The sequence below is a fragment of the Pseudomonas sp. 43mfcvi1.1 genome (assembly GCF_900115935.1).
In the GTDB taxonomy this organism is placed as follows: Bacteria; Pseudomonadota; Gammaproteobacteria; order Pseudomonadales; family Pseudomonadaceae; genus Aquipseudomonas; species Aquipseudomonas bijieensis.
The window spans coordinates 1-113,678 of record NZ_UETT01000006.1; the positions used below are offsets into that span (position 1 = coordinate 1).

Consider the following 113,678-nt stretch of genomic DNA (forward strand, 5'->3'; position numbering starts at 1 on the left):
GTCTTCGCGGTAAACGACGATTTCGGCCTTCGCTACATCGATACCAATAACCGTTGGTGAGTTAAGGATTGTCATGACGAATCCTCGGAGCTAGGGTTTAGGTGCTTGTCGGGGTCTACCTTTGCGCTGGCTTGCCTCTATCGTCGGTTTTACCGATGAATTCCTTATCGGCGCTTTAGGTAGAAAGGGCGGAACGAGAAGTCTCCCACGGTCCGTACTGGCTAGAGTCGGAATCGAGCTTTTAGTCCCGCCCACCCCTTCAAGTCTAAACATACAAGCGAGCCTGCTCGCGATAAATCGAAAGACGAATACAAAAAAACCGGCAGAGCACTGAAACTGTGGCGAGGGAGACATACAAGCCCCAAGTGACAGCATCAGCTACCCTGCACGGCAGATGGCATGGGCTTGAAAACTATTGATGGCGGTTCTCGAGGCGGCAAACCTCTTTTTCTATGCCGATGCACTCAACCGGTTCGCCCACGCCTTTCTCGAAACGACGGGCGTTCATCAGCAGGCCTCCTTTGATGCCACCGATGAACGCGAAGGCGCCTTCACGTCCGCCTGTGTTACGTCCGGACAAATCCACGGCCACGCTGTTGGGCCTGACTTCATATACCCAGCCGCCGTTTTGCGCTTGGGCGATGGCCCAGATCTTGGCATCGGTATAGTCGCGAAACGCCACAACAACCGAGTTGGTAAAAACGGACGACTCTGGATCACTCGCCAATCTCAAGTTCGGTACTTGCGAATTCCAGGCCCGTAATCCTTGGGCAAGTGCATCCGCCCCTTGTACGGAGTTGATTATTGAAGAGCCGACTGCCCAGAGGGATTGCTTACTCGTTACCCAGGCCAGACCCTCTGGGGGCGTGATCCGGCTCCAATCGATGCTCACCGCCGCGACCTCCAATGGGCTTTCATGGCCCGTCGGTTCGCGGTAGTTCGGGTTCGGCTCACAGTTGGCAAGGTTGTCTTTCTTGCATGCTTGCTTGATGAACTGGCGCTTGACGCCTCCCGGAAAGCTGATTTCCTGCTCACTGACAGGTCCTCCCGACACATCCTGATCGATACCATGGGGAGCTTTGATCTCGTACACCCATTCCTTGGCGAACCGTTGGGCGAGCGCCTGGTCGCGGGTTGTACTGCTGTAGACCGATTTACCTGCGCCAGCCCCGTGGCTCCACCAGTCATACATCCACTCGATGACGGGGGAGCCTACGGCTTTGGGTAAAATCCCGTCCTGGAAGGCCCCGAGTCCCTGATCCGTCGTGTCCCCTCGATAGAGCGTGTTCATGTCGGTACGCCAATGCAACGATGGCTTGGTATCGCGGATCGGCACACTCGAATCCGCCGTAACCTGAAGCCACGCGGTATACCACGGCTCCTCTTTTCCATCGGCTCCCCACGCGTCTGCGCCCGGTTGCCACACACCTGCCAACGCCACCACTGCGACGGCTGTCGCCTGTATGAAATTGTTATGAGTTGTCATGATTTGATGCCTTATCTGGAACGGTGAAGCCCTGTCGAATCACATACGTCATGACTGCCTATGCTTCGACGTGACACATCTCACTTTGGATTCTGCGGGGGGCTGCTGGGCAGAGCCTCGACCTACCGCATCAGTTCTGAGAGTAGATCAAGGCTGGGGGAGGGATTGCGTTGCGGTGCCTGGACTTGTAACAAAAGGCTGATAGCCACCGACTTTTGTGGCGAGGGGATTTATCCCCGTTGGGCTGCGAAGCAGCCCTCAAGCCAGGCAGTTCGGTGTGTCAGGTAGATTGAGTTGTTGGCTTAGGGGACTGCTGCGCAGTCCAGCGGGGATAAATCCCCTCGCCACAGGGAACTCATGTGTGGTCGAGTTCTACGGCCGGATCTCGATCATCGTCCCATCCGGCACCAGGTTCCAGACTTCGCGCATGTCCACGTTGCGCATGGCGATGCAGCCGTCGGTCCAGTCCAGCGTATGGAACAACTGTTCAGGGTTCTCTTCCGAATCCGGCGTGCCGTGGATCATGATCATGCCCCCCGGCTCCACGCCTTCGCGTCGGGCGCGGGCGGCGTCGCTGATGTTGGGGTAGGAAATGTGCATCGACAGGTAGAAACGGTCGCTGGTCTTGCGCCAGTCGATCCAGTAGAAACCCTCGGGGGTGCGCTTGTCGCCTTCGATCAGTTTGGGGCCTTTCTTGGCGCCCTTGCCCAGGGAAATGCGATAGGTCTTGAGCGGCTTGCCGTCGTTGATCAATTGCAATTGATGGGCGGACTTGAGCACCAGCACTTTTTCGATGACTTTGCCGTTGTAGGTTCCCACGGCGGCGGCCTGGGACACAGCGGTGAACGACAAGCAGAACAGGACAAGCAACCAGCGCATTGAAACGATATCCCTAGAGGTGTCGCGGCTATATTGATTGGTATTTTCAGGTGTTGGCGGGCTGGGCCAGCGGTGGGATCGATTCGGATCGCACCGGGTAATCCTCGGCCCGGCGGTCAGCGTAGAAATATTCCAGGGTACGGCCCACCGTGCGGAAAGCCAGCTCGTCCCAGGGAATATCCGCTTCTTCGAACAATTTCACTTCCAGGCTCTCGGGCCCGGCGGCGAAATCCTCATCCACCAGTTCGGCGCGGAAGAATACATGTACCTGGCTGATATGCGGTACGTCAATCAGCGTATAGATGCTCAAGTTTCGCACCCGGGCGCAGGCCTCTTCGGCGGTTTCGCGCACGGCGGCCTGTTCGATGGTTTCTCCGTTTTCCATGAAGCCTGCCGGTAGCGTCCAATAACCGCGCCGCGGCTCGATGGCGCGCCGGCACAACAGGACTTTACTGCCCCAGGTCGGTACGCAGCCGGCCACTATGTTGGGGTTCTGGTAATGGATGGTATGGCAGGTGTCGCAAACGAAGCGCAGGCGCGAGTCGCCTTCGGGTATGCGCTGGGTCACCGGGTTACCGCACTGGCTGCAGAATTTCATGCTTGGGTTCCTGAATGCTGCGCCTATCTTGGCGTGCGTGGGCCGGTGCGGCAAGTTGTCGTTTCGCGACACGACGCGGTGCGGGGCTTGGGCCGCTTGAATGATTGGTGCATGATGCAAGGTAGCGAATAAATCGAGAAGTCTCATGCTGGACGAGCTACTGCATCGAGTAAGCAACCATACCCCGCAAGACCTGCAGGCCGACCGACGTTTCCCTGAAGCCGCGGTGCTGGTGCCGATCACCCGCAGCGATGAACCGGAGTTGGTCCTGACCCTGCGCGCCAGCGGGCTCTCGACCCATGGCGGCGAGGTGGCCTTTCCTGGCGGGCGCCGCGACCCGGAAGACCCCGACCTGATCTTCACCGCCCTGCGCGAGGCCGAGGAAGAAATCGGCCTGCCTCCCGGCCTGGTGGAAGTGATCGGCCCCCTCAGCCCGTTGATTTCGCTGCATGGCATCAAGGTCACGCCCTATGTCGGGGTGATTCCGGACTACGTCGAATACCAGGCCAACGATGCCGAGATCGCCGCGGTGTTCAGCGTGCCACTGGAGTTTTTTCGCAAGGACCCGCGCGAACACACGCATCGTATCGATTACCAGGGCCGCAGTTGGTACGTACCCAGCTATCGTTTTGGCGAATACAAGATATGGGGCCTGACAGCGATCATGATCGTCGAACTGGTCAACCTGCTGTACGACGCCGATATCGACCTGCACACGCCACCCAAAAGCTACATCAATACCTGATGACCCGAGGATCCTCATGAAATACCGCCTGGGCGATGCCCGTGTCGAAACCCACCCACAGAGCTGGGTCGCGCCCAACGCCACGCTGGTGGGCAAGGTCCGCCTCGAAGAGGGCGCCAATGTCTGGTTCAACGCCGTCCTGCGCGGCGACAACGAACTGATCCTGATCGGCAAGCACAGCAACGTGCAGGACGGCACGGTGATGCACACCGACATGGGCTACCCGCTGACCATCGGCACCGGCGTGACCATCGGTCACAACGCCATGCTCCATGGCTGTACGGTGGGCGACTACAGCCTCATCGGCATCAACGCGGTGATCCTCAACGGCGCGAAGATCGGCAAGAACTGCATCATTGGCGCCAACTCGCTGATTGGTGAGGGCAAGGAGATCCCCGACGGCTCGCTGGTGATGGGCTCGCCTGGCAAGGTCGTGCGGGAATTGACCGAGGCCCAGAAGAAAATGCTCGAAGCCAGCGCGGCTCACTATGTCCACAACGCGCAGCGCTACGCCCGCGACCTCGCCGAGCAAGAACAATGACCCCGTCCGAACGCCCGGTTCGCTCGCCCTGTGTGAACGTCTGCGCGCTGGACGATGACGACGTCTGCACCGGTTGCCAGCGCACCGTGGCGGAAATCACCCGATGGAGCCGGATGGATAACGAGGAACGGCGCAGTGTCTTGGCGTTGTGTCATGAGCGGGCCAAGAGCAGTGGGCTGGTGTGGATGTTGCCGGCCAGGCGCTGATGCCGGATATGGAACATAACCCCCTTGTGGCAGAGGATTTATCTGTGGCGAGGGGATTTATCCCCGCTGGGCTGCGTAGCAGCCCCCAAATCCGGCGCCTCGGTGTGTCAGGCAGAGTAAGTTGACAGCTTTGGGGCTGCTGCGCAGCCCAGCGGGGATAAATCCCCTCGCCACAAGAGCATATTCACCAGGCTTCAATGTGTTCGCCCCAACCACCGATCCACCCCCACCACCGCCAACGCAATCCCGACAAACCCCGCCAAGATCCCCCCGGCATTGATGAACACCTGTGGATAACCCAGGTTCGCCACATCAATGAAAGGGTAGGGGTAGGCCGCCAACAGATCCCCGCGCAGCAGGACATAGGCGAAATACACCAAGGGATAGATCATCCACAGCCCGATGTGGCCCAGGCGCAAGGTGCCTTTGGGCACATACAGCCACCAATAGACGATGTACAGCAGCGGCATCACGTCGTGCAGCAACTCGTCGGCCACGAACTGCCACCCTTCGGGCTGCCATAGATGCCGCAACAGCAGGTTATAGGCCAGGCTGACCAGGGCGATGCTCACGGCGATACCACTGCGCACGCTGGGCCACAGGAACCAGCGACGGGCTGGGGATTGGCGCGGGTTCAGTTCCCAGGTCAATACCACTGCCACCAAGGTGTTGGTCAGCACCGTGAAAAAACTGAAGAAGTTCACCAACCCGCCCAGCAGGCTCGCGTCCAGCTCCCATCGGCCGAGCAGGATCAGGTACAACTGGATGCTCAAACCCGTCCAGCCGAGCACTGCCGCCACCGCCACGAGCCGCGCGGGACGACGCAGATCGATATCCACGGTTCAGACCGGCCGCTTGGTACGCATCAACTTGATGTACAGGCGCTCGACCTTCTCCCGCGCCCACGGCGTCTTGCGCAGGAAGGTCAGGCTCGACTTGATGCTCGGGTCGCTCTTGAAACAGCGGATGTCGATGCGTTCAGCCAGGCCCGACCATTCGTAATGCTGCACGAGGGCGTTGAGGATCTGCTCCAGCGTCACGCCGTGCAGCGGGTTGTTGTTGGGTTCGGTCATGGAAGGCCTTCGCATGCAAAAGATGTAAAGCCGCGCACCTTAGCCGAGGTGCCCTTGTGGTGGAAGCATAGCCTTCAACATGGCCGCCAGAGCCCGGCGCGCACTGTTACCGAATCCGAGATGATTCATGTCAACAAAAGCCCTTTCTCTATTGATAACAGGACATTATCCTTGCGCCGCCTGCTGAAACGCTTCTGCGCTGTTGGGTGAAGCCTCTGCGTCCGGCTCATTCTTGCTGGAAGATCAAAGAATTCTTTTTATGCCTAATATCCAGGTCCTGAAAGACAGCGCTGTCTTTGCTGGCAAACCTGTGGGAGCGAGCCTGCTCGCGATTGCGACCTGGCAGTCGACATCGCGGCTGGATGTGCAAACGCAATCGCGAGCAGGCTTGCTCCCACTGAGGAATCGCACAAACCGAATACCTTTTTCAACTGAACCAAGCCCGTATCAGATCGTCATCTACAGTGACTACTTGCGCGGGACTCCTTAAAACGTCACGGAGAATCACACTATGAGCACTGAGGGTGCTTTGAGTCGAAGCCGTCTGCTACCGAGCCTGCTCGGCATTCTGCTTCTATTGATGGGCCTGGCCCTGTTGGCCGGGGGAGTCAAGCTGAGCACGCTTGGCGGCTCGTGGTATTACCTGCTGGCCGGTATCGGCCTGGCTCTGACCGGCGTATTGCTGATCATGGCCCGTCGCGCGGCCCTGGGCCTGTACGCGCTGGTATTGTTTGCCAGCACCGTGTGGGCGTTGTGGGAAGTGGGCCTGGATTGGTGGCAACTGGTGCCGCGCCTGGCGCTGTTGTTCGCCCTGGGCATCGTCATGTTGCTGCCATGGTTCCGTCGCCCGCTGTTGAGCGCCGATGCCCCGGCCACGGGAACCCGCGCATTGGGCGCCGCCGTGGTCATCGCCGGTATCGCCGCACTGGCCAGCCAGTTCACCAACCCGGGCGAGATCAAGGGCCAACTGGACCGCGACAGCGTGCCGGGCATGACCAACACCGCCCCGGCCATGCCCGATGGCGACTGGAACTCCTACGGCCGTAGCGCCCATGGCGACCGTTATTCGCCGCTGGCGCAGATCACCCCCGAGAACGTCAGCAAACTGGTGCCGGCCTGGACCTATCGCACCGGCGACCTGCCGGGGCCGAACGACCCGGGCGAGACCACCGCGGAAAACACCCCGCTGAAGGTCAACGGCATGCTCTACGTGTGCACGCCCCACAGCCAGGTGATTGCCCTGGAGCCGGAAACCGGCAAGGAAATCTGGCGTTTCGATCCGAAGCTTTCCACCCAAAAAGCGGAAAACTTCAAGGGCTGGGCCCATATGACCTGCCGTGGCGTGACCTATCACGATGACGCGGTGTACGCCTCGGCCGAACAGAGCCCCACCGGCACCGCCAGCACCACGCCGGCCAGCACCTCGTGCCCGCGGCGGATCTTCCTGCCGACCGCCGACACCCGCCTGATCGCCCTGAACGCCGACACCGGCAAGATGTGCGAAGACTTCGGCGACAAAGGCCAGGTCGACCTGACCGCCAACATCGGCGGCTTCACGGCCGGCGGTTACTACTCCACCTCGCCACCGGCGGTGACCCAGAACCTGGTAGTGATCGGTGGTCACGTCACCGATAACGTCTCCACCGACGAGCCAAGCGGTGTGATCCGCGCCTACGACGTCCACACCGGCAAGCTGGTGTGGAACTGGGACAGCGGCAACCCGGACGACACCACGCCGATTGCCGAGGGCAAGACCTACACCCGCAACTCGCCGAACATGTGGTCCATGTTCAGCGTCGATGAAAAACTCGGCATGCTCTACCTGCCGATGGGCAACCAGACCCCCGACCAGTTCGGTGGTAACCGCACGCCGGAATCGGAAAAATATTCCGCCGGCCTGACCGCCCTGGACATCGCCACCGGCAAGGTTCGCTGGTACTTCCAGTTCACCCACCACGACCTGTGGGACATGGACGTCGGCGGTCAACCGACCCTGATGGACATGAAGACCGCCGACGGCGTGAAACCGGCTGTGTTGGCTTCCACCAAGCAAGGCAGCCTCTACGTGCTCGACCGCAGCAACGGCCAGCCGATCATCCCGATCAAGGAAATCCCGGTGCCGCAAGGCGCGGTGGAAGGCGACCACACTTCGCCGACCCAACCGATGTCCGACCTGAACTTCGTGCCGCCGGTCCTCAAGGAGCGGGACATGTGGGGCGTGACCCCGTTCGACCAGATGCTGTGCCGGATCGACTTCAAGTCGCTGCGCTATGACGGCATGTTCACCCCACCGTCGCTGCAAGGCTCGATCGTCTACCCGGGCAACTTCGGCGTGTTCGACTGGGGCGGCATTTCGGTTGACCCAGTGCGGCAGATCGCCTTCGTCAACCCGAGCTACATGGCGTTCAAGTCGAAACTGGTACCGGCGGCCGAAGTGGCTGGCGGCCCGGGTCGCAAGAGCGAAACCGAAGGCGTGCAGCCGAACAAGGGCGCACCGTATGGCGTGATCCTCGAAGCGCTGCTGTCGCCCATGGGCCTGCCTTGCCAGGCACCGGCCTGGGGTTATGTCGCGGCAGTGGACCTGACCAACAACAAGACCCTGTGGAAGCACAAGAACGGCACCGTGCGTGACAGCTCGCCGGTGCCGATCCCGCTGAGCATGGGTGTACCGAGCCTGGGCGGCACCTTCACCACGGCCAGTGGCCTGGCGTTCCTCAGCGGCACCCTCGACCAGTACCTGCGTGCCTATGACGTGAAAAATGGCAAGCAACTGTGGGAAGGGCGCCTGCCCGCCGGCGCCCAGACCACGCCGATGACCTATACCGGCAAGGACGGCAAGCAGTACGTGCTGGTCGTCGCGGGTGGTCATGGTTCCCTGGGGACCAAGCAGGGTGACTATGTGATCGCGTACAAGCTGCCGGATTAAGCCAAACCGGCGCTCATGAAAAAGGCGACACCCTTGCGGGTGTCGCCTTTTTCTTTAGCCCGATGTCACCCCAAGTTAACTGTGGGAGCAAAGCTTGCTCGCGATGCTGGCGCCCTGGTCTTCAGGTGGACCGCGTTATCGTTTATCGCGGGCAAGCCTTGCTCCCACAGATCACCATGAGGCAAACGATACTGCTTACAACTCGATCTTCACCGCCTGGGAAGCCCGGGTCGCCTTGGCGCGGGCGGCTTCGATGGATTCGTCGCGGGCCAGGGCTACGCCCAGGCGGCGCTGGCCGTTGACTTCCGGTTTGCCGAACAGGCGCAGGGCAGTGTCCGGTTCGCTCAGGGCGGCGCCGAGGTTGGCGAAAGCGGTCTGGGTCGACTGGCCTTCCACCAGGATCACCGCCGATGCCGACGGGCCGAACTGGCGGATCAGCGGAATCGGCAGGCCGAGAATGGCCCGGGCGTGCAGGGCGAACTGCGACAGGTCCTGGGAAATCAGCGTCACCAGGCCGGTGTCGTGGGGGCGCGGCGAGACTTCGCTGAACCACACCTGGTCACCCTTGATGAACAGCTCGACGCCAAACAGACCGCGACCACCCAGGGCCTCGGTCACTGCCTTGGCCACGCGCTCGGATTCGGCCAGGGCCACCGGGCTCATGGCCTGGGGTTGCCAGGATTCCTGATAGTCGCCCTTTTCCTGACGGTGGCCGACCGGTGCGCAGAAGGTGGTGCCGCCGACGTGGCGCACGGTGAGCAAGGTGATTTCATAATCGAAATCGATGAAACCTTCGATGATCACCCGACCCTTGCCGGCACGGCCGCCTTCCTGGGCGTAGTCCCAGGCTTTCTGCACGTCATCGGCACTGCGCAGCAGGCTCTGGCCCTTGCCCGAGGAACTCATCACTGGCTTGACCACGCAGGGGAAACTCAGGGTTTCCACGGCCTTGCGGTAGTCTTCCACGGTGTCGGCGAAGAAGTATGGCGAGGTCGGCAGGCCCAACTCTTCGGCGGCCAGGCGCCGGATGCCTTCGCGGTTCATGGTCAGTTGCGCGGCGCGGGCGGTAGGGATCACGGTGAAGCCTTCGGCTTCCAGTTCCACCAGGGTGGCGGTGGCGATGGCTTCGATTTCCGGCACGATGAAATGCGGCTTCTCGGCCTCGATGACCGCGCGCAGGGCAGCGCCGTCGAGCATGTTGATCACATGGCTGCGGTGGGCCACTTGCATGGCCGGCGCGTTGGCGTAGCGATCCACGGCAATCACCTCGACGCCCAGGCGCTGCAGTTCGATTACCACTTCCTTGCCCAGCTCACCGCTGCCACACAACAAAACGCGGGTCGCGGTGGGCGACAATGGGGTTCCGATACGGGTCATCTGAAGGTCCTCAAACAGGAGCGGATCATCGCGGGTTGCGCGCCGGGCGAGCTTCCCATGGGAGAAAGCGCGGCATTTTACATGAACCGCGGGGTTTGGCTTCAGCCGGCGACGGTTTGCTTGCGTAAACGCCAGGCCATGATCAACCAGACGACCGTGACTCCGGCGAATTTCGAGGCCAGGGCGGTGATCACCACGGGCGGTGTCAGGGCGTCGATCAGGCCGAAGAAGATAAAGGTGTCCAGGGGAATGCTCAGGGCCGAACTGATCCACAGTCGATCATGCAGCGGACGCTTGGTAATGGTGAACACCAGCCAGTCGATGCACTCGGACACCGCAAACGCGGTGGCGCTGGCCAGGGCGATGGTCGGGTCCGAGGTGACATAGGACAACCCCAGCGCCACCAGCATCGCCACGATGGCGCCATGGCCGAAACGGGTCTGCACCATGTCCCGCAGGATAAACACCAGCCCGCCCCAGGCCGACCAGATGATGTCCAGGTGCGGTGCGGCAGAGAACGCGAAGTTGATCAGCACGACGCTGGCGATGTAGGCGATCAGGAAAAGCATGGGGCGGGTACCTGGTGATGACGGATAAGGTATTAAAGGACAGCGATACTCCCTGTGGTGAGGGGATGTATCTGTGGCGAGGGGATTTATCCCCGCTGGGCTGCGCAGCAGCCCCCAGAACAGTCACCCCAATCTTTCTGATCCACCGAGTTGCCTGGTTTTAGGACTGCTGCGCAGCCCAGCGGGGATAAATCCCCTCGCCACAGGAGGTTGACGGTGTCAGTGGATGAAGGGTACTTCAGCCATAAGCCATCCCTCAATCCTCCTCACTGCCCTCCAGCTTCCAATACCCCACCGCTTTCACAAAGTCCTGGTCCAAGCCTTTCTCCTCCAACAACACCTTGCGAATCTGCCGCGATACCTTGCTCTCGGTCGCGACCCAGGCGTACAGCTTGCCACTGGGCATTTCCAATTGCTGCACGGTGGTCAACAGGCTGTCCCGGCGACCTTCGCGCAGTACCCAGATCACATGCACTTGCGCCGGGCTCTGGAGGATCTGCTGTTCGGCGCCGTTTTCCACTTCCACGACTACCAGCGCGCGCCGGTTGGGCGCCAGGCCTTCGAGGCGGCGGGCGATGGCGGGCAGGGCGGTTTCGTCGCCGATCAGCAGATAGCTGTCGAAGATGTCCGGCACGATCATCGAGCCCCGTGGCCCGCCGATATTGAGGTATTGCCCGGGCGCCGCCTGGGCCGCCCAGGTCGCGGCAGGGCCGTCGCCGTGGAGCACGAAATCGATGTCCAGCTCCAGGGTGTCCAGGTCGTAGCGGCGCGGGGTGTAGTCGCGCATCTCGGGCATCGGGCCCTGGGCTTTACCTGCGCCGGGGTTGAAGTTTTCCAGGGCGGCGTGTTCCTCGGCGTTCTGCGGGAACATCAACTTCACGTGATCGTCCGTGCCCAGGCTGACAAAATCGGCCAGTTCCGGCCCGCCGACGGTGATGCGGCGCATGCGTGGGGTCAGGTCCTGTACCCGCAACACTTGCAAGCGACGGCGTTTGATCTCGTGGGTGACGCGGTGAATGGTGTTTGGATCGACTTCGGTCATTGGCTTGACTCCGAGACAGGTGGACGGCCGGGGCCGTCGGCGATGGCTTTGGCGGTGGCGTCGAGCAGATCGCGCACCCGCTGGATTTCTTCCGGGCTCCAGTGGCCATGGTGCTTTTGCAGCGCATGGCGCAGGTTATACACCGCTTCATGGATTTCCGGGGGACGATTGTGGCCGCGCAATGTGCGCTTGCTGATTTCAATGCGTGTACGCACCTCATCCAGCGTTTCGGCCTGGTCCTCAAGGGATAGACGTCCGGCATCGGTCACGCTGTAGCACTTTTTTCCGTCTTCGAGGCCGCAACTGATCATTGCGTTCATTTCCAGGAAGGTGAGGGTCGGATAGATCACCCCGGGGCTGGGGCTGTAGGCGCCGTCGAACATGTTCTCGATCCGGCGGATCAGGTCATAGCCGTGGCACGGCTGTTCGGCAATCAGCGCCAGCAGCAACACCTTCAAATCACCGGGGGCGAAGACCCGGGGGGCCCGGCTGCCACGCGAGCCTGTAGGGCGTCGTTCGAAACCGTCATATTCACGTTTGGAGGAAGAGTCGGAATGAGAATAAAGGGCGTTCATATGCTGTCTCCGTTCTGCATATAGATAGCACTCAGATATATCTTGAATAAAAGATATATCTTTTGACTTGATGGTTTTTTGCAAACTAAGATATATCTTTATTTCGCGGCGGGTTATTTGGGTTCAGGGAAAGACCTTACATGAATACTCAATGTATGCGAGGTGCGGTTGCATACATTTGTAATGATTAAAAGGGTGTCAGCTTAAAATGTGGGCTGTTTCTGACAGCTGAACTTAAGTTTTATCGATATCGGGGTATTTTTCGCTCTTCTGCGTGCTGGATTTACTACAAGCCTATAGGAAATTGCCTGCTTTTTTTTAGTTAAAGAGCGCCGATCATGCTCGGCGTTGGAGGGACAGGCCAAGTTGCTGTTGGTCTGCAATTTCAATCATTTCTCTTTATTGCTAAGAACAGGTGTTAACAACATGCTCAAACAACTTGTATCCGTTACTGCTCTGGCCGTCGCTGCCGTGAGTTCTTCGCTGGCCTTCGCTGCCGACGACGCACGCTCGTCCATCCACATCACTGCGAACATCCCGACCAAGCAGTTCCATGTGCAGCCGCGCAACCCGGACTTCGGTAAAGATGAAGTCATGAGCTACAACACGGTCAGCGGCACCTTGACTTCGTTGCGCCAGACCTATGATGTGAAAAACACCGAAGGTTCGGTCAACGCCTACATCGAAGGCGGCCCGGCGGCGCTGTACAACGGCAGCAACTCCATCGCCCTGACCACCGCCTTCAACGGTGTCACCCTGACCGCCACGCCTCAGGAAGTGGTGGACGATGCCACCTCCACCCCGGGCACCCAGGCTGACATGACCATCGTCGCGGCCAAGCCTCTGGATACCCAGAACGGCCTGTACACCGCCGACATGACCGTCATCTTCGACGCCGTGCCTCGCCCGTAAGGCCATTCGCTGCCCGGTGAGTTTCACCTCACCCTCACGGGCATGCCGCGGGCCGACCCGTTCTCCCCCAACGGGTCGGCCCGCACCTGAACACCCTGATAGCTCGCTGATTAGAGAGTCCGTTGATGTTTCCGATAACACCCATCGCGGGTGCGCTCGCGCTGTTGTTGTGCGCGAACGCATTGGCCGCCCCGGCTGCCCCCGGTACCACTCCCAGAAGCCTGTTGTCCCAGGCCAAGGGCCTGCCGGCGGAGTTTGAAGCGCACTTCTTCGATGTCCCCCTTGCGGTTCGTGTTGAACTCAACCAACAGTACCTGGGTGAAGCCATGGTGGTCTTGACCCGCGATGATCGTATTACCCTGCTGGAGTTTACCGACACGCAAGACAGTTCGATAAAGGCCATTGACCGGGAGCAATGGGAGCAACGACTCAAGCAAGGCCAAGCGCTGGGCGCTTGTGAAACCAATTGCACCGCGGGGCTGCTCGCCGTGCATTACAGTCTCGAGAACTCCTTGGTGTCGATCCTCACTAAAGACGTCGAGCGCACCACCGAAACCAAGCGCTATCACGATCAACCGGAAGGCGGCAGCCTCGGCCTGATCTTCAATAACCAACTCAATCTAAACGGTGGCCAGGAGCAGGATACCGGCGGGCGCTATGGCCTCAACGCCAGTTCCAGCCTGGGCAACTGGAGCCAGTCGCTGGACCTCCAGCTTTCGCGCCTTGGCGGGCCGGATGACAAGCTCTACCACGCCGTCCATGAGCTCTATACCCAGCGCGAATTGGAAGGCCATTTCTTTCGCCTGGGCTATTTCACGCCCAGTTCCGATGGTTTGAATCGTCAGATCCGTTCGTTCGGCGCCAACCCGGACACCGCCCTTGGGGTGATGTTTGGCAGCTCCGACAGCCTGGCGATCGACAATCCCAAACCCAGCGTATACCCCATTTATGTCACCGCAAGCCGTCAAGCTTCGGTGGAGATTTATCGCAACGGCCTGTTGATCAACACACAGGCGGTCAGCGCCGGTTTGCAGAGCCTGGACACCCGACCCCTGCCCGGCGGTATCTATGAGGTGGAAGTGCGGCTGATCGAGGACGGGCAAACCACCGCCACCAGCCAGGAACTGGTCTACAAACCGAACAATTGGAGCAGCACCGAGGACCGCTGGCGCTACAACCTGTTCGCCGGTCGCGAAACCCGCCTGTGGAGCAACTGGGAAGACCTGCCCTCGGGTTTCAACACCGCGGGGCTCGGCGTCAACTACCTGCTACACCCACGGGTGATCCTCGGTGCCTCCACGCGCCAAGTGCAGGACAAGCTGCAAGTCGGCACCTCGATCGACTGGACGCTCGCCAGCAGCACCAGCCTGTACGCCAACGTCTACCAGACCCAGCAGTACGGCACCGGCATGGACCTGCAAGGCCTGTACAGCTATGGCCATGGCAGCATCGTCGCCAGCCACAACCGCAGCTGGCTCGACACCCGCAATACCTACGAGACCTTGCCGGACGGCACCCGTGTCCGTCAGCGCAACGTGTTCGTCGGCCATACCAGCAACTCGTCGCTGTCGGTCAACCATCGCTTGAGCAACACGACTTCCGTCAACGCACGCCTGGCCTATAGCGAAGGCAATGTCCAAGGCACGGGCCTGGACCTTGGCTTGACCCAACGCGGCAAGCTACGTGGCAGCGATGCCAACTGGCGGCTGTCGGTGTTCGACCGCCCCGGTACTTCGAGCACCAACGACCGGCGCAATCGCGGCGTGGACCTGAGCCTCAACGTGGCTTTGGGCGGGCCGGGCGAATACTGGTCGGGCACCATCGGCACCCGGACATCCCGGGAGGGCACGCGGGACAACAATGGGTCGCTGACCTATCGCCGCGACCTGGAGGATCACGTGTTGCAAAGCGTCTCCGCCACGGCGCTGGCCGATACCTACGGCGTAGGCCTGTCGGGCATCGCCAGCTTCATGACCGAGTCGATGTATGGCGACGGCTTCGTCCAGCGCTCGTCCTATAACGACAACCTCACCGGCGGCCTGAACCTGAGCAGCACCGTGGCCGTGGGCGGCCAGAAAGCGGCTTTCACCGGCCTGCCCCATGGGCGCGGCGCGGGCATGATCGTCGACGTGGACACCGACCTGGACGATATTGTTTTGCGCGCCGACGACCTGACCGGCGGCAGCACCACCTTGCACCCGGGCCGCAACTTCGTGCCCATCACCGCCTACAGGAACAGCCTGGTGACCTTCGACTTCGAGGGCGTGCATCCACCGGCGGCGAACATCGAGCCTTCGCGCACCCGTTATCACCTGAACAAGGGCGGGGTGGACTACCGCAAGATCAGCGTGATGAAAACCGTGACCGTGCTCGGGCGCTTGCTGGACGAGCAGGGGCAACCGCTCAAAGGCCACCACGTGATCAACCACGCCAGCCGCGGTATTAGCGAAGTGGACGGGTTCTTTTCCATGGAGATGAACGCCGCCTCCCCGACCCTGGAAGTGCGTTACGGCAACGAGTTGTTCTGTCGGTTCCGCCTCGATCCGGACAACGCCAGCGTCGAGGGCGATGTGCTGATGATCGGTGACTTGCGCTGCACGCCGGACACCCTGGCCGATACCACGGGGACCGAGTCTGACAAGGCGAAACAGCGTTCGTGAAGCCCCTTACTGGCTAATGCCGTTTTATCCAAGAAATACGATGACCCTGTGGCGAGGGAGCTTGCTCCCGCTGGACGCGCCAGCGTCCCCCTACGGTGTGATGGCTGAGATACAGGGGGCTGCTTCGCACCCCAGCGGGAGCAAGCTCCCTCGCCACGGGTGTTCCGACGTTCTTAAGGCAGCGTTACACCCTTATTTGCAGTGATTTGTCTTGATGTATGAGGTTGTATCAATGAAACCCTTTTCGGTTGCAGTACGCAGCGTGGTCTCGGTGTTGCTGTTTGCGTGCGTGCCTGTGGCCAATGCCGTGAGCCAGGATATCACCGCTGTATTCAGGCCCGACCCTTCAAAACCCAACGAGAATACATTTACCAACACCACTCCAGTGAGTGGTTACTGCTCGACGCATCCAACGCACTGCGGGACGATGTTCAGCATTCGGTTGCCTTTATCCTTCAATTCAACCAGTCCTATCCAGGCCTATCATGAAAACCCTCGGCACGGTGCGATGTTTAAATTGCCCGCCGATTGGCGAACGGTATGGGTCACCCATGCCAGTACGGGCGAGACGGAAAGCGTTGAAATTCGTTGGTCCGGTATCGGCTCGCAATATCGACTCTCTGACAGTGCTGTCAATCTGGTCGGCGGGGGGATGAGCGACGTAGTGGCTCATTCATTGTTATGGCGCACTAGCTGGTCTTTTGCCCCTCAGCCCTGCAGAAGCACGGGTTATGGGGATCTCACGGCCAGCACATATAATTTTTTTTGGAGAACTCCGGAAGAAAGTTCGTGCGCCAAGATGGCCTATTATCTTGTTCCTGGGATGAGTTATTCCTATCTGGATTTTGGCTACGAGCTGCGCACACCCAATCCCTTAAAAATGTCGTCTGGACGATACACGGGGTCGTTAACGTATAGCGTCGGACCGGGGCAGGACATTGATATGGGCGATGTCATGCTTCCCAACGATTCGGCCCTGACCCTCGACTTCGAGCTCACTGTCGAACACACCCTCAAAGTCGAAGTCCCCCCCGGCGGCAACCGCGTTGAACTCGTCCCCCAGGAAGGCTGGCAATCCTGGCTCAACAGCGGTCGCAAACCCACGCGACTGTTGCGCGACCAACGTTTCCATATCTCCGCTTCTTCGCGTTTCAAGATGGCCCTCGAATGCGAGCGCATCAGCGGCAATACCTGTGCGATCGCCGAAGCCGACACCGGCCATGCCGTGCCCGTGGACGTCAGCGTGACCCTGCCCGATGGCTTGACGGACGGCGCCGGTCAGCCGGTCAACCGCCGCCGGTTGCTGCGCGATGGCAGTGGCACCGAGCTGTTCCAGCCGGGTTTATACGTCGATCGACGTTTGGGAATGCTGCATTTCGAGGTGGCCCAGAGCGGTGTCGAGCAGATGCTGGACAGCGGCGCCAAGGCCTATACCGGCAACATCACGGTGATCTGGGATTCACAAGTTTAAAGGCGTGGCTTGGCCCGTTCGAGCCGACTTGAGGGTGGGATAAAAATGAAGCAGTTACCAGTGGCAGTGCAAGGTATGGTTTCAGTGATGTTGTGGACATGTGCGTCGACGGCCAGTGCCGTGAGCATGGATGTGACCGCAATCTTCAGGCCGGATCCCTCGAAGCCTAATGAAAATACCTTTACCAACACCACGCCGGTCTCGGGGTATTGCGCCTATTATCCGGCGGTCTGCGACAGGGAAAAAATGTTCAGCATCCAGCTGCCCATTAACTTCGCATCGACCGGTCCCATTCAAGCCAATCATGGAGACTCTCGGCAAGGGGCGATGTTCCATGTGCCTGCCACTTGGCGTCTGGCGCAGGTGACCCACAGCGGTACGGGCGAGACTGAAATCGTTCAAGTACGCATATCCGGTATCGGTTCGTACTACCAACTGCCCGTCAGCGCAATTGAATTGGTCGGTGGCGGTGTGGATTTCAGGGCGGCCCATGCGAAGTTGTGGGGTGGTTCTCCCTGGCTGTATGCCCCCTCGCCCTGCCAATCCAGCGGGTACAGCACCTTGAATGACCGCGTCTACTTCTTCTTCTGGAAGACGCCGACCGAAGGTGTGTGTGCCAAACGGGCCAGTTACCTGATCCCCAGCATGTCTTACCACGGACTGGACTTTGCCTACGAACTGCGCACACCCAACCCATTGAGGATGTCGTCCGGCCAATACACGGGTTCACTGAGCTACGGCGTCGGGGCAGGGCAGGACTTTGACACGGGCGACCTCATGCTCCCGAACGATTCGGTGATCACCCTCAATCTCAAGCTGACGGTCGAACATACCCTCAAGGTCGAAGTGCCCCCGGGCGGCAACCGTGTGGAACTGGTGCCCCCGGAGGGCTGGCAAGCCTGGCTGAACAGCGGGCGCAAGCCGACGCGGCTGTTTCGCGACCAGCGCTTCCATATATCGGCCTCTTCGCGTTTCAAGATGGGTCTTGAGTGCCAGCACATCAGTGGCAACACCTGCGCGATCAGCGAAACCGGTACAGGCCACGCCGTGCCGGTGGACGTCAGCGTGACCCTGCCCGAGGGGTTGGCGGACGCCGGCGGGCAGCCAGTCAACCGCCGCCGACTGCTGCGCGATGGCAGTGGCACCGAGCTGTTCCAGCCGGGTTTTTATGTCGATCGCAGGCCCGGGACACTGCACTTCGAGGTGGCCCAGGGCAGTGTCGAGCAGATGCTGGACACGGGCGCCAAGGCCTATAGCGGCAATGTCACGGTGATTTGGGATTCGGAAGTTTAGAAAGGCTGGCTCGGCCTGTTCCGAGCCGATTTGATGGTGAGAAATAGATGAAACATTTATCCATGACAGTGCGCGGAGTGGTTTGCGCGTTGTTGTTTACATGCACACCTGCGGCCAATGCGTTGAGCCGGGACATCAGTGCGATATTCAGGCCTGACGCTTCGAAACCGCAGGAGAATACCTTTCTCAATACCACTCCAGTGAGTGGTTACTGTGAAAATCATTCGGCGGAGTGCCGAACGGCAAAGATGTTCAGCATCCGGTTGCCCATTATCTCCAACGCCATCAGCCCCATCCAGGCCAATCATGGAGACACTCGGCAAGGTGCGATGTTTAAAGTGCCTGCCAACTGGCGCACGGCTCAGATCACCCATACAGGCACGGGCGAAACCGAAGTGGTCGAAGTGCGTTTTTCTGGTATCGGTTCGAGATATCGAATTCCCGCCGGCGTCGTCAATGTGGTAGGTGGCGGTGTGAGTCCGCTCACCGCTCACCAGAGATTATGGCGTGGTTCTTCCTGGGTATATGCCGCCGCGCCCTGTCAATACAGTGGTATGGGTTTTTACACCTCTACCGATTACGAGTTTTTCTGGAAGACTCCGACACAAGGGGTATGCGCCAAACCAGCCCTTTATCTGATTCCCGCCATGAGCTACACCCACTTGGACTTCGCCTACGAACTGCGCACCCCCAACCCGTTGAAGATGTCCTCCGGCCAATACACGGGGACGCTGACTTATACCGTTGGTCCTGGGCAGGACCTCGACCTGGGTGACGTCATGATCCCCAACGACTCGGCGATCACCCTCAATTTTAAACTCGACGTCGAACACACCCTCAAGGTCGAAGTTCCCCCCGGCGGTAACCGCGTCGAACTGGTGCCCCAGGAAGGTTGGCAAGCCTGGCTGAACAGCGGGCGTAAACCGGCGCGGCTGTTCCGCGACCAGCGCTTCCATATCTCCGCTTCTTCGCGTTTCAAGATGGCCCTCGAGTGCGAGCGCATCAGCGGCAATACCTGTGCGATCGCCGAAGCCGGCACCGGCCATGCCGTCCCGGTGGACGTCAGCGTGACCCTGCCCGATGGCTTGACGGATGCCGGCGGGCAGCCGGTCAACCGCCGCCGATTGCTGCGTGATGGCAGTGGCACCGAGCTGTTCCAGCCGGGTTTGTACGTCGACCGCCGGCTCGGGATGCTGCATTTCGAGGTGGCCCAAAGCAGTGTCGAGCAGATGCTGGACAGTGGCGCCAAAGCCTATACCGGCAACGTCACGGTGATCTGGGATTCGGAAGTCTGAGTGGCCGACTGGCCGGCAAAATTCAATGAGTTGTGTTTACTGCATGAGGTTGGAACAGCGATGAAACATCTATTGGCATGGGTTGGGATCTATCTGTTTTGCGGCGTGGCCCAGGCTGGGCCGCAGATTGGCGTGGGGGTGGTGTACGACTACCTGGACGGCGACAAAACGACTTACATGAAACGGGTGTTCAACGGCGGGACGTCCACGGCGTTCGTCAAGGTCAACATCCTGGAAATCATCTACAACGAGGACGGTACCTATCAGGAAGTGCCCCTGAAAAACCAGGACAGTGCCCAAGCCAAAGATGGCCTGATGGCCAGCCCGGCGCGGCTGATCGTGCCGGCCAACGGTGTGCAGGGAACACGGTTGGTGTTCATGGGCAACCGCGACAAGGAACGTTACTTCCGCGTGCGTTTCGTGCCGGTGGTGCCGGAAGCCGAAGACGAGTTCGCCATCAGCGCCGAAGAACGCGAGGAATATAAAAAGGAACGCGTGGAGGCGGGGGTCAAGGTCTTGGCCGGCTACGGCACGGTGTTTTTCGTGCGGCCCAAGGACACCCGTTACGAGACCGTGATCGATAACAGCGCCAGCCGTTACCACTTGCGCAATAACGGCAACACGGTGTTGGTGATCGATGAGTTCAAGGACTGTGTGGCGCAGAAAGAGAACGACTGCAAGCCAACCACCAAGCATCACGTCAAGAGCGGCCAGAGCTTTTCGTTCGACAAGGAAGCGGGGCGTGAATACCGCTTCACACTGGTCGAAGGCAGCAAGACAAAAAACGTCGAGATCAAAGGTTGATGGCCGCCGTCGCCGAACCGTCGTCGCCAGAGGTAATCAGAATGTTCAAGACCCTATTGTTCAAGGCGTTGTTGTTCAAGGCATTGTTGTTCAAGTCGGTGTTACGCCCCTTCGCATTGAGCGCATTGATATTGCCAGGGGCTGCGGCCTGGGGCGCGGTGGAGCGGGAAACGTTCGAACTCTACGTGACCATCCCGACAGTCGACTTCTATGTGTTGCCGCTGGACCCGCAACTGGTCCAGCGCGAACAACGCTTGCCCTTCAGCACCATCACCACCGACCTCAGCCCCTTGCGGGCGACCTACGAGGTGAAGAACAGCAACGGCTCCATCGGCGCGCGCCTGGGGGAAGAGGCGTACTTGTCCAATGGGCGTGATCGCATTGACTTGCGAGTGACATTCAACAACGTCGAACTGACCCTGAATTCGGCCCAAGTGGTCTCGGCCACCGAGGCCCGGCCCGGGCGCCAGGTGCCGCTGGTCATCGCCGCCATCAAGCCCGATGACGACTACAAGCCAGGCGACTACTACGGCACGGTGCACATGGTGTTCGACGCCACCGCGCCGTAGGGCTGTCGATGCAAGAGCGTGGAGTGGTGAGGCTCAGGGAGTCGAGCATTTGCACCAAACCCCGTGGCGAGGACGCTTGAGCAAGCGCCCTCGCCAGGGGTTTTACTTACTATAAAAAAAGGAGCTACACATGTTGAAAAAAATGGTTTTTGTTACTGCTCTGGGTGCTGCCCTGAGCCCTGCGCCAGGTTTTGCGGCCGATGATGCTCGCTCCTCGATTCACATCACCGCCAACATTCCGAACAAGCAGTTTCATGTGCAGCCACGGGATCCGGAGTTCGGCAAGGACGAGGTCATGCATTACAACCCGGTGACCAGAAAATTGTCCCCGGTGCGCCAGATCTTCGATGTGAAGAACACCGAGGGTTCGGTCCATGCCTACGTTGAGGGGAATTCCTGGCTGGACAATGGCTCGAATCAGATTGTCATTGCGGTCATGTTCAACAATGTTCCCCTGTTCACTGGCATACCGCAGGAAGTGGTGGACGACGCCACGTCCACGCCAGGTACACAGGCCGAGATGCACATCTTCGCGCCGTTCCCGATTAATTCCAGCCAGTCAGGTCTTTACACCGGGCTTATCACCGTGATTTTCGACGCGGTCCCTCGGGTTAGCCTGTAACTCACCGCGCCACGGGGAGTCTGTACTTCGTTTATTAATCAGAAGAAGAGCAAGTATGTTTAAAAAAATAGTATCCGTAACGGCCCTGGTTATTGCAGCCCTGAGCCCTTCATTAGTGTTGGCGGCTGATGATGCTCGCGCAGCCATCCATATCACCGCGAACATTCCGAACAAGCAGTTTCATGTGCAGCCACGGGATCCGGAGTTCGGTAAGGACGAATACATGTATTACAACCCCCTGACCTACAAGTTCACCTCTTTGCGTCACACCTTTGACGTGAAGAACACCGAGGGTTCGGTCCACGCCTACATCGAGGGTGGCGCGAGCACCGGGGCCGTCCATTTGAGCAATGGTATAGATATTGTGAGCCTGAGGGTTTTGTTCAACGATGTACCTCTGGACAACCTACCTCAGGAAGTCGTGGACGATGCCACGTCCACGCCCGGTACCCAGGCGGACATGCGTGTCGTTGTTGCGAACTCGCCTACTCGTCCACTCTCACCTGGCATGTATAACGCAGACTTCACCGTGATTTTCGACGCGGTCCCTCGGGTCAGCCTGTAACTCACCGCGCCACATCGATAAGGCTGCGAGTGCTCTGTGGCGAGAGAGTGCTCTGTAGGAGCTGCCGGAGGCTGCGATCTTTTGATCTTGATTTTTCGCTTGTGACTCAACTGTCTGGGACAAGATCGCAGCCTCGTTACACTCGTCAGCTCCTACATCCACATGTGTCGTAACTTACTGGCTTGCCACCAACGGCTTGCACTGGGTCTGGCTGCCCGGTTGCAAGTACGGCGAGAGAAACGGCGCCATGCCCTTGAGCACCTGCACGGGCAAAGCCGAGGTGAACTTGAAGTTCTGCGCCGAAGCCCCCGGGACGAAGGCGGTGAGGGTGCCGAAGTGGCTGTCGCCGATATAGAACACGAAGGTGGCGGTGCGGTTGATCGATTTGGAGCTGATCACCCGTCCACCGGAACCGACGGCTTCGATACGGTTGTCGCCGGTGCCGGTCTTGCCGCCCATGGCCAGCGGCGTACCGTCGGCCAGTTTGAAACTGCCGGCCACGCGTTTCGCGGTGCCGGCGTCCACCACCTGGGACAGCGCACCGCGCAGGGCCTGGGCCACTTCCACCGGCATCACGCGCTTGCCGTTGTCCGGGTCGTTGACCAACCGCGTTTCGTAGGGCGTATTGACGGCAAAGTCCAGGCTGTCGATGCGCAGCGCCGGCTGCCGGATGCCGTCGTTGAGGATGGTGCCCACCAGTTCCGCCAGGGCAGCGGGGCGGTCGCCGGAGCTGCCGATGGCAGTGGCCAGCGACGGCACCAGATGGTCGAACGGATAGCCGACTTGTTGCCAGCGCTGGTGGATATCCAGGAACGCTTCGATCTCCAGCATGGTGCGGATGCGACTGTCCCGGGCGCTCTTGTGCCGGCTTTTGAACAGCCAGCTGTAGACCTCCTGACGCTCGAACTCACTGGCCTTGACGATCTGGCTGAACTTGGCGTCGGGGTTGTTCAGCAGGTAGCCCATCAACCACAGGTCCAGCGGGTGGACCTTGGCGATGAAACCCTGGTCCGGCAGGTCATAGGCGCCGGGGCCGTAGCTCTGGTAGAGCCGCTCCAGGCGTTCGTCGGTGAGTTTTTCGGCGCTCTTGGCCGACTTCAAGTGCGCGCGCACGAAGCGGTTGAAGCTCTCCTGGCTGTCGTTGGGAAAGAAATAGCGGTGCACGGCGGCCAGGCGGATCGCCGTAGGACGCATGCCGTCGAGGAAGGTTTCCAGGCGCTGGCCGGTGTCCTTTTTCTGGTACTTCTTCCAGAACCTGAGCAGGAACGAAGTGCCTTCGCGGTCGGCGAACTGGGCCAGGTATTCCTGGCGGCGCGGGTCCTTGTCGTCCTTGAGCAGCTCGGAGCTGTTATTGGGGCCGGCATAGGTGGCGTAGCGCACCAGGTCGCGCATCAGGCGGATGAAGGGCAGGTTGATCGATTCGCGCAAGGAGTCACGCAGCGTGGGCATGCGACCGTCGTCTTCCTTGCGGAAGTTGTGGAAGGTATGCAGCCCGCCGCCAGTGAAGAACGCCTCGCCAGGGCTGGCGGAATACGTGCGATCCAGCGCCGCCTCGAGCATTTTCGGCAGGCTGCGGTCGCTGTTCTGGACCAGGTAGTCGACGGCCCAGCGGGAAAGGCGGTCCTGTTCGGCGATCTCGGTTTTCTTCAACGCCGCCGGGGTCTGCTGGGCATAACGTTCGTGCAGTTCGGCGATGATTTGCAGGTAGGTGGTGAGCACCCGCAGCTTGGCGGTGGAACCCAGCTCCAGTTTGCTGCCTTCGTTGATGTCGAAGGGCTGGTCGGTGCTGTCGGTCTGCACCCGCACGCGCGAGCCATCGGGGGTCAGTTCCAGCAGGGTGAAGCTGTAGCGCACCTGGGTGGTGCTGGTGGGAGTCAGCAGGCGTTCGCCCATCAGGCCGATCTCGGTCGCGAAGGCCGGGTCGGCCAAGCGCTTGAGGTACTCGGTGGCCTGGGCCTGCAAGTCGCTTTGCAAGGTGCTGGTGGCCGAGAGGTCCAGACGATCAAGGTCGTACAGCGGGCGATTGAGCAGCGTGGCGAGGCGACTGCGGGCGGCGCTGATACCCTTGTTGGTTTCGTTGGGCTGGACCGTCGGGTCCTGGACCCAGTCGCGATAACTGACCTTGCTCGCCAGGGCTGCCTCGGACAGCGCCGCATCGATCACGCCGTTCTGCGCCAGTAGCCGGATGTGGCTGTCGGTCAGGCGCGCCAGTTCATCGTGGCCCTTGGACAGGTAATGGGACGGGCGGCGCTGGGCGATCATCAACGACAGCATTTCCCGCAGGGCCAGGCCTTTTTCCGCCAGGCTCTTGGGGTCGTTGGCGGTACTGAACAGGCGTTCATTGGCCCGCTTGAAATCGGTGCCGTACCAGACTCGCAAGCCTTCCGCCATGCCATGGACTTCACCGTGCCCCGGCACGGCGGAGAGCGGCACGCTGTTGAGGTAGTCGCGGATGATCCGTTGCCGCGCCTCGAGGGTTTGCGGGCCGGCCTGGTAGGCCCGCACACTGGCGGAAATCATCTGGCGGATTTTCTCCCCGCCCGACACCGTGAGGCCCTCGGGAGAGTGACGGTATTTTTCCAGCTGTGTCGCCAGCGTGCTGCCGCCGGCGGACTGCCCCGGCAGGCTCAACAGCTTGGCGACTTGCGACCAGGCCGCCATGGCGAAACGTGGCCAGTCCACTGCCGGGTTTGCCAGCGGTTGCTTGGGGTCGAGCAGAAAGCGGTTCTCGATAAACAACAGGCTCTGCACCACCACGGGCGGGATCGCCTCGAAGTTCGCATACAGTTGCTGCGGGTACTTGAACTGATAGACCGGTGCGGCGCGGCAATCGGTGATGGTCAGCCCGGCCTGGATCTTTTCCGCATAGGGCACGAACAGGCCTTTTTCGACGTAGCCCATCAGCGCCGGCGAAAACCGCGCCTGGGCCTGGATCACGTAGTCGCGCTTGAGCAAGCGCGGCAGGAATTCCCCCAGCGCGCTGTAGCCCAGGCGTCGGTCGAACGGGCCCGCGCCAGGGTAGACGATGGCATCGCTGGGCCCTGGCTGCACCGCATAGTTCAGGGACGCGGCGTACTTGCTGAGCTCCCGGGCCTGAAACCGCGACGTGCGCATCTCCTTGGCCACCGCCAGGCCGACCACCACCACGATAATCAGCAACAACAACCAGAATGCCCGCCAGCCATGCCGTGCGCGGCGTTTTTTTTGAGGTAAAGGCGCTTCTTCCATACGTTCAGTCGGGACCATAGGTTCATTCGAATCGGTTTGCCACAAAGCGCCCATAGTCGACTGATCCATTCACGCAGATTGATCGGACTTGCTTGAAGCTTAGACGGTGGTTGGCGTGGGGGGAGGGGAAATTGTTGGCCCTGGTCTGTCATGACCAGTGGCATTTCTTTGTGGCGAGGGGATTTATCCCCGCTGGGCTGCGAGGCAGCCCCAATGCAGACAATTCAATTTGTTCAGACATACCGGATTTCATCTGGGGGGACTGCTTCGCAGTCCAGCGGGGGTAAATCCCCTCGCCACAGATAAATCCCTCTCATCATAGGGATTACGCAAGTCTCGGAAATTTCGCTCGACCTTTGCAGCGTCGACAAACCAGCGGCATGGCTAGGCTGCATTCAAACCCCTTCAAAGGAAGCAAGGAATGCATCCACACCCCAATTCCCATCGCTTGCGTCGAGGTCGTTATTCCGAGCCAGGACGAGCTTATCTGGTGACTGCTGTTGTTCATCAACGACGTCCTGTTTTTGCCAACTGGAAGGTTGGAAGACTATTGGTTGCAGAATTCAAACGTGCCCATGATTCGGGTCTGGTGAGCTCTTTAGCCTGGGTGGTGATGCCGGATCATTTCCATTGGTTGCTGCAAATCCACGAGGGCCATCTGAGTCGTGTCATCGGCGCTACCAAAGCTCGCTGTACCCATAGCGTCAATAGCATGATCGGAGCCACTGGTCCGCTTTGGCAAAGTGGCTTTCATGACCGCGCGATTCGTGACAATGAAGAGCTGCGCCCCAGCGCCGACTACATCATCGCCAATCCGATTCGGGCTGGGCTGGTGGAATGTATCGGGGATTACCCGCTCTGGGATACCGCATGGCTGTGAAGCCCTCATGCTCCCTGTTTGGACAGGAAAATATGGTTTTCCTGTGGAGAGGGAATTTATCTGTTGTGGTGGGATTTACCAGTTGTGATGGAACTCATCTGTGGCGAGGGGATTTATCCCCGCTGGGCTGCGCAGCGGCCCCTAAAAGGCCCCTCGGTGTATCAGGCAGACTGAGTTGCCTGTATTGGGGCTGCTGCGCAGCCCAGCGGGGATAAATCCCCTCGCCACAGATTAATCTCCGCATCACAAGGAGAACTGTCTGAAAACCTTGCACCAGAGCCATCTGCCTGTACCCAGGCAAGACGTTGCACCATCGTTGTGCAATACTCGGCGCCGTTTTCTGAATGACCTCTATTCCAGACAAGGCCTCTGCAAAACCGGATTCCAACTTAGGCTTATCCCTGGATTTACCAGGTTTTACAGTGAAACTCTCTATCCCTGGCTTTTTATACTGCATGGCCCGCTGATCCTGAGGGTGTTGTTCCACAGGACGGTCTGCCCACAAGACAGACCCGGTTTCGGCAAGGTTGCAGGCTTATCGGCCTGTGGCCTTGGATACTCGGTGGCTAATCCAATAACAAGACGAGGTTATCCCTATGCCTGTCGGCAATCATCTGCCCCATGGCGAGACCGCCCAGGGCGGTCCGCTCAAACGTGAACTCGGTGAGCGGCATATCCGCCTGATGGCGCTTGGCGCCTGCATCGGTGTCGGGCTGTTCCTCGGCTCGGCCAAGGCCATCGAAATGGCCGGTCCGGCGATCATGCTGTCCTACATCATTGGTGGCCTGGCGATCCTGGTGATCATGCGCGCCCTCGGTGAGATGGCCGTGCATAACCCGGTGGCCGGATCGTTCAGCCGCTATGCCCAGGACTATCTTGGTCCGTTGGCGGGCTTTCTCACCGGTTGGAACTACTGGTTCCTCTGGCTGGTGACCTGCGTGGCGGAGATCACCGCCGTGGCGGTGTACATGGGCATCTGGTTTCCCGATGTGCCCCGCTGGATCTGGGCCCTGGCTGCGCTGGTCAGCATGGGTTCGATCAACCTGATCGCGGTCAAGGCCTTCGGTGAATTCGAGTTCTGGTTCGCCCTGATCAAGATCGTGACGATTATCGCGATGGTCATCGGCGGCGTCGGCATCATCGCCTTCGGGTTCGGCAATGACGGCGTGGCCCTGGGCATTTCCAACCTCTGGACCCACGGCGGCTTCATGCCCAATGGCGTGCAGGGCGTGTTGATGTCCCTGCAAATGGTGATGTTCGCCTACCTGGGCGTGGAGATGATCGGCCTGACCGCCGGTGAAGCGAAGGACCCGCAGAAAACCATCCCCAACGCCATCGGCTCGGTGTTCTGGCGGATCCTGCTGTTCTACGTCGGGGCGTTGTTCGTGATCCTGTCGATCTACCCATGGAACGAGATCGGCACCCAGGGCAGCCCGTTCGTGATGACCTTCGAGCGCCTGGGTATCAAGACCGCCGCCGGGATCATCAACTTCGTGGTGATCACCGCCGCGCTGTCCTCCTGCAACGGTGGGATCTTCAGCACCGGGCGGATGCTCTACAGCCTGGCGCAGAACGGCCAGGCCCCGGCCGGTTTCGCCAAGACTTCGGCCAACGGCGTGCCGCGCCGCGCGCTGCTGCTGTCCATCGCCGCGCTGCTGCTGGGCGTGCTGCTCAATTATCTGGTACCGGAAAAAGTCTTCGTCTGGGTCACCTCCATCGCCACCTTCGGCGCGATCTGGACCTGGGTGATGATCCTGCTGGCCCAGCTCAAATTCCGCAAAGGCTTGAGCGCTTCAGAGCGTGCGGCCCTGAAATACCGCATGTGGCTGTACCCGGTCAGCTCGTACCTGGCGCTGGCGTTCCTGGTTCTGGTGGTGGGTCTGATGGCGTACTTCCCCGACACCCGCGTGGCGCTCTATGTCGGCCCGGCGTTCCTGGTGCTGCTGACGGCGCTGTTCTATACCTTCAAGTTGCAACCGACGGGTGATGTGCAGGGTTCGGTGCGTTCAGCTTCGTAAGTGGACGGCGATGTATAGCAAAGCCCCGGTCTGATGATCGGGGCTTTCTCATTGGGACCTTCGAAACCTCCTCAATCTTTCATGAGCGTTTGTGCCTGCGGCGCAGTCAAACGGGGATAAATTCCCTCGCCACGCGTTATGGAGCCACCGGTACCTGTTAGTACCTACAGTAGACCTTGTGCTGGCGCAGAACATAGATTGAACGGCACCAGGCAACGGCCGGTTGGATCGGGAGCGCCCGTGAAAACGTTATGGAACGGTTTTCTCAACAACTCATTGATTCGGCTGGACCGCTCAGCGTTGGCGACCGTGACCATCCTTGCGTTCGTCGTGCGATTTCACGGAATCACGCTGCCCGCTATCTGGTATGACGAGGCTTTCAGCGTACTGCTTGCCCGGCATGAGCCTTGGCAGATCTGGTCGCTTACGGCCCGAGACGTTCACCCACCTCTTTATTACCTCGTGCTGCACTACTGGATTGCTTGGTTCGGTGATGGAGCTTTGGCCGTCAGGTCGCTGAGTGTGATCGCGGATGTGGGTACGGTCTTGCTTGGCATAAAGTTGATGAGCCTGGTTGCTACGCGAAGGGCGACCTGGGTGGCTGCGTTGCTATTGGCGTTGCTGCCCATCTCGATTCGATACAGCCAGGAAGCTCGGATGTATACCTTGCTCGGATTCTGGTTGATGGGAGCAACCGTTGCATTGGTTTGTTGGGTGAAAGAACCAGGGAAAAAGCGTTTCCCGGTTACCTATGTATTGCTGATGACCGCCGCTTTCTATACCCACTACTTTGCCGCGCTGTGTGTGCTAGTGCATTGGTTTTATTGGTGGTGGGGGCGACCGGGGAAATATCAAACAGTGCTACCCGTGCGGTCCTGGATGTTGGTCAATGGTGTGATTGCGCTGTTGTTTGTGCCTTGGTTGCCGCATTTTATCGACCAGCTATCCGCCAGCTATATGCTCAATTGGATACCGCCTGTCACAGCGCAGGCAGTGCTGAGTCTCGTTTGGCAGTTCATTTTGATGAACGGGTGGCAGACGCAATCATTGCTTGTGTGTGCACTACCTTTGATAGGAGTTGCCGCAAGTGCGGCAATGCTGGTTTGGAAAGACAATACCCCGCTTCGTTTCAGCGGATTACTGATTGGCTATTTTTTTATACCGACTGTCGTCCTTGTGTTGGTGGCATTAGCTATCCCGATGTTTGTCCCTCGCTATCTGGTTTTCGCGGCGGTTGGGGTGCCTTTCGTCGTCGCTGTAGCGCTGGATAGGTTGGCGCGACGAGCTGATGTTCTGGTTTTGACCGGAATGATTGTGCTGGCAGCGGAAGTACTGGGTCTGCAATCGGTATATCGACAAGATGATGGCTTGAATGGTACCGATTTGCGAAGGGATTTCAGGCTCGATGTGCTGGCTGCTGAACTCCAGGAAGTCGTTCGACCAGGCGATGAAATCGTGCTTGAGTCTTTAATCTGGTATTTGCCATTCAGTTATTACAATCAAACAGGTATACGACCAAAGTTTTACGTTCGCCTGCTCCCAAGCGTCGTTTTGGAGGTCGTTGAGCGTGGCGGCTATGCCCTGATTTCTGAAGGCCCCAATTGGATCTATTTCAGCAACTTCCAGCTACTTAAGTGTCATGGGCACAAGCGCTGGTGGGTAGTGGCGCAATCTTTATCTGACATCAAACCGCTGTTGGAGAAGGATTGGGATCAATCCCTCTCCCTTGTGAATAGGCAGATGATTGCTTCTCTATTTATTCTCAAAGCAACACCTGCCTCAACCGAGGCAGGCAATCAAGCCACTATTACGCAGCCACCACCTCCTGCGGCTCAAAACTGTCCGCCCGCGCCATCTGCCACATCCGCGAATAAAACGCCCCATTGACCTCACCCGTCAGCAATTCCCCCGGCTTCAGAAACACATGCAACTGAGAAAACAACTTCACCTCGGTGGCCGACATCCGCCGCACCAGATGCTTGGGCTGCAATTGCGACGGATGTTCGAGCCCGGCGGCGGCGAGCATTTCGGCCAGGGCCTTGAGGGTGTTGCGGTGGAAGTTGTAGACCCGCTGGGCCTTGTCCGGGACGACCAGGGCGCGTTGGCGCAGGGTGTCCTGGGTGGCGACGCCGGTGGGGCATTTGTTGGTGTGGCAGCTTTGGGACTGGATGCAGCCGATGGCAAACATGAAGCCGCGCGCGGCGTTGGCCCAGTCGGCGCCGATGGCCAGGACGCTGGCGATGTCGAAGGCGCTGACGATCTTGCCGCTGGCGCCGAGCTTGATCTTGTCCCGCAGGTTCAGGCCCACCAGGGTGTTGTGTACGAACAGCAGGCCTTCGCGCAGCGGCACGCCGATGTGGTCGGTGAACTCCACCGGCGCTGCGCCCGTGCCGCCTTCCTTGCCGTCGACCACGATGAAGTCTGGCAGGATCCCGGTTTCCAGCATGGCCTTGGCGATGCCCATGAACTCCCACGGGTGACCCAGGCAGAACTTGAAGCCCACCGGTTTGCCGCCGGACAGCTCACGCAGTTGCTGGACGAACTGCATCAGTTCGATCGGCGTGGAAAACGCGCTATGGCGAGACGGTGAAACACAATCCTCGCCCATGAGGATGCCACGGGTCTCGGCGATTTCCCGGGTGACCTTGTGCTTGGGCAGGATGCCGCCGTGGCCGGGTTTGGCGCCCTGGCTCATCTTGATTTCGATCATCCGCACCTGCGGGTTCTGCGCCTGGGCGGCGAAGCGCTCCGGGTCGAAGCGCCCGTCGCTGGTGCGGCAGCCGAAGTAGCCGCTGCCCAGCTCCCAGGTCAGGTCGCCGCCGTGTTCACGGTGGTAGGGGCTGATGCTGCCTTCACCGGTGTCGTGGGCGAAGTTGCCCAGCTTGGCGCCCTGGTTCAGTGCCCGGATCGCGTTGGCGCTCAGGGAGCCGAAGCTCATGGCCGAGATGTTGAACACCGACGCCGAGTACGGCTGGGTGCACTGCGGGCCGCCGACTGTCACGCGAAAACCGCTGGGGTCGCTCAACGGGGCCGGGCGCATGGAATGGCCGATGAATTCGAAGCCGGTCTGGTAGACGTCGATCAAGGTGCCGAACGGTTTGTCGGCGCTTTCGTTCTTGGCCCGGGAATACACCAGTGAACGCTGGGCCCGGGAGAAGGGCAGGGCGTCGCTGTCGGATTCGAGCAGGTATTGGCGGATCTCCGGGCGGATGCCTTCCACCAGGTAACGGATATTGCCCAGGATCGGATAGTTGCGCCGCACGGCGTGACGGCTTTGCAACAGGTCGAACAACCCCAGCAGGCTCAACAGCCCGGTCACCAGCGTGATCGGCCAGAGCCAGTCGTGTTGCAGGAACGGCAGGCTGGCGAGGGTGAAGATGACACAGCCAGCAAAGAAGGCGTAACGACTCAGCAGAGACAGGCTCATACGGTTTCCTTGGGGGTGAGCGATGGGCGAGGCGGTGGAGGCATTCTGCGCTGACAGCGAAACGGCGGGCAACCCTATGGCGAGGGGATTGTCATGGGAGCAAGGCTGTGGGAGCAAAGCTTGCTCGCGATACAGGCGCCTCGGTTTCTGAAGTACCGAGTCGTCCCCATCGCGGGCAAGCCTTGCTCCCACAGCTTCTACAGTGTTCTCACCCCAGGTGTGGCTCAGCTCGCCTGCTTCATCTGCCGCACCGGCAATTCCACGCGGAAGGTGGTGCCGACGCCGACTTCACTGCGTACCGTGATCTCGCCGTTGTGTTTTTTCACGATGCCGTAGGACAACGACAGCCCCAGCCCTGTGCCCTGGCCGATGGGTTTGGTGGTGAAGAACGGGTCGAAGATTTTCTGCAAGGTTTCGGGGGGGATGCCCGAGCCATTGTCGGAGACTTCGATCCACACGGTTTCATCGGCGACGCCGTTGCGCAGGGTGATGGTGCCGCGTTCGGGGCCGATGGCCTGGGCGGCGTTGACGATCAGGTTCATGATCACCTGGTTGATCTGCGAGGGTAGGCATTCCACTTCCGGCAGCGGCGTGTACTCCTTGACCACGTCGGCCTTGTACTTGATTTCATTGGCGACGATGTTCAGCGTCGAATCCATGCCCTGCTGTAAATTGGCCATCTGCCATTCCTGGCTGGAATCGACGCGGGAGAAGTCCTTCAGGTCCTTGACGATCTGCCCGACGCGGCCGATGCCATCCTTGGATTCCTTGATCAGCAAGGGAATGTCCTCGACCAGGAAATCCAGCTCCACCTGTTCGCGCAGCTTTCTCAAGTTCACCACCAGTTCCGGCGAGGCGATGGCTTCCTCGGCACTGCCGTAGGCGCTGAGCATTTCCTGGAGTTTGCCGAAGTAGCCGTCCAAGGCCCCCAGGTTGGAAGAAATGAAGCCGATCGGGTTGTTGATTTCGTGGGCCACCCCGGCTGCCAACTGACCCAGCGAGGCAAGTTTTTCCGACTGCACCAGTTGGGTTTCCAGCATCTTGCGTTCGTCGATTTCCATTTGCAGCAGCTCGCTGGCCTGTTTGAACGCCAGGGTCCGTTGTTCCACCAGGTCTTCGAGCTTGTTCATTTTCAATTGGGCGCGAGAGGTCATTTCCCATTTGGTGGTCAGGGTATTGGCCATCTGCTGGACTTCGATGTTATCGAAGGGTTTTTTCAGGATCAGCAACCGGTCGTGGCCGTTGAGACGGTCGAGCAGTTCATCCCAGGAATAATCCGAATACGCCGTGCAGACCACCACCTGCAACTGCGGGTCGCGCTTCCAGAGTTCTTCGATGGTCTTGGCGCCATCCCAGCCTTCGGGCATACGCATGTCGACAAACGCCAGGGCATAAGGGCGCTCTTTCGCTGCCGCCTCCAGCAATTTGTTCAGGCCTTCCTGCCCGCCATAGGCCGAGTCGAGTTCGAACACGGTGGCGGCAGGTTTCGGTGCTTCGCCGAACAATGCGCTTTCCATGTCAAGCAAGTCGGCGTTGCTGTCATCCTCCGGGGTGAGGATCTTGCGGAAATCTTCATGAATGGCGGGTGTATCGTCGATCAGCAGGATGCGGCGGTTACTCAGGCTGTTCATGGCTCACCTTCTGCGAGTTTCAGGGGCACCTGGAGTTGGAACGTTGCTCCCTTTCCAGGCCCCTCACTGTGGGCGGTGAGGTGGCCGTTCATTTCAATGGCCGCCAGTGCGCAGCTGTGCAGGCCAAAACCGTGGCCTTCCTTACGCGTGGTAAAACCGTGGGCGAAGATGCGCGTCATGTTTTCCTCCGGGATACCTTCGCCTTCGTCCTTGACGCTGATTTGCAAGGTCTCGCCATCGATGACGGCGGCCTTCAGGGTCATGTTCCGCGCATGATTGGAAACCCCAGCCATGGCGTATTTGGCATTACTGATCAGGTTGATCAGGATCAACAGCAAGCGGTGTTTGTCGCCCATGATCCGCGGCACCTCGCCGTATTCCTTGATCACCGTAACATGGTGGCGGGTCAGGGCGCCCGAGTTCATGCGCAAGGCATCTTCGAGCAGTTCACTGACCACCAAGGGTTCCAGCAGGCTGTTGGCCCCGGCATAGGATTGCTGGGTGGAGACGATGTCCTTGATGTGGTCCACGCTCTTGCTCAACTGGGCCAGTTCGTCGGTCAGGCCCTGCTGCTCGAGGGCGATAGCCTCGACCAGTTGGTTGAGGTAGCCGGGCAGCAACTTGCCTTTCTCGTCTTGGGTGAGGAAGTGGCCGAGGTCATCGGCGTGTTCGTTGATCAGTTGCATCGCCTTGCCCAGCCCCAAGGCCTTGCTGCTGCGCAGTTTGCGGCTGACCAGGTCGGCGGAGATGTTCACGCTGTTGAGGACGTTGCCGACGTTGTGCAGCACGTTGGTGGCGATTTCCGCCATGCCGGCCTGGCGGGCGGTGTCCATCAATTCGCTCTGGGTGTCCTTGAGCTGGCGGGTGCGTTCTTCGACCCGTTGTTCCAGCTCATCGTTGGCGGTTTGCAGGGCATTGTTGACCCTTTTGATCTCGGCGAAGCTGCGTACCAGGCGGATCGCCAGCCAGATCAGTATCAATACCAGGACTGTGGCGAACACCAGCAGGTAGACGTGGTTACGCTCGTACTTGGCCGCGGCTTTGCTCTGGTCCTTCTCCAGCAGGTCGGTAATGGTGTCCAGGCGATTGGCCAAGGGGACCGCTTCGATGCCCTGCAACAACTCATTGACCCGTGGTTGTTCGCGCAGGATCAGCGCGATGTGCCTGCTCAGGATGTCAACGGGGCCTTGCAGCCCCTGCGGCATGCGTTCCTTGTTGACGTCCAGCCTGTTCAGGCCCAGCAGCACCTCGGCAGCCACCTCCGGGGTGCTGAGCTGGGCGAATTCCATGCTGCTGAGCAACAGGTCGTAGGTGTCGATGGCGACGCTTTGCAGCTGCAGCCGCTCGGTGTCGTTCAGCCGGGCGAATTGCGCCTGGATGTCGTCCTCTGCCGTGGGCAGGAAGGCCATGGAGTTGCGCAGCACCGCGTTGTGGGATTTGAACTGCTCCACCAGTCGGGTTTTTTCCTTGACCGCCTTGAGGTACTCGTCACGTTGGGCTTCCCATAGGGACGACTTGTGGCGCCCGGGCTCCGATTCGATGGCGTCGAGACGATGCCACAGGCGTGTCATTTCATGCAGGGGCGAAACCAGGGGGTCGTAGTTGTGGGTCAGGGCGATCCGCGACTTGAGCACCTCGTTGTCCCAGATGGCGTCTTGCTGCTTGAGCTGGCGGATCAGGTCCCGGGACTCAATGTACGAGGCGGCCTGCTGGGCTCCTGAATTGATGTACATGAACAGCAGGACTGAAGCCAGCAACAGGCCGATGAACGCAAGACCGAGGCGACGGAGAGTTGTCATAGAGGCTTGCCCCCCGATTCACCGGTCAGCGTCTTGAGAAACTCGACGATCAGGGTCGTATCGTTCTTGAGCGGCTCACGCCCCAGTTGGTACTTGAACATCACCTCCACCGCATGTTCCAGGGTCGGCGCCGACGCATCGTGGAAATACGGCGCGGTGACGGCCACGTTGCGCAGGCTGGGCACCTTGAAAACCTGGCGGTCCGCTTCATCGCCAGTGATGTTGAAGCGTCCTTCGTCGGCTCGGGTGGGGTTGCCCCGGTCCTTGATGTAGTCGCCCATGACCCCGAACTTCTGGAACATGTTGCCGCCGATGTTCACGCCTTGATGGCAAGCGATACAGCCGTACTCCTTGAAACGCTGGTAACCGAACTTCTCCCGGGGCGTGAGGATGTCGGTATTGCCCAGCAGGTATTGGTCGAAGCGCGAATTGGGCGTCTGCAAGGTGCGCTCGTAATCCGCCAGCGCGCCTTGGATATTGGGTTTGGTCACGCCGTCGGGGTAAGCGTCCTTGAAGTCCTTGGCATAGCCTGGGTCATCGGCGATGCGCTTGACGACGGATTCCCAGGTACTGCCCATTTCCACCGGGCTGGTCACGACCGCATGGACCTGTTCTTCCAAGGTGTCGACGCGGCCATCCCAGAACTGGTGGAAGTTCAGGCCGGCATTGAACACGGTGGGCGTATTGACTTCCACGGGCTTGCCGTCGAAGCCCAGGGAAAACGGTTTGTCGTCGGCGCCACCCTTGTCCAGGCGATGGCAACTGGCGCAGGACAGGGTGTTGTTCACCGACAGCCGTGGGTCGTTGAACAGCCGCAGCCCCAACTGGACGCGCTTGGGGTCCAGGGTCGGAATCGGGGGCAGGGGCTTGAGGGGTTCGTCCAGTGGTTCGGCGTGAGCGGTCACGCTTGATCCCACGAGCAGGCCGAGAGCCAGAATCAGTCCATGTGACGCCATGGGGATGCTTTCCTTGAAACTTTGGTTGATGACACTCAGGTGTTCACGAAAACGGGTTCTGGCGTTTTTCCCACTCGATCATCCAGTCGGCGAAGGCCTGCGGTTCCACGGCCTTGCTGAAGTAATAACCCTGGACCTCCTCGCATTGGTGTTTCTTGAGAAACTCCAATTGCTCGAGGGTCTCCACACCTTCGGCAATGATGTGCAGGTTCAGGCTCTTGCCCAGGCTGATGATGGTGCTCACCAGCTTGGCGTCGTTGCTGTCGATGCTCAGGTCACCGACGAACGACTGGTCGATCTTCAACACATCCACCGGAAATTTCTGCAGGTAGCTCAGGCTCGAATAGCCGGTGCCGAAGTCGTCGATGGCCAGGCGTATCCCCAGTTGCTTGATGGCCTTGAGGATGGCGACCGTGGTATCGACGTTCTGCATCAGTACGCTTTCAGTGATCTCCAGTTCTAACTGTGTCGGGTCCAGGCCGGTTTCCTTGAGGGTGCGGGCAATGCCGTCGACGAAGCCGCGCTGGCGAAAATCGATGGCCGAGATGTTCACCGACAAGTACAGCGGCCGCATTCCCTGGGCTTGCCAACGGCAGGCCTGTTGGCAGGCTTCCTGAAGCACCCATTGGCTCAGCGGAACGATCAGGCCACTGTCCTCGGCGACCGGAATGAAATCCGACGGATAGACCAGGCCATGATCCGGCCTGTTCCAGCGTACCAGTGCCTCGACCCCCACCACCTTGCCGCTCTTGAGGTCGAGCTTGGGTTGGTAATGCAACACGAATTCCTTGCGTTGCAGGCCCAGGCGCAGGCCGGATTCGATGGTCTGCTGCTGCCGCGCCCGGCGGTTCATGTCTTCGGTGAAGAAACGGTAGTCGTTGGGCCCGGTTTCCTTGACGTTGCGCATCGCCGTCTCGGCTTTCTTGATCAGCGCCACGGCGTCGAAACCGTCGGTTGGGTACACGCTGATGCCCAGGCTGGCGGTGACGCTCAGGTCATGGCCGTCAATGGGCTGCGGGGTGCTGATGGCCGCCAGCAGTTTTTCGGCCACGCCTTTGGTTTGCTGCGCGTCGACGATGTCCCCCGCGATTACCACGAATTCATCCGAGCCGTAGCGGAACACCGAATCGGATTCACGCACCACGGTTGCCAGCCCCCGGGCCACCCGCTTGAGCATTTCGTCGCCCACCGGATGTCCCAGCGCGTTATTGACGCGCTTGAAACGGTCCAGGCCGATGAACATCACCGCCAGTTGCCGGTCATGTCGGCGACACTGGGCCATTGCCTGGGTCAGGCGATCGCCGAGCAACATGCTGTTGGGCAGCTCGGTGAGCACGTCGTACTGCAACAAGTGAGACACCTTGAGCAGTTCCTGGACCCGCTCTTCAATCGTGCGCTCCAGGCTGCGCATTTTCCTCGCGGCATCCTGGGCCAGTTGCCATTTCCAGGTCATGGCGCTGGCCATCTGACGGATTTCCAGGGTGTCGAAGGGTTTCTTGAGGATCAGCAGTTGGTCGTCGAACTCGATCCGTTCGGACATGGTTTCCCAGGAATAATCCGAGAACGCCGTGCACAGGGCGATTTGCAGGCGCGGGTCGGCTTTCCACAGTTGCTCGATGGTTTGCAGGCCGTCCCAGCCCGGGGGCATGCGCATGTCGGCGAACACCAGCGCATAGGGCTGGCCTTCGGCCTGGGCGCGCTTGACCAGTTCCAGCGCTTCTTCACCCTGATAGGCCGAGTCGATCTGGAATTGCAGCCGGTTGACCTGCGGGGTGCCGAACAGCAGGCTCTCGGTGTCGTCCAGCGAGTCATCGCCGCCGGCGCTGGGGCTGAGGATCTTGCGAAAGTCCTGATGGATTGCCGGCGTATCGTCCACCACCAGGATCCGCCGGTTGGCAGGGACCGACATGGGGTTCATGGATTGCTCTCCGATAGCTGGCTCGCAGGTCGAGTCCAGTGGTCCGTCGCCGGAACGATGGTGCCGGCCTTGAGCAGTTCGGCGGCCTGGCCGCTGTCGACCACGGTACTGAAGTAATGCCCCTGGGCCTGCATCGCTCCGCCACTGGACATCAGCGTAGTGCGCTGCTCCTGGGTCTCGACGCCCTCGGCGATGATTCCGATGCCCACGTCCCGGGCGAAGTTGATGATCGCCCGCAGCGTCGTGGCGTTCTCGGGGTCGGCGTTGGCGCTGTCGAGGAAACGCTGGGCGAGCTTGAGGTGGTTGACCCGGTAGGTCTTGAGGTAATCGAACGAGGAGTACTCGGTGCCGAAGTCATCGATGGCGATCTGCACGCCCAATTCGCAGAGGCGTGGCAAGACGTCGTTGTGGGTCCACTTGGTCTGGGCGAGGGTGGCTTCGGTGACGTCGAAGCGCAGGTCCCAGGGCGCCAGTTCCCAGCGCGCGGTGGTGCGCAGCACATCGTAGATCAGTTCCGGGCCGGTCTTGAGTTGGGTCAGGGACAGGTCGATGGCGATCACCGGGGGCGCCATGCCCTGGTCGCGCCACTGGCGCATCTGTTGGCAGGCCTGGTCCAGCACCCAATGCCCCAGGCCAATGATGATCCCGGTCTTCTCGGCGGCCGGCATGAAGGCCGCCGGCTCCAGCCAGCCACGTTCGGGGTGGTTCCAGCGCACTTGCACGCCCATGCCGAGGATCTTGCCGGTGCCAAGGTCGACTTCCGGCAGATAGTGCAGGTGCAGCTCGTTGTTTTCGACCGCTTGGCGCAGGTCGTTGGCGAGGGCGACCCGGTCGGTAACCTCCTGATTGATCTCCTCGTTATGGAAATGGTACTGGTTGCGGCCCTTTTCCTTGGAACGGTACAGGGCCATGTCGGACTGCGCCATCAGGCTGTCGGCACTCAGGCTCTGCGGGGTGTACAGGGCGATGCCAATGCTCACCGAGATCCGCACATCGTTGCCGTCCAGGGAGTACGGCGCCACGAGGGCATCGCGGATCTTGGCCGCCAGCGCGGCGCAGTGGGTCGCTTCATGGACGTCCAGTTGCAGCAGGGCGAATTCATCGCCGCCCAGGCGCGCCACCACGTCGTTTTCCCGGGTACAGGCCTTGATCCGGGCGGCGACTTCCTGCAACAGCAGGTCACCGATGGGGTGGCCCAAGGTATCGTTGATCCGTTTGAAGTGGTCCAGGTCCAGGTAGAACATGGCAAACGGCGCCGCTCCCCGACGAGCGGCGGCGAAGGCCTGGTGCAGGCGCTCGATCACCGTGGCACGGTTGGCCAGCCCGGTCAGGCCGTCGGTGCGGGCCAGCAGGGCGATCTTCTCTTCGGCCAGCTTGCGCTCGGTGATGTCGAGGATGATGCCTTCCACTTCCAGCAACAGGCCCTGATCGTTGCGCACCGGTATGTAGCGGTTCTCCACCCAGCGGAACGTGTCGTCGCCGGTGCGCATGCGAAACTCGATGGAAGCCCCCGCGGTGTCGCGGTCCAGGACGCGGACCATGGCCTCATGGACTTTGTCCTGGTCGTCGGGGTGGATCAGGGTTTGCGCCCAATCCGGCGCGTTGGTCAGTTGCGCCGCGGAATGACCGAACTTGGTGATGTTGTGGGAGATGTACATCAATGGAAACGGTGGCTCGCCCCGCAGGCGATAGAGAATGGTCGGGCTGTTCTGCACAATGATGTTGGCGTCGGCCAGTTCCCGGGTGCGCTCCTCGACTGCGCGCTCGAGCATGTCCATTTTCAGCGCCGCGTCCTCGGTCATCTGCCATTTGACGGTCAAGGTACTGGCCATCTGGCGGATCTCGATGGCGTCGAAGGGTTTTTTCAGGATGAGCAAGCGGTCGCCCAGGTCCAGGCGATCGGCGATGTCTTCCCAGGAATAATCCGAGTAGGCCGTGCACAGGGCCACTTGCAGCTTGGGGTCGGCGCGCCAAAGCCGTTCGATGGTTTCCAGGCCGTCCCAGCCCGGCGGCATGCGCATGTCGATGAACGCCATGGCGAAGGGCTGCCCCTGGGCCAGCGCCGTTTCGACCTTGTTCAAGGCTTCCATGCCCTGGAACGCCGATTCGAGCACGAAACTGGTGCTGGCGACGGCCACCGGCGCGCCGAACAGGGCCTCTTCAGCGCTGCTCAGGTTGTCTTCGGCGTTCATCTGGGGGCTGAGGATCTTGCGAAAATCCTCATGGATGGTCGGGGTGTCATCGACGATCAGGATCCGCCGATTGGTTTTATCCAACGGCAGGCTCATGGCCGTGCACCGTCTTGATGCGGACTATAGAACCCTGGAAACATCTGATATCCCTTTCGCTGGCATGAGTATTCGGCCTGTACATGGCCCTTCATGGGGTACAGCATAGCTGTCTGATCGGGATGCGCTCGTGCACTGATGGCAAATGTGTCTAAATTTTCGCAATCTACTAGCCTGTATTTTGGGGCTAAGGTAGAACGGTTGTCGTGAATCAGGAGGGGGTTTCAAATGGAAGATCAATCGCCGGACGTTCCGGTAAAGAAGCCGACGGTGCTGCTGGTCGATGACGAAGAGTCGATTCTCAATAGCCTGCGTCGGCTATTGCGCAGTCAGCCATACGAAATCCTGCTGGCCGACAGTGGTGCCAAGGCCCTGGAAATCCTCAAGGAACGGCCGGTCGACCTGGTGATGACCGACGCGCGTATGCCGAACATGGATGGCGCCACGCTGCTGGCCGAGATCCGCAAGTTGTATCCATCGACCTTGCGCATCCTGCTCACCGGTTATGCCGATGTGGACATGATGACCAAGGCCATCAACGAGGGGCAGCTTTATCGCTACCTCAGCAAGCCCTGGAACGATGAGGAATTGGTGCAGGCCCTGCGCCAGGCCCTGGCTCACCAGCATTCCGAAAGCGAGCGCCAGCGCCTCGAAGCGCTGAATCGCGAGCAGAACCAGCAACTCAAGACCCTTAACGCCACCCTGGAAAAACGCGTGGCGTCGCGCACCTCCGAGTTGCAGCAGACCGCCGACATGCTCGACCTGGCCTATGACGAGCTCAAGCGCAGTTATGTGACCAGCACCGAGGTGTTTTCGCTGATCGCCAACCTGCGCCTGCCCAAGGCCAAGCAGACCAACCGGCAGATCATCGAGTTGATCAGGGTCTACAGCCGGCTGCATTTCCTCGATGAGTCCACCGACCGCGACCTGACCATGGCCGCGGCGCTCTACAACATCGGCAAGCTGAGCTGGACCGACAACATGATGGTCACGCCCGCCGACATGCTGCACCACACTGAGCTCGAGCTGTACCGCGCCTATCCGAAGCAGAGCGAATCGCTGCTGATGACCCTGGATCCTATGAAGGACGCGGCGCGGATCATTCGCCACCACCAGGAGCGTTGGGACGGCAGCGGTTTCCCCGAGCACCTAAAGGGCGATGCCATTCCGTTCGGTTCGCGGCTGTTGAAACTGGCGGTGGACTTCATCGAGCTGCAACGCGGCTTGATCCTCGAACGGCAGATGAACAGTGACGAAGCGCTGGTCTATATCCGCAAATACGCCGGCAAGCTATACGACCCGGACATGATCGAGGACTTCATCAAGGCCTGTGGCGAATACCTGGAAGACGTGACCCTGTCGGACCCGACGGTGAAGGTCATGAATACCCGGGAACTGGCGGCGGGCATGATCCTGGCGCGTAACCTCAACGCCGACAACGGCATGCTGTTGCTCAACGCCGGCAAGGTCCTGAGCGCTCCACTGGTGGAAAAACTCATCGCCTTCGAAGCGATGGAGGGGGCCCGGTACAGCGTGTTCGTCAAAATCCCCGAGGAGGCCGACCCTTCGGTGCCGAAGCCGATTTTGGGGTGACAGACCTCTAGCGGTCACTGCGATTCCTTGTGGGAGCGAGCCTGCTCGCGATGGCGGCGTATCAGTTAAAAAAGAAATCGACTGACACTCCGTCATCGCGAGCAGGCTCGCTCCCACAGGGGGCTGTGCGTGTGCCGAAACGGGTGCCAGGCTTTTCTCCCTCCGTCCTGGTCTGTAATCTCCCCGGCATTTCCCCGCCCAAGGCTTTGATCTCCCATGACCACTCCCCTCATCCGTATCGCCGCCGCCCTGCTGCTCGGGTCGGACGGGCGAACCCTGCTGGTGCGCAAGCGCGGCACCCGGGCCTTCATGCAGCCGGGCGGCAAGATCGAGGCCCATGAGCAGCCGGTGCAGGCGCTGGCCCGTGAATTGGAAGAGGAGCTTGGCTTACAGATCGACCCGGCACAGGCCCGGCACCTGGGCGTGTTCAGCGCTCCGGCGGCCAACGAACCGGGGTTCGTCGTGCAGGCCGAGGTGTTTTTGCTACGCATCGACGCGCCGGTTTCGCCGGCTGCCGAGATTGAAGAGATTTGCTGGATCGACCCGGCCGGTGACAATGATCTTGTGCTGGCACCGTTGACAGGCGAGGTGATCCTGCCGTTTTATCGAGCGACACATCTCGCCACCTGCTGATTCACGCCTCAAGGACTGATGCTCATGATTCCACTGCCGGACCTGTTGATTTTCGCCGCCGCCGCGTTGCTGATGGTACTGACGCCTGGCCCGAACATGATTTACCTGATCTCCCGTTCGATCTGCCAGGGCCGCAAGGCCGGCGTCACCTCCCTGCTGGGAGTGGTGGCGGGGTTCTTCGTGCACATGTTCGCCGCCGCCGCCGGGTTGACGGCGGTGTTCCTGGCGGTGCCCGTGGCCTATGAGTTGTTGAAATGGGCCGGTGCGCTGTACCTGTTGTGGCTGGCCTGGCAGGCCGTGAAGCCCGGCGCGCGTTCGCCCTTCGAGGCCCAGCAATTGCCTGCGGACTCGACGCGCAAGTTGATCACCATGGGGTTTCTCACCAGCGCGCTGAATCCCAAGATCGCGGTGTTCTATCTGTCGGTGTTCCCGCAGTTCATCAGCCCGGAACACGGTTCACTGTTCACCCAGAGCATTGTCCTGGGGCTGACCCAGATCAGCGTCAGTTTCAGCGTCAACCTGTTGATTGCCCTGTTCGCTGCCGGTATTGCCTCGTGGTTCGTCCACAACCCGACCTGGCTGGCGGCGCAGCGTTACTTCATGGGGTTTGTGCTCGGTGCGCTGGCGTTGCGCCTGATGTTTGAGCAACGGCGTTCGGCGTGAGCATCCGACGGTTGCGGGCCGGCGATGCCCAGGTGTATCGCCAACTGATGCTCCAGGCGTACGCCCTGCATCCGCAGGCCTTCACCTCCAGCGTCAACGAGCGGGCGAAGTTGCCCATCAACTGGTGGGAATCGCGCCTGGGCAGCCGGTTCGATGTGCTGCTGGGGGCGTTTGTCGAGCAAGCGTTGGTCGGCATCGTCGGCCTGGCCCTGGAGCCCCGGGAAAAAGCCCGGCACAAGGCGTTGCTGTTCGGCATGTACGTCGCCGATGAGCATCGCCATCGCGGGCTCGGCTACCAACTGGTGCAGGCCGCCCTCGACGAAGCCCGGCGCTATCCCTTTCTGCGCCTGGTGCAACTGACCGTCACCGCCGGCAACGACCCGGCGGTCAAGCTCTACCAGCGCTGCGGCTTCGTCCTGTACGGCCTCGAGCCAATGGCGATCCGCGTGGACGACCAATACCTCGACAAAATCCACATGTGGCTCGAGCTCTAATCCCTGTGACCATGACCGTTGCGCTTTTGTGGCGAGGGGATTTATCCCCGTTGGGCCGCGAAGCGGCCCTAAAGCAGTGAACTCAATCTTCCTGACACACCGAGTTGCCTGCCTTGGGGGCTGCTTCGCAGCCCAGCGGGGATAAATCCCCTCGCCACAAAGGCCGCCAGTCAGCGCACAGCACTGACCCCATCCAATGTCGAAAACGAGGTGTCCTTGGCCGTCAGCAGAAAATCGCGCATGTACGGCGCGTCGAGCATGTCGGTCCGCACTGCCGCATACAACGTGGCAAACAAGCCTTTCTCCCCCAGCCGCTTGGCTTTCACGTAACCCCGCGAGCTGTATTCATGCAGGGCCCAGTGCGGCATGCCGCACACGCCACGGCCGCTGGCCACCAGTTGCATCATCATCACCGTCAATTCAGAGGTGCGGACCTGGGCCGGTTCGATGTCGGCCGGTTCCAGGAAACGGGTGAAGATGTCCAGGCGGTCGCGCTCCACCGGGTAGGTGATCAGGGTTTCGCTGATCAGGTCCTCGGGCACGATGTAGGGCTTGCCCGCCAGCCGATGCTGGTTGGCGACGGCGAGCATCGCTTCGTAGGTGAACAACGGCACGTACGTGATACCGGCCAGCTCCAGCGGGTCGGAGGTCACCACCAGGTCGAGGTCGCCCCGGGCCAGGGCCGGCAATGGAGCGAAGGCGAAGCCCGAGGCCAGGTCCAGTTCGACTTCCGGCCAGGCATCGCGGAACTGGTCGATGGTCGGCATCAACCACTGGAAGCAGCTATGGCACTCGATGGCCATGTGCAGGCGCCCGGCGGTGCCGCCAGCCAAGCGGGCGATGTCCCGTTCAGCACTGCGCAGCAACGGCAGGGCGGCATCGGCCAGTTGCAACAGGCGCAGGCCGGCGCTGGTGAAGCGCACGGGCTTGGTCTTGCGCACGAACAACTGCATGCCCAGGCGCTCTTCCAGTTCCTTGAACTGGTGGGAGAGAGCGGACTGGGTCAGGTGCAGGCGTTCGGCGGCTTCGACCAGGCTGTCGGCTTCGCGCAGGGCGTGCAGGGTCTTGAGGTGACGGAGTTCAAGCACCGTGGGCTCCATGAGTAAAACTTGTGATCAACACGAAAAGGTTGAGTTTGTCTCATGTGGGCCGTGCTGTCGACAATAGCGCCATCTTTTATAGGAGGACGCACACCATGGCCCTGGCCCACACCCTCGGTTTTCCCCGCATCGGCGCCGACCGCGAACTGAAAAAAGCCCTCGAAGCCTACTGGAAGGGCGACCTGGCCCCGGCCGCGCTGCAAGCGGTGGGACGCGAACTGCGGGCCCGGCACTGGCAATTGCAGAAAGACGCCGGCATTGACCTGCTGCCCGTCGGCGACTTTGCCTGGTACGACCAGGTGCTGGGCCATACCTTGACCCTGGGCGCCGTCCCACAACGTTTCCACGGCACCTTGAATGCCCAGGGCCGACCGACCCTCGACACCCTGTTCGCCATGGCCCGTGGCGCCACGGCCAGTTGCTGCAATGCCGACCACGGCCAGGCGCAATACGCCCAGGAACTGACCAAGTGGTTTGACACTAACTACCACTACCTGGTCCCGGAATTTTCCGCCGACCAGACCTTCGCCCTGAGCTGGGAGCAGTTGTTCGATGAAGTGGACGAGGCCCATGCCTTGGGCCATCAGGTCAAACCGGTAATCATCGGCCCGTTGACCTACTTGTGGCTGGGCAAGGCCAAGGGTGCGGATTTCGACAAGCTCGGCCTGCTGGAGCGTCTGTTGCCGGTCTACGGGGAAATCCTCAATCGGCTCAAGGCTCAGGGCGTGGAGTGGGTGCAGATCGACGAACCGATCCTCACCCTCGACCTGCCCCAGGCCTGGAAAAGCGCGTTCGAGCGTGCCTATCACATCCTCCAGTATTCGCCGCTGAAAAAACTGGTGGCGACTTATTTCAGTGGCCTGGAAGACAACCTCGGCCTGGCGGTGAGCCTGCCGGTGGACGGCTTGCACATCGACGCGGTGCGCGCCCCGGAACAATTGGGCCAAGTGCTGGACCGCCTGCCGACCTACAAGATTCTCTCGGTGGGCCTGGTCAATGGTCGCAACATTTGGCGCTGCGAGCTGGAACAGGCGCTGGCGCAACTGCAACCGGCCCAGGAGCGCTTTGGCGACAACCTCTGGGTCAGCACTTCGTGCTCGCTGTTGCACAGCCCGGTGGACCTGGAACGCGAAGACCGGCTCGATCCGGAACTCAAAAGCTGGCTGGCCTTTGCCGTGCAGAAGTGCGGTGAGGTGGCGGTGTTGCGCGATGCGCTCAACGATCCACAGGCCCCGGGTGTACAGCAGGCCCTGGCCGTCAGCCGTGACGTGCAGACCGGTCGCGCCAGCTCGACGCGCATTCATAAAGCCGAGGTTCAGGCGCGCCTGGCGGCCATCGGGCCACAGGACAGCCAGCGGTGTTCGCCGTTTGCCAAGCGCATCGAGGAGCAGCGTGCCCGACTGAAACTGCCCCCTTTTCCCACCACCACCATCGGCTCCTTCCCGCAGACCCCGGCGATCCGCCTGGCGCGTCAGGCTTATAAGCAAGGCAAGCTGTCGGCCAACGATTATCAGGATGCCATGCATACCGAGATCCGCCATGCCGTGCAGATCCAGGAACGCCTGGGCCTGGATGTGCTGGTGCACGGTGAAGCCGAGCGCAACGACATGGTGGAATACTTCGCCGAGCAACTGGACGGCTACGCCTTCACCCGTTTCGGCTGGGTGCAGAGCTATGGCTCGCGTTGCGTGAAGCCGGCGATCATTTATGGAGACGTCAGCCGACCGAATGCCATGACCGTCGACTGGATCCGCTACGCGCAAAGCCTGACCGACAAGGTCATGAAAGGCATGCTCACCGGTCCCGTGACCATGCTGATGTGGTCGTTCCCCCGCGAAGACGTGTCGCGCCAGGTCCAGGCCCGACAACTGGCCCTGGCCCTGCGCGACGAAGTGCTGGACCTGGAAAAGGCCGGGATCAAGATCGTGCAGATCGACGAGGCGGCGTTCCGCGAAGGTCTGCCTTTGCGTCGCGGGCAATGGCAGGCGTACCTGGACTGGGCCGTGGAGGCCTTCCGCTTGAGCGCATCGGGCGTGGGCGACGAAACCCAGATCCATACCCACATGTGCTATAGCGAATTCAACGACGTGATCCAGGCCATCGCCGACATGGACGCCGATGTCATCACCATCGAAACCTCGCGCTCGGACATGGAACTGCTCGACGCGTTCGAGGCCTTCGACTACCCCAATGACATCGGTCCGGGCGTCTACGACATCCACTCGCCACGGGTGCCGGACACCGCCGAGATGATCGCGCTGATGAGCAAGGCAGTGAAACGAATCGCGCCTGAGCGGCTGTGGGTCAACCCTGACTGCGGGCTGAAAACCCGGGGCTGGCCGGAGACGGAAGCGGCGTTGGTGAACATGGTGGCGGCGGCGCGGCAGTTGCGTAGCCAGTTGGCCTGAAACCGGTACCTTGAGCCGGGACTTGTGGGAGCAAAGCTTGCTCGCGATGAAGCCAACGCGATCTCTCTGGAATCGAGGTGCCTGTATCGCGAGCAAGCTTTGCCCCCACAGATACATCCTTTGCGCAGGCAACCACTCGGCAATCTTCATCAAACTGTCACGCAACTGTGGCAGCGCGCTTGAACAAACTTCATCAGACTCGCGCTCTACTGGGGTTCTGCGTTTCGGTGTTTCTTCATGCGTGTATTCATTTTCCTGGCCGCGTTGTTTTTCGGCCTGCCGTCGATGGCGGCGTCTCGTTGTGATGTCAATGTTGCGACCCAACGGGTCGATCTGGATCAGGTGAGCCTGGCCTACCAGAGCGTTGGCCGTGCTTCCGATCCGGCATTGCTGCTGGTGATGGGCCTGGGCGGGCAGTTGATCCATTGGCCGGATGAAGTGGTGGTCGCCTTGTGCGAGCAAGGTTTCCGGGTGATCCGCTACGACAACCGCGACGTCGGCCTGTCCACCTGGCGCCAAGCGCCCGGCAGCGCCAACCTGACCTTCGAAGCCCTGCGTTACAAGCTCGGCTTGCCCGTGGCCGCGCCTTATACCTTGACCGATATGGCTGACGACGGGCTGGGGTTGATGGACGCCTTGCAGGTGCAAAGCTTCCACGTGTTGGGTGTGAGCATGGGCGGGATGATCGCCCAGCACATGGCCGCCATGGCGCCGCAGCGGGTCGAAAGCCTGACCCTGATCATGACCAGTTCCGGTGCCGAAGGCCTGCCCGCACCCAGCGCCGCGCTGGTGCAGTTGCTATCGCGACGCAGTGCGCCGAATCGCGAAGCGGCATTGCAACAACAGGCCGACCTGCTGGCCGCGCTGGGCAGTCCGATGGTGGTGGATGATCGCCAGGTATTGCTGCATCAGGCTGCCGTGGCCTATGACCGGGCCTTCAATCCCGAAGGCGTGAAGCGCCAGATCATGGCGATCATGGCCGAGCCGAGCCGGGTGGCGCTGCTCAACCAACTGCGGGTGCCGACCCTGGTGGTCCACGGCACCGCCGACCCGTTGCTGCCGGTGATGCACGGCGTGCACTTGGCGGCGCACATCCAAGGCAGTCAATTGAAACTGATCCCGGGCCTGGCCCATCGCTTCCAGGATGCATTCAAGGCACCGTTGCTGGGGGCGGTTTTGCCGTACCTGCAGCAGCACCGCGAAGACACTTCGCACTGGGCGCAGATCGAGCCGGTGCAGGCGCCGAATCTGCTCTGATAGCACCTTCTTTTTAAAGGACTGGGCTTTTGTGGCGAGGGAGCTTGCTCCCGCTGGGCTGCGCAGCAGCCCCTAGGGTTCAGCCCGAGGCATCAAGGTGGCTGGGTAGATTATGGGGTTGCTTTGCAACCCAGTGGGAGCAAGCTCCCTCGCCACAGTTTCATTCACCTTTGAAGGGGGAGGGTCAGCCTCTACCGCGCTTGAGCCTGCTCCACCAACCACCCCATCAATTCCTGCAACGGCCCCGACGCCTCGGGTTTGCGCGGATGCACCAGGTGGTAGCCCAACCCGGTCTTGACCTTCAATTCGAACGGCATCACCAGCCTGCCGGCGCTCAGGTCGTCGCCGATCAACGACCAGTCGCCAATCGCCACGCCTGTGCCCTGGGAGGCCATGGACATCGCCAGGTCCAGGGTTTCGAAGTGCTGGCCCTTGCTGACATTGCTCAAGTGCACATGGGCCGCTTCCAGCCAGGCGTTCCAGTCGCGCTCGTCACGGGTGGGGTGCAACAGCAGGTGTTGTTGCAGGTCGGCGGGTTCACGCAGAGGTACGGAGCCTTCCAGGACCGGGCGAGAACAGACAGGCGTCAGTTGTTCATCGAACAGGTGCAGGCACGCCAATGAGGCATCGGGTGGCGGACCATAGATCACCGCGGCGTCGAAGGCTTCACGCTGGAAATCCACACCGTGCCTGACCGTGGTGGTCAGCTCCACCGGTACGTCCGGCCGTTCCTTCTGCCATTGCAACAGGCGTGGCAGCAGCCAGCGCATCACACAGGTCGGGGCCTTGAGTTGCAGGGTCTGGCGCTTTTCGCCGATCTGCTCCACCGCTTCGCCGATCAGGCTGAACACCTGCTGCACCCGTGGCAGCCACGCCAGGCCCTCGGCGGTCAGGCTCAGGCCGCGCGCCTGGCGCTGGAACAGCGCATAACCCAAATGATCTTCCAGCCCGGCGATCTGTCGGCTCACCGCGCCCTGGGTGATGTGCAGCTGCTCGGCGGCCCGGGTGAAGTTGCAGCACTGGGCCGTGATCAGAAACGTATGGAGCGCCGGCAGCGGGGGAAGTCGTTTCATTTCGGATCCAAGCCATGACGTGAGGACATGGCTAGTATGACTTTTTATCCATTGTTGCCGCTATGGTCGGACCGTTCCAATAACGCCATTCCCCAAACAAAAAGGGACCCGCCGCGTGCTGTGCGGAGCCCTTTACAAGAAAAAGGCAATGGCAATGGCGACGTGTGGCGAAGTACTGGTCAAGTTACTCGAAGGTTATGGCGTGGAGCAGGTGTTCGGCATCCCCGGCGTGCACACCGTCGAGTTGTACCGCGGGCTGGCCCGTTCCAGCATCCGCCATGTGACCCCGCGTCACGAGCAGGGCGCAGGCTTCATGGCTGACGGCTACGCGCGGGTCAGCGGCAAGCCCGGCGTGTGCTTCATCATCACCGGCCCCGGCATGACCAACATCACCACCGCCATGGGCCAGGCCTACGCCGATTCGATCCCGATGCTGGTGATCTCCAGCGTGCAGTCGCGTAACCAGTTGGGTGGCGGGCGCGGCAAGTTGCATGAATTGCCGAACCAGAGCGCGCTGGTGGGCGGGGTGGCGGCGTTTTCCCACACGCTGATGTCCGCTGCTGAATTGCCCGGCGTGCTGGCCCGGGCTTTTGCCTTGTTCCAGGCCGGGCGGCCGCGACCGGTGCATATCGAAATTCCTTTGGATGTTTTGGTCGAAGACGCTGACGCTTTGCTCGCCAGCACACCGGTGAGCATCAGCCGTGCGGGCGCTGCACCGAGTGCCGTGGAGCAAATGACGGCTATGCTGGCGTCGGCCAAACGGCCCTTGATCCTGGCCGGCGGCGGCGCTCTCGACGCGGCGACCGAATTGACCGAACTGGCCGAACGCCTCGGCGCGCCCGTGGCGTTGACCATCAACGCCAAGGGGATGCTACCGTCCCGGCATCCCCTGCTGATCGGCTCCACCCAGAGCCTGGTCGCTACCCGCGCCCTGGTGGCCGAGGCGGATGTTGTGCTGGCGATCGGCACCGAGCTGGCCGAAACCGACTACGACATCACCTTTGCTGGCGGCTTCGAGATCCCCGGCGCGTTGCTGCGTATCGACATCGACCCGGACCAGACCGTGCGCAACTATCCACCGCGCTTGGCCCTGGTGGCCGACGCACGCACGGCTGCCCGGGCTCTGCTCGACGAGTTGAACGCGCAGCCCTTGGCCGAGCGCTGCGGCGATTGGGGCCCTGCACGCGCCGCGCGGTTGCGGGCCGATCTGGAGGGCGGCTGGGACGCTGCGACCCGCGCCCAGACGCTGTTTCTCGACAGCGTTTTGCAGGCGTTGCCCGACGCGGTATTCGTCGGCGACTCCACCCAGCCGGTGTACACCGGCAACCTGACCTTCAACCTGGAGCGGCCACGTCGCTGGTTCAACTCGTCAACCGGCTACGGCACCCTCGGCTACGCCTTGCCGGCGGCTATCGGCGCCTGGCTCGGCGGCAAGGACCTGGGCCACGGTCGCCCGGCGGTGGTGTGCCTGATTGGCGACGGCGGCTTGCAATTCACCCTGCCGGAGCTGGCCAGCGCCGTGGAGGCGCGCACACCGGTGATCGTGCTGCTGTGGAATAACCAGGGCTACGAAGAGATCAAGAAATACATGGTCAACCGCGCCATCGAACCGGTGGGCGTGGACATCTACACCCCGGACTTCATCGGTGTCGCCAAGGCGTTGGGCTGCGCGGCCGAAGCCATCGACGGCGTAGCGCAACTGCATACCGCATTGCTCGCCGCTTGCGATCGGCAGGGGCCGACGTTGATCGAAATCGACCAGGCAACCTGGATGACGCAGGTGTCGAAATGAATTTCCCTACCACGCAAGACGGGCTCTACATCAACGGTGAGTGGTTGGCCGGCGATCAACCGTTGCGGGTGATCAACCCGGCGACCGAGGCGCTGCTGACCACTGTTTATGGCGGCGACGAACACGCCGTCGATCAGGCCTTGGACGCCGCTACCCAGGCTTTCGGCCCATGGTCGAACACTTCTGGCAGCGAGCGCGGCGCGCTTCTGCGCCGTATCGCCGCTGGCGTGCGGGAAGCCCGTGAGCGGTTGATGCACCTGCAATCGAGCAACAACGGCAAACCGTTGTTCGAAGCGGCCATCGACGTCGACGACGTGGTCGCCACCTTCGAGTATTACGCCGAACTGGCCGAAGGCCTCGACCCCCGCCAGGACAGTCCGCTGGCCTTGCCCAGCGCTGATTTCAGCGCACGCCTGCGCCGCGAACCCTGCGGTGTGGTCGGCTTGATCGTGCCGTGGAATTTCCCGATGGTCACCACCGCCTGGAAACTCGCCCCGGCCCTGGCTGCCGGCTGTTGCGTGGTGCTCAAGCCCTCGGAAGTCACGCCGCTGCCGGAGCTGGAACTGGCATCGATCATCGCCGGCTGCGGTTTGCCCGACGGGGTGTTCAACCTCGTCTGTGGCACCGGCCTGGCAGTCGGAGCGCCGCTGGCGGCGGACCCGCGGGTGGCGAAGATTTCCTTCACCGGCAGCAATGCGGTGGGTGTGCAGGTGATGCAGCGAGCGGCGGAAACGGTCAAGGGCGTGAGCCTGGAGTTGGGCGGCAAATCGTCCTTGCTGGTGCTGGCCGATGCCGATCTGGACCTGGCGGTGGAACTGGCCTGCGGTGGCGGTTTCTTCAATGCCGGGCAGATGTGTTCGGCCACCAGCCGCGTGCTGGTCGCCGATGAACTGGCCGATGAATTCCTGCAACGGCTCAAGACCCGCGCCGAGGCGATCCGCGTGGCCGACCCGTTCGACCCGGACGTGGAGATGGGCGCGCTGGTCAACCAGACGCAATACCAGCGGGTGCTGGGGCACATCGACCGAGGCTTGAGCGTCGGGGCGACGCTGGTGTGCGGTGGACAGCGTCCCGCGCATCTGTCGCGCGGCTTTTTTTTACAGCCGACCATCTTCACTGACGTGCCCCTGGACAGTGCGTTGTGGTGCGAGGAGATCTTCGGGCCAGTGCTGTGCGTACGCCGTTTCAGCACCCAGGCGCAGGCCATCGCCCTGGCGAACGACAGCCGTTTCGGCCTGGTAGCCAGCGTGGTCAGCCGTGATACGACGACTGCCGAGCAGGTGGCCAACGCGTTACAGGCAGGGCTGGTGTGGATTAACGCACCCCAGGTGATTTTCCCCCAGGCGGCGTGGGGGGGTTACAAGCAGAGCAGTCTCGGCCGTGAATTGGGACCTTGGGGCTTGGCGGCGTTCCAGGAAATCAAGCATGTGGTCCGGGCGGTCTGACGGCACGTTATCAGGTCACGCATGCCTCGAAAAAAGGCATGCGCGGGGAACATGGCTTCAATGAGTTTTTTTCGATAGTCAGGGATTTTGCACAACCTCAGGATGGCCGCAGGCGGTGGCAAAGCCCAAGCAATACGGGGGTTTGGTCGACGTCGAACGGTGCGGGCGCAACGGTTTTACCCACCTCATACTTAAAAAAATAAAGGGAGTCCTCCATGGGCGAGCATGATCTGAACAGACGTCAATTCATCAAGACTGCAAGTGTGGTTTCGGTAGCGGCGGCCGCCATGAGCGTGCCCTTCATCAGCGCCCGGGCCAGTGACACGCGGTTCGTTGGCAAGACCCTGCGTTTGCTCACCTGGTCCGATGACACCGGGCTGGCGGCGTTGCGCAACATCGCGGCGACCTTCGAGGCCAAGACCGGCGCCAAGGTCATCGCCGACCGCACCGGCAGCACATCGGAAATGGTCGCCAAGCTCAAGGCCGGAGGCGACCGGCCGCAGTACGACATCATCACCCTGGCAGGCGTCGGGGCCGAGGGCCTGGCTGCTGCCGGGCTGCTGGAAAAACCCGACCTCAATCGCATTCCCAACCTGGCCGACGTACCGGCGCAATACCGCACTGGCGCCGGCGGCCATGGCATCGGTTATCTGCTGTGGTGCAACAGCCTGGTCTACAGCACCCGGACCTTGAAACAGGCGCCGGACAGTTACGCCGCCCTGTGGGACGCGGACCTGGCGCCGAACATTTTCCTGCCGCCGCCGAACTGGACCGAGGCCATGGACCTGATCATCATCGCGGCCAAGCTGGCCGGTGGTGACGAGCACAACATCGAACCCGGCTTCAAGAAACTCGCCGAGCTCAAGGACCGGGTGGTGACCCTGGGGGAAAACCCGAACCAGATCGCCGAATTGTTCCGCACCGGTTCCCTGGACATGGGCGGGTTATACGCGCCGGCGTTTTTTCCCAAGCAGATCCGCGATCCGGCCTACAGCCTGGGGGCGACGTTTGGCATGAAGGAAGGTTTCTACACCGACCTGATGCTCTCGGTCATGCCGAAAAACCGCCCGGGCGACACCGACCTGGCCTACGCCTTCATCGACCACTCCCTCGACCCGCTAGTACAAGGCAAGATGGCCGAAGACATCTTCAACGGCCCGGTCAACGCCAAGGCCATCATCTCCGCCGAAGCGCGCAAGAGCCCGTACATCCTCACCCCGGAGCAAATCGCCGACAAGGCGATCATGCACGACAACGCCTTCCTGGCGACGGTGCATGACCAGTGGATTCGCCGGTACACGGAAATCTTCTCTTCCTGATTCGAACGCCACTGTGTGAGCGGGCAGCTCGCGATAGCGATGGTTCAGTTGATGGCGATGTTGCCTGTGCCGCCGCTTTCGCGAGCAAGACCGCTCCCACAGGGAATGGGAGGTGTTCACCGGTTTTGTGAGCACCTGAAATCCAGTGTGGGAGCGGGCTTGCTCGCGAAGGCGGTGAAGCAGTCGATGGAGATATTGACTGTGCCTTGCCCTCATCGGAAATGAGTGGATTTGAAATTGTGTTTGTTCTGTCGTTTTCCACTGACGAGACCTTGTTATGGAACACCAACCGTTAACCCATCCCCAAAGTGTTGCGCCGATACGTGCACCCCGGGGCATTTCACCCACCAGTCGAGCCTGGCTTTTCCTGTCGCCGTCGATGTTGTTTCTCGGCGTGCTGATCGCCGCCAGCCTGTTGGTGCTGCGCATGAGCGTCGGCACCAAGGGAGCGGAGTGGAGCGGCTTCAGCCTCGCCAGTTACGGGCAGTTGCTGGAGCCCTATTACCTCAAGTCCCTGCTGCTGACTTTGCGCCTGGCATTGATTAGCGCAGTGATCGCCGTGCTGCTGGCGATCCCCGTGGCCTACACCATGTCGCGTCTCGCTTCGCCGTTGTTGCGACGGGTGTTCCTGGCGGCGGTGCTGTTGCCGCTGTTGGTCAACCTGCTGCTGCAAAGCTATGGCTGGCTGGTGATCCTCGGTCCGGCCGGCATGCTCAACCAGGCGCTCATGGGCCTGGGCCTGATCAAGCGACCGATCATGTTGCTGTACAACCAGAATGGCGTGCTGATGGGCTTGGTCCAGACCGCGTTCCCCCTGGCTGTGCTGCCCATCGCCAGTGCGATGCGTGGCGTGGCCCGCAGTTATGAAGAGGCCGCAGCCACCCTTGGCGCCAGCCGCTTCCAGGTGTTTCGCCAAGTGGTGCTGCCCATGAGCCTGCCGGGGATCATCACCGGCGCGACGCTGGTGTTTGCCTACAACGCCAGCAGCTTTGTCGTACCGCTGCTGTTGGGCGGTCGACGAGTGCCAATGCTGGCCGTGATGGTTCACGACCAGATCGCCCCGTTGATGAACTGGCCCGCCGCATCCGCCGCCGGGGTGGTGCTGATTGTCACCACGCTGATGATCATGACTCTGTCTGAATATTTCACCGGCCGTCGTCGGCGGATGCTGGAGGCTTCTCAATGAGCGCGTTGAGTAAAAAGCGCCAGTCGCTGTTGCCCGGCGAAACCGGGCGCGCCGTCGGGCTGCTGTCGGGTTTCATCCTGTTGCTGGCGGTGCTGCCGATCCTGACCATGATCGTCATGTCCTTCAGCGGTGCGGCGAACCTGGACTTTCCGCCGAGCAGCTACAGCCTGCAATGGTATCGGGCCGCCTGGCACACCTTTGTGTCGCCGGATGCCAGCGATGTGCTGAGCCTGGGCCAGGCCATGGCGACCAGCCTGTTGGTGGCCTGCCTGACCATGGTGTTCGCCACACTGATCGCAGTGCCGGCGGCCTACGCGCTGACCCGTTGCGAGTTCCGTGGCAAGGCCGTGGCGCTGCAACTGATGTCGCTGCCGCTGGTGTTTCCCATGGTGGTGCTGGGCTTGGCACTGCTGCTGGTGTTCGACAGCCTGCCGTTCCAGATGACCACCTCGCGGCTGGTCATTGCCCACGTCATTTTGGCCTTGCCGTTCGTGGTGAAGAACTGCACCGCCGCCATGCTCGGCATCGGCAGTGAAGTGGAAGAGGCCGCGCGCATGCTGGGGGCCACACCGCAGCGGGCCATCGTCGATGTGGTGGTGCCCTTGATGAAGTCGGGGATTCTCGCCGGGATGCTGTTGGCGTTCATCGTCTCGTTCAACGAGTTCACCGTGACCTATTTCCTCTACACCATCGATGTCATGACCGTGCCGATCTGGATGTACAGCCGCACCGTGTCGTCGCTCGACCCCACCGTTTTTTCGTTTGCCGTACTCATCGTGCTGATCGACTTCGTGTTGATCTGGGCGTTGGAGAAACTGGTAGGCGAGGGCGGCGTTTCCTTTTGATTTCGAGGTGAAGACATGACTGGACTGATACTGGAAAACGTCGAGAAACACTACGGCTCGGCCTGCGCGGTAACGGACGTGAACCTGCATTTGCCCGAGGGCAAGCTGGTGTGTTTCCTCGGACCTTCGGGCTGTGGCAAGACCACGCTGCTGCGCATGATTGCCGGCCTGGAAAGCCTCAGCGGCGGTGAAATTCGCCTGGATGGCCAAGACATCGGCCATACCCCGGCGCACCTGCGCAATTTCGGCATGGTGTTTCAATCGTTGGCGTTGTTTCCCCACATGACCGTCGGCGAGAACATTGCCTATCCACTGAAACTGCGCGGCGTGAGCAAGGTCGAGCAACAGGCGCGGGTGGTGGAGTTGCTGGAACTGATCCAGCTCCAGGCGATGATCGACCGGCCCGTGGCGAAGCTTTCCGGCGGCCAGCGCCAGCGCGTGGCGATTGCCCGGGCCATTGCCGCCCGGCCGAAAATCCTGCTGTTGGACGAACCGCTGTCGGCCCTGGACGCCAAGTTGCGCGAGTCGATGCAAGTGGAAATCCGCCAACTGCAACAGCGCTTGAACATCACCACCATTTTGGTAACCCACGATCAGCGCGAAGCCATGACCATGGCCGACATCGTGGTGGTGTTGGGTGAGCACCGGGTGCAACAGGTCGGTACGCCGATCGAGATCTACCGGCACCCGGCCAATGAATTCGTCGCCGATTTCATTGGCTCAGGCAACATCTTTCCGGCGACCACCCTGGGTAACGGCCAGGTCGGGCTGCCGGGTGGGGACACGCTGGACGTGCCGGCCAGCCATAGCGTCAGCGCTGGCGAGAAGATCAAGCTGCTGGTACGTCCCGAAGACTTGCAACTGTCCTCGCCCCAGGCCACGGCGGGCAACCGGTTGCTGGGCAAAGTGACGTTCGTGCGGGACATCGGCGCCACCGTCGAGACCACGGTGGAGTGTTCCGGAATTTCGTTCACGGCGCTGAGCACGCCTTGCCAGGGCATGGACCTGGGCATTGGGCATGCGGTGTCGGTGACCATACCGGCGCAGGCGTGTCGGTTGCTGGGTGCCTGATCTCTAAGGATGTGGTGCTGCGGCTGGCCCCATCGCGAGCAGGCTCGCTCCCACAGGGGATCTTCAGTGAACACAAACTCTATGTTCACCGCAGTTCCAATGTGGGAGCGAGCCTGCTCGCGATGAGGCCGGTACAGACAACTCAAGAATCAGCTCAGACGGTCATCCGCAACCGCGCCAGATCCCGCAGCGGCGGCGCGCCGAACAACCGACTGTACTCGCGGCTGAACTGCGAAGGGCTTTCGTAACCCACCCGATAGCCCGCCGCCGAAGCTTCCAGCCCTTCGGCCAGCATCAGCCGGCGGGCTTCCTGCAAGCGCAGTTGCTTCTGATATTGCAGCGGGCTCATGGCAGTCATGGCCTTGAAGCGGTGATGCAAGGTCGAGACGCTGAGGTTCACTTCCCGGGCCAGGTCATCGATGCGCAACGGTTTTTCGAAATGGCCATTGAGCCATTTGATCGCCTGGCTGATGCGATGGCTCTGACTGTTGGCGATGGCGATTTCGTAGAGCCGATAGCCCTGTGGACTGCGCAGCAAACGGTAGAGAATTTCCCGACGTACCAGGGGCGCGAGCATGGCGATGTCTTTCGGGCTGTCCAGCAACCGCGCCAGGCGCAGCACGGCGTCGAGCGTCGGCGTGTCCAGGCGTTCGACATACAGCCCGCGCCCGGCGGGACGGGTCGGTACACCCAAGGGGCCGGCGTCGGCGATCAACGCGGTGATTTCCGCCGGGTCGATGTCCAGGCGCAAGGCCAGGATCGGCTCCTCGGGCGAGACGTTAGCGATGCAGCCACTCAACGGCATCGACACCGAGACCACCAGGTAATGCAGCGGGTCGTAGTTGAAAAATTCGTCGGCCAGGCGCACCTGCTTGCTGCCCTGGGCCATGATGCACAGCGCCGGCTGCGCCAGCACCGGGGCGAACTTTTGGGGCTTGCTGTGGCGCGACAGATTCAGCGAGCCGATGGCCGTGGCGTAGCTGCCGTCCTCGCTGGTATTGCGGTCGATGATCGACGCCAGTTCGGCGCGCTGTTGTTCCAGGTAGGGGTCCAGCGGGACGTGGGCGTGGTCGAGTGGCGACATGCCAGGATCCTCAGGCATAGGGGCGATGGACAAAGCTTATGTTTGTGCAAGGCGCAGCGGTAGCAACATCCTGTTGAAAGCTTGCCTGATCCTGCACGGCGCGAGGGGCCATAACGGTGCAATGCGCTGGAAACTTGCTTGAAACCTTTTGTTTCAACTTTCCGGGCCGTAAGCGAATCGATGGCGGATTTCGTGCTACCGATGCGCAGGATCGTGCAAGGGGTCGGCAGGAATCGACTAACGAAGCTGGCGTCGTGGCGCTTAACCTTTGATCCTGTCGCAGCCTGTCCCCGGCTGCACAACGGATTACCTGGGAGGGTTGAACATGACTACACAGATCCCCGTCAGCCACATGGCTTTTGTCCGCGCCCGCGGCGGTTGCTCCAAGCAACTGGGGGCGCGCCTGAGTACGTTGATCGCGCCTTCGCGCCAGGCTCCCGGTTGCTTGCACTTCGCCTTGCAGCAATCGCAATGCGATGCTGATCTGTGGTTGGTGTCCGGGCTCTGGGTCAACCAACCGTCGATGGACGCCTACTTCAATTCACCGGCCATGGCGATTTTCGCCGAGCTGGTGCAGGACCTGGTGGTGAGCAGCCTGGATTTCCACACGTTCCGCGAAGTCTCCGCCGCCCAGGCGACTGAAGGGTGCCTGGCGCAGGTACACAAACTGGCCGGTTGAGGGTTTAATGAGCGTCATTTTCCACCGCCAGGATGCACGAGATATGGCACGTAAAGCCTTTGAAACCTTTGAAGCTGTTTCTGCAGTCGTTCCTCGGGAAGGTGGCGGCTATTTCGCCGCTATTGCCACCAAAGCCATCGGCGGCTCCGGTGCGCCGCGTTTCAACAAGGTGCTTGAGGAGCAGACCTTCAAGACAGCTACCGAGGCCGACGATGCGGCCGCCGTGCAGTTGACCCATCTCAAGGGGGTCGACGACGAGGGTGGGTTGGTCTGGTAATCAGTATTTTGGAGATGCTTTTGTGGCGAGGGGATTTATCCCCGCTGGGGCGCGAAGCGGCCCTAAAAAGTCCAATCAACTCAGTGTCAGATGGCTATTGGGGGCCGCTTCGCAGCCCAGCGGGGATAAATCCCCTCGCCACAGGGGATCGCGCTGCTCCTACTTTGGGCGATGCATCTTGAACAACGCCTCAGGCCCCAACTGGAAGTAATCCGCCGGCCCGCCACCGCGCAAGATCGGCTCGGCGGCGGCAGTGTCGTACACCCCATCCTTCAACAGCCACTTGGCGATATGCACGGCGACCACTTCGCCGAGGATCAGCCAGCTCGGCACCAGCCCCTTGTCCGCTCGCTGCAATTGAATGATCTGCGTGACCTTGCATTCGAAGGACACCGGGCTTTCGGCGACGCGCGGTACCTGGATCACCCGTGACGGGGCGGTCGTCAAACCCGCCAGTTCGAACTCATTGACCTCCGGCGCGACCATCGCGCAACTCTGGTTCATCTGCTCGGCCAGCGGGCGCGTGGCCAGGTTCCAGGCGAACTCGCCGGTCTGTTCGATGTTGTTCAGGCTGTCTTTGCGCCCGACGCTGGAAAAACCAATGATCGGCGGGATGTAGTTGAAGGCGTTGAAGAAGCTGTAGGGCGCCAGGTTCAGGCGGCCCTCGGCATCCTGGGACGAAATCCAGCCGATGGGGCGCGGGCCGACGATGGCGTTGAACGGATCGTGGGGCAGGCCGTGACCGTTGGCAGGTTCGTAGAAATGGATGTCGTCGGGCATGGCGAGTGTTTCCTGGAAGGCATTCGTAGGCGGCCAATAGTGCAAGGCCGGGCCTTTTATTTCCAGATTTGGTTGATGCAAAAAGATCGCAGCTTTCGGCAGCTTCTACAGATTGAATACGGTCCTGTAGGAACTGCCGAAGGTTGCGATCTTTTGACGTTCAATCATTAACCAATCGCTTCGGCGGTACCGGTCTTGTCGAAACCATCAGCGGCGATGGCATCGGCGGTACCGGTCTTGTCGAACCCATCAGCAGCGATGGCATCGGCGGTACCGGTCTTGTCGAAACCATCAGCGGCGATGGCGTCGGCGGTACCGGTCTTGTCGAACCCGTCAGCGGCGATGGCATCGGCGGTGCCGGTTTTGTCAAAGCCATCGGCGGCGTAGCTACCGGCATTGCTGCGTTCGATGGCAGCGCTGGCGCCCGAACTGAAGGAAGCGGTACCAGTCTTGTCGAAACCGTCGGCGGCGAAGGTGTTGGCAGCCAGTACGGACAGGGTCAGGGCGAGAATCAGTTTGGTTTTCATGGTGGTCACTCCAGGTTCGTTGGCGATGTGTCTTGCATGGGTTGAATGCTACGCCAGTTAAATTGATTAAAAAGCGCAAAATAATGCTAAAAGCTATCGATTAAGTCGATGGTAAGGGCGGCACATATAATCCGCTTCAGCAGTCGGAGCGAACCTTGCGCAGGTCATCGATTCAATGAGTTCAGGGTGTGGCAAGTGCATTAACGGGTGATTAATCGCCGTTCAATGACGGATTTTTCATACGTTGCCGACCTGTTTTTCACCGCTGCGATGTCAACTTGCTCCCACGGTTAGCCCCAAGAGTTGGCCGCCATCCTCTGGAGCCTGCGATGAATAAACTGCCTCAAATCACCTTGGCCTTTTGGGTCATGAAGATCTGCGCGACGACCCTGGGTGAAACCGCAGGGGATTTGTTATCGATGACCCTCAATGTCGGTTACGCCATCAGCTCGCTGATTCTGATCAGCGTGTTCGTCCTGACGCTGGTTACACAGCTGATGGCCAAGACCTACAAGCCGCTGCTGTACTGGATCGTGATCCTGTCCACCAGCACGGCGGGCACCACAATGTCCGATTTCATGGATCGCACCCTTGAATTGGGTTACGCCACCGGGTCGATGATCCTGATTGCGATTCTGTTGGCGATTTTCGCAGCCTGGCGCCTGAGCGGTGATTCGCTCAACGTCACCAAGGTGCAGACCTTTCGCGGCGAGATGTTCTACTGGATGGCGATTCTGTTTTCCAACACCTTGGGCACCGCGCTCGGTGATTACCTGGCCGACGACTCGGGGCTGGGATTTGCTGGCGGCGCATTGCTGATCAGCTCGACCATTGCCGTAGTCGTGCTGCTCAAGTACTTCACCAGGATTTCGTCGGTGGTGTTGTTCTGGATAGCCTTCGTGCTGACACGCCCCCTTGGCGCGACGCTGGGCGACTTGATGACCAAGCCTCATGAGAAAGGGGGGCTGGACTTCGGCACCGTCGGCTCATCGGCGGTGTTGGCGGGGATACTGATCGTGATGATCGCCGGCGCGGCGTATGCGCAGAACCGTTATGGCAACAGGCAGCGTGCGGCTGAGTTGAGCTGATTACCGCGCCGCCGCTCCCACAGGTTCGGCGCAAATCCTGTGGGAGCGAGCCTGCTCGCGATGGGGCCATCACAGCCACCGTTGCAGTGACTGTGGAACCCTGTCAGTCGGTGACGATCCGCGAGTGCTTGCGGGTGTCTTTCATGGTGATGTACACCAGCAGCGACACGGCGATGCACGCCGTCACGTACCAGTAGTAGCCGGTTTCCATGCCGATGCTCTTGAACCACAGCGCGATGTATTCAGCGGTGCCGCCGAAGATCGACACGGTCAGCGCGTAGGGCAGGCCGACGCCCAGGGCGCGGATTTCGGTGGGGAACAACTCGGCTTTGACCACGGCGTTGATCGAGGTGTAGCCGCTGACGATGATCAGTGCGGCCATGATCAGGAAGAACGCGCCCCACCAGGTCTGGATGGTGTGCAGAGTGGTGAGGATTGGCACGGTGCACAGCGTGCCCAGGATGCCGAAGGCAATCAGGATCGGCCGGCGTCCGATCTTGTCCGACAGCCCGCCGATTACCGGCTGCAGGCACATGAACAGGAACAGTGTGGCGGCGGAAATGGTGGTGGAGTCGGAGATGCTCATGCCGACGGTGTTCACCAGGTATTTCTGCATGTAGGTGGTGTAGGTGTAGAACGCCAGGGTGCCGCCCATGGTCAGGCCGACCACGGTCATCAGTTCCTTGGGATGGCGCAGCAAGGTGCGCATGGCGCTTTCCTTGGACTTCTCTTTCTTGGTGAACGACTCGGTTTCCTCCATGCCGCGACGCAGGTACAGCGCCACGATTGCGCACAGGGCACCGATGGCGAACGGGATGCGCCAGCCCCAGGCATACAGTTGTTCGGTGGTGAGGAACTGTTGCAGCACGATCAGCACGCCCAGGGCGATGAGCTGGCCGGAGATCAGGGTCACGTACTGGAAACTGGAGAAGAAGCCGCGACGTTCCTTGGTCGCCATCTCACTCAGATAGGTCGCCGAGGTACCGTACTCGCCACCCACCGACAGGCCTTGGAGCAAGCGGGCAAACACCAGCAGAATCGGCGCGCCGACGCCGATGGTTTCGTAGCTCGGGCTCAGGGCGATGATCAGCGAGCCGAAGCACATCAGGTATACCGACGCCATCAACGCCCGCTTGCGTCCGGCGCGGTCGGCGTACAAGCCCATCAACCAGCCGCCGATCGGGCGCATCAGGAAGCCTACAGCGAAGATCGCGGCGGTGTTGAGCAATTGGGCGGTGGTGTCGCCCTTGGGGAAGAAGACTTTGGCGAAGTACAACGAGAATGCGGCGTAGACGTACCAGTCATACCACTCGACCATGTTGCCGACCGAACCGCTGAAGATCGATTTGATCCGGCTGGCGGTGGTTCTTTCACGGGCGGGCACGGCAGCCGACCCAAGGGGCAGGGCGTTGGAGTTGTCCATTGAAGGATCCTTCGTTTAATTGTTTTTGTGGAGCGCGTGGGAACGCAGCCTGACAGGGCTATAGCAGGAGCTGTGCCAGCGGCTGGAGGGCCGGGCTAGAGGGGTTTGCGGCGTTGGGTGAGCGGAAATCCGCTCATTGTGGCTGGGGGTGTGGGCGGGAATCCGCTTATTCGGGCATGGATGTGTTGTCTGTACCGGCCTCATCGCGAGCAGGCTCGCTCCCACATTTTGGCCGGTGTTCAGATAACCCTGTGGGAGCGGGCTTGCTCGCGAAAGCGGTGTGTCAGCCCATTCAATACCGACTGACTCGACGCCTTCGCGAGCAAGCCCGCTCCCACATTTGTCCGGCGTACACATCACCCTGTGGGAGCGAGCCTGCTCGCGATGGGCCGGTACAGACACAGCAAATTCAGCGGCCCTACAAAAACATCTCCCGACTCAACCCATGCCGCTGCATCTTTTCATTGAAGGTGCGGCGTGGCAGTTGCAGTTCTTCGAGCACCGCTTTCACATCCCCTCTGTGCCGCGTCAGGGCGGCGCGCAGGCATTGGGCTTCGAAGGCTTCCTGTTGGGCGGCGAGGGACTGGCCGGGTTCGGTGTCCAGGGCCTGCGGTTGATCCAGCCCCAACACCTGGCGTTCGGCGACGTTGGCCAGTTCGCGCACGTTGCCCGGCCAGTCGTGGCTGAGCAGGTGGCTCAATTGCGGGCCGCTCAGGGGGGCGGCGGCGCGGCCCAGGCGTTCGGCGGCGTTGTGGGTGAAGTGCTCGAACAGCAGGGGAATGTCCTCGCGTCGTTCCCGCAGCGGTGGCAGGCGCAGCTCGGCGATGTTCAGGCGATAGGCCAGGTCTTCGCGAAACCGCCCGGCCCGGGCTTCGTCCAGCAGGTCGGGCTTGGTGGCGGCGATGATGCGCAGGTCTACTTGAATGCTTTGGTTGGAACCCAGGCGTTCGAGCTTCTGTTCCTGCAATACCCGCAGCAGCTTGACCTGCTGGGCCAGGGGCATGCTCTCTATTTCGTCGAGAAACAGTGTGCCGCCGTCGGCGTATTCGAGTTTGCCGATGCGTTTGCCTTGGGCGCCGGTGAAGGCCCCGCTTTCATGGCCGAACAGCTCGGCCTCGAACAGCGCTTCGGGAATGGCCGCGCAGTTCAACGCGACGAAGGGTTTGCTCGCCCTCGGGCCAAAGTCGTGCAGGCAACGGGCGACCAATTCCTTGCCGCTGCCGGTTTCGCCACGGATCAACACGTTGACCGGCAGCGCTGCCAAGTCCAGCACCTGGCGTCGCAGGTTTTGCAGTGCCCGCGACACACCCAGCAGCGTCCCGTCGAGCCGGGCCCGAGCGTCGGCCTGCTCATGCAGGCGTCGGTTCTCCAGGACCAGGGTGCGCTTATCCAGGGCCCGGCGCAGGCTGCCGAGCAAGGCTTCGGGGCTGAAGGGTTTTTCCAGGAAATCGTAGGCGCCGTCGCGCATGGCCTCCACGGCCATCGGTACATCGCCATGGCCGGTGAGCAGAATCACTGGCAGGTCCGGATCGCGTCGCTGCACTTCGGCCAGCAGTTCCAGGCCGCTGAGGCCGGGCATGCGCACGTCGCTGAGGATCACCCCGGGGAAATGTTCCGGCAACTTTGCCAGGCATTCATCGGCGCGGCTGAACAGCTGCACCTGGAATCCCGACAGGCTCAACCATTGCTCGACAGCACTGCGAATGCTGCCTTCGTCATCAACGACCATGACTGAATCAAGCATGCAGTTGAGCCTCCTGATCGATGGGCAAGGTCACGCAGAATACCGCGCCGTGCTCATGGTTGTCCGCGCTCAGGCGGCCACCGGATTCATGAATGATCGCAAACGAAACCGCCAGGCCCAAGCCCAGGCCATCTCCCACGGCCTTGGTGGTGAAAAACGGATCGAATACCTGGGCCAGGTGTTCCTCGGCGATGCCGGTGCCGCTGTCACTGACGGTCAGGCGCCACAATTGATCATCGGCTTCCAGGCGCACTTCCAGGCGTTTGAGGGGGTGGCCGGCCATGGCGTCGAGGGCGTTGCGCAGCAGGTTGATCAACACCTGTTCGAGGCGGATCGCATCGCCGCGCACCCACGCCGGGCGGGTCAGGTGCAGCACGGTGCTGACCTGTTCGTCGCGCAGGCGCGTGTCCAGCAGTTGCAGTGCCTGGTCCACCACTGCCGCCAGGTCCAGGCGTTCGCGCAGGCCGCTGGGGCTTTTGCGGGCGAACGTCTTCAGGTGGCCGGTGAGGGCGGCCATGCGGGTCAGCATGTCGTCCACCGGTTTGAGGGCCTTGTAGGCATCGTCGATCCGACCGTGATCCAGTAGTAAGCGCAGGGTTGCCAATTGCATGCGCTGGGCGGTCAAGGGCTGGTTGATTTCATGGGCCAGGGCCGCCGACATCTGCCCCAGTGCCGCCAGCTTGGCCGATTGCACCAGCCCGTCCTGGGCGGTGCGCAAGTCCCGGGTCCGCTCCTCCACCAGCCGTTCCAGCTCTTCGCGGCTGCGCTGGCGCAATCTTGCCAGGCGCCAGCGCTGGTTGAGAAACAGCAGCAGAAACACCAGCGCCAACCACAACCCGGCGGCGGCAAGCCCGGCGTTGCGGCGGTCTTCGAAAGCGATCTGCGGACGGCGCAGCAAGTGCAGCGTCCAGCCTTCGGCGGTCAGCGGCAAGGATTCCCACAGGTAGTCCGTCGAGCCGTCGAGGGACTCGACACGGGCCAGATGGCTATTGTCATCGAAGCGCCGCAGCGACTCATAGGCCAGCGGTTGCAAGGGCTGTTTGTCGTATTGACGGGTGGCCTTGAGTTCGGCGCGGTCGCTGTCGCTCAATGGCTGCAAGTGGCGATAACGCCAGCCCGGGCGGTTGGCGATGAAGATGATGCCTCGGGCATCGCTGACCAACAGGGTGTCGCTGCCCTGGCGCCATTCACGCTCGATCTCGGGAAACTCCAGTTTCACGACCATGGCACCAAGAAATTCGCCGTTGTCGCCCGTCACTGCGCTGGAAAGGAAATACCCCGGGATGCCGCTGGTCACGCCCACCGCGTAAAACCGCCCGGTGCCTTGGGTGCGGGTCTGGAGGAAATAGGGACGAAAACCATAGTTGTGCCCGACGTAGCTGCTGGGCAGACGCCAGTTGCTGGCCGCGACGGCCAGGCCGGTGTGGTCGAGCAGTTCCAGGGTGGATGACTGGGCGGCGCCATTGATCTGTTCCAACTTGCGGTTCAGCGCGTCCTGCTGCGCTGCACTGACGGGGCCCTTGAGGGCCGAGCGCAATTCCGGGTCCAGCGCCAGCACGGCGGGCAGGGCGCGGTAACGTTCGATCAGGGTGTGCAGCGAAGTGGCGTACAGCGCCAGTTGCTGGTTTGCGCGGCTGGCATCTTCTTCCAGGGCCGCGCGTTCGGCATGGCGTATGGCGAAGGTGGCGGCAACCGCCGCGCCGGTGAGGATCAGCAAGGTGTACAACGACAGACGCAAGGTACGGGTAGTTGGCAGCATGCTGGCGTAAACCAGTGGAAAGTCGGGCGGGCACGATAGCATGGCAGATCCAACAGAGATGCAAGCTGACCCACCGCTATCGCGAGCAGGCTCGCTCCCACAAGGGATCGGTGGGGGATATCAACTGTTGTGAACAACCCAAAACCACTGTGGGAGCGAGCCTGCTCGCGATGGCGCTGGTACATCCAACAGGGATGCAAGCTGACACACCTCTATCGCGAGCTGGCTCGATCCCACAAGGGATCGGTGGGGGATATCAACTGTTGTGAACAACCCAAAACCACTGTGGGAGCGAGCCTGCTCGCGATGGCGCTGGTACATCCAACAGGGATGCAAGCTGACACACCGCTATCGCGAGCTGGCTCGTTCCCACAAGGGATCTGTGGTGAAGATTAACCGGAGGGGTTGTGGCAAAAAAAAAGGCCGGTGAGCTTGTCGCCCACCGGCCGTTTTCGCCGCGCCAAAATGCCTGTTACTGCACTTCGACCGCCAGGTTTTCACTGATCTTCTTCTGCCAGATGGCGGGACCGGTGATGTGCACCGACTCGCCTTGGCTATCGACCGCGACCGTCACCGGCATGTCCTTGACCTCGAACTCGTAGATCGCTTCCATGCCCAGTTCGGCGAACGCCAGGACCTTGGATTTCTTGATCGCCTGGGCCACCAGGTAAGCGGCACCGCCGACGGCCATCAGGTAGACAGCCTTGTTGTCCTTGATCGCTTCGATAGCGGTCGGGCCGCGCTCGGATTTGCCGATCATGCCCAGCAGGCCGGTCTGCTCGAGGATCTGGCGGGTGAACTTGTCCATCCGCGTAGCCGTGGTCGGGCCGGCCGGGCCGACGACTTCGTCACCCACCGGATCGACTGGGCCGACGTAATAGATGAAGCGGCCCTTGAGGTCCACCGGCAAGGTTTCACCCTTGTTCAGCATCTCGACCATGCGCTTGTGCGCGGCGTCGCGACCGGTGAGCATCTTGCCGTTGAGCAGTACGGTTTCGCCCGGTTTCCAGCTCTGTACTTCTTCCGGGGTCAGGGTGTCGAGGTTGACGCGGCGAGCCGACGGGCCGGCTTCCCAGACGATTTCCGGGTAGGCGTCCAAGGGCGGTGCTTCCAGCGATGCCGGGCCGGAACCGTCGAGCACGAAGTGGGCGTGACGAGTGGCGGCGCAGTTGGGGATCATGCACACCGGCAGGGAGGCGGCGTGGGTCGGGTAGTCCATGATCTTCACGTCGAGCACGGTGGTCAGGCCACCCAGGCCCTGGGCGCCGATGCCCAGTTGGTTGACCTTCTCGAACAGCTCCAGGCGCATCTCTTCGATACGGTTCTGTGGGCCGCGGGCCTTGAGCTCGTGGATGTCGATGGACTCCATCAACACTTCCTTGGCCATGACCGCGGCTTTCTCGGCGGTGCCGCCGATGCCGATGCCGAGCATGCCCGGTGGGCACCAGCCGGCGCCCATGGTCGGAACGGTCTTCAGCACCCAGTCAACGATGGAATCGGACGGGTTGAGCATGGCCATCTTCGACTTGTTCTCGGAGCCGCCGCCCTTGGCCGCCACGTCCACTTCCACGGTGTTGCCCGGGACGATGGAGTAGTGGATGACCGCCGGGGTGTTGTCCTTGGTGTTTTTGCGTGCGCCTGCCGGGTCGGCGAGGATGGAGGCACGCAGGACGTTTTCCGGCAGGTTGTAGGCGCGACGCACGCCCTCGTTGATCATGTCGTCCAGGCTCATGGTCGCGCCATCCCAACGCACGTCCATGCCCACGCGCACGAACACGGTCACGATGCCGGTGTCCTGGCAGATCGGCCGATGGCCAGTGGCGCACATGCGCGAGTTGATCAGGATCTGCGCCATGGAGTCACGGGCCGCCGGCGATTCTTCGCGCAGGTAGGCTTCGTGCATCGCCTGGATGAAATCCACGGGGTGGTAGTAGGAAATGAACTGCAGGGCGTCGGCAACGCTCTGTATCAGGTCGTCTTGCTTGATCACGGTCATGAGTCGCGCTCCTCTCTAAAGACGGGAACATTCAATAAGGTGCCGGCCGCTTGGGTGCATCGGTCGACGGGCGGCACCTCTATAAGGCACGCCGGGCATGCTGGCGCGACGCTAAAAAGGCGCGGCAGTATATCGCAGGCCGGCACCCTGTGGGAGCGAGCTGCCTTTGTGGCGAAGGGATTTATCTGTGGCGAGGGGATTTATCCCCGTTGGGCTGCGAAGCAGCCCTGAAAGTCAGTCACCTCGGTGTGTCAGGTTGTTCGCCTTTAGGCATTTTGGGGCTGCTTCGTAGCCCAGCGGGGATAAATCCCCTCGCCACAGGGTCACCTGCCCGCATCAAACAACTGCGTCAATCTAAGCCATTGCTTTGACGCCATTTTTCTGCTCCAGAATTGAATGGTCATTTGTCCTACACGCCACTAAAGTGGCGTCTGGCCTGTAGCGTAGGACGCCTCCTGTCAGTTTCCTTTCCCATGGTGAGTCAACGATTGACCCATAACGCCATTCAACGTCTTTTGCTGAAACGCTTCGCTTTGGCGGCCGCGACTTACGCGCTGGCATTGGTGTTGTTGTGGCTGGCATTTTTCAGTGGTCATTACCTCGATTCGTTGCGCGGTGTCATCATCGGCAGCGTGTTGGTCGTGCTGTGCCAGGCCGGGTTGTTCGCGCTGTTTATCACCGACCGCAACCTGCGCTTCGCCGACCCCAGCCTGACCGAAATACAAGTGTTGATCGGTCTTGGCTGGCAGACCTGGATGATGGCGCACCTGGACCAGGCTCGAGGCGTGTTCCTGGTGTTCTATGTGCTGATCCTGCTGTTCGGGCTGTTCCACCTGTCGCGCCGGGCCTTTGTGCGCTGCGCGTCGCTGGTATTCATCAGTTTCACTGCGATTACCCTCTGGGACGGGTACTTCTTCAGGCTTCCCGATCCTACCTTGGCCGGGTTGCAGGTGGCCGTGCTGTTTCTCGTGCTGGTGTGGCTGGTGTTTTATGCCCGCTACGTCCAGACCTCACGCCAGCGCATGCGCCAGCGACGGTTTGCCTTGCAGGCGCACCAGGACACCTTGCGCGGGATGATGCGTCAGCTCGAAGACCTGGTGGCCACCGATGAACTGACCGGGCTGTTCAATCGCCGGCACTTCCTGCGCCTGGCTTCCCGCGAACTCAATACCCTCAGGCCTGGCATCGCCCATGGCCTGGCCTTGATCGACCTCGACCATTTCAAGCGCATCAACGACCTGCACGGCCACGCCGCTGGCGACCAGGTGCTCCAGGCGTTTGCCGCAGTCGCCACGGCATGCCTGCGCGAAGGCGATGTGCTGGCCCGCTATGGCGGTGAGGAGTTCGTCATGCTGCTGCCTGCCTGCGATCCCTCGCGCCTGACGGCCTGTTGCGAGCGGCTGCGGCTGGCGTTCACCGAAGTCGAGCTGATCGGTCTGCAGGTCGGTGCCCTCAGCTTGTCGGCGGGCATGACGATGCTGGAAATGGGCGATGACCTGGACAACGCGTTGCAGCGTGCCGACCAGGCCCTGTACCGTGCCAAGCGAGATGGCCGCAATCGTTGTGCCGCCGCCTGGGAGAACGTCGATGCCTGAACTGACAGTCGCCGGTCGGCAATGGACGGTGGCGGCGGGCAGTAACCTGCTGGATGCGTTGAACGGAGCCGGCGTGCCGGTGCCTTACAGTTGTCGTGCCGGTAGCTGCCATGCGTGCCTGGTGCAGTGTGTGGGCGGCGATGTACGCGACAGCCGGCCCGACGCCTTGAGCCCGGCACAGCGGGACCAGGGCTGGCGGCTGGCTTGCCAATGCCAGGTGGTCGAGGATGTGCGGATCCACACCTTCGACCCGCAACGCGATGGCCAGGCCGCCCATGTGGCGGCGGTGGATTGGCTGGGTGGCGAGGTGCTGCGCTTGCGCGTCACCCCTGAGCGGCCGTTGCGGTATCGGGCCGGGCAGCATCTGGTGCTGTGGGCCGGCGACGTAGCCCGGCCGTATTCCCTGGCGAGCCTGCCCGAGGAGGACCGCTTCCTGGAATTCCATCTCGATTGCCGCGAGCCGGGGCAATTCATCGATGCGGCCAGGCAGATGAAGGCCGGCGACTCGATCCGCCTTGGCGAGCTGCGTGGCGGTGCCCTGCATTACGACCCCGACTGGCACGACAGGCCGCTGTGGCTGCTCGCTGCCGGCACCGGCCTGGCTCCGCTGTTCGGTCTTCTGCGCGAAGCCTTGCGTCAGCATCACCAAGGCGCGATTCGCCTTATTCACGTGGCCCATGATGCCGCCGGGCATTACCTGGCCAAACCCCTGGCGGCGCTGGCGGCCAAGCATCAGAACCTCAGTGTCGAGCTGCTGACCGCGGCCGAGGCGCCGCCTGCCTTGGCGCAACTGCGGCTTGTTTCCCGGCAAACCCAAGCCTTACTCTGCGGCCATCCCGACCGGGTCGAGGCCTTCGCCAAACGCTTGTACCTGGCTGGCTTGCCGCGCAATCAACTGCTGGCCGACGTCTTCCTGCCCCGTGGTTGAGCGCTGATTTCCAGACGCGAGACCGACCATGACTGAAACCCTGCTGCTGGACCGTGAACGCGGTCTGCTGACCGTGCGCTTGAACCGCCCGGGCAAGAAAAACGCCCTGACCCGGGCCATGTACAGTCAATTGGCCCAAGCCCTGGCGACGGCCGATACCGACCCGCAGATTCGCGCGGTACTGCTCACCGGCTCCAGCGACTGCTTCACCGCCGGCAACGACATCATCGACTTCCTCGAACAGCCGCCGAACGACCTCGATAACCCGGTGTTCCAGTTCATGCTCAGCCTGCTCGATTGCCGCAAACCGGTGATCGCCGCCGTGGCCGGGCCGGCGGTGGGTATCGGCACTACATTGCTGCTGCATTGCGACCTGGTCTACGTCAGCCGGGACGCGCGGTTGCGCATGCCGTTCGTCAACCTGGGGTTGTGCCCGGAATTCGGCTCCAGCCTGATCCTGCCGCGGCTGCTGGGCCAGGCCAGGGCTGCGCAACTGTTGCTGTTGGGCGAGGGGTTCAGTGGTGAACAGGCGGTCGCGTGGGGCATTGCCACCGAGGCGTTGGACAGTGGCGAGGCGGCATTGGCCAAGGCCCGGGAGGTGGCGTTGCGCTTCGAATCGCTGCCGCCTGACGCGGTGCGCATCAGCAAGCAACTGATGAAAGCGTCGGATCGGGAACAGCTGTGCAAGGTGATTGAAGAAGAGGGCAAGCTGTTCACCCAACGCTTGCGCTCGCCCGAGGCGGTGGCGGCGTTGTCGGGGTTTATCAACAGGCATTGAGTTCTGTAGTGCAGGGGCTGGCCCTATCGCGAGCAGGCTCGCTCCCACAAGGTTTTCCGGGGTGCTTACAAATCCATATCCGCCACCAACCCCTGTGGGAGCGGGCTTGCTCGCGAAAGCGGTGGGTCAGCTTGCATCAATGTTGAATGTACCAGCGCCTTCGCGAGCAAGCCCGCTCCCACAGGGGATCTGCGGTGTGAATGAACCTGCGTCCAACACCCACTGTGGGAGCGAGCCTGCTCGCGATGGGGCCGGTCCAGGCAACCTATTTATCAGAAGGTGAAAACCAAAAAGCCCCGCCATTCACATGGCAGGGCTTTTGTTTTTCAGCGTTTGGTCACTCAGACCATCGGGTCGCCAACATGCAGGATTTTCATCCCGTTGGTGCCACCGATGGTGTGGTAGCTGTCGCCTTTGGTCAGGATCACCCAGTCGCCGGTCTGCACCACGCCACGCTTGACCAGCTCATCCACCGCCGCCTGGCTGACTTCGCCCGGTTGCAGGGCGGCCGGGTCAAACGGCACGGTGTAGACGCCACGGAACATGGCGGCGCGAGCCTGGGTTTCGCGGTGCGGGGAGAACGCGTAGATCGGCACCGAAGAGCGGATGCGCGACATGATCAGCGGCGTGTAGCCACTTTCGGTCAGGGCGATGATCGCCTTTACGCCCGGGAAGTGGTTGGCGGTGTACATCGTCGCCAGGGCAATGCTTTCGTCGCAGCGCTCGAAGGTCTTGCCGATGCGGTGGCTGGAAGTCTTGCTGGTCGGGTGCTTTTCGGCACCGATGCAGATGCGTGCCATGGCTTGCACCGCTTCGAGCGGGTACAGGCCGGCGGCGCTTTCGGCCGAGAGCATCACGGCGTCGGTGTAGTCGAGCACAGCGTTGGCTACGTCGGACACTTCGGCGCGGGTCGGCATCGGGTTCTGGATCATCGACTCCATCATCTGGGTCGCGACGATCACCGCTTTATTGTGGCGGCGTGCGTGCAGAATGATCTTCTTCTGGATGCCCACCAGCTCGGCATCGCCGATTTCCACGCCCAGGTCGCCACGGGCCACCATCACGGCGTCGGAGGCCTTGATCAGGCCATCGAGGGTTTCATCGTCGGCCACCGCTTCGGCGCGTTCGATCTTGGCCACCAGCCAGGCAGTACCGCCAGCTTCGTCGCGCAGTTGACGGGCGTATTCCATATCAGCGGCGTCACGCGGGAAGGACACGGCCAGGTAGTCGACTTCCATTTCCGCAGCCAGCTTGATGTCGGCCTTGTCTTTGTCGGTCAAGGCTGGTGCCGTCAGGCCACCACCGCGACGGTTGATGCCTTTGTGGTCCGACAGCGGGCCGCCGATGGTCACGATGCAGTTCAGTTCGGTGGCGGTGGCGGTTTCGACGCGCATCACCACGCGACCGTCATCGAGCAGCAACTCGTCGCCCACGCCGCAGTCCTTGACCAGGTCCGGGTAATCGATACCCACCACTTGCTGGTTGCCCTCGGTCAGCGGATGGCTGGTGGAGAAGGTGAACTTGTCACCGATCTTCAGCTCGATGCGCTTGTTGGCGAATTTGGCGATACGGATCTTCGGGCCTTGCAGGTCACCCAGCAGGGCAACGAAGCGGCCGTGCTTGGCGGCGAGGTCGCGCACCAGCTTGGCACGGGCCTTGTGCTCGTCGGGGGTGCCGTGGGAGAAATTCAGACGGGCAACGTCCAGGCCAGCCAGAATCAGCTGTTCGAGAACTTCCGGCGAATTACTGGCCGGGCCAAGGGTAGCGACGATTTTGGTGCGACGGACGGACATGCAAGACTCCTCAAGTTCAAGCGCCAGCGAAGGCTACTATGCTCTTTGGGTGTAGTCATTGTTCATATGCACTACTTTTTCGTTTGTTTTTCGAAATGAACATTCCTGAAAATTTTTGCGCTTATATGGTTTTCACATTTCCCCTGTGGCGAGGGGATTTATCCCCGCTGGGCTGCGAAGCGGCCCCAAGAAAGGCAGATGCACATTAACCTGACACACCTAGGTGACAGACTTTGGGTCTGCTTCGCAGCCCAGCGGGGATAAATCCCCTCGCCACAAGTGCAGTTTCCCGCGCCATTTTCAGGCTGAAGATTTTTCCAACCAGGTCGATACAGAGCTCAAGACAGGAGAACCTCCCATGCGATTCGTGCTTTTTGTTGCCCTGGCCCTGAGCGTCACGGGCTGCACCCGTTGGTCGATGAACCATCACATGAACCTGGCCTACAAGGCCTATGAGCGCGGCAATTGCGAGCAGGTCATGCTCGAGCTGTCCCAGGTCGACCGCGCCAGCCGTGCCCGCCGCTATATGCAGCCGGAAGTCTCGATGCTGCGTGGCCAGTGCCTGGAGCGGCAGAAGCTGTTCGTCGATGCGGCGCAGACCTACCAGTTCATCATCACGCAATACCCTAACAGCGAATACGCCTTCCGTGCCCGGGCCCGGCTCGAGACCCTGCAGAGCCTGGGCCATTATCCGACCCGCAGCGCATCGGCGATCCGCCCGACGGCGTCCTGACAGCCCTCCCAAGCCATGGCCGGGGGCGATCCCTGGCCACCAGAGCAACGTATATTTTGTTTATGAAAGGTTTGCGGATGTACTGGCCGCCACACAGCCTTGAGCTATATTTGTACAAATCGTCATTAGAGCTGGGTCTCTAACTTCAAGCGGCACCTGTGACCGGCAGCAGTAGGGCCAAGACGCTTGTAAGCGTCTGGCACCGGGATCGGGGAGAGCGAGCTGGCGTTTGCTCGTTCCGAAGTATTCGGTTGCCCCTGTTTGGGGTCGTCCAAAAAGCGATACAAGACATGTACAAAAAACGGCGAATCGAGCGGCAGCAGCTGCCGTATTTTTTGAGAGTGTTTAATGAAGTCAACGGCAAGCCCATCGGTTTTCTGGGCAATGTTTCTGCAGATGGTCTGATGCTGATCAGCCATTTGCCGTTGATGGTCGGCGCGGACTTTGACTTGCACCTGAAAATCCCCGCCGATGAGGGACCGCAGCAGAACATTGTGCTCCGAGCCAATTGCCTGTGGTGCCGTGAAGATGTGACGCCGCAGCATTTCGACGCCGGTTTCAGCCTGCAGTCTGCACCGCCGGAGTACGCGCAACTGGTCAGTGCGTTGCGGCAGTATTTCAGTTTTCATTCGTTGCCGGCATCGGCCTGAGCCCCGACGCCTTTTAGTGGGGATACCACCCTGTGGGAGCGAGCCTGCTCGCGATGGCGATTTCAAGTGCGCCATCGCGAGCAGGCTCGCTCCCACAGGTGTTTCACAGTTTCTAAATATTATTCAGTTGCCAGTGCCGGTGCGGTTCTCAGCGCTGAATCTTCGCTTCGTTATCCAGCAGCCGCTCCAGCAACAACACCCCCATCTCGCCCATCTGGTGAATCGCCAGGGCCAGGTTGCGCGGGGCGCCTTCGAGGTCTTCCGATAAATCCAGGATCAGCGTGCTCACCGAGCAGAAGGTTTCGTAGCTGTGGGCAAGCATGCCTTCGGGGTCGGCGTCGGGGGCGACGATGAAGTAGTCCAGTTGTTTGTCGGTTTTCTTGTCGGGTTGGCCGTGGTTGGGCTTGAGGTAGTAGTCCAGGGCTCTTCGTGCCGCTTCGTCGAGCTTTTCGGGATCGAGGGTTCGTGGGGGGATAGCGGGTCGGTGTGTGGTGGGTTGGGTGTGGCTTTGAACATGGTGATATTCCCTTAAGTGATGCCTTGACCACTCCGCGACTAAACGGAGGGGTGGCGGCTGTACGCAGGTTAGTCGACCGGGGGATCATCACCAAAAACCGGCGCGCCGAAGCGCCCTGCGCACAGCCACCATCAAGAGCAGGGATAGGGAACCTGACTGATGAAAGCGCAATGCATCTTGGTGACATACCCCTGGGCGACTAAACCCGATCGCTGGATATCAGCGATGCGAATCAAGTTACGGGGCAGAACCAAGGCGCACAAGCCGGCGGATTCTGGCGGATCTGTAGTCCGTTGCGCAAGGCGTTGTAGTCACTCGGAGATTTCCCACATCAAAAGCTGCCACTTGTCGGTACTGTCAGGTTTAACAGGTGTTCGAGCCGATAGCCCTGACGTTTACTGCACCTGAGAGTTCTTTTGATGGCGTCGCCAACCGGAACGCCCTTTAGAACGGAGGTGTTAGTCATGGCTAATACTGTGGTGATACGCGCAACCCGCGCAGGCTATGGTTATTGGGCAGACCTTGAAGTGGAGTACAGGTGGACTGGTAACCGATTTTATGTGGATACAAAACGGTATCGGGCAGCCAAAAACGATCGCACATCCGGCAATCTGAAAGTAGGGCTTGTTTCAGGGGCTGGAAATACCGGGTGGATGGCGTTAATTAGTAACGGTAATCAAAATGGTGAGTGGCACGCTTTCGTCAGGAACCTGTCTGTGGAGGGAGATGGTCGCTCTGGAACGATATATTTCAATTGGATATACGACAGGCCTAAGGAAGACGATGTCAATATGACGGGGGAAGTAAACGTTTCCGCGTAATCCCATCAGGATTAACGACGAATTCGAAAGGAGCGTAGCCGAAGTGGCGCCACAAGAGATTAGGGATGGACTTGTGACCACCCCAATCCACTGTGGGAGCGAGCCTGCTCGCGATGGCGATTTCAAGTGTGCCTTCGCGAGCAGGCTCGCTCCCACAGGTTCTGCATTAGCTTCTAGATATTATTCAGTCGCCTATGCTTGCGCAGCCTTCAGCGCTGAACCCTCGCTTCGTTATCCAGCATCTTCTCCAGCAACAACACTCCCATCTCGCCCATCTGGTGAATCGCCAGCGCCAGGTTGCGCGGGGCGCCTTCCAGGCCTTCGGATAAATCCAGGATAAGCGTGCTCACCGAGCAGAAGGTTTCGTAGGTATGCGCGAGCATGCCTTCGGGGTCAGCGTTGGGCGCGACGATGAAGTAGTCCGGTTGTTTGTAAGGTTTTTTGTCGGGTTGGCCGTGGTTGGGCTTGAGGTAGTAGTCCAGGGCTCTTTGGGCGGCTTCGTCGAGCTTTTCGGAGTCGAGGGTTTCGTGGGGGGATAGCGGGTCGGTGTGGGGCGGGTTAGGTGTAGCTTTGAACATGATTAGGTCTCCTTAATGGGCCACCAACCGGTTCGCGACTAAACGAATGTAGGGTGGCGGCTGGACGCAGGTTAGTCGACCGGCGGAGACACGAAATCCGGCGCGCCCGAGGGCGCCCTGCGTACAGCCACCATCAAGTAAGGGATAGGGAAACCCCACTGGATGACGCTTGTGCACATCGTGTCGAACCGCCGGGCGACTAAACCCGATCACTGGATATCAGCGACGCGAATCAAGTTACGGGGCAGAACCAAGGCGCACAAGCCGGCGGATTCTGGCGGATCTGTAGTCCGTTGCGCAAGGCGCTGTAGTTAACCGGACCTTTGCTTACTCGCTGTAGGACCTAGGCGGTCCCGGCCTTTTTCCAGGCCAGGTATTGGGTCACCAGGTCCGCGCCTAACTCACTGGGGCGCGAGTCCAGGGCCGGGACGCCGTGGGCGGCCAACTGCTTGTGCAGTTCGGCCCGGGCGTTCAAATAGTCCACCGTCCCGCAGTAGGCCAAGGCCTCGGGCACGGTTTGCACGGGTTCCTGGCGCAAGCGGTCGAGGGCCTCTTCCCGCAGGCTGGCCACCAGCACCCGATGCTGTTGGCCCAGACGTTTCACCGCGGCGAGCAGGTCCGCATCGTCCTCATCCCGCAGGTTGGTCACCAGCACCACCAGCGCCCGGCGTTTTTGCCGGGCCAGCAGTTGGGTCACGGCCGCCTGGTAATCGGCGGGGCGTTGGCTGCTGTCGAGGTCGTACACGGTGTTGAGCAGGACGTTGAGTTGGCCCGTGCCTTTGACCGGGGCGAGGTAGCGGGTTTGCTCGCTGGCGAAAGTGCTCAGGCCCACGGCATCGCCCTGGCGCAGTGCGGTGTAGCTGAGCAGCAGGCAGGCGTTGAGGGCGTGGTCGAAGTGCGACAACTCGCCGTCCTGACTGCGCATGCGCCGACCGCAATCGAGCATGAAGATGATCTGCTGGTCGCGTTCGTCTTCGTATTCCCGGGCAATCGGCGTGCGATGGCGGGCGGTGGCCTTCCAGTCGATCTGGCGCAGGCTGTCGCCCTCGCGAAATTCGCGCAGTTGATGAAATTCCTGCCCTTGGCCGCGCCGTTGCCGCTGGCGGATGCCGAGCTGGCTGAGCCAGTTGTCCACCGCCAATAGCTGGCCTTCGTAGAGCCTGGCGAAATCCGGGTACACCCGAGTCTCATCGACCACGTCCAGCCGGCGCTTGCCGGTCCACAGGCCCAATGGGCTCGGCAGGTTGGTTTCGCACTGGGCGAAGGTGAAGTGGCCGCGCTTGAGCGGGCGCACGCGGTAGCCGACCTGGCTGTGCTGGCCGGGTTGAAGCTCGACCGACAGCGGCAGGTTTTCGAAGTCCAGGCCCTGGGGGATGTGGTCGAACATTTCGATGCTCAAGGGCTGGGCGAATTCATGCTGGATTTGCAGGTGCACTTCGCTCCAGCGCCCCAGGGCCAGGCTTCCCGGCATCTGCCGTTGCACCCGGGGCGAGGGCAAGCGCCTGAGGCGCGCCGCGTCGAGTATGGCCAGGACCAACAGGGCCAGCAGCAAGCCCCAGTTGATCGACAGTAACGTCGATGGCACCGCGATGCCCAATGCCCGCAGTGCGCCGAGCGCGATACTCACGGCCAGCAACAGGGCGAGCCAGGTCAGTAGCAGGCGTGAGGGTTTCATCGCAACATTCCCTTTGGAGGAAATGCAGAGCGAGCTTTTGTGCAGAGGGGACTCATGTGGGAGCAAAGCTTGCTCGCGAAACAGGCACCTCGATTTCTGCGAGACCGCGTCGCTTCCATCGCGGGCAAGCCTTGCTCCCACATAAATCCCCTTATCATGCTGGTGTTATTCACAACCGCGGCGCCGGCACTTGATCGAGCAGTTGCCCCAGCACCTGGTCCACCGTCAGCCCTTCGATGTCCAGCTCCGGCGCCAGTCGCACCCGATGGCGCAGCACGGCCAGGGCGCAGCCCTTGATGTCATCCGGCACCACGAACTCGCCGCCGCGCAACAACGCCCGTGCCCGGGCGCAACGCACCAGGGCAATCGAGGCACGCGGGCCGGCGCCGAGGGTCAAGCCCGGCCAACTGCGGGTGGTGCGGGCCAGGCGCACGGCGTAGTCGAGCACTTGATCGTCCATTGGCAGATCGCTGGCGATGCGTTGCAGCGCTTGCACGTCCTTGGCTTGCAACACCGTGCGCAACGGCTGCACGTCGAGCATGTCGGCGCGGGTCGAGCGACTGACCTGGCGCACCATGTCCAGCTCCTGGTCGGCGTCGGGGTAGTCCATGCGCACCTTGAGCATGAAGCGGTCGAGCTCGGCTTCCGGCAGCGGGTAGGTGCCTTCCTGTTCGATGGGGTTCTGGGTGGCGAGGACCATGAACGGCTGGCTGATGGGCAGGGCCCGGCCTTCGAGGGTGACCTGGCGTTCCTGCATGGCTTCGAGCAGCGCGGCCTGGGTCTTGGCCGGTGCGCGGTTGATCTCGTCGGCCAGCAGCAGGTTGGTGAACACCGGGCCTTTGCGCAGCTTGAACTGCTCGGTCTGCAAGTCGTACACCGCATGCCCGGTGACGTCGCTGGGCATCAGGTCGGGGGTGAACTGGATGCGCGCGAACTCGCCGTTGAAACAGCGAGCCAGGGCCCGCACCAGCAAGGTCTTGCCCAACCCGGGAACACCTTCGAGCAGCACGTGCCCGCCGGCGATCAGTGCTGTGAGCACATCGTCGATCACGCTGGCCTGACCGACCACCGCCTTGCCCAGCTCGGTGCGGATGGCCTGGGCCAACTGACTGGCGCGCTGGCGCTGTTGGGCGGCATGGGCCTGGGCGTCGACAGGTTCGTTCTGTTCAGTCATAAGGCATTCCTGAGAGTTTGCAAATGGGCGACCTGGCGGCAGAACTCTGCGCTGGACATACGCTGTTTCGGTCGTGGGCTCAACGCCTGGCTGATGGCTCGGGTGGGTTGCCGGGTCAGGCGGGCGAGGACCTGCCATTGTTCGGCGACGGCCAGTTGTTCGAAGCCTGGATGAAGGTAGCGCGCCCGGCGCAGCAGGTCTTGTTGCAAGGCGTGCAACAAGTGTTGCTGGCCGTTGTGGCGAAGGTGGAAACCGGCGCTGGCCTGCACGTGTTCTTCCAGCTGTCGCCGCGCCTTGGGGGCCGGTTGTTGCAGTGGGCCATGACGCACCGCCGAACGCCAGAACCACAGGGCAATCAAGGCGAGTAGCGCCACCAGCGCCTGGGGAAAGTAGCGCAGCAGCAGGGTCAGCAGGTTGTCATGGTCGGTGTTGTACAGCAGCGTGACGTCGGTGTCGGCACTCAAATACCAGAGCAACCAGGCGTTGTCGTACTGCTCGATGTTCTCGTTCTTCCACAGCTCGGCGTCGGTAATCACGGTGATCGAGCCCAGGCCGAGGTTCAGTTGCATCATGTGGGTCGACAGCGCGCTGTTGGCCCAGGCCTGGGCCAGGTTATGCGGGTCTTCGAGGTGAAAGTCGGTGTCGAAGCCGACATACGCCGGCGCCTCTTCGTCCTCCAGGTAGAGCTTGGTCAGCTCGGGATAACGGTCCTTGATCAGTTCGGGCGCCGGCTCCTTGAGGTCCTTGCTCAACAGTTGATGCAGGCGCACGCGGTCGAGCAGCAAGTCGCCGCTGCTACCGGTGGTCTCGTCCCACAAGGCTTCGGCAACGAAGAGCAAGCGCCCGCCGGCCCGGGTCCAGTTCATCAACTGTTCGACCTCCCGTGGCGTCATGTGGGTTCGCTCGCCCAGCAATAGCAGGCTGTGCTGGCGAGGCTCCAGGGTGGGCAGTACGTTCAGGTTGTTGGCGTGCTCGACGTTGATACCCTGCTGGCGCAGGAAAAGCTCGGCGGCCAGGTAAGGATTGGCCTGGGCTTGCGGGGAGGGGCCGTGCTCGATGGTTTCCTCGTAGGGGACGGCCTTGGCGTAGAGATAGAAGGCCAATGCGCCCACCAGCGCGGCGAGCACGGCGCCGATCAGCCAGCCTGCGTGCCGACTCATCGGGCCGCTCCCGGACCGAACAGTCCGCGCCAGCCGTCACACAGTTCCTGTTGCAGGTGTGCCGGCGGAGGGCGATGCCCGTAGGCAATGTTCTGCCAATGCAAGGTCAGGTTTTTGCTGAAGCCCAGCAGGTTTTCCTGCTTGAGCTGTTCGACGCGTTGCAGCACCTGGCCTTCGGTGTCGGCCGGTTTCAGGGGGATCTTGAAGTCGTGATGCAATCGGCTGAGCAGCGCCCGGTACAGCAGGCCCAGGGCTTCACGGGGCTCTGTGGCCCACAGTTGTTCGACGCTGGCGGCCACGTCGGCGGGCAGGCTCTCTTCGCGAATATCCAGGCCGAACATGCGCGCAGGTGTTGCTCGTTCCGTTGGCGGGCGCTTCGTCGGTCGGCGATTGGCCAGGGTCTTGAATCTTTCACGGTAACGCCAGGCCAGCCAGGCGATCGCCCCCACCAGGCAAGCCCACAGCACCACCTGGATCAGTGCCGCGGTGATGTCGAAGCGTTGGCTGCCGAGCCATTTGAACAGGGCCTTGAGCCAGCTCGGTTTGGCCTCGTTCTCGTTCTCGGTCTCTGGGGATTCGGCGGTTTCTTCGCCGAAACGATAGCGGGTGACGGTCTCGGGGTTCTTGAACGGCGGGGCGTCGAGGATCGCCTTGATGCCGTCCCGGGAGGCTTCGCTGGTGAGGGGCTGGTTGAGTAGTCGTGGGCTGTCGGGGCCGCTGCTGTCCTCGGCGGCAAACGCCGGGGGCGCCAGCGGCAGCAGCATGAGCGCCAGCAGCATCAACACCGTGGCCACGCCGTTCAGGCGCTGACGCAGGCGCCGGAACACCAGCTCGATGTCCCACGCTTCGAGGATCGTGCGTCGGTTCAGGTAGAGGCTGAAGCCGCAGGCGACATACACCGGCTCCCACAGGATCAGCAGCAGCGGGTAGAGGAAGTTGACCAGGTGTTCGAACCACAACCAGTCCCGCTCCGCCGCCGACACCAACATCTCCCAATCCCATTGCAGTTCGACTTGTTGCGGCACGAACAGATAGAACAAGGCCATCAGGCCGAACCACAAGGCGGTTTCCAGATGCGCGCCGATGATGGTCAACCATTGCGCCGCGCCGCGGTTGCGTTGCAGCAATACCCGCAAGCGCTGCGTCCGCGCTTCGCCGGAAAGCCCCTCGAGTTGCACCACCGGCATCAGGAAGCTGCGGCTCAGGCTCAGCCTGCGCCAGGTCAGGCTGGCCAGCAACTGGGGCTTGAGCAGCGCCGGCCACTGGAGCAAGGCCTGCCTCAAGGTGGGGGTTTCGCCGAACAGCGCCTTGGACAGGATGTACAGCGGCAGACGCTCAAAGGCCGGCTTCAACCACCAGAACAGCATCACCACCAGCGACGGTGAATCCCACAGCAGCAGGGATAACAACAGGTACACCGGCAGCGTGATGATCGCCCAACTGGTCATCAGCAGACGTCGATGCTGCTGGCTCATCAGCACGCCCAGGTCCATGGCTTCCCAGGTGGTGCGGGGGCGGATAACGACGGTGGCGTCACTCAGGCGCATGGCGCACCCGTCCGGCAAACGACAGATAACTGATCACCAACAGCCACAACAAGGCGCCCACCGTATATTTGGTGGCGGGCGTCACGGCGCTGGAAGACCAGTAGGCCTCGATGAACGCGGCAATCAGCAGGAACAGCATCACGCCGCCGATCATCAGCACGCTTTTGCCCGCGGCGAGCCGCAAGGCCTCGCCCCGGGTCAGGCGCCCCGGCGCGATCAAGGCCCAGCCCAATTGCAGGCCCGCGGCTCCGGCCAGGGCGATGGCGGTGAGTTCGAAGGCGCCGTGGCCGATCACGAACGACCAGAACGTTCCCCCGGAGCCGATCTGGGTCAGGTGCCCGGCCACCGCGCCGATGGTCAGCCCATTGAAAAACAGGAAGAACGCGCTGCCCAGCCCAAACATCAAGCCACTGGCAAAGGTCTGAAAGGCAATGCCGATGTTGTGCATGATGTAGTAGCCGAACATGACCCAGTCCTCGCTGGCGGCCCGTTCGACCGAGCGACCCAGGTGCCCGGAGGCCGGGTCATACATGCTGCGGATCTGGCTGATTTCGTCGGCGCCGAGCACGCTGTAGACCAGTTCCGGGAACAGATAGACCAGTAGCCCGATGCCGACCAGGCTGCCCAGGAACATCAGGCTGGCAGCCAGCACGAATCGCCATTGTTCACGCACCAGGCGGGGGAAACCAACCAGGATAAAGGCCGAGAGACTGGCCGATGGCCGGCTGCGATCCCGGTAGAGTTGCTGGTGACCGCGCAGCGCCAGTTGTTGCAGCGTGTCGACCAGCAAGCTGCTGTAACCCCGGGCCTGGGCCAGTGCCAAATGATGGCAAAGCCGTCGGTAGGTGGCAGGGAAGTCGCTGCTCTGGGGCACACTGCGGCTGCGCTCCAGTTGGTCGAGTTGCCGGGACAGCTGCGCCCATTCCCCTTGGTAACGGCTTTCGAACAGGCTTTGCTTCATGTTGGCCCCAACAAGCCGCGGGCGACGCCATTGAGTTCGGCGACGGCGTGCGGCACCTGGACGTTCAGTGGCGCGGCCAGGATGGCCGCCAGTTCGTTGACCCGCGCCTGGGACAGTTCTGCCTGGCGTTCGGCGAAGCCCAGCACTGCGCGTTGTTCCTGCAGGCTCAGGGTGAAAGGCGTTCGTATCGGGGCCGCCATTGGCAATGCGGGGCGTTTGACCGGCTGCTCGCGATACACCACCAGCGTGCCGGCCGCGAGGTCGCCCAGGCGCTTGAATGCCGGGTGTTGCAGGCAACTGATGGCGCCGAAGGTGTAGCCGAAGGGCAGCATGTCGACGAAACGCAGGAGGTTGCGGATCAACGACGCCGACCAACCGATGGGCCGGCCGTCGTCCTGTACCACGCGCAGGCCCATGATCTGTTTGCCGGGAGAGCGCCCCTGGTTGAGCACCTCGAACAGCACCATGTACCACCAACTGACGACAAACAGCAGGATCGATCCCAGGCCGATCCCCAGCTCGCCGAAAAACGCCAGCACCAGGAAGAACAGCCCCAGGACCAACCCGCGTATGCCCAGGTCGATGGCGAAGGCGATTGCACGCGGCATCAATCCCGCCGGGCGCAGCGGCAGGTCGATGCCTTCGGGCGTTTCAACCTGATAGCGCGTGTCCAGGGGCGCGGGCAGCGTCGCGTTCCTTTGCAGTGCTGGTGTCTCGAGCATGGGCAACCTGTGATGGGCCAGACCGAATGTTCAATCTCGGCCCAGATGCTAGCAGTCTTCGTGCGGGCAAACGATACAACTGTGTATGTCATTTCATGGTTAGCAACGGAATTGAGAGGGCGAGCACTGTCTGTTCCTGACCTACCGCCATCGCGAGCAGGCTCGCTCCCATAGGGGGGCGGTGGGCAGTGCATTCGAGGGCGCCATAGATCAACTGTGGGAGCGAGCCTGCTCGCGATGACGGCGTTACATTCAACATCAATACAAGCTGACCCACCGCCATCGCGAGCAGGCTCGCCCCCACAAGGGGGGTGGTGGCCCCGCGCATTGGCATTCAAAAGTTACAGGACTGCTGGTCGCCGGCGGGTTCGAACGCCTAGACTTCGCCAGTCTTCAGTTCAGGAACAGCCCGTGACTTCCATTTTCTGGTACGACTACGAAACCACCGGCATCAACCCGCGTTGTGACCGGCCCTTGCAGGTGGCGGGTATCCGAACCGATTTCGAGCTCAATGAAATCGACGAGCCGGTGAATCTGTATTGCCGGCCCAGCGATGACATCCTGCCCCATCCGGCAGCCTGTGCGATTACCGGTATCACCCCGGCATGCCTGGTCGAGAAAGGCTTGAGCGAAGCCGATTTCATGACCCGTGTCCACGGACAACTGGCAGCGCCCGGCACCTGTGGCGCCGGCTACAACACCCTGCGCTTCGACGATGAAATGACCCGCTACAGCCTCTATCGGAATTTCTTCGACCCGTACGCGCGGGAATGGCAGGGCGGCAACAGTCGTTGGGACCTGATCGATGTGGTGCGCGCCGCTTATGCGCTGCGCCCCGATGGCATTGTCTGGCCGCAAGAGGATGGTCGCGTTACCCTCAAGCTCGAGCGCCTGACCGCCGCCAATGGCATCGATCATGGCCAGGCCCACGACGCGTTGTCGGACGTGCGCGCGACCATCGCCCTGGCGCGCCTGATCCGGCAGAAGCAGCCCAGGCTCTACGATTGGTTGTTCCAGTTGCGCAGTAAACAGAAGGTGATGGACCAGATCCGCCTGTTGCAGCCCATGGTGCATATTTCCGGTCGCTTCTCGGCGGCGCGCAACTACATCGGTGTGGTCTTGCCGCTGGCCTGGCATCCGAAAAACCGCAACGCCCTGATTGTCTGTGACCTGCACCTGGACCCCCAGGGCCTGCTGGACCTCGATGCCGAAAGCCTGCGCCAGCGCTTGTATACCCGCCGGGAAGCATTGCTCGAAGGAGAGTTGCCGGTGCCGCTCAAGCTTATCCACATCAACAAGTGTCCGGTGATCGCGCCGTTGTCGGTGCTGCGTGCCGAGGACCAGCAGCGATTGGAACTGGACATGGAGGGCTATCAGCAGCGGGCATTGCGGCTAACTGACGCACAGAAAGTTTGGCAGGATAAACTTCAGGCTATTTATGCTCGCGAGGATTTCAGCGCCAGCGAGGATCCCGAGCAACAGTTATACGCAGGCTTCTTGGGCGATCGTGATCGGCGTTTATGTGAGCAAGTGCGCATGGCTGATCCGGCGCAATTGGCTCAAGAACGCTGGCCGTTCGATGATGCGCGTTTGCCGGAACTATTGTTCCGATATCGCGCACGCAACTTTCCGGATACGTTGAGTCCTGAAGAGCAGGGGCGTTGGAGACTTTTCTGCCAACAACGTCTGTCATCCCCGGAATGGGGCGCGCCTAATACCTTGGAAAGTTTTGATGAAGCGATGGCAGAGTGGATGACGCTGTCTACGCCAATGCAGCGAGAAGTACTCGCGGAGTGGCAGGGCTATAGCCAGCAATTGCGCAAACGTTTAAGCCTTGAGCCGCGATGAAGTAAAAAGATGGCAGGCATAAAAAACGCCAGCAATCGCTGGCGTTTTTTGTTCGCAAAGAACGGTGCGAAGCGCTAAGGCTTAGCCCAGCAGGGTTGCCCAGCCTTCAACCACGTCACCGCCCCACTTGGCTTTCCACTCTTTCAGAGTCTTGTGGTTGCCACCTTTGGTTTCGATGACTTCACCGTTGTGCGGGTTCTTGTATTGCTTAACTTTGCGAGCGCGTTTGGTGCCGGTAGTTTTGACGGCGCCACGTGGTGCTTTGCTCGACTTGGCTTCTGGATCCAGCAGGGCAATGATGTCGCGCAGCGACTTGGAGTATTCGCCCATCAGAGTGCGCAGTTTGCCTTCGAATTCAAGCTCGGTTTGCAGTTTGTCGTCTTGGGACAGATTTTTCAGGCGAGCTTGCAGTTCTTTGATGGCTTCTTCTGTGGCGCGGTATTCATTGATCAAGGACATGTGGACTACCTTATGTAGGACGCGGGTGACAAGGAGACAGTGCGGCAATAGTAATCAGACAGTTTCATCAAGTAAACATTTAACCGGTGTTTTATTTAATTAATTAGTGCTGTGCCACAAAAATGCCTGTTGCAGTTAAATACCGCGACAGATGCCTTCACATCTGTTCACACATATAGCCTGCTTGCCCAGACCGCGCAGGTCGTGGCCCGGGGCCGTCGCTGAGAAGGTGGCGTGTCATCGATACTGCAGTTTTGCCGCGCAATGGCTAGAATGGCCGCCTTTGCGAAGTTCTGGAGTTTCCCTAATGCGCACTTTTCGTCTGGTGATTGCTTGCCCGGACCGCGTCGGTATCGTTGCTAAAGTCAGTAACTTTCTGGCGTCCCATAACGGCTGGATCACCGAAGCGAGCCATCACTCGGACAATCAAAGTGGTTGGTTTTTCATGCGTCACGAGATTCGTGCCGACTCGCTGCCCTTCGGTATCGAAGCCTTTCGTGAAGCGTTCGCCCCCATTGCCGAAGAGTTCTCGATGGACTGGCGTATCACCGACACCGCGCAGAAAAAACGCGTGGTGTTGATGGCCAGCCGTGAGTCTCACTGCCTGGCCGACCTGCTGCACCGCTGGCACAGCGATGAGCTCGATTGCGACATCGCCTGTGTGATTTCCAACCATGACGACTTGCGCAGCATGGTGGAATGGCACGGTATCCCGTACTACCACGTACCGGTCAACCCGCAGGACAAGCAGCCGGCGTTTGCCGAGGTTTCGCGGCTGGTCAAGCAGCACGATGCCGAGGTGGTGGTGCTGGCGCGCTACATGCAAATCCTGCCGCCAGCCTTATGCAGCGAATATGCCCATAAGGTCATTAACATCCACCACAGCTTCCTGCCGTCATTCGTCGGTGCCAAGCCGTACCACCAGGCGTCGATGCGCGGTGTGAAGCTGATTGGCGCCACCTGCCACTACGTGACCGAAGAGCTGGATGCCGGCCCGATCATCGAGCAGGATGTAGTGCGCGTCAGCCACAGCGACAGCATCGAAGACATGGTGCGTTTCGGCCGTGACGTAGAGAAGATGGTGTTGGCCCGTGGCCTGCGTTATCACCTGGAAGACCGGGTGTTGGTGCACGGCAACAAGACCGTGGTCTTCTGACTACACTGCAAAGGGCCTGGACGAGCGATCGCCAGGCCTTTTTACTGAAGAACAACGATGTCCGTGGCGAGGGAGCTTGCTCCCGCTGGGCTGCGAAGCAGACCAAAAAATTCAACACCGTGCATCGGGAAAGTAGAGTAGGCAGGTTTTACGACTGCTGCGCAGCCGAGCGGGAGCAAGCTCCCTCGCCACGGTGATTTTCATGCCACCTCAAGGGAGGAACGCGCCATGACCGATCCATTGGACAAAGCCACTTCCAACGCGCCGGCGACCCTGGGCGAGGGCTGCCTCAGCCGCTACGACCCCGACGCGTTGGGCCCGGAGGACGGCACTGAGTTTCCCGATGCCGCGCAATTGTGGGAGCAGTTGCATCCCCAGGACGATTCTGAACAGAAACCTTGATCTGTCAGGCTTGCCTGAGCCGGATCAGTTTCTTGATCAACGGCCGCCCGACCATCAGGAAGAACACCGGCCCACCGGCCACCAGATAAAAGTAATAGGTCACCGCCCGCCAGATCAGAATCGCCGCCGCCGCGGTGGATTTGCCCACCATGGGCGCCAGCAGCGCCGCCGAGGTCAACTCCGCCGCTCCGGCACCGCCCGGCAATAGGCTGAACTGCCCCGCGCTCAAGGACAGCATCTGGATCAGGAAACACCAGGCCCATTGCAAATCCGCCCCCAGCCCCCTCAATGCCAGGTACAACACGCTGTAGCGCAACGCCCAGTGCAGGCAGGTCAGGCCGAAGACCTGGAACAGTGTCTGTCGTGGCAACTTCAAGGTGTCGGTGAACGCCGCCAGAAAGCTCAGGATCTTGCGTGCCCAGCGTCGGCGGGTGAGGGGCTTCACACGCAAGTGACGCAGCAATCGAGCGCCCAGCAGAATCAGCTTGCGGTGATAACGGGCCACCAGTACGCAGCCGAACAGCCCGCCGAACAATGAAATCGCGCTCAACACCAGCATCCATTCCATGCGCTGGCTGAGGTTCTGGAACAGCGCGTAAAACAGAATGCCCACCAGGGCGCAGAGGAAGAACAGCAAGTCGCTCAACTGATCCATGGCAAACACCGCGCTGCCATGGGCCGGGCGCACGCCGTTGCGCGCCAGCAGGGCCATCAGCGTCAGCGGGCCGCCACTGCCTCCGGGCGTCGCGCACATGGCGAACTCGGTGGACATCACCACGCCGACGCTTTTCAGTCCGCTGATGCGACCACGATGTTCGCCTAGCAACAGGCGCAAGCGCACGGAGTTCAAGCCCCAGCACAGCACGATCATGCCGAGCATGGCCAGCAGCAGCGACAAGGGAAAACGCTGCACCCGCGACCACATTTCCCCGCCGCCCACCAGCAGCGGAACCAGCAGCGCCGTGAGCAGCGCGGCGCCCAGCCAGATCAGCCGTTTCATGCGGCGCTGCGGGCCCGCAGCCCCTGGGTCGCCAGCCAGTCGAGTTTGGTCATCGGCACGCGGCCGTCGTTGAGCAGGCGTTCGAGGGTGCGCAGCCAATAGTCCCGGGAAAACGTGTGGCGCATGTCCACCGGGTGCAGGCCCAGGCGAATTACCGGTGCCTGGCGCCAGCGTTGTTCACGCTGGTCGCTGATGACTTTCGACAGGCCTCGGCGCCAGGCGCTGCGGGCACTCCAGACCAGCCCCGGCGCGTCGATGGCGGTGAAATCGGGCAAGCGATAAAGGTGTTGGGTGTCGCTGGTGTAGCTCAGCGGTAACTGACGTAAGGCCTGGCGCGTACCTTCGCTCATCAGCCAGGCCGGGGCGACGAAACCTTCCAGCGGCCAGTGGTAGCGCTCGAAGGTTTGGATACCGGCGCGCAGGCGGGCGAGGGCCTGCGCCTCGGACAGATGGTAGAACTCCCCCTCATGGGTATAGACCCGGCGCATGAACCAGTCCTTGGGATGAAGGGCGACAGGGCCGTCGTCGCAATGGTAGTAGCCATGCAACACCAGTTCGTCGCCGCGCTCTACCCGGCTGTCGAGCAGGCGCCGAAAGCCGGGGTGAGCCTCCAGGTCATTGGTGCGGTGAAAGTCCGGCACCACCAGCCAGGTCATTGGCACTTGGCCGAGGGCATCAACGGCCTCGACGAAGGGCTGGTAGTCGGGCCAGGTTTGCGGTGCTACGTCGTGCAGCACCAATAGCACGCTGGGCGGTTGATTCATCGACACGGACCTCGCCTCAACCATTGGCCAGCAGCGGCATCTGTTCGCCGAGCACGGCGTAGTAATGCCCCAGCAAGCTGTTGACCACGGAGTCCCAGGCGTAACGGCGCTCCACATGCTGACGCGCCAGAACCCCACGGCGTTGGCAACCTTCGGAGAAAAGCTGCCGCACGGCGTTGGCCATGGCCTGCGGGTTGTTGGGCGTGCACAGCAGCCCGCAGTCTTCATGGACGATTTCGGTGAAGGCCCCGGCCGCCACCGCCACCACGGGAATACCGCTGGCCATGGCTTCGAGGATCACCAGGCCGAAGGTCTCCTGGTCGCCAGCGTGCAACAGGGCGTCGGCGCTGGCCATGAGCCGGGCGACTTGCGGCGCCGGGCAGAACTCATCGATTACCGTGACGTTGTCCGGCACCACGGCGGGCATCGACGAGCCCACCAACAACAGGTGATAGCGTTCGCCCAGGCGCTTCATGCACTTGAGCAGCACCGGCAGGTTTTTTTCCTTGGAGCCACGACCGGCGAAAATCAGCAGGCGCGTGTCTTCGGCGATACCCAGCTCAGCCCGCAGCTCCGGGTCGCGGGCGGCCGGGTTGAAGGTCTGCAGGTCGACGCCCAGCGGTTGCACGTAGACGTTCTTGACCCCCAACCCGGTCAGTTTGTCGGCCATGACCTGGCTGGGTGCCAGGACCCGGTCGAAATTGCCGTACAACTTGCTGACATAGGCTTCGATGTTGGGGGTGAACCAGTTGCCCATGCGATTGCTCACCAACAGTGGCAGGTCGGAGTGATAAAAGCCGATAACGGGCACGTCGAGCTGACGCCGTGCGTCCAGGGCCGCCCATGCGGTGAGGTAGGGGTCGCCGACTTCAATCAGATCCGGCTGCAGATCACGCAGGACATTGCGCCAGGGGGCCAGGCGAAGTGGGAAACGATAGCCCTTGCCGAAAGGCAGGGCGGGGGCCGGAACCTTGTAGATCCCATCGTGCTCGCTCAAATGCGCGCCGGGGATCAGCAGGCTGTGGCGAATCCCGGGCCGATCGCCCAGGCGTCGGTGCTTGGCATCCAGATAAGTGCGCACGCCTCCGCTGGCGGGGGCGTAGAACATGGTGATGTCCGCTATGTGCACGATGAACGTCCCTCCGGTCTGTGTTCTCCTGTGTTGACCTTTAGTAAGAATAGATGTTCGGTTGGGGTTGTGGTGACGTAGTGGCTATGCCAATGAATATGTGGCGAGGGAGCTTGCTCCCGCTGGAGTGCGAAGCGCTCCCAAGATTTTGGGGCCGCTTCGCAGCCCAGCGGGAGCAAGCTCCCTCGCCACATGAGTGCGGTCAAATGCGGTTTTTATTTCCAGTGCCAGGGCCTTGATGCGCCAGGCATGCTTTTATATAAGCGTGCAAAATGGCGTCATATCGCAAACACCACGGGTGACCATATGCCTGACTCATCGCAACTCATTATTGGCGCCGACCTCAGCGGCCAGCCCATCGCCCAGGCCATGCGCCTGGCGAACCGTCATGGTCTGGTGGCGGGTGCCACCGGTACCGGCAAGACCGTCACCTTGCAGCGCCTGGCCGAAATGTTCAGCGATGCCGGCGTGGCGGTGTTCGCCGCGGATATCAAAGGTGACCTGTGTGGCCTCGGCGCTGCCGGCAATCCCCAGGGCAAAATCGCCGAGCGCATCGCCGGCATGCCTTGGCTCAATCACCGACCCCAGGCTTATCCGGTGACCTTGTGGGATATCCACGGCCAGTCCGGTCATCCGCTGCGCACCACCCTGAGTGAAATGGGCCCGTTGTTGATCGGTAGCCTGCTGGAACTGACGGACAGCCAGCAGTCGGCGCTTTACGCGGCGTTCAAGGTGGCCGACCGCGAAGGCCTGTTGCTGCTCGACCTCAAGGACCTCAAGGCGCTGCTCAATCACCTCAAGGACAACCCCGAGTTGCTGGGGGACGACGCGGCCCTGATGACCACCGGCTCCAGCCAGGCCTTGTTGCGACGCTTGTCCACCCTGGAACAGCAGGGCGCGGACGCGTTGTTCGGCGAGCCAGCCCTGCAATTGGAAGACATCCTGCAACCGGCCAGCGATGGCCGCGGTCGCATCCACTTGCTGGACGCCAGCCGCCTGGTCCATGAAGCGCCGAAGGTCTACGCGACGTTCCTGCTGTGGCTGCTGGCCGAGCTATTCGAGCAGTTGCCCGAGCGCGGTGATGCGGACAAGCCGCTGTTGGCGCTGTTCTTCGATGAAGCGCACTTGCTGTTTGCCGGCACCCCCAAGGCGTTGCAGGAACGTTTGGAGCAAGTGGTACGGCTGATCCGTTCCAAAGGCGTTGGGGTGTATTTCGTGACCCAGTCGCCGGGGGATCTACCAGACGACGTGTTGGCGCAGTTGGGGTTGCGTATCCAGCATGGCTTGCGGGCCTTTACCGCCAAGGAGCAGAAGTCGTTGCGGGCGGTGGCGGACGGTTTCCGGCCGAATCCGCAATTCGATGCCCTGGCGGTGCTCACTGAGCTGGGCATCGGTGAAGCACTGGTGGGCACCTTGCAGGAAAAAGGTACGCCGGAAATGGTCCAGCGCGTGCTGGTCGCGCCACCGCAGTCGCGCATCGGGCCGCTGAGCGAGGCCGAACGCGCCGGGCTGATCGCCAGCTCGCCGTTGCAAGGGCGCTACGACAAACCGATCGATCGCGAATCGGCCTATGAAGTGCTGATGGGGCGCAAGGGGCTGGAGCCGCAGGCCGAAGTGGCCCCAGGCAAACCGGCGGCCGAAGAACCGAGCTTCACGGAAAAGGCCGGGGAGTTTCTCGGTACGGCGGCCGGCCAGGCGCTTAAATCGGCGATGCGCCAGGCGGCCAATCAACTGGGCCGGCAGTTGGTGCGCGGATTGATGGGGTCGTTGCTGGGGGGCAGCAAGCGCCGGTAGTCAAGACCGAGTAGCCCCCTTCGCGAGCAAGCCCGCTCCCACAGGGGATTTGTGTCAGACACAAAATTTGTGTCCGCCGCAGATCCCTTGTGGGAGCGGGCTTGCTCGCGAAGGCGTCGGCACAGGCAACATCTTCATCCGCTGGCCCACCGCTTTCGCGAGCAGGCTCGCTCCCACAAGGGATCTGTGTGGTACACAAATTTAGTGTTCACTGAAGAACCACTGTGGGAGCGAGCCTGCTCGCGATAGCGATTGAACAGGCGACGAAAATCTCAGCCCTTGGGCCGCGCATGGGCCGCCAATCGCTCCAGCGCCGCTCGCAGGTTGGGGTCGGTGATGCCGTCCGCCGTGGCCTGAATGGTCGCGGCGGCATCGGTGGACAAATCCAGCGTATGCCCCTTGGCGCCGACCTGGACGGTGGGCGGCTGGACCTTGAACAGGATTCGCGTCAGGTTGGCGAACTCTTCGAATGCCTGCAATTGGCGCAGCAGGCGTTTTTGCTGGTAGCGCAGGCGGGTGGCCCAGTGGCCGTCGGTGACGATCAGCAGCAGGCTGCCTTCGCGCCAGGACGCCACGTGGCAATGCTCGCGGGCGGCCGGCTGCAACTGGCTGTCGAGCAAGCGCTGCAAGTGACCCAGGCGTCTGGCGTGGCCAAAGATGGCTTTCAGCGGCTTGGCTTCGCGCAGCAGAACGGCGGGCGCCTTGGCTGGAAGAGGGCGAAAGGCCATGAATGAATACCGCAAGTGACAGAGGCGCCATGGTAGCAGAAAGCGCCGGATGCGCCTCGACCCTCTCGCCCTGCGGCTTTTGGCTGCACAATCAATGAGTAACTTCTGCGCTTTGTGGGTTGAAGTTCGTGCAAAAGCCCTTATTTTAGGGAGGCCCCGTCACAGCGCTGTGCCAGCATCGTGGAATAACGCCACTTTCCTCTCCATCGTTTCCGGGTAGAATGCTCGTTCGCATGCGGCCATGAGGGCTGCACGGGCGACTCACGGGGCCGCCCTCCATCCCTTTAGTGTGGAAGATCCTGCCGATATGTTTGCGCCTTTGTTAAAGAAACTTTTTGGAAGCAAGAACGAGCGTGAAATCAAGCGCATGCTCAAGACGGTACAGACTGTCAATGCCTTCGAAGAGCAAATGGTGGCCCTTTCGGACGATCAGTTACGCGCCAAGACTGCCGAATTCAAGGACCGCATCGCCAAGGGGGAAACCCTTGACCAGATCCTGCCCGAAGCCTTTGCGGTTGCCCGTGAAGCCGGCAAGCGGATCATGGGCATGCGCCACTTCGACGTTCAGTTGATTGGTGGCATGACCTTGCACGAAGGCAAGATCGCCGAAATGCGTACCGGTGAGGGCAAGACCCTCGTGGCGACCCTGGGCGTGTACCTCAATGCACTGTCCGGCAAGGGCGTGCACGTGGTGACGGTCAACGACTACCTGGCCCGCCGCGACGCCAACTGGATGCGCCCGCTCTACGAATTCCTCGGCCTGACCGTCGGCGTCGTCACGCCGTTCCAGCCGCCGGAAGAGAAGCGCGCCGCCTACGCTGCCGACATTACCTACGGCACCAACAACGAATTCGGTTTCGACTACCTGCGCGACAACATGGCGTTCAGCATGGAAGAAAAATTCCAGCGTGAACTCAACTTTGCCGTGATCGACGAAGTCGACTCCATCCTCATCGACGAAGCGCGTACCCCGCTGATCATTTCCGGTCAGGCCGAGGACAGCTCCAAGCTGTACATCGAGATCAACAAGCTGATCCCGCAGCTCAAGTTGCACGTCGAGGAAGTCGAAGGCGAAGTGACCCAGCCGGGGCACTACACCATCGACGAGAAGACCCGCCAGGTCGAGCTCAACGAGGCCGGTCACCAGTTCATCGAGGAAATGCTCACCCGCGTCGGCTTGCTGGCCGAAGGCGAGAGCCTCTACTCGGCCCATAACCTGGGCCTGCTGACCCACGTCTACGCTGGCCTGCGCGCCCACAAGCTGTTCCATCGCAACGTCGAATACATCGTCCAGGACGGCCAGGTCGTGCTGGTGGACGAACACACCGGCCGTACCATGCCGGGTCGTCGCTTGTCCGAAGGCCTGCACCAGGCCATCGAAGCCAAGGAAAACCTGAACATCCAGGCCGAGAGCCAGACCCTGGCTTCCACCACCTTCCAGAACTACTTCCGCCTGTACAACAAGCTGTCCGGCATGACCGGTACCGCTGACACCGAAGCGTTCGAATTCCACCAGATCTACGGCCTGCAAGTGGTGGTGATTCCACCGAACAAGCCGCTGGCTCGTAAAGACTACAACGACCTGGTGTTCCTGACCGCCGAAGAGAAGTACGCGGCGATCATCAACGACATCAAGGAAGGCATGGCCCAGGGCCGGCCGATCCTGGTGGGTACCGCCACCATCGAGACCTCCGAGCACATGTCCGCCTTGCTCAACAAGGAAGGCATCGAGCACAAGGTCCTCAACGCCAAGTTCCACGAGAAGGAAGCCGAGATCATCGCCCAGGCCGGTCGCCCGGGTGCGCTGACCATCGCCACCAACATGGCCGGTCGTGGTACCGATATCCTGCTGGGCGGCAACTGGGAAGTGGAAGTCGCCAGCCTGGAAAACCCGACCCCCGAGCAGATCGCGCAGATCAAGGCCGATTGGCAGAAGCGTCACCAGCAGGTACTGGAGTCCGGTGGCTTGCAGGTAATCGCTTCCGAGCGTCACGAATCGCGGCGTATCGACAACCAGCTGCGTGGCCGTGCCGGTCGCCAGGGTGACGCCGGTTCCAGCCGCTTCTACCTGTCCCTGGAAGACAGCCTGATGCGCATCTTCGCCTCTGACCGGGTGAAGAACTTCATGAAGGCCCTGGGCATGCAGCCAGGCGAGGCGATCGAGCACCGCATGGTGACCAACGCCATCGAGAAGGCCCAGCGCAAGGTCGAGGGCCGCAACTTCGATATCCGCAAGCAATTGCTCGAGTTCGACGACGTCAACAACGAACAGCGTAAAGTGATCTATCACATGCGTAACAGTTTGTTGGCCGCCGACAACATTGGCGAAACCATCGCCGACTTCCGCCAGGACGTGCTCAACGCCACCGTCAGCGCCCATATCCCGCCGCAGTCGCTGCCGGAACAGTGGGACGTCGCCGGCCTGGAAGCCGCCTTGCAGAGCGATTTCGGCGTGGCATTGCCGATCCAGCAGTGGCTCGACGAAGACGATCACCTGTACGAAGAAACCCTGCGCGAGAAGCTGCTGGCCGAATTGATCGCCGCGTACAACGAGAAAGAAGACCAGGCCGGCGAAGAAGCGCTGCGCTCCTTCGAGAAGCAGATTGTATTGCGCGTACTGGACGACTTGTGGAAAGACCACCTGTCGACCATGGACCACCTGCGTCATGGTATCCATTTGCGCGGTTATGCCCAGAAGAACCCGAAGCAGGAGTACAAGCGCGAGTCCTACACGCTGTTCTCCGAATTGCTCGATTCGATCAAGCGCGATTCGATCCGCGTGCTGTCCCACGTTCAGGTTCGCCGCGAAGACCCGGCCGAAGAAGAAGCTCGCCTGCGCCAGGAAGCCGAAGCCCTGGCTGCGCGCATGCAGTTCGAACACGCCGAAGCCCCGGGCCTGGAAGTGGTCGCCGAAGAGGGTGTCGATGTCGATGTCGCCCTGGCCACCGCGCCGGTGCGCAACGAGCAGAAGCTGGGCCGTAACGAACTGTGCTACTGCGGTTCGGGCAAGAAATACAAGCATTGCCACGGGCAGATCCAATAAACCCGTTTCAACGCTGAACCACCCGCGCCGCGACCGGCTCCTAGCCGTCGCGGCGTTTTGCCATTTGATTCGCCGTTTCGATGAGGACGGCGTCGATATACATCTAATTTAGGAGCGCATTCATGGCTGTTGGTCTTGGTCCGTTGCCAACGTTGCACCCGGTTGCCGGTTTTGAACTCGGTATCGCTTCGGCGGGCATCAAGCGCCCCGGGCGCAAGGACGTCGTGGTCATGCGTTGCGCCGAAGGTTCGACGGTCGCTGGGGTGTTCACCCTCAACGCCTTTTGCGCAGCTCCGGTCATCCTGGCCAAGCAGCGCGTACAGGGGCCGGTGCGTTACTTGCTGACCAACACCGGTAACGCCAACGCCGGCACCGGCGCGCCAGGCCTGGCCGCCGCCGAGCGCACCTGCGCCAAGCTGGCGGAGCTGACCGGCGTCGATGCCAGCCAGGTGCTGCCATATTCCACCGGCGTGATCGGCGAACCGCTGCCGGTCGAGAAGATCGAGGGCGCGCTGCAGGCGGCGCTCGATGACCTGTCGGAAAACAACTGGGCCGCGGCCGCCACCGGCATCATGACCACCGACACCCTGCCCAAGGGCGCGAGTCGTCAGTTCCAGCACGACGGCGTGACCGTCACCGTCACCGGCATCAGCAAAGGCGCCGGCATGATCCGCCCGAACATGGCGACCATGCTCGGCTACATCGCCACCGACGCCAAGGTTTCCCGGCAGGTGCTGCAAGACCTGATGCTCGACGGCGCCAACAAGTCGTTCAACCGCATCACCATCGACGGCGACACCTCCACCAACGACTGCTGCATGCTGATCGCCACCGGCAAGGCCAACCTGCCGGAGATCACCGAGGCCAGTGGGCCGCTGTTCGCCGCCCTGAAGCAGGCAGTGTTCGAAGTGTGCATGGAAGTGGCCCAGGCCATCGTGCGTGACGGCGAAGGCGCGACCAAGTTCGTGACCGTGCAGGTCAATGGTGGTGGCAATCACCAGGAATGCCTGGATGTCGGCTACACCGTGGCCCACTCGCCGCTGATCAAGACCGCGCTGTTCGCCTCTGACCCGAACTGGGGCCGGATCCTCGCCGCCGTTGGCCGTGCCGGCGTGCCGGAGCTGGACGTGAGCAAGATCGACGTGTTCCTCGGTGAAGTCTGTATCGCCAGCCAGGGTGCTCGCGCTGCGACCTATACCGAAGCCCAGGGGGCGGCGGTGATGCAACAGGAAGAGATCACCATCCGTATCGAGCTGGGGCGTGGTGCTTGCAGCGAAACGATCTGGACTACCGACCTGTCCCACGAGTATGTGAAGATCAACGCTGAGTACCGGACTTAATACGCTCGGGTCTGAGTCGCTCCTATCGCGAGCAGGCTCGCTCCCACAGGGGAATTGTTGGGTGACATAGAAAGTGTTCACACCACCAATCTACCTGTGGGAGCGAGCCTGCTCGCGATGGCGCCATTACAGACACCCCAGAACCATAAGAAAGGAATCCACATGAGCCTGCACCTGATCATCGGCGATAAAGATCTATCCTCCTGGTCCATGCGCGGCGCGCTCGCCCTGGCACTGACCGGCGCGAAGTACACCGAAGAGCTGGTCAGGCTCGACCAACCCGACACCCGTGAGAAACTGCTCAAGTATTCGGCCACGGCCAAGGTCCCGTTGCTCAAGACCGAATTTGGCGTGATCGCCGATTCCCTGGCGATTGCCGAATACCTGGCCGAGCAGTTTCCGGATGCCGGTCTCTGGCCCAAGGATGTGGCCGCCCGGGCCCAGGCACGCTCGGCCTGTGCGCAAATGCACAGCGGTTTTTTCGCTATCCGCAGCAACATGCCGTTTGACCTGTTGCGCGATGCGCCATTGTCGCCCGTGCCGGCTGACGTCCAGGCGGAAATCGAGCGGCTGCTGGCGCTGTGGGCCGAATGCCGTGACGCGGCGACCGAAACCGGCCCCTACCTGTTTGGTCGCGTGAGCCTGGCCGATGCGTTTTTTGCCCCTATTGCCGTGCGCTTGCGCACTTATCAGGTGGCCCTGTCGGAGGTCGATGCGGCCTACGTCGAAACCCTTTATCAATGGCCGGCGTTCAAGGCGTGGCAACAGGCTGGCCTGGAGGAAACTGCGCGGTGAAACGAGTTCATGTGGCGGCGGCGGTCATTCGCGATGCCGCCGGCAAAATCCTGATCGCCCGACGGGCCGACACCCAGCACCAGGGCGGCCTGTGGGAATTCCCTGGTGGCAAGGTCGAGGCCGATGAGTCCGTCGAAACCGCCCTGGCCCGTGAACTTCATGAGGAGCTGGGCATTGTCGTCGATGCCGCCCGGCCGTTGATCAAGGTGCGCCACGATTACCCGGACAAACAGGTGTTGCTGGATGTCTGGGAAGTCTCGGCGTTCACCGGCGAGCCCCACGGTGCCGAAGGGCAGCCGTTGGCCTGGGTGACGGCCCGCGACCTGCCGAACCATGAGTTTCCAGCGGCCAATCAGCCGATCGTCGCGGCGGCTCGTTTGCCGGATGAATACCTGATCACCCCTGAAGGCCTGGAGACGCCGGCCTTGCTGCGCGGCATGCAGAAGGCGATCGCTGGCGGGATCAAGTTGGTCCAGCTACGTGCCCCCAACGGCTACGACCCGCAATACCGCGACCTGGCGGTGGATGCGGCGGGGTTGTGCGCCGGCAAGGCCCAACTGATGCTCAAGGGGCCGTTCGAATGGCTGGGGGACTTTCCCTCCGCAGGTTGGCATATCACCGCAGCACAATTGCGCAAGCATGCAGCGGCCGGTCGACCGTTCGGCAAGGATCGCTGGCTGGCGGCCTCCTGTCATAACGCCGAGGAATTGGCTTTGGCGCAGCAGATGGACGTGGATTTCGTGACGCTCTCGCCGGTGCAACCGACCCAGACTCACCCTGATGCCCAGCCGTTGGGATGGGCAGAGGCCGCTCGGTTGATCGACGGTTTCAACAAACCGGTCTATCTGTTGGGTGGGGTAGGGCCTGGCGAACGGCAGAAGGCCTGGGAGGCTGGCGCGCAAGGTGTGGCGGGGATTCGGGCGTTTTGGCCTGAAGCTTGATTCTGTGGTGAATGGGCAGGCCTCATCGCGAGCAGGCTCGCTCCCACAGGGGGAACTCCGCAGAGCCAGTGTGGGAGCGAGCCTGCTCGCGATGGGGCCCTGACAGGCGACTCATTCAGCTCCCAGGCTTGACCGCCGCCTCCCACAACACCTCCGCCACTCCCTGGCGCCGGGCAATCACCCGCGCCGCGACAAACAGCAGGTCCGACAAGCGATTGATATAGGCCAACCCCGGTCCAGCCAATGGCTCCACGGCGTTCAAGTGCTGGCAACGGCGCTCGGCGCTGCGGGCCAGGCTGCGGCAGACGTGGGCCTGGGCTATCAACGTCGAGCCACCGGGCAGGATGAAGTTTTCCAGGGGGCCCAATTCCTCGTTCCACACATCGATCGCCGCTTCCAGCCGCTCGATTTCCGCCGCGTTCAACGCCTGGTACGCCGGCATCGCCAGTTCGCCACCCAAGTCGAACAGTCGATGCTGGCAAGGCCCCAGCACATCGCTGACCTCCTTCAGGCCCGGGTACCGGGCCGTTTCAGCGGCGAGCCCGGCCAGCAACAACCCTAGCTGACTGTTCAGCGTATCCACTTCACCGATGGCCTCGACCCGTGGGTGGTCCTTTGCCACGCGGCGACCATCGCCCAACCCGGTTTCACCTTTGTCGCCGGTGCGGGTGTAAATCTTCGACAGGCGAAAGCCCATGCTCAGCGCTCCAGTTGTTTGTTTTCCTGCGCCACCATCGAGGTGCCCGCCAGGGGCAGGCGCAAGGTGAAGCAGGTGCCTTGGCCCGGCGCCGACTGCACTTCCATCTGGCCCTTGTGGTTATTGGTGATGATGAAGTACGAGACCGACAACCCAAGGCCCGTGCCCTGGCCGATCTCCTTGGTGGTGAAGAATGGCTCGAAGGTGCGCTTGCGCACGTTCTCGCTCATGCCGATGCCGTTGTCCTCGACCTGGATTTCCGCCCACGGCGGATTCAACCGCGTGCGCAGGATAATGCGCCCCGGTTCGCTGTCGTCCTGGCGTTGGTGGATCGCCTGGGCGGCGTTTTTCAGCAGGTTGAGCAGCACCTGTTCCAGCTCGTTGGCGGTGCCGGGCACCGGGCCCAGGTTCGGATCGAACTGACGGATGATCGCCTGGCCCTTGAAGTCGAAGCCGATCGCCAGGTCGAAGTCGTTACCGGCGATTTCCACCGCCTGGTCGATCAGCGCCGGTAGGTCACAGGGCGCCATCTGCCGTGTGCTGCGGCGGCTGAAGCTGAGCATGTGGGTGACGATTTTCGCGGCCCGGGCGCCGGCCTGCTGGATGCCGTCGAGCAACTGCGGGATCTCACGGCTTTCCAGGTAGCGGTTGACCACCGGCAGTTCGATCCCCAGTTGCTCGGCCTGTTCGAGGTTCTTCGGCAATTCCGGCGACAGGCGCCGGCGGATGTTCTGCACGTTGTGCAGGATGGCGCCCAGAGGGTTATTGATCTCATGGGCCATGCCCGCCGCGAGGCCGCCGACCGAGAGCATTTTCTCCGATTGCACCATCATTTCTTCCAGCGACAGGCGTTGGGTGATGTCATCGATGCGGATTACCACGCCCCGCCCGGCGCCGCCCATCAGTGGATAGAACGTCAGGGCGTAATGCCGGGCTTCGTCGTCCTTGGTCCAGGTGACGCGTTCGATCTTGGCCACCGTATGTTGTTCGACAGTCTGCTTGAGCTGGGGCAGGTATGGCTTGAGCGGCTCGAAGGCGAGGAAGATCGGCTGGTTCAGGGCCTCGTCCAGCCGCGTGCCGGAGAGGGCGCTGGCTTCCTGGTTCCATTGGGTGACGTAGAGCTGTTCGTCGAGGGCGATCAGCGCTGACGGCATGGAGTCGATGATGCTGTTGAGGTAATTCTGAAAGCCCGTGAGTTTTTTCTCGATCTTGCTGCGCACCTGGACTTCCAGTTCCAGCTTGCGATTGGTATGGCGGGTTTCTTCCGCCAGGCCCTGGGCCTGGTCGTAGGCGGCCTGGGAGTCGTCTCGCGCGCGCTTGAGTTGCTGCTCGCGGGCTTCGATCCGCGACAACATGGTGTTGAACGCCTCGGCCAGGCTGCCGATCTCATCGTGATTGCCGCGTGCGGCGCGCAGGGAATAGTTCTCCTCGCGAGTGACCTGGCGCGAGAGTTCTTCGAGTTGATGAATCGGCTGGGTGATCAGGCGTTTGATCTGCTGGGCAATGATCAGCCACAGCAATACGCTGAAAATCAGGATGCCGAGGCTGGCGGTCAGGGTGCCGGTGTAGAACGCGGTTGGCAGTTCGCTGCTGGCCACCAGTAACAGATGGCCCGGCAGCGTGCCGGGACGGGGCAGGGTGATGACCTGGTTGCTGCGAAATTCGTTCGCCTGCCAGGCTTGTATGTTGCGGTAATGCTCCGGCAGCTTGAGCTTTTCGCCTTGTTGCAGTTGGGCCAGGCGTTCACCTTGGCCGTCGTACAGCGCCGCCGCCCGGAGCGGTGCGTAGCTGTTGAGCTCATCGAGCAGGCGCTGGGCACTTTGCGGCGATTGCAGGGCGTCGGAGATCAGGCTCGGGTTGGCCACCAGCCGGCCAATGGTCTGCAGGGCCTGGGGCGCCATGCTTTCCTGGGATATGTAGTAGGCGGCGCTGATAAAGGTCAGGTTGGCCACCAACAGGACAGTGGTCAACAACACCAACAGAGCGGCCAGCAGTTTCTGGCCGACCGGGAGGTTTTCAAGGCGCTGGCGCAATGGCATCAGACTCGTCGCTTAGAAGGAACACGAGGGCCAGCGTAGCCGCTGCTCAGTCGCTGGGCAATCCGAGGTTGTGCAAGTGGACAATCAGTCGCTGGCGCAGTTGTTCCAGGTGCGGCACGGTCAACTCGTGGCGTTGGGCGACCTTGCAGGCGTAACCGAGCAGGTAGCTGATTTCGGTGCGACGCCGATTGCTGACGTCCTGGTACATCGATGAGTAGTTGGCGGCGGTGGCCTGGATCACCCGTTCGACTTCCGGCTGCAAGTCTTCGGCCGCCGCGGGCTGGCCGCAACGTTCGAGCAGGTCCGTGAGCTCCGCGCACAGGGTCGCCACTTCGCAGCGGTGTTCCTGCAAGCCGCCGTTCTTGCAGTGGTGCAGCACGGTCAGTGGATTGATTGCACAGTTGAGCGCCAGTTTGCGCCAGAGCCGGGTGAGGATGTCGGCGCTCCATGCGTGGGGAATGCCGGCGGCGGCCAGGTCGTCCAGCCAGAACGGCGCCACTGGATGGGCAGGGTCGCCGAGCCAGGTGTAGCCGTGGCCGGCGAATACCACGCGCCAGTCACCGTCGCGGAACGCGCCTTCGGTGCTGGAGGCGCTGATGCAACGGGCCTGGGGCATACAATTGGCCACTGCGTCCTGGCTGCCGAGGCCATTCTGCAACAGGATCAGTTCCGATTCGTCGCCCAGGCGATGGGCCACCGAGCTCACGGCCGCTTCCGCGTCGTAGGCCTTGCAGGCCAACAGCAGCCGTTTGATCGGCTCCGGGCTGTCCGCCGTTTCACCCGGTATCGGGTAACACTGCGCCTCTCCCTGTTCCACCAGCGTCAGGCCTCCGGCGCTTCGGTACGCCTGCAAGCGGGCGTCATTGCGCAGCACCAGCCGTACCGGCAACCCGGCCCGGGCCAGGCGCGTGGCCCACAATGTGCCGAGACTGCCGGCGCCCAGGACATGCCAGGTGGTGGACATCAGTTTTTTACTCGGATTGGCGCAGGCATCTGAGGGCTCGCAGTGTCGGCAGGAAAAGAGCCGTTATAATGAGCCCGATTTTAACCACAAGCCAAGCGCGCGCCGTTGTCACTGGCGCGCCTTTTTATTTGGAGAACACTACATGCCGTCATTCGACGTGGTATCCGAACTGGACAAACACGAAGTCACCAACGCGGTTGAAAACGCCGTCAAGGAACTCGACCGTCGTTATGACCTCAAGGGTAAGGGCAGTTTCGAGTTCAAGGAAAAGGACCTGACCGTGAACCTGACCGCCGAGGCCGAGTTCCAGCTGGAGGCGATGATCGAAATCCTCAAACTGGCGCTGGTCAAGCGCAAGATCGACGTGCAGTGCCTTGAGGTCAAGGACGCCTACGCCTCGGGCAAGCTGATGAAGCAGGAAGCCGTACTCAAGGAAGGCATCGACAAGGAGCTGGCGAAGAAAATCGTCGCTCACATCAAAGATGCCAAGCTCAAGGTGCAAGCCGCCATCCAGGGCGAGCAGGTGCGCGTTACGGGCAAGAAGCGTGATGACTTGCAGGAAGCCATCGCGGCACTGCGCGGCAAGGAATTCGGCATGCCACTGCAGTTCAATAACTTCCGCGATTGACCCACATTTGTTGTGTATAGGCGTGGCGAGGGGATTTATCCCCGCTGGGCTGCGTAGCAGCCCCAGAACAGTCACCTCAATTTGCCTGATCCAACGAGTTGTCTGGTTTCAGGGCTGCTTCGCAGCCCGGCGGGGATAAATCCCCTCGCCACAATGTGTTTCGATTGTTCTTTTTCGCGGTAACAGGAATAAGGAGAGGTAGATGGACTTGAACGCTGAAGTGGATAACCTGGTCAAGGCTTCCCAGACCTGGATCCCCATGATCATGGAATATGGCAGCCGTGTGCTGCTGGCGGTCATCACCCTGGCCATCGGCTGGTGGTTGATCAACAAGGTGACGCAGAAACTGGGTGCGTTGCTGGCTTTGCGTAACGCCGACCTGGCACTGCAAGGGTTTATCAGTACCCTGGCCAACATCATCCTGAAGATATTGCTGATCGTCAGTGTCGCCTCGATGATCGGTGTGGAAACCACTTCGTTCGTCGCGGCCATTGGTGCGGCCGGCCTGGCGATTGGCCTGGCCTTGCAAGGCAGCCTGGCGAACTTCGCCGGCGGCGTGCTGATCCTGCTGTTCCGCCCGTTCCGTATCGGTGACTGGATCGAAGCCCAGGGTGTGGCCGGTACGGTCGACAGCATCCAGATCTTCCATACGGTATTGCGTACCGGTGACAACAAGACCGTCATTGTGCCGAACGGCAATCTGTCGAACGGCATCATCACCAACACCAATCGCCAGCCGACCCGCAAGGTCGTGTTCGATGTAGGCGTGGATTACCAGGCCGACTTGCAAAAGGCCCGGGAGGTGTTGCTGGAATTGGCCAAGGATGAGCGCGTGCTGACTGATCCGGCACCTGAAGCGGTGATTTCCACCTTGGGTGACAGTTCCATCACGGTGTCGCTGCGCATTTGGGTCAAGACCGCGGACTACTGGAACGTAATGTTCATGCTCAATGAACAGGCGCGAGATCGTTTGAAGGATGCGGGGATTGATATTCCGTTTCCACAACGAGTGATTCGGGTAGTTCAGGAATCGACCTCGGCGTAATGTTCGAAGGGTTGTTGTTTGACCTTTAGGTCAGGCCTTGCGTAAAAAGTTGATCCAATAAAAAAGGCCCATCCGAAGATGGGCCTTTTTTTGATTACCGCAAACTGACTTTCGGCAATTACAGAACCGAAATCGGGTAGTCGACGATCAGGCGGAACTCTTTGACGTCGCCTTCACCTTCGTCAGCGTTAGCGTAGTGCCAGGCTTGACGAACACGGAAGGAAAGATCTTTGGCCGGGCCAGACTGAACAACGTACTTGGCTTCGAAGTTGGTTTCGTTGTGCTTGCCATCGGAACCGTACAGAGGGTTGCCCAGGCTATCACGATACGCGCTGTTGGCAGACAGGTTGGTGCCGTCGATGTCCCAGCCTTTTACGTAACGGGTCATGAAGCTCAGACCTGGAACGCCGTACTCAGCCATTTTCAGGTCGTAACGGATCTGGGCAGATTTCTCGCCTGGGCCGTTGAAGTCAGAGTACTGGATGGAGTTGGCGAGGAAGATCGAGTCGCCGCCGCGGTTGTTAGTACCCACACCGATGTAGTCGAACGGAGTGTCGCCGTTGATTTTCTGGAAGGCAACGGTGATGGTGTGTGCCTTCAAGAACGAGAAAGCAGCTGCCAGAGAGTACGCGGTGTTGCTGATGTCGCCGGCCTTGGAGCTACCGGTGTCAGTAGTGCGGTAGATGTTACCGTCCAGGTTCAGCGACTGATCGCCACCCATTGGGATGGTGTAGTTCAGGTTGCCGTAGTACTGGTTCCAGATGTCTTCCAGTTGGGCGCCGTAGATCGATGCGCTCAGGTTGTCGCTGAAGGCATATTTGCCGCCAGCGTAGTCGATAGTGTTGGCTTCTACGCCAGCATAGGTTGCGAACAGGCCGCCATTACGGGCGTTGCGATCCTGGCTGGTACCCGAGTAGAAGTGACCGGCTTCGAGGTCCAGGTCTTTGACTTCGCTGCTCTGCAGTTGGAAACCGCTGGCAGTTTGAGGCAAGACGCGGGAGCCACCTACAGCGAACACTGGAGCAGTGCTTGGCTGTTGGTCGCCGATTTTCAGCTCGGTTTTAGAGACGCGGAACTTGATGGCTGCGCCAGCTTTGCCTTGGCTGTCGTTGACGTCGCCATCGGCATCGCGGCTCATGTTACCAGTGCCGCCAGTGCCGTCGCCGCCGTCCAGCTTGAGTGCCAGGTAGCCGAACGCATCAACGCCGACGCCTACAGTACCTTGGGTGTAACCGGAGTTGAAGTTACCCCAGATGCCTTGGGTCCAGTCTTTCTGGTCAGTAGCACCGTCTTTCCGGTCACGGTTGAAGTAGTAGTTGCGCAGCAACAGTTTAGCGCTGGCGTCTTCAACAAAACCTTTGGCTTCAGCCTGGTCACTTACGAAAGGTGCGGCCGAGGCCATTTGAGTACTGGCTGCTGCTGCAACGGCCAGTGCGATCATGCTCCACTTCATCACGCGCATCGTGATTTGCTCCTTTGGTTTTAGAAGAGTACTGCCGTCCCACCTGTTTTATTATCTGGGCGGCTCTTTCTTTTTGTGTCGGCGCAAACTTATATCACGCCGACCCTATTGGCGATACTTGCCCATGTAACCTTTCAGCTTCTTTACGACCATGTCGCCAATGGCTCGATCCATGTCGCATTTCAGCTGATCCGACGCAACCGTATTCACAACTTTAATGTTGTTTTTCTTTTCCGGCATCGGTGTAAAGAGTCCGTCATTACCGCGCTTGAAGCTCCTGAGGGCAGCCTTGCCACTTTAATTTGTATGTCTGGAAGGTCTCGCTTCCGGCGAGGCCTTTCAGGCGATATGGGGATGAATGCAACAAGCATGCTCAAACCCGAATTTCGTTTACATTTTTTTCACATTTTACCGCTTGTCGTGGTGAAACCTCATGAAACCGGGCTCCAAAGGCCTTGTTTTAAATAGGGTTGACTGCTGTGCGGCTCTCGTGTTTGGCATCGACAAACGCCGCGAGACAACCCAAAACGTTACCGGTTCACCCTACCCAGTGAGTAAATCACGGATACTTTGTGCACTGAGCGTAGACGCACTGTGCTGTTTTGGTGCAAAAAATTTTCAAGCTGTACGAAAATCATACAGAGTCGCTGCTTTGTCTCAGCCCTGGCACGGTCCTGTCAGGATCGGGTCTCACCGCTTGCGCTGTGTTGGTGCGCCCGCTTGCACAGGTTGATGCCAGTGTGTTGAAAAAAATCATTCGAAGGACGCCATCGGGACGCTACGCAGTGATCGATCCGATGTTCGGGGTTATGCTGTTAGCCTGTGTCCGATGCAGGCCTGCGGGTCGTTGCGCCGGGCAGAATCAATAACGAGGAGTACGCGCGGTGTTTGCCTTAGATCCACGACTGCAACAAGACACATTGCCCATCGGCGATTTCCCGTTGTGCCGGTTGCTCTTGTCCAATGACTCCAACTACCCGTGGTTCATCCTCGTACCGCGGCGAGAAAATATCAGTGAATTGTTTCAATTGGATGACGCCGATCAATTGCAGTTGTGGAAAGAAACCACGGCATTGGCCGAAACCCTCAAGGATTCGTTCGATGCCGACAAGATGAACGTTGCAACCTTGGGTAACGTTGTCAGTCAATTGCATATGCATGTCATCGTGCGCAAGCGTGATGATGCCGCCTGGCCTGCGCCGGTCTGGGGCAAGCACCCGGCCCAGCCTTATAATGAAGAGCAGGTGATTGCCATTCGTGAGCGCTTGCGCGTGGCCCTGGCCGATGATTTCAAGTTTCTGGAGGGCTGAACCATGAACCTCGAAGAACGAGTAACCGATCTGGAAAGCCGCCTGGCCTTTCAGGATGACACCATCCAGGCGTTGAATGACGTGCTGGTGGAGCAACAGCGAATTGTCGAGCGTTTGCAGCTGCAAATGGCGGCGTTGCTCAAGCGTCAGGAAGAAATGGCCGGGCAGTTCGAGTCTTTCGAAGAAGAGGCGCCGCCCCCTCATTACTGACCTGGCCGATTGGCAGGCAATAAAAAACCGCGAGCAGCCAGGCTGCATCGCGGTTTTTTTACGCTTGGATCAGCGGCGCGGCAGCGCGGCGATCACATCTTCGGCCTGCAGGCCCTTGTCACGGTTCATGACGGAGAACTCCACGCGCTGGCCTTCCACCAGGACGCGATGGCCTTCGCCACGAATGGCCCGGAAATGCACGAAAATGTCATCGCCGGAGTCGCGGGAGATGAAGCCGAACCCTTTGGAGGTGTTGAACCACTTCACCGTACCGGTATCGCGGTTGGACATGTCGTAGTTCTGCGCTGCGGCGGCCGGCGAGGACTTCTTGTAGAAGCTGACGGCCAGGTGCAGTGCCACGGCGAGCAGTGCTGCGCCCAGGCTGAACAGAATGGCCGGTTGACCGCCGATTTCCGGCATAGGCGCCAGCAGGGCCAGGGTTTGCAGGGCAACGGCCAGCACCAGCAGGGCGCTGACCAGGTTTTGCAGTTGATGACGTGGACCTTTGTTCCAGTAAGGGATAACCGGTGCGAGGGTCAGGTTGAGCAGGCCGAAGAAGGCCAGGTACAGTGCGTCGGGGTGTTGCAGGTAAGGTGTGGCTTCGGAACCCAGGCTAGGGATGAAGGACAGCAGCAGGGCAGCTGCGCCCATTAGCAAGTGGACGATTTTCAACATTTTGATTGGCTCACGGTTAAGACAGATCACAAGGAAGAGCTGGTCGGGGGCGGTTCGCTTCGAAACAATGAGAGGCGTTGGACACGTACCCGAATCAGCCTATGCGCTACGCCCGGGAAAATAAGCGTAGCGACACACTGCCTATTTAACAGCAAAGCCCCGGCCTTCTCAAACTCGTTACGGGCGCGTACCGCGCTGTTCGTCGGCCAGGAAAGACTGCAGGTGCTTGAAGGTGTCAGGCAAACGGCGTTGAATTCCCCGGGGGGGCGGAACCGCCCGCTGTCCCTGCTTGTCGGTTCAGGAGGGCTGGCGATCTGTCGCAGGCCGTAGGCGGCCAAAACCACTAGAGTTTGGGGCGTTGTCGAATTCATCACCGTCAGGAGATCAACCAACATGGCAATTGATATCGGTATCAGTGAAGAAGACCGCAAATCCATCGTCGACGGGCTTTCGCGCCTGCTGTCGGACACCTATGTGCTGTATCTCAAGACCCACAATTTCCACTGGAACGTCACGGGGCCGATGTTTCGGACGCTGCACCTGATGTTCGAGGAGCAATACAACGAGCTGGCCCTGGCGGTGGACCTGATCGCCGAGCGAATCCGCGCCCTGGGCTTTCCGGCCCCGGGTGCCTACTCGGTGTACGCGCGCTTGTCTTCCATCAAGGAAGAGGAAGGCGTGCCTGGCGCCGAAGACATGATCCGGCAACTGGTCGAGGGCCAGGAAGCGGTGACGCGTACGGCCCGCGGCATCTTTCCTTTATTGGACAAGGTCAGTGATGAGCCCACCGCCGACCTGCTGACCCAGCGCATGCAGGTTCACGAAAAGACCGCGTGGATGTTGCGCGCGCTGCTGGAGGGCTAATAAACCCCAGGCAGGTGATGACGCGGTGTGGGCAGTATTCCCTGCCCGTGGCGTGTAGGACGGCGTAATTCGTCGCCTGCCTGCTGTTGGCTTGTCCTACGTCCATGGTCATAAAGTCGTCTGGAACTGGCCATGCCGTTGAGCTTCCATAGAGCCACAGATGGTTGTCCCAACTGAAAGGCTCGTATGGCAAAGGAGTGTCAACGGTATGATTCAAGGAAAAGAACCGGGGGAGGGGGTGCATGGACGATTTCAGTCCATCAGCGTCGATCCATTCGTCAGGGGATTCGATATGCAGTTGGCCCGTCCCCTGGCCCGATCCATTCGTCTGAACGGGTTCGCCACCTGTCTGCGGCTGGAGCAGGTCTATTGGGATATCCTCGGCGACATGGCCCAGCTCAACAGCTGTTCCATCAGTGCGTTGCTGTCCCATGTGGACAGGGAGGTGCACCTGCGCCATGGCGGCGTGCGCAATTTCAGCGCGCTGGTGCGTGTGGTTTGCGTGGTGCACAGTTTGAAGGACACCGCGTTGGAGGTCGCGGGCAATCATTGACGGGGTACCTGCCCGGTTGATGGCTGGGCCGGACCGCAAACGGCCTGTGCGCTTACGGCTGCACAGGCCGCATTTAATGGATATAATCCCGCTCTTTGCCGCAAAGCCCAGCCTTTGCGCGAGTAACCTGATCGCCGAGACAACCCCATGCCGATGTACGACTATCAATGTGCTTCCTGTGGTCATCAGATGGAAGCCATTCAAAAGATCAGCGCGGCACCGCTGGTCGACTGCCCTGCCTGCCAGGCGCCGGAACTGAAAAAGATGCTGTCCATGCCTGGTTTCCGCCTCGGTGGCACGGGCTGGTACGAAACCGACTTCAAGACCGGCGCCAAGAAAAACCTGGCCGGTGGCGACAAAGCTGATTGAGTTGAACACGCGCGAGTTCTTGCACGGGCAGGGCCTCCAACCGAATTTCGAATTACGAGAAGTGAAACCACTACCATGATGCGCAGCCATTATTGCGGCCAACTGAACGAAAGCCTGGAAGGTCAGGAAGTTACTCTTTGCGGATGGGTCCATCGTCGCCGTGACCATGGCGGGGTGATTTTCCTCGATATCCGTGATCGTGAAGGCCTGGCCCAGGTGGTGTTCGATCCGGATCGCGCTGAAACCTTCGCCGTCGCCGACCGCGTGCGCAGCGAATACGTGGTCAAGATCACCGGCAAGGTGCGCCTGCGCCCGGCCGGCGCCAGCAACGCCAACATGGCGTCTGGCATGATCGAAGTGCTGGGCTACGAGCTGGAAGTGCTCAACGAAGCGGAAACCCCGCCGTTCCCACTCAACGAATACTCCGACGTGGGCGAAGAAACCCGCCTGCGCTACCGCTTCATCGACCTGCGTCGTCCGGAAATGGCCGAGAAGCTGCGTCTGCGTTCGCGCATGACCACCAGCATCCGCCGTTACCTGGACGAGAACGGCTTCCTCGACGTCGAGACGCCGATCCTGACCCGCGCCACGCCGGAAGGCGCCCGCGACTACCTGGTGCCGAGCCGTACCCACCCCGGCAGCTTCTTTGCCTTGCCGCAATCGCCACAGCTGTTCAAGCAACTGCTGATGGTGGCCGGGTTCGATCGCTACTACCAGATCGCCAAGTGCTTCCGCGACGAGGACCTGCGTGCCGACCGTCAGCCTGAGTTCACTCAGATCGACATCGAGACCAGCTTCCTCGACGAAAAAGACATCATGGGCCTGACCGAAGGCATGATCCGCAACCTGTTCAAGGAAGTGCTGGGCCTGGAATTCGGCGAGTTCCCGCACATGACCTTCGAAGAGGCCATGCGCCGCTACGGTTCCGACAAGCCGGACCTGCGTAACCCGCTGGAACTGGTGGACGTGGCCGATCAGCTCAAGGACGTCGAGTTCAAGGTGTTCAGCGGCCCGGCCAACGACCCGAAATGCCGTATCGCGGCCCTGCGTGTTCCAGGCGGCGCCAGCATGCCGCGCAAGCAGATCGACGACTACACCAAGTTCGTCGGCATCTACGGTGCCAAGGGCCTGGCGTACATCAAGGTCAACGAGCGCGCCGCCGGTGTGGATGGCCTGCAATCGCCAATCGTGAAGAACATCCCTGAAGCCAACCTCAATGTGATCCTCGATCGTGTGGGTGCGGTTGACGGTGACATCGTGTTCTTCGGTGCCGACAAGGCCAAGATCGTCAGCGAAGCCCTGGGCGCGCTGCGTATCAAGCTGGGTCACGACCTGAAGCTGCTGACCTGCGAGTGGGCGCCGATGTGGGTCGTTGACTTCCCGATGTTCGAAGAAAACGACGACGGCAGCTTCTCCGCGCTGCACCACCCGTTCACCGCGCCGAAGTGCTCGCCGCAAGAGTTGGAGGCCAACCCGGCTACCGCTCTGTCGCGCGCCTACGACATGGTCCTGAACGGCACTGAGTTGGGTGGCGGTTCGATCCGCATCCATCGCAAGGAAATGCAACAGGCAGTGTTCCGCCTGCTGGGCATCAGCGAAGCCGAGCAGGAAGAGAAGTTCGGCTTCCTGCTCGATGCGCTGAAGTACGGTGCGCCGCCCCACGGTGGCCTGGCCTTCGGCCTGGACCGCCTGGTGATGCTGATGACCGGCGCCCAGTCGATCCGTGAAGTGATCGCATTCCCGAAAACCCAGAGCGCGGCCGATGTCATGACCCAGGCGCCGGGTGTAGTGGATGCCAAGGCGCTGCGCGAGTTGCACATCCGTCTGCGCGAACAGCCAAAGGCTGAGTAAGGCTGGCACCTGAGAGGGCGCATCTTCGGATGCGCCTTTTCATTGGGGTCGATATTTCTGATTGTCGGCCACTGCGTACGCGCAGGGGCGGGCAATGTTCCAAAGAGAAACCGGAGCGAGTTATGGCAGGTCATTCCAAGTGGGCGAATATCAAGCACCGCAAAGAACGTCAGGATGCCAAGAGAGGCAAGATCTTCACCAAGTGGATCCGTGAGCTGACGGTCGCGGCCCGCCAGGGTGGCGGCGATCCGGGTTCCAACCCGCGCTTGCGCCTGGCCCTGGACAAGGCGCTGGGTGCGAACATGAGCCGCGATATCATCGACCGTGCGATCGCCCGTGGCGCCGGTGCGACCGAGGCCGACAACGTTGAAGAGCTGACCTACGAAGGTTATGGTCCGGGCGGCGTGGCGGTGATGGTCGAATGCATGACCGACAACCGCAACCGTACCGCTGCCGCCGTGCGTCACGCCTTCAGCAAATGCGGCGGCAACCTGGGTACCGATGGCTCGGTGGCCTATCTGTTCGAGCGCAAGGGGCAGATCAGCTTCGCGCCGGGCCTCGACGAAGATGCCCTGACGGAGGCGGCCCTGGAGGCCGACGCCGATGATGTGGTCAGCCATGAAGACGGTTCGTTCGACGTGTTCACTTCGTTCGCCAGCTTCTACGCCGTGCGTAATGCCCTGGAAGCGGCTGGGTTCAAGCCGGCCGATGCGGAAATCGTCATGCAACCGACCACCAGCGCCGAGCTGGACCTGGAAGGTGCCGAGAAGGTGCTCAAGCTGATCGATATGCTTGAAGACCTTGACGATGTGCAGAACGTTTATTCCAACGCCGATATTCCGGAGTCGGTGGCTGAACAGCTTGGCTGATATTGTTGTGTGCAACGGGTTCTATCCAAATGCATGATTGCCAGGGTGGGAGCGGGCTTGCTCGCGAATGCGGTGCATCAGTCGATATTCATGTCGGATGTGACGCCCTCTTCGCGAGCAAGCCCGCTCCCACATGTCCAGGTAACTCCCTCTTCAAACCGCAGGCGCTATGACTTTAATCCTTGGCATCGACCCCGGTTCGCGCATCACCGGCTACGGCGTGGTTCGCGACACCGGGCGCGGCTGCGTGTATGTGGCGTCTGGCTGCATCCGCACCGGTGCGGGTGAGCTGCACGAGCGCTTGCAGATTGTTTATCGCGGCGTGCGTGAAGTCATCCAGACCTACGGCCCAGTCACCATGGGCATCGAAAAGGTCTTCATGGCGCGCAACGCCGACTCGGCCTTGAAGCTGGGACAGGCCCGTGGCGCGGCAATCGTGGCCGGTGCCGAGGAGGCCCTGGAGATCGCCGAATACACCGCGACCCAGGTCAAGCAGGCGGTTGTTGGCACAGGGGCGGCGAA

The 113,678-nt window shown here is 61.0% G+C and carries 99 protein-coding genes (1 of these 99 running past the window's edge); 55 read left to right on the plus strand and 44 right to left on the minus strand.

What is annotated here, in order from left to right:
• Positions 1-412: 412 nt before the first annotated feature.
• The 3 genes from DTP52_RS12975 to DTP52_RS12985 form a co-directional block, all read right to left on the minus strand.
• The gene (locus DTP52_RS12975; RefSeq protein ID WP_109753726.1) at positions 413-1,486 is read right to left on the minus strand and encodes a hypothetical protein; all 1,074 of its coding nucleotides are present in this window, start codon (positions 1,484-1,486) and stop codon (positions 413-415) included.
• A 372-nt stretch (positions 1,487-1,858) separates the two neighbouring features.
• Positions 1,859-2,365, minus strand: coding sequence for a murein L,D-transpeptidase family protein (locus tag DTP52_RS12980; protein ID WP_072409000.1), 507 nt, complete (start codon positions 2,363-2,365; stop codon positions 1,859-1,861).
• Positions 2,366-2,411: 46 nt separating this feature from the next.
• Complete coding sequence (locus DTP52_RS12985) at positions 2,412-2,963, minus strand: NUDIX hydrolase (RefSeq protein WP_092166299.1); 552 nt, start codon at positions 2,961-2,963, stop codon at positions 2,412-2,414.
• A 145-nt stretch (positions 2,964-3,108) separates the two neighbouring features.
• Here DTP52_RS12985 and DTP52_RS12990 point away from each other — a divergent pair, with 145 nt between their 5' ends.
• Genes DTP52_RS12990 through DTP52_RS13000 form a run of 3 tightly spaced genes read left to right on the plus strand, consistent with a single transcriptional unit; the run spans position 3,109 to position 4,455 of the window.
• Complete coding sequence (locus DTP52_RS12990; RefSeq protein WP_109753727.1) at positions 3,109-3,708, plus strand: CoA pyrophosphatase; 600 nt, start codon at positions 3,109-3,111, stop codon at positions 3,706-3,708.
• Between the two features lie 16 nt (positions 3,709-3,724).
• Positions 3,725-4,249 (plus strand): gamma carbonic anhydrase family protein, encoded by a 525-nt coding sequence (locus DTP52_RS12995; RefSeq protein WP_109753728.1) that lies wholly within the window; start codon positions 3,725-3,727, stop codon positions 4,247-4,249.
• Positions 4,246-4,455, plus strand: coding sequence for a DUF1289 domain-containing protein (locus DTP52_RS13000; RefSeq protein WP_109753729.1), 210 nt, complete (start codon positions 4,246-4,248; stop codon positions 4,453-4,455). The genes DTP52_RS12995 and DTP52_RS13000 overlap by 4 nt, the downstream gene beginning before the upstream one ends.
• Positions 4,456-4,649: 194 nt before the next feature.
• On the opposite strand, the gene DTP52_RS13005 is transcribed toward DTP52_RS13000, so the two are convergent.
• Both DTP52_RS13005 and DTP52_RS13010 read right to left on the minus strand, forming a co-directional pair.
• Positions 4,650-5,261, minus strand: coding sequence for a Pr6Pr family membrane protein (locus DTP52_RS13005; protein ID WP_109754012.1), 612 nt, complete (start codon positions 5,259-5,261; stop codon positions 4,650-4,652).
• A gap of 36 nt (positions 5,262-5,297) precedes the next feature.
• Positions 5,298-5,528, minus strand: a complete 231-nt coding sequence (locus tag DTP52_RS13010; RefSeq protein WP_003205228.1) for a VF530 family DNA-binding protein — start codon at positions 5,526-5,528, stop codon at positions 5,298-5,300.
• A 511-nt stretch (positions 5,529-6,039) separates the two neighbouring features.
• Between DTP52_RS13010 and DTP52_RS13015 the strand changes: the two genes are divergently transcribed.
• Positions 6,040-8,454, plus strand: a complete 2,415-nt coding sequence (locus DTP52_RS13015; protein ID WP_109753730.1) for a glucose/quinate/shikimate family membrane-bound PQQ-dependent dehydrogenase — start codon at positions 6,040-6,042, stop codon at positions 8,452-8,454.
• 195 nt (positions 8,455-8,649) lie between these two features.
• On the opposite strand, the gene purT is transcribed toward DTP52_RS13015, so the two are convergent.
• The 4 genes from purT to DTP52_RS13035 form a co-directional block, all read right to left on the minus strand.
• Positions 8,650-9,831: a formate-dependent phosphoribosylglycinamide formyltransferase gene (gene purT, locus DTP52_RS13020; RefSeq protein ID WP_109753731.1), complete on the minus strand. Its 1,182-nt coding sequence runs from the start codon at positions 9,829-9,831 to the stop codon at positions 8,650-8,652.
• Between the two features lie 101 nt (positions 9,832-9,932).
• Complete coding sequence (locus tag DTP52_RS13025) at positions 9,933-10,400, minus strand: preQ0 transporter (protein WP_109753732.1); 468 nt, start codon at positions 10,398-10,400, stop codon at positions 9,933-9,935.
• Positions 10,401-10,656: 256 nt separating this feature from the next.
• Entirely contained in the window at positions 10,657-11,442 is a 786-nt protein-coding gene (locus DTP52_RS13030) for a siderophore-interacting protein (RefSeq protein WP_109753733.1), read from the minus strand.
• A complete protein-coding gene (locus DTP52_RS13035) occupies positions 11,439-12,017 on the minus strand; it encodes a PadR family transcriptional regulator (RefSeq protein WP_109753734.1) in 579 nt (192 codons plus the stop codon). Before DTP52_RS13035 ends, DTP52_RS13030 begins: the two co-directional genes overlap by 4 nt.
• A 426-nt stretch (positions 12,018-12,443) precedes the next feature.
• On the opposite strand from DTP52_RS13035, the gene DTP52_RS13040 reads away from it, so the two are divergent.
• The 9 genes from DTP52_RS13040 (at position 12,444) to DTP52_RS13080 (ending at position 22,208) form a co-directional block, all read left to right on the plus strand.
• Positions 12,444-12,929 carry a CS1 type fimbrial major subunit gene (locus DTP52_RS13040; protein ID WP_109753735.1) on the plus strand — a complete coding sequence of 162 codons (486 nt, stop codon included), beginning with the start codon at positions 12,444-12,446 and terminating at the stop codon, positions 12,927-12,929.
• A gap of 125 nt (positions 12,930-13,054) precedes the next feature.
• A complete protein-coding gene (locus DTP52_RS13045) occupies positions 13,055-15,589 on the plus strand; it encodes a CS1-pili formation C-terminal domain-containing protein (protein ID WP_109753736.1) in 2,535 nt (844 codons plus the stop codon).
• A 232-nt stretch (positions 15,590-15,821) separates the two neighbouring features.
• The gene (locus tag DTP52_RS31620; RefSeq protein WP_109753737.1) at positions 15,822-17,060 is read left to right on the plus strand and encodes a hypothetical protein; all 1,239 of its coding nucleotides are present in this window, start codon (positions 15,822-15,824) and stop codon (positions 17,058-17,060) included.
• A gap of 45 nt (positions 17,061-17,105) precedes the next feature.
• On the plus strand, positions 17,106-18,353 hold the full coding sequence (locus tag DTP52_RS13055) for a hypothetical protein (protein ID WP_178082483.1): 1,248 nt from the start codon (positions 17,106-17,108) through the stop codon (positions 18,351-18,353).
• Between the two features lie 47 nt (positions 18,354-18,400).
• A complete protein-coding gene (locus DTP52_RS13060) occupies positions 18,401-19,648 on the plus strand; it encodes a hypothetical protein (RefSeq protein WP_371925590.1) in 1,248 nt (415 codons plus the stop codon).
• Positions 19,649-19,708: 60 nt separating this feature from the next.
• Entirely contained in the window at positions 19,709-20,452 is a 744-nt protein-coding gene (locus tag DTP52_RS13065) for a pilus assembly protein (protein WP_109753739.1), read from the plus strand.
• 41 nt (positions 20,453-20,493) lie between these two features.
• Positions 20,494-21,021, plus strand: coding sequence for a CS1 type fimbrial major subunit (locus DTP52_RS13070; RefSeq protein ID WP_371925591.1), 528 nt, complete (start codon positions 20,494-20,496; stop codon positions 21,019-21,021).
• Positions 21,022-21,151: 130 nt separating this feature from the next.
• Entirely contained in the window at positions 21,152-21,643 is a 492-nt protein-coding gene (locus DTP52_RS13075) for a CS1 type fimbrial major subunit (RefSeq protein ID WP_109753740.1), read from the plus strand.
• A 55-nt stretch (positions 21,644-21,698) separates the two neighbouring features.
• A complete protein-coding gene (locus DTP52_RS13080) occupies positions 21,699-22,208 on the plus strand; it encodes a CS1 type fimbrial major subunit (RefSeq protein WP_109753741.1) in 510 nt (169 codons plus the stop codon).
• Positions 22,209-22,382: 174 nt separating this feature from the next.
• Here the strand turns inward: DTP52_RS13080 and DTP52_RS13085 are convergent, their stop codons facing one another.
• Positions 22,383-25,490: a transglycosylase domain-containing protein gene (locus DTP52_RS13085; protein WP_109753742.1), complete on the minus strand. Its 3,108-nt coding sequence runs from the start codon at positions 25,488-25,490 to the stop codon at positions 22,383-22,385.
• A gap of 367 nt (positions 25,491-25,857) precedes the next feature.
• On the opposite strand from DTP52_RS13085, the gene DTP52_RS13090 reads away from it, so the two are divergent.
• The 3 genes from DTP52_RS13090 (at position 25,858) to DTP52_RS13105 (ending at position 30,221) form a co-directional block, all read left to right on the plus strand.
• Positions 25,858-26,316 (plus strand): transposase, encoded by a 459-nt coding sequence (locus DTP52_RS13090; protein ID WP_109753743.1) that lies wholly within the window; start codon positions 25,858-25,860, stop codon positions 26,314-26,316.
• A gap of 596 nt (positions 26,317-26,912) precedes the next feature.
• Positions 26,913-28,334: an amino acid permease gene (locus tag DTP52_RS13100; RefSeq protein ID WP_109753745.1), complete on the plus strand. Its 1,422-nt coding sequence runs from the start codon at positions 26,913-26,915 to the stop codon at positions 28,332-28,334.
• A 240-nt stretch (positions 28,335-28,574) separates the two neighbouring features.
• Positions 28,575-30,221, plus strand: a complete 1,647-nt coding sequence (locus DTP52_RS13105; protein WP_256594256.1) for a glycosyltransferase family 39 protein — start codon at positions 28,575-28,577, stop codon at positions 30,219-30,221.
• Here the strand turns inward: DTP52_RS13105 and DTP52_RS13110 are convergent.
• From DTP52_RS13110 to DTP52_RS13140, 6 genes are all read right to left on the minus strand, one after another.
• Entirely contained in the window at positions 30,142-31,761 is a 1,620-nt protein-coding gene (locus DTP52_RS13110) for an FMN-binding glutamate synthase family protein (protein ID WP_109753747.1), read from the minus strand. The two genes, DTP52_RS13105 and DTP52_RS13110, sit on opposite strands and share 80 nt — an antisense overlap.
• A gap of 224 nt (positions 31,762-31,985) precedes the next feature.
• Positions 31,986-33,392, minus strand: a complete 1,407-nt coding sequence (locus tag DTP52_RS13120) for an ATP-binding protein (protein ID WP_109753748.1) — start codon at positions 33,390-33,392, stop codon at positions 31,986-31,988.
• The gene (locus DTP52_RS13125) at positions 33,389-35,191 is read right to left on the minus strand and encodes a DAHL domain-containing protein (RefSeq protein WP_109753749.1); all 1,803 of its coding nucleotides are present in this window, start codon (positions 35,189-35,191) and stop codon (positions 33,389-33,391) included. Before DTP52_RS13125 ends, DTP52_RS13120 begins: the two co-directional genes overlap by 4 nt.
• Positions 35,188-36,147 carry a cytochrome-c peroxidase gene (locus DTP52_RS13130; protein WP_109753750.1) on the minus strand — a complete coding sequence of 320 codons (960 nt, stop codon included), beginning with the start codon at positions 36,145-36,147 and terminating at the stop codon, positions 35,188-35,190. Before DTP52_RS13130 ends, DTP52_RS13125 begins: the two co-directional genes overlap by 4 nt.
• Positions 36,148-36,190: 43 nt before the next feature.
• The gene (locus tag DTP52_RS13135) at positions 36,191-38,065 is read right to left on the minus strand and encodes an EAL domain-containing protein (protein ID WP_109753751.1); all 1,875 of its coding nucleotides are present in this window, start codon (positions 38,063-38,065) and stop codon (positions 36,191-36,193) included.
• Positions 38,062-40,353, minus strand: a complete 2,292-nt coding sequence (locus tag DTP52_RS13140) for an EAL domain-containing protein (RefSeq protein WP_109753752.1) — start codon at positions 40,351-40,353, stop codon at positions 38,062-38,064. Before DTP52_RS13140 ends, DTP52_RS13135 begins: the two co-directional genes overlap by 4 nt.
• A 228-nt stretch (positions 40,354-40,581) precedes the next feature.
• Between DTP52_RS13140 and DTP52_RS13145 the strand changes: the two genes are divergently transcribed.
• From DTP52_RS13145 to DTP52_RS13165, 4 genes are all read left to right on the plus strand, one after another.
• On the plus strand, positions 40,582-41,946 hold the full coding sequence (locus DTP52_RS13145) for an HD domain-containing phosphohydrolase (protein WP_109753753.1): 1,365 nt from the start codon (positions 40,582-40,584) through the stop codon (positions 41,944-41,946).
• Between the two features lie 216 nt (positions 41,947-42,162).
• The gene (locus tag DTP52_RS13155) at positions 42,163-42,579 is read left to right on the plus strand and encodes an NUDIX domain-containing protein (protein WP_109753754.1); all 417 of its coding nucleotides are present in this window, start codon (positions 42,163-42,165) and stop codon (positions 42,577-42,579) included.
• 24 nt (positions 42,580-42,603) lie between these two features.
• The gene (locus DTP52_RS13160; RefSeq protein ID WP_109753755.1) at positions 42,604-43,242 is read left to right on the plus strand and encodes a LysE family translocator; all 639 of its coding nucleotides are present in this window, start codon (positions 42,604-42,606) and stop codon (positions 43,240-43,242) included.
• The gene (locus DTP52_RS13165; protein ID WP_109753756.1) at positions 43,239-43,736 is read left to right on the plus strand and encodes a GNAT family N-acetyltransferase; all 498 of its coding nucleotides are present in this window, start codon (positions 43,239-43,241) and stop codon (positions 43,734-43,736) included. Before DTP52_RS13160 ends, DTP52_RS13165 begins: the two co-directional genes overlap by 4 nt.
• A 170-nt stretch (positions 43,737-43,906) precedes the next feature.
• On the opposite strand, the gene metR is transcribed toward DTP52_RS13165, so the two are convergent.
• Complete coding sequence (gene metR, locus DTP52_RS13170) at positions 43,907-44,824, minus strand: transcriptional regulator MetR (protein ID WP_060740854.1); 918 nt, start codon at positions 44,822-44,824, stop codon at positions 43,907-43,909.
• A gap of 107 nt (positions 44,825-44,931) precedes the next feature.
• Between metR and metE the strand changes: the two genes are divergently transcribed.
• Positions 44,932-47,244, plus strand: a complete 2,313-nt coding sequence (gene metE, locus DTP52_RS13175; protein WP_109753757.1) for a 5-methyltetrahydropteroyltriglutamate--homocysteine S-methyltransferase — start codon at positions 44,932-44,934, stop codon at positions 47,242-47,244.
• 237 nt (positions 47,245-47,481) lie between these two features.
• Positions 47,482-48,501, plus strand: coding sequence for an alpha/beta fold hydrolase (locus DTP52_RS13185; RefSeq protein WP_109753758.1), 1,020 nt, complete (start codon positions 47,482-47,484; stop codon positions 48,499-48,501).
• Between the two features lie 191 nt (positions 48,502-48,692).
• Here DTP52_RS13185 and DTP52_RS13190 read toward each other — a convergent pair whose 3' ends face one another.
• Positions 48,693-49,574, minus strand: a complete 882-nt coding sequence (locus DTP52_RS13190) for a LysR substrate-binding domain-containing protein (protein ID WP_109753759.1) — start codon at positions 49,572-49,574, stop codon at positions 48,693-48,695.
• A 154-nt stretch (positions 49,575-49,728) separates the two neighbouring features.
• Between DTP52_RS13190 and DTP52_RS13195 the strand changes: the two genes are divergently transcribed.
• The 6 genes from DTP52_RS13195 (at position 49,729) to DTP52_RS13220 (ending at position 57,232) form a co-directional block, all read left to right on the plus strand.
• Entirely contained in the window at positions 49,729-51,366 is a 1,638-nt protein-coding gene (locus DTP52_RS13195; protein WP_109753760.1) for a 5-guanidino-2-oxopentanoate decarboxylase, read from the plus strand.
• A complete protein-coding gene (locus tag DTP52_RS13200) occupies positions 51,363-52,811 on the plus strand; it encodes an aldehyde dehydrogenase family protein (RefSeq protein WP_109753761.1) in 1,449 nt (482 codons plus the stop codon). Before DTP52_RS13195 ends, DTP52_RS13200 begins: the two co-directional genes overlap by 4 nt.
• 215 nt (positions 52,812-53,026) lie before the next feature.
• Entirely contained in the window at positions 53,027-54,130 is a 1,104-nt protein-coding gene (locus tag DTP52_RS13205; protein WP_109753762.1) for an ABC transporter substrate-binding protein, read from the plus strand.
• 277 nt (positions 54,131-54,407) lie between these two features.
• Positions 54,408-55,316, plus strand: a complete 909-nt coding sequence (locus tag DTP52_RS13210) for an ABC transporter permease (RefSeq protein WP_109753763.1) — start codon at positions 54,408-54,410, stop codon at positions 55,314-55,316.
• Positions 55,313-56,161 carry an ABC transporter permease gene (locus DTP52_RS13215; RefSeq protein WP_109753764.1) on the plus strand — a complete coding sequence of 283 codons (849 nt, stop codon included), beginning with the start codon at positions 55,313-55,315 and terminating at the stop codon, positions 56,159-56,161. Before DTP52_RS13210 ends, DTP52_RS13215 begins: the two co-directional genes overlap by 4 nt.
• A 15-nt stretch (positions 56,162-56,176) precedes the next feature.
• Positions 56,177-57,232 carry an ABC transporter ATP-binding protein gene (locus DTP52_RS13220; RefSeq protein ID WP_109753765.1) on the plus strand — a complete coding sequence of 352 codons (1,056 nt, stop codon included), beginning with the start codon at positions 56,177-56,179 and terminating at the stop codon, positions 57,230-57,232.
• 154 nt (positions 57,233-57,386) lie between these two features.
• Here DTP52_RS13220 and DTP52_RS13225 read toward each other — a convergent pair whose 3' ends face one another.
• Entirely contained in the window at positions 57,387-58,316 is a 930-nt protein-coding gene (locus DTP52_RS13225; RefSeq protein WP_109753766.1) for an AraC family transcriptional regulator, read from the minus strand.
• 325 nt (positions 58,317-58,641) lie between these two features.
• On the opposite strand from DTP52_RS13225, the gene DTP52_RS13230 reads away from it, so the two are divergent.
• Together DTP52_RS13230 and DTP52_RS13235 are read left to right on the plus strand one after the other, a co-directional pair.
• Positions 58,642-58,995, plus strand: a complete 354-nt coding sequence (locus DTP52_RS13230; RefSeq protein WP_109753767.1) for a putative quinol monooxygenase — start codon at positions 58,642-58,644, stop codon at positions 58,993-58,995.
• Positions 58,996-59,038: 43 nt separating this feature from the next.
• The gene (locus DTP52_RS13235; protein ID WP_109753768.1) at positions 59,039-59,272 is read left to right on the plus strand and encodes a hypothetical protein; all 234 of its coding nucleotides are present in this window, start codon (positions 59,039-59,041) and stop codon (positions 59,270-59,272) included.
• A 159-nt stretch (positions 59,273-59,431) separates the two neighbouring features.
• Here DTP52_RS13235 and DTP52_RS13240 read toward each other — a convergent pair whose 3' ends face one another.
• Positions 59,432-60,052 (minus strand): flavin reductase family protein, encoded by a 621-nt coding sequence (locus DTP52_RS13240; RefSeq protein ID WP_109753769.1) that lies wholly within the window; start codon positions 60,050-60,052, stop codon positions 59,432-59,434.
• Positions 60,053-60,219: 167 nt separating this feature from the next.
• Complete coding sequence (locus DTP52_RS13245) at positions 60,220-60,579, minus strand: hypothetical protein (protein WP_109753770.1); 360 nt, start codon at positions 60,577-60,579, stop codon at positions 60,220-60,222.
• Between the two features lie 329 nt (positions 60,580-60,908).
• Here DTP52_RS13245 and DTP52_RS13250 point away from each other — a divergent pair, with 329 nt between their 5' ends.
• Positions 60,909-61,667 carry a hypothetical protein gene (locus tag DTP52_RS13250; protein WP_109753771.1) on the plus strand — a complete coding sequence of 253 codons (759 nt, stop codon included), beginning with the start codon at positions 60,909-60,911 and terminating at the stop codon, positions 61,665-61,667.
• 103 nt (positions 61,668-61,770) lie between these two features.
• Here the strand turns inward: DTP52_RS13250 and DTP52_RS13255 are convergent, their stop codons facing one another.
• The 4 genes from DTP52_RS13255 to DTP52_RS13275 form a co-directional block, all read right to left on the minus strand.
• Positions 61,771-63,090: an MFS transporter gene (locus DTP52_RS13255; protein ID WP_109753772.1), complete on the minus strand. Its 1,320-nt coding sequence runs from the start codon at positions 63,088-63,090 to the stop codon at positions 61,771-61,773.
• Between the two features lie 418 nt (positions 63,091-63,508).
• Entirely contained in the window at positions 63,509-64,834 is a 1,326-nt protein-coding gene (locus tag DTP52_RS13260; RefSeq protein WP_109753773.1) for a sigma-54 dependent transcriptional regulator, read from the minus strand.
• On the minus strand, positions 64,827-66,593 hold the full coding sequence (locus DTP52_RS13265) for an ATP-binding protein (protein ID WP_109754015.1): 1,767 nt from the start codon (positions 66,591-66,593) through the stop codon (positions 64,827-64,829). Before DTP52_RS13265 ends, DTP52_RS13260 begins: the two co-directional genes overlap by 8 nt.
• Before the next feature lie 472 nt (positions 66,594-67,065).
• Complete coding sequence (locus tag DTP52_RS13275) at positions 67,066-68,589, minus strand: fumarate hydratase (RefSeq protein WP_109753775.1); 1,524 nt, start codon at positions 68,587-68,589, stop codon at positions 67,066-67,068.
• Between the two features lie 488 nt (positions 68,590-69,077).
• Between DTP52_RS13275 and DTP52_RS13280 the strand changes: the two genes are divergently transcribed.
• Genes DTP52_RS13280 through DTP52_RS13290 form a run of 3 tightly spaced genes read left to right on the plus strand, consistent with a single transcriptional unit; the run spans position 69,078 to position 71,890 of the window.
• Positions 69,078-70,184: a diguanylate cyclase gene (locus tag DTP52_RS13280; RefSeq protein ID WP_109754016.1), complete on the plus strand. Its 1,107-nt coding sequence runs from the start codon at positions 69,078-69,080 to the stop codon at positions 70,182-70,184.
• Positions 70,177-71,112: an iron-sulfur-binding ferredoxin reductase gene (locus DTP52_RS13285; RefSeq protein WP_109753776.1), complete on the plus strand. Its 936-nt coding sequence runs from the start codon at positions 70,177-70,179 to the stop codon at positions 71,110-71,112. The genes DTP52_RS13280 and DTP52_RS13285 overlap by 8 nt, the downstream gene beginning before the upstream one ends.
• Positions 71,113-71,140: 28 nt before the next feature.
• Positions 71,141-71,890 (plus strand): enoyl-CoA hydratase, encoded by a 750-nt coding sequence (locus DTP52_RS13290; RefSeq protein WP_109753777.1) that lies wholly within the window; start codon positions 71,141-71,143, stop codon positions 71,888-71,890.
• Positions 71,891-72,231: 341 nt separating this feature from the next.
• Here DTP52_RS13290 and pyk read toward each other — a convergent pair whose 3' ends face one another.
• Positions 72,232-73,683 carry a pyruvate kinase gene (gene pyk / locus DTP52_RS13295; protein WP_109753778.1) on the minus strand — a complete coding sequence of 484 codons (1,452 nt, stop codon included), beginning with the start codon at positions 73,681-73,683 and terminating at the stop codon, positions 72,232-72,234.
• Positions 73,684-74,041: 358 nt separating this feature from the next.
• On the opposite strand from pyk, the gene DTP52_RS13300 reads away from it, so the two are divergent.
• The gene (locus tag DTP52_RS13300; RefSeq protein ID WP_109753779.1) at positions 74,042-74,416 is read left to right on the plus strand and encodes a tol-pal system YbgF family protein; all 375 of its coding nucleotides are present in this window, start codon (positions 74,042-74,044) and stop codon (positions 74,414-74,416) included.
• A gap of 290 nt (positions 74,417-74,706) precedes the next feature.
• A complete protein-coding gene (locus DTP52_RS13305) occupies positions 74,707-75,066 on the plus strand; it encodes a PilZ domain-containing protein (protein ID WP_109753780.1) in 360 nt (119 codons plus the stop codon).
• A 148-nt stretch (positions 75,067-75,214) separates the two neighbouring features.
• Here DTP52_RS13305 and DTP52_RS31625 read toward each other — a convergent pair whose 3' ends face one another.
• The gene (locus tag DTP52_RS31625; protein ID WP_249411818.1) at positions 75,215-75,388 is read right to left on the minus strand and encodes a DUF6124 family protein; all 174 of its coding nucleotides are present in this window, start codon (positions 75,386-75,388) and stop codon (positions 75,215-75,217) included.
• A gap of 659 nt (positions 75,389-76,047) precedes the next feature.
• Between DTP52_RS31625 and DTP52_RS31050 the strand changes: the two genes are divergently transcribed.
• Positions 76,048-76,404 carry a hypothetical protein gene (locus tag DTP52_RS31050; protein ID WP_146206856.1) on the plus strand — a complete coding sequence of 119 codons (357 nt, stop codon included), beginning with the start codon at positions 76,048-76,050 and terminating at the stop codon, positions 76,402-76,404.
• Positions 76,405-76,613: 209 nt separating this feature from the next.
• Here the strand turns inward: DTP52_RS31050 and DTP52_RS13315 are convergent, their stop codons facing one another.
• The 7 genes from DTP52_RS13315 to DTP52_RS13345 form a co-directional block, all read right to left on the minus strand.
• Positions 76,614-76,982, minus strand: a complete 369-nt coding sequence (locus tag DTP52_RS13315; RefSeq protein WP_109753781.1) for a DUF6124 family protein — start codon at positions 76,980-76,982, stop codon at positions 76,614-76,616.
• 343 nt (positions 76,983-77,325) lie between these two features.
• Positions 77,326-78,657: a DUF58 domain-containing protein gene (locus tag DTP52_RS13320; RefSeq protein WP_109753782.1), complete on the minus strand. Its 1,332-nt coding sequence runs from the start codon at positions 78,655-78,657 to the stop codon at positions 77,326-77,328.
• Positions 78,658-78,826: 169 nt separating this feature from the next.
• The gene (locus DTP52_RS13325; protein WP_109753783.1) at positions 78,827-79,831 is read right to left on the minus strand and encodes a MoxR family ATPase; all 1,005 of its coding nucleotides are present in this window, start codon (positions 79,829-79,831) and stop codon (positions 78,827-78,829) included.
• The gene (locus DTP52_RS13330; RefSeq protein WP_109753784.1) at positions 79,828-80,991 is read right to left on the minus strand and encodes a DUF4350 domain-containing protein; all 1,164 of its coding nucleotides are present in this window, start codon (positions 80,989-80,991) and stop codon (positions 79,828-79,830) included. Before DTP52_RS13330 ends, DTP52_RS13325 begins: the two co-directional genes overlap by 4 nt.
• Positions 80,988-82,538 (minus strand): DUF4129 domain-containing protein, encoded by a 1,551-nt coding sequence (locus DTP52_RS13335; protein WP_109753785.1) that lies wholly within the window; start codon positions 82,536-82,538, stop codon positions 80,988-80,990. Before DTP52_RS13335 ends, DTP52_RS13330 begins: the two co-directional genes overlap by 4 nt.
• Positions 82,525-83,499 carry a stage II sporulation protein M gene (locus DTP52_RS13340; RefSeq protein ID WP_109753786.1) on the minus strand — a complete coding sequence of 325 codons (975 nt, stop codon included), beginning with the start codon at positions 83,497-83,499 and terminating at the stop codon, positions 82,525-82,527. Before DTP52_RS13340 ends, DTP52_RS13335 begins: the two co-directional genes overlap by 14 nt.
• A complete protein-coding gene (locus tag DTP52_RS13345) occupies positions 83,496-84,221 on the minus strand; it encodes an RDD family protein (RefSeq protein WP_109753787.1) in 726 nt (241 codons plus the stop codon). Before DTP52_RS13345 ends, DTP52_RS13340 begins: the two co-directional genes overlap by 4 nt.
• Before the next feature lie 411 nt (positions 84,222-84,632).
• Here DTP52_RS13345 and sbcB point away from each other — a divergent pair, with 411 nt between their 5' ends.
• Positions 84,633-86,069, plus strand: a complete 1,437-nt coding sequence (sbcB, locus tag DTP52_RS13355; RefSeq protein ID WP_109753789.1) for an exodeoxyribonuclease I — start codon at positions 84,633-84,635, stop codon at positions 86,067-86,069.
• An 81-nt stretch (positions 86,070-86,150) separates the two neighbouring features.
• Here sbcB and mvaT read toward each other — a convergent pair whose 3' ends face one another.
• On the minus strand, positions 86,151-86,528 hold the full coding sequence (mvaT, locus tag DTP52_RS13360) for a histone-like nucleoid-structuring protein MvaT (RefSeq protein ID WP_003205091.1): 378 nt from the start codon (positions 86,526-86,528) through the stop codon (positions 86,151-86,153).
• A gap of 307 nt (positions 86,529-86,835) precedes the next feature.
• Here mvaT and purU point away from each other — a divergent pair, with 307 nt between their 5' ends.
• Complete coding sequence (gene purU, locus DTP52_RS13365; protein ID WP_003178545.1) at positions 86,836-87,684, plus strand: formyltetrahydrofolate deformylase; 849 nt, start codon at positions 86,836-86,838, stop codon at positions 87,682-87,684.
• A gap of 228 nt (positions 87,685-87,912) precedes the next feature.
• Positions 87,913-88,086 (plus strand): hypothetical protein, encoded by a 174-nt coding sequence (locus DTP52_RS31185; RefSeq protein ID WP_178082484.1) that lies wholly within the window; start codon positions 87,913-87,915, stop codon positions 88,084-88,086.
• 4 nt (positions 88,087-88,090) lie between these two features.
• On the opposite strand, the gene DTP52_RS13370 is transcribed toward DTP52_RS31185, so the two are convergent.
• Genes DTP52_RS13370 through DTP52_RS13380 form a run of 3 tightly spaced genes read right to left on the minus strand, consistent with a single transcriptional unit; the run spans position 88,091 to position 90,958 of the window.
• Positions 88,091-89,086 carry a lysylphosphatidylglycerol synthase transmembrane domain-containing protein gene (locus DTP52_RS13370; RefSeq protein WP_109753790.1) on the minus strand — a complete coding sequence of 332 codons (996 nt, stop codon included), beginning with the start codon at positions 89,084-89,086 and terminating at the stop codon, positions 88,091-88,093.
• The gene (locus tag DTP52_RS13375) at positions 89,083-89,850 is read right to left on the minus strand and encodes a DUF2334 domain-containing protein (RefSeq protein ID WP_109753791.1); all 768 of its coding nucleotides are present in this window, start codon (positions 89,848-89,850) and stop codon (positions 89,083-89,085) included. Before DTP52_RS13375 ends, DTP52_RS13370 begins: the two co-directional genes overlap by 4 nt.
• 16 nt (positions 89,851-89,866) lie before the next feature.
• Positions 89,867-90,958, minus strand: a complete 1,092-nt coding sequence (locus DTP52_RS13380) for a glycosyltransferase family 1 protein (protein ID WP_109753792.1) — start codon at positions 90,956-90,958, stop codon at positions 89,867-89,869.
• A 327-nt stretch (positions 90,959-91,285) separates the two neighbouring features.
• On the opposite strand from DTP52_RS13380, the gene DTP52_RS13385 reads away from it, so the two are divergent.
• Positions 91,286-92,773 carry a helicase HerA-like domain-containing protein gene (locus DTP52_RS13385; protein WP_109753793.1) on the plus strand — a complete coding sequence of 496 codons (1,488 nt, stop codon included), beginning with the start codon at positions 91,286-91,288 and terminating at the stop codon, positions 92,771-92,773.
• A gap of 272 nt (positions 92,774-93,045) precedes the next feature.
• On the opposite strand, the gene DTP52_RS13390 is transcribed toward DTP52_RS13385, so the two are convergent.
• On the minus strand, positions 93,046-93,501 hold the full coding sequence (locus DTP52_RS13390) for a DUF721 domain-containing protein (protein WP_064107032.1): 456 nt from the start codon (positions 93,499-93,501) through the stop codon (positions 93,046-93,048).
• A 307-nt stretch (positions 93,502-93,808) separates the two neighbouring features.
• Here DTP52_RS13390 and secA point away from each other — a divergent pair, with 307 nt between their 5' ends.
• From secA to DTP52_RS13410, 4 genes are all read left to right on the plus strand, one after another.
• Positions 93,809-96,544 (plus strand): preprotein translocase subunit SecA, encoded by a 2,736-nt coding sequence (secA, locus tag DTP52_RS13395; RefSeq protein WP_109753794.1) that lies wholly within the window; start codon positions 93,809-93,811, stop codon positions 96,542-96,544.
• A gap of 122 nt (positions 96,545-96,666) precedes the next feature.
• Positions 96,667-97,884, plus strand: a complete 1,218-nt coding sequence (argJ, locus tag DTP52_RS13400; RefSeq protein WP_109753795.1) for a bifunctional glutamate N-acetyltransferase/amino-acid acetyltransferase ArgJ — start codon at positions 96,667-96,669, stop codon at positions 97,882-97,884.
• Between the two features lie 162 nt (positions 97,885-98,046).
• Entirely contained in the window at positions 98,047-98,679 is a 633-nt protein-coding gene (locus tag DTP52_RS13405; RefSeq protein WP_109753796.1) for a glutathione S-transferase family protein, read from the plus strand.
• Positions 98,676-99,620, plus strand: coding sequence for a Nudix family hydrolase (locus DTP52_RS13410; protein ID WP_109753797.1), 945 nt, complete (start codon positions 98,676-98,678; stop codon positions 99,618-99,620). The genes DTP52_RS13405 and DTP52_RS13410 overlap by 4 nt, the downstream gene beginning before the upstream one ends.
• 115 nt (positions 99,621-99,735) lie before the next feature.
• Here DTP52_RS13410 and DTP52_RS13415 read toward each other — a convergent pair whose 3' ends face one another.
• From DTP52_RS13415 to DTP52_RS13425, 3 genes are read right to left on the minus strand one after another with little or no spacing between them, the layout of a single operon-like run.
• Complete coding sequence (locus DTP52_RS13415; RefSeq protein ID WP_109753798.1) at positions 99,736-100,317, minus strand: cob(I)yrinic acid a,c-diamide adenosyltransferase; 582 nt, start codon at positions 100,315-100,317, stop codon at positions 99,736-99,738.
• A gap of 2 nt (positions 100,318-100,319) precedes the next feature.
• Positions 100,320-102,356, minus strand: a complete 2,037-nt coding sequence (locus DTP52_RS13420) for a HAMP domain-containing sensor histidine kinase (RefSeq protein WP_109753799.1) — start codon at positions 102,354-102,356, stop codon at positions 100,320-100,322.
• A gap of 46 nt (positions 102,357-102,402) precedes the next feature.
• Positions 102,403-103,320 carry a putative 2-dehydropantoate 2-reductase gene (locus tag DTP52_RS13425; protein ID WP_109753800.1) on the minus strand — a complete coding sequence of 306 codons (918 nt, stop codon included), beginning with the start codon at positions 103,318-103,320 and terminating at the stop codon, positions 102,403-102,405.
• Positions 103,321-103,462: 142 nt separating this feature from the next.
• Between DTP52_RS13425 and DTP52_RS13430 the strand changes: the two genes are divergently transcribed.
• Both DTP52_RS13430 and DTP52_RS13435 read left to right on the plus strand, forming a co-directional pair.
• On the plus strand, positions 103,463-103,948 hold the full coding sequence (locus DTP52_RS13430; protein WP_060740892.1) for a YajQ family cyclic di-GMP-binding protein: 486 nt from the start codon (positions 103,463-103,465) through the stop codon (positions 103,946-103,948).
• A gap of 202 nt (positions 103,949-104,150) precedes the next feature.
• Complete coding sequence (locus DTP52_RS13435) at positions 104,151-104,993, plus strand: mechanosensitive ion channel family protein (protein ID WP_109753801.1); 843 nt, start codon at positions 104,151-104,153, stop codon at positions 104,991-104,993.
• 118 nt (positions 104,994-105,111) lie between these two features.
• On the opposite strand, the gene DTP52_RS13440 is transcribed toward DTP52_RS13435, so the two are convergent.
• Positions 105,112-106,455, minus strand: a complete 1,344-nt coding sequence (locus tag DTP52_RS13440; protein WP_109753802.1) for an OprD family porin — start codon at positions 106,453-106,455, stop codon at positions 105,112-105,114.
• A gap of 884 nt (positions 106,456-107,339) precedes the next feature.
• On the opposite strand from DTP52_RS13440, the gene DTP52_RS13445 reads away from it, so the two are divergent.
• A complete protein-coding gene (locus tag DTP52_RS13445; RefSeq protein WP_109753803.1) occupies positions 107,340-107,765 on the plus strand; it encodes an HIT domain-containing protein in 426 nt (141 codons plus the stop codon).
• Between the two features lie 3 nt (positions 107,766-107,768).
• Entirely contained in the window at positions 107,769-107,975 is a 207-nt protein-coding gene (locus tag DTP52_RS13450) for a SlyX family protein (RefSeq protein WP_030140808.1), read from the plus strand.
• A 69-nt stretch (positions 107,976-108,044) separates the two neighbouring features.
• On the opposite strand, the gene DTP52_RS31490 is transcribed toward DTP52_RS13450, so the two are convergent.
• On the minus strand, positions 108,045-108,650 hold the full coding sequence (locus DTP52_RS31490; protein WP_003205048.1) for a cold-shock protein: 606 nt from the start codon (positions 108,648-108,650) through the stop codon (positions 108,045-108,047).
• Positions 108,651-109,043: 393 nt separating this feature from the next.
• Between DTP52_RS31490 and DTP52_RS13460 the strand changes: the two genes are divergently transcribed.
• The 6 genes from DTP52_RS13460 to ruvC all read left to right on the plus strand — a co-directional run.
• Positions 109,044-109,514, plus strand: a complete 471-nt coding sequence (locus DTP52_RS13460; RefSeq protein WP_003205047.1) for a Dps family protein — start codon at positions 109,044-109,046, stop codon at positions 109,512-109,514.
• Between the two features lie 208 nt (positions 109,515-109,722).
• A complete protein-coding gene (locus tag DTP52_RS13465) occupies positions 109,723-110,067 on the plus strand; it encodes a ribbon-helix-helix domain-containing protein (protein ID WP_109753804.1) in 345 nt (114 codons plus the stop codon).
• A gap of 147 nt (positions 110,068-110,214) precedes the next feature.
• Complete coding sequence (locus DTP52_RS13470; protein WP_003178589.1) at positions 110,215-110,436, plus strand: FmdB family zinc ribbon protein; 222 nt, start codon at positions 110,215-110,217, stop codon at positions 110,434-110,436.
• 75 nt (positions 110,437-110,511) lie between these two features.
• Positions 110,512-112,287, plus strand: coding sequence for an aspartate--tRNA ligase (aspS, locus tag DTP52_RS13475; RefSeq protein ID WP_109753805.1), 1,776 nt, complete (start codon positions 110,512-110,514; stop codon positions 112,285-112,287).
• A 122-nt stretch (positions 112,288-112,409) separates the two neighbouring features.
• Positions 112,410-113,156, plus strand: coding sequence for a YebC/PmpR family DNA-binding transcriptional regulator (locus tag DTP52_RS13480; protein WP_018614256.1), 747 nt, complete (start codon positions 112,410-112,412; stop codon positions 113,154-113,156).
• A gap of 169 nt (positions 113,157-113,325) precedes the next feature.
• Positions 113,326-113,678, plus strand: partial view of a crossover junction endodeoxyribonuclease RuvC gene (ruvC, locus tag DTP52_RS13485; protein WP_109753806.1) — the 5' portion only. It continues 172 nt past the right edge of the window; 353 of the gene's 525 nt are visible here — the first part of the coding sequence; the start codon lies at positions 113,326-113,328; its stop codon lies beyond the right edge, outside the window.

What these genes read in the sequence shown, in the direction of transcription:
- mvaT (WP_003205091.1), bottom strand. Translation starts at nt 86,528, where the DNA reads ATGTCCTTGATCAATGAATACCGCGCCACAGAAGAAGCCATCAAAGAA.
- DTP52_RS13375 (WP_109753791.1), bottom strand. Translation starts at nt 89,850, where the DNA reads ATGAATCAACCGCCCAGCGTGCTATTGGTGCTGCACGACGTAGCACCG.
- DTP52_RS13205 (WP_109753762.1), top strand. Translation starts at nt 53,027, where the DNA reads ATGGGCGAGCATGATCTGAACAGACGTCAATTCATCAAGACTGCAAGT.
- DTP52_RS13265 (WP_109754015.1), bottom strand. Translation starts at nt 66,593, where the DNA reads ATGCTGCCAACTACCCGTACCTTGCGTCTGTCGTTGTACACCTTGCTG.
- DTP52_RS13130 (WP_109753750.1), bottom strand. Translation starts at nt 36,147, where the DNA reads ATGGCGTCACATGGACTGATTCTGGCTCTCGGCCTGCTCGTGGGATCA.
- DTP52_RS13460 (WP_003205047.1), top strand. Translation starts at nt 109,044, where the DNA reads ATGGCAATTGATATCGGTATCAGTGAAGAAGACCGCAAATCCATCGTC.
- DTP52_RS13125 (WP_109753749.1), bottom strand. Translation starts at nt 35,191, where the DNA reads ATGACAACTCTCCGTCGCCTCGGTCTTGCGTTCATCGGCCTGTTGCTG.
- DTP52_RS13465 (WP_109753804.1), top strand. Translation starts at nt 109,723, where the DNA reads ATGATTCAAGGAAAAGAACCGGGGGAGGGGGTGCATGGACGATTTCAG.
- DTP52_RS13435 (WP_109753801.1), top strand. Translation starts at nt 104,151, where the DNA reads ATGGACTTGAACGCTGAAGTGGATAACCTGGTCAAGGCTTCCCAGACC.
- DTP52_RS13160 (WP_109753755.1), top strand. Translation starts at nt 42,604, where the DNA reads ATGATTCCACTGCCGGACCTGTTGATTTTCGCCGCCGCCGCGTTGCTG.
- purT (WP_109753731.1), bottom strand. Translation starts at nt 9,831, where the DNA reads ATGACCCGTATCGGAACCCCATTGTCGCCCACCGCGACCCGCGTTTTG.
- DTP52_RS13430 (WP_060740892.1), top strand. Translation starts at nt 103,463, where the DNA reads ATGCCGTCATTCGACGTGGTATCCGAACTGGACAAACACGAAGTCACC.
- DTP52_RS13190 (WP_109753759.1), bottom strand. Translation starts at nt 49,574, where the DNA reads ATGAAACGACTTCCCCCGCTGCCGGCGCTCCATACGTTTCTGATCACG.
- DTP52_RS13370 (WP_109753790.1), bottom strand. Translation starts at nt 89,086, where the DNA reads ATGAAACGGCTGATCTGGCTGGGCGCCGCGCTGCTCACGGCGCTGCTG.
- purU (WP_003178545.1), top strand. Translation starts at nt 86,836, where the DNA reads ATGCGCACTTTTCGTCTGGTGATTGCTTGCCCGGACCGCGTCGGTATC.
- aspS (WP_109753805.1), top strand. Translation starts at nt 110,512, where the DNA reads ATGATGCGCAGCCATTATTGCGGCCAACTGAACGAAAGCCTGGAAGGT.
- DTP52_RS13085 (WP_109753742.1), bottom strand. Translation starts at nt 25,490, where the DNA reads ATGGGCGCTTTGTGGCAAACCGATTCGAATGAACCTATGGTCCCGACT.
- DTP52_RS31625 (WP_249411818.1), bottom strand. Translation starts at nt 75,388, where the DNA reads ATGCTTGCCCACAGCTACGAAACCTTCTGCTCGGTGAGCACGCTGATC.
- DTP52_RS13145 (WP_109753753.1), top strand. Translation starts at nt 40,582, where the DNA reads ATGGAAGATCAATCGCCGGACGTTCCGGTAAAGAAGCCGACGGTGCTG.
- secA (WP_109753794.1), top strand. Translation starts at nt 93,809, where the DNA reads ATGTTTGCGCCTTTGTTAAAGAAACTTTTTGGAAGCAAGAACGAGCGT.
- DTP52_RS12980 (WP_072409000.1), bottom strand. Translation starts at nt 2,365, where the DNA reads ATGCGCTGGTTGCTTGTCCTGTTCTGCTTGTCGTTCACCGCTGTGTCC.
- DTP52_RS13195 (WP_109753760.1), top strand. Translation starts at nt 49,729, where the DNA reads ATGGCGACGTGTGGCGAAGTACTGGTCAAGTTACTCGAAGGTTATGGC.
- DTP52_RS13185 (WP_109753758.1), top strand. Translation starts at nt 47,482, where the DNA reads ATGCGTGTATTCATTTTCCTGGCCGCGTTGTTTTTCGGCCTGCCGTCG.
- DTP52_RS13015 (WP_109753730.1), top strand. Translation starts at nt 6,040, where the DNA reads ATGAGCACTGAGGGTGCTTTGAGTCGAAGCCGTCTGCTACCGAGCCTG.
- DTP52_RS13225 (WP_109753766.1), bottom strand. Translation starts at nt 58,316, where the DNA reads ATGTCGCCACTCGACCACGCCCACGTCCCGCTGGACCCCTACCTGGAA.
- pyk (WP_109753778.1), bottom strand. Translation starts at nt 73,683, where the DNA reads ATGTCCGTCCGTCGCACCAAAATCGTCGCTACCCTTGGCCCGGCCAGT.
- DTP52_RS13405 (WP_109753796.1), top strand. Translation starts at nt 98,047, where the DNA reads ATGAGCCTGCACCTGATCATCGGCGATAAAGATCTATCCTCCTGGTCC.
- DTP52_RS13480 (WP_018614256.1), top strand. Translation starts at nt 112,410, where the DNA reads ATGGCAGGTCATTCCAAGTGGGCGAATATCAAGCACCGCAAAGAACGT.
- DTP52_RS13140 (WP_109753752.1), bottom strand. Translation starts at nt 40,353, where the DNA reads ATGAGCCTGCCGTTGGATAAAACCAATCGGCGGATCCTGATCGTCGAT.
- DTP52_RS13440 (WP_109753802.1), bottom strand. Translation starts at nt 106,455, where the DNA reads ATGCGCGTGATGAAGTGGAGCATGATCGCACTGGCCGTTGCAGCAGCA.
- DTP52_RS13380 (WP_109753792.1), bottom strand. Translation starts at nt 90,958, where the DNA reads ATGTTCTACGCCCCCGCCAGCGGAGGCGTGCGCACTTATCTGGATGCC.
- DTP52_RS13415 (WP_109753798.1), bottom strand. Translation starts at nt 100,317, where the DNA reads ATGGGCTTTCGCCTGTCGAAGATTTACACCCGCACCGGCGACAAAGGT.
- DTP52_RS12985 (WP_092166299.1), bottom strand. Translation starts at nt 2,963, where the DNA reads ATGAAATTCTGCAGCCAGTGCGGTAACCCGGTGACCCAGCGCATACCC.
- DTP52_RS13075 (WP_109753740.1), top strand. Translation starts at nt 21,152, where the DNA reads ATGTTGAAAAAAATGGTTTTTGTTACTGCTCTGGGTGCTGCCCTGAGC.
- DTP52_RS13250 (WP_109753771.1), top strand. Translation starts at nt 60,909, where the DNA reads ATGAATAAACTGCCTCAAATCACCTTGGCCTTTTGGGTCATGAAGATC.
- DTP52_RS13025 (WP_109753732.1), bottom strand. Translation starts at nt 10,400, where the DNA reads ATGCTTTTCCTGATCGCCTACATCGCCAGCGTCGTGCTGATCAACTTC.
- DTP52_RS13240 (WP_109753769.1), bottom strand. Translation starts at nt 60,052, where the DNA reads ATGCCCGACGACATCCATTTCTACGAACCTGCCAACGGTCACGGCCTG.
- DTP52_RS13040 (WP_109753735.1), top strand. Translation starts at nt 12,444, where the DNA reads ATGCTCAAACAACTTGTATCCGTTACTGCTCTGGCCGTCGCTGCCGTG.
- DTP52_RS13060 (WP_371925590.1), top strand. Translation starts at nt 18,401, where the DNA reads ATGAAACATTTATCCATGACAGTGCGCGGAGTGGTTTGCGCGTTGTTG.
- DTP52_RS13010 (WP_003205228.1), bottom strand. Translation starts at nt 5,528, where the DNA reads ATGACCGAACCCAACAACAACCCGCTGCACGGCGTGACGCTGGAGCAG.
- DTP52_RS13385 (WP_109753793.1), top strand. Translation starts at nt 91,286, where the DNA reads ATGCCTGACTCATCGCAACTCATTATTGGCGCCGACCTCAGCGGCCAG.
- DTP52_RS13035 (WP_109753734.1), bottom strand. Translation starts at nt 12,017, where the DNA reads ATGAACGCCCTTTATTCTCATTCCGACTCTTCCTCCAAACGTGAATAT.
- DTP52_RS13120 (WP_109753748.1), bottom strand. Translation starts at nt 33,392, where the DNA reads ATGAACAGCCTGAGTAACCGCCGCATCCTGCTGATCGACGATACACCC.
- DTP52_RS13255 (WP_109753772.1), bottom strand. Translation starts at nt 63,090, where the DNA reads ATGGACAACTCCAACGCCCTGCCCCTTGGGTCGGCTGCCGTGCCCGCC.
- DTP52_RS13215 (WP_109753764.1), top strand. Translation starts at nt 55,313, where the DNA reads ATGAGCGCGTTGAGTAAAAAGCGCCAGTCGCTGTTGCCCGGCGAAACC.
- DTP52_RS13300 (WP_109753779.1), top strand. Translation starts at nt 74,042, where the DNA reads ATGCGATTCGTGCTTTTTGTTGCCCTGGCCCTGAGCGTCACGGGCTGC.
- DTP52_RS31620 (WP_109753737.1), top strand. Translation starts at nt 15,822, where the DNA reads ATGAAACCCTTTTCGGTTGCAGTACGCAGCGTGGTCTCGGTGTTGCTG.
- DTP52_RS13450 (WP_030140808.1), top strand. Translation starts at nt 107,769, where the DNA reads ATGAACCTCGAAGAACGAGTAACCGATCTGGAAAGCCGCCTGGCCTTT.
- DTP52_RS13110 (WP_109753747.1), bottom strand. Translation starts at nt 31,761, where the DNA reads ATGAGCCTGTCTCTGCTGAGTCGTTACGCCTTCTTTGCTGGCTGTGTC.
- DTP52_RS13425 (WP_109753800.1), bottom strand. Translation starts at nt 103,320, where the DNA reads ATGTCCACCACCTGGCATGTCCTGGGCGCCGGCAGTCTCGGCACATTG.
- DTP52_RS31185 (WP_178082484.1), top strand. Translation starts at nt 87,913, where the DNA reads ATGACCGATCCATTGGACAAAGCCACTTCCAACGCGCCGGCGACCCTG.
- DTP52_RS13100 (WP_109753745.1), top strand. Translation starts at nt 26,913, where the DNA reads ATGCCTGTCGGCAATCATCTGCCCCATGGCGAGACCGCCCAGGGCGGT.
- DTP52_RS13330 (WP_109753784.1), bottom strand. Translation starts at nt 80,991, where the DNA reads ATGAGTCGGCACGCAGGCTGGCTGATCGGCGCCGTGCTCGCCGCGCTG.
- DTP52_RS13340 (WP_109753786.1), bottom strand. Translation starts at nt 83,499, where the DNA reads ATGAAGCAAAGCCTGTTCGAAAGCCGTTACCAAGGGGAATGGGCGCAG.
- DTP52_RS13220 (WP_109753765.1), top strand. Translation starts at nt 56,177, where the DNA reads ATGACTGGACTGATACTGGAAAACGTCGAGAAACACTACGGCTCGGCC.
- DTP52_RS13470 (WP_003178589.1), top strand. Translation starts at nt 110,215, where the DNA reads ATGCCGATGTACGACTATCAATGTGCTTCCTGTGGTCATCAGATGGAA.
- DTP52_RS13090 (WP_109753743.1), top strand. Translation starts at nt 25,858, where the DNA reads ATGCATCCACACCCCAATTCCCATCGCTTGCGTCGAGGTCGTTATTCC.
- DTP52_RS13080 (WP_109753741.1), top strand. Translation starts at nt 21,699, where the DNA reads ATGTTTAAAAAAATAGTATCCGTAACGGCCCTGGTTATTGCAGCCCTG.
- DTP52_RS13155 (WP_109753754.1), top strand. Translation starts at nt 42,163, where the DNA reads ATGACCACTCCCCTCATCCGTATCGCCGCCGCCCTGCTGCTCGGGTCG.
- DTP52_RS13290 (WP_109753777.1), top strand. Translation starts at nt 71,141, where the DNA reads ATGACTGAAACCCTGCTGCTGGACCGTGAACGCGGTCTGCTGACCGTG.
- DTP52_RS13070 (WP_371925591.1), top strand. Translation starts at nt 20,494, where the DNA reads ATGTTCAAGACCCTATTGTTCAAGGCGTTGTTGTTCAAGGCATTGTTG.
- DTP52_RS13030 (WP_109753733.1), bottom strand. Translation starts at nt 11,442, where the DNA reads ATGACCGAAGTCGATCCAAACACCATTCACCGCGTCACCCACGAGATC.
- DTP52_RS31050 (WP_146206856.1), top strand. Translation starts at nt 76,048, where the DNA reads ATGGCTAATACTGTGGTGATACGCGCAACCCGCGCAGGCTATGGTTAT.
- DTP52_RS12975 (WP_109753726.1), bottom strand. Translation starts at nt 1,486, where the DNA reads ATGACAACTCATAACAATTTCATACAGGCGACAGCCGTCGCAGTGGTG.
- DTP52_RS13000 (WP_109753729.1), top strand. Translation starts at nt 4,246, where the DNA reads ATGACCCCGTCCGAACGCCCGGTTCGCTCGCCCTGTGTGAACGTCTGC.
- DTP52_RS13245 (WP_109753770.1), bottom strand. Translation starts at nt 60,579, where the DNA reads ATGAAAACCAAACTGATTCTCGCCCTGACCCTGTCCGTACTGGCTGCC.
- DTP52_RS13345 (WP_109753787.1), bottom strand. Translation starts at nt 84,221, where the DNA reads ATGCTCGAGACACCAGCACTGCAAAGGAACGCGACGCTGCCCGCGCCC.
- DTP52_RS13210 (WP_109753763.1), top strand. Translation starts at nt 54,408, where the DNA reads ATGGAACACCAACCGTTAACCCATCCCCAAAGTGTTGCGCCGATACGT.
- DTP52_RS13065 (WP_109753739.1), top strand. Translation starts at nt 19,709, where the DNA reads ATGAAACATCTATTGGCATGGGTTGGGATCTATCTGTTTTGCGGCGTG.
- DTP52_RS13390 (WP_064107032.1), bottom strand. Translation starts at nt 93,501, where the DNA reads ATGGCCTTTCGCCCTCTTCCAGCCAAGGCGCCCGCCGTTCTGCTGCGC.
- DTP52_RS13420 (WP_109753799.1), bottom strand. Translation starts at nt 102,356, where the DNA reads ATGCCATTGCGCCAGCGCCTTGAAAACCTCCCGGTCGGCCAGAAACTG.
- DTP52_RS13135 (WP_109753751.1), bottom strand. Translation starts at nt 38,065, where the DNA reads ATGAACCCCATGTCGGTCCCTGCCAACCGGCGGATCCTGGTGGTGGAC.
- DTP52_RS13325 (WP_109753783.1), bottom strand. Translation starts at nt 79,831, where the DNA reads ATGACTGAACAGAACGAACCTGTCGACGCCCAGGCCCATGCCGCCCAA.
- DTP52_RS13320 (WP_109753782.1), bottom strand. Translation starts at nt 78,657, where the DNA reads ATGAAACCCTCACGCCTGCTACTGACCTGGCTCGCCCTGTTGCTGGCC.
- DTP52_RS13055 (WP_178082483.1), top strand. Translation starts at nt 17,106, where the DNA reads ATGAAGCAGTTACCAGTGGCAGTGCAAGGTATGGTTTCAGTGATGTTG.
- metE (WP_109753757.1), top strand. Translation starts at nt 44,932, where the DNA reads ATGGCCCTGGCCCACACCCTCGGTTTTCCCCGCATCGGCGCCGACCGC.
- argJ (WP_109753795.1), top strand. Translation starts at nt 96,667, where the DNA reads ATGGCTGTTGGTCTTGGTCCGTTGCCAACGTTGCACCCGGTTGCCGGT.
- DTP52_RS12995 (WP_109753728.1), top strand. Translation starts at nt 3,725, where the DNA reads ATGAAATACCGCCTGGGCGATGCCCGTGTCGAAACCCACCCACAGAGC.
- DTP52_RS13315 (WP_109753781.1), bottom strand. Translation starts at nt 76,982, where the DNA reads ATGTTCAAAGCTACACCTAACCCGCCCCACACCGACCCGCTATCCCCC.
- DTP52_RS13230 (WP_109753767.1), top strand. Translation starts at nt 58,642, where the DNA reads ATGACTACACAGATCCCCGTCAGCCACATGGCTTTTGTCCGCGCCCGC.
- DTP52_RS13200 (WP_109753761.1), top strand. Translation starts at nt 51,363, where the DNA reads ATGAATTTCCCTACCACGCAAGACGGGCTCTACATCAACGGTGAGTGG.
- DTP52_RS13260 (WP_109753773.1), bottom strand. Translation starts at nt 64,834, where the DNA reads ATGCTTGATTCAGTCATGGTCGTTGATGACGAAGGCAGCATTCGCAGT.
- DTP52_RS13285 (WP_109753776.1), top strand. Translation starts at nt 70,177, where the DNA reads ATGCCTGAACTGACAGTCGCCGGTCGGCAATGGACGGTGGCGGCGGGC.
- DTP52_RS13235 (WP_109753768.1), top strand. Translation starts at nt 59,039, where the DNA reads ATGGCACGTAAAGCCTTTGAAACCTTTGAAGCTGTTTCTGCAGTCGTT.
- DTP52_RS13275 (WP_109753775.1), bottom strand. Translation starts at nt 68,589, where the DNA reads ATGACCGTGATCAAGCAAGACGACCTGATACAGAGCGTTGCCGACGCC.
- DTP52_RS13045 (WP_109753736.1), top strand. Translation starts at nt 13,055, where the DNA reads ATGTTTCCGATAACACCCATCGCGGGTGCGCTCGCGCTGTTGTTGTGC.
- DTP52_RS12990 (WP_109753727.1), top strand. Translation starts at nt 3,109, where the DNA reads ATGCTGGACGAGCTACTGCATCGAGTAAGCAACCATACCCCGCAAGAC.
- DTP52_RS31490 (WP_003205048.1), bottom strand. Translation starts at nt 108,650, where the DNA reads ATGTTGAAAATCGTCCACTTGCTAATGGGCGCAGCTGCCCTGCTGCTG.
- DTP52_RS13305 (WP_109753780.1), top strand. Translation starts at nt 74,707, where the DNA reads ATGTACAAAAAACGGCGAATCGAGCGGCAGCAGCTGCCGTATTTTTTG.
- DTP52_RS13335 (WP_109753785.1), bottom strand. Translation starts at nt 82,538, where the DNA reads ATGCGCCTGAGTGACGCCACCGTCGTTATCCGCCCCCGCACCACCTGG.